This is a genomic window from Nocardioides sp. Z13_37 (genome assembly GCF_058355585.1).
Window position 1 is genome coordinate 111423 of sequence record NZ_JBZGDV010000007.1, and the last position, 111440, is coordinate 222862.

The 111440-nt window shown below is 72.7% G+C and carries 112 protein-coding genes and 1 tRNA gene (2 of these 113 cut by a window edge); 51 read left to right on the top strand and 62 right to left on the bottom strand.

Annotated features, from left to right (window positions below; genetic code table 11):
- A protein-coding gene (glgP, locus tag AC4H2S_RS16445; RefSeq protein ID WP_491498056.1) for an alpha-glucan family phosphorylase crosses the window boundary here: on the bottom strand, positions 1–1144 show its beginning. The gene continues 1439 nt to the left of window position 1, outside the view; 1144 of the gene's 2583 nt are visible here — the first part of the coding sequence; its start codon is at positions 1142–1144; its stop codon lies beyond the left edge, outside the window.
- 190 nt (positions 1145–1334) lie between these two features.
- On the opposite strand from glgP, the gene AC4H2S_RS16450 reads away from it, so the two are divergent.
- From AC4H2S_RS16450 to ppdK, 7 genes are all read left to right on the top strand, one after another.
- A complete protein-coding gene (locus tag AC4H2S_RS16450; protein ID WP_491498057.1) occupies positions 1335–3329 on the top strand; it encodes an alpha-1,4-glucan--maltose-1-phosphate maltosyltransferase in 1995 nt (664 codons plus the stop codon).
- A gap of 23 nt (positions 3330–3352) precedes the next feature.
- A complete protein-coding gene (gene treS / locus AC4H2S_RS16455) occupies positions 3353–5080 on the top strand; it encodes a maltose alpha-D-glucosyltransferase (protein WP_491498227.1) in 1728 nt (575 codons plus the stop codon).
- Positions 5077–6483, top strand: coding sequence for a maltokinase N-terminal cap-like domain-containing protein (locus tag AC4H2S_RS16460; protein WP_491498058.1), 1407 nt, complete (start codon positions 5077–5079; stop codon positions 6481–6483). The genes treS and AC4H2S_RS16460 overlap by 4 nt, the downstream gene beginning before the upstream one ends.
- A complete protein-coding gene (gene glgB / locus AC4H2S_RS16465; RefSeq protein ID WP_491498059.1) occupies positions 6480–8513 on the top strand; it encodes a 1,4-alpha-glucan branching protein GlgB in 2034 nt (677 codons plus the stop codon). Before AC4H2S_RS16460 ends, glgB begins: the two co-directional genes overlap by 4 nt.
- 235 nt (positions 8514–8748) lie before the next feature.
- A complete protein-coding gene (locus AC4H2S_RS16470; protein WP_491498060.1) occupies positions 8749–9690 on the top strand; it encodes a type IV toxin-antitoxin system AbiEi family antitoxin domain-containing protein in 942 nt (313 codons plus the stop codon).
- A gap of 167 nt (positions 9691–9857) precedes the next feature.
- Positions 9858–10883 (top strand): NUDIX hydrolase, encoded by a 1026-nt coding sequence (locus tag AC4H2S_RS16475; protein ID WP_491498061.1) that lies wholly within the window; start codon positions 9858–9860, stop codon positions 10881–10883.
- A 14-nt stretch (positions 10884–10897) separates the two neighbouring features.
- Positions 10898–13576 carry a pyruvate, phosphate dikinase gene (gene ppdK, locus AC4H2S_RS16480; RefSeq protein WP_491498062.1) on the top strand — a complete coding sequence of 893 codons (2679 nt, stop codon included), beginning with the start codon at positions 10898–10900 and terminating at the stop codon, positions 13574–13576.
- Here the strand turns inward: ppdK and AC4H2S_RS16485 are convergent.
- A complete protein-coding gene (locus AC4H2S_RS16485; RefSeq protein ID WP_491498063.1) occupies positions 13562–14497 on the bottom strand; it encodes a co-chaperone YbbN in 936 nt (311 codons plus the stop codon). The two genes, ppdK and AC4H2S_RS16485, sit on opposite strands and share 15 nt — an antisense overlap.
- A 58-nt stretch (positions 14498–14555) precedes the next feature.
- Between AC4H2S_RS16485 and AC4H2S_RS16490 the strand changes: the two genes are divergently transcribed.
- The 3 genes from AC4H2S_RS16490 to AC4H2S_RS16500 all read left to right on the top strand — a co-directional run bounded on the left by AC4H2S_RS16490 (position 14556) and on the right by AC4H2S_RS16500 (position 16621).
- Positions 14556–15131, top strand: a complete 576-nt coding sequence (locus tag AC4H2S_RS16490) for a GtrA family protein (protein WP_491498064.1) — start codon at positions 14556–14558, stop codon at positions 15129–15131.
- A gap of 116 nt (positions 15132–15247) precedes the next feature.
- Positions 15248–15982, top strand: coding sequence for an SDR family oxidoreductase (locus tag AC4H2S_RS16495; protein WP_491498065.1), 735 nt, complete (start codon positions 15248–15250; stop codon positions 15980–15982).
- Between the two features lie 234 nt (positions 15983–16216).
- Entirely contained in the window at positions 16217–16621 is a 405-nt protein-coding gene (locus AC4H2S_RS16500; RefSeq protein WP_491498066.1) for a hypothetical protein, read from the top strand.
- A gap of 18 nt (positions 16622–16639) precedes the next feature.
- Here the strand turns inward: AC4H2S_RS16500 and meaB are convergent, their stop codons facing one another.
- Complete coding sequence (gene meaB / locus AC4H2S_RS16505; RefSeq protein WP_491498067.1) at positions 16640–17596, bottom strand: methylmalonyl Co-A mutase-associated GTPase MeaB; 957 nt, start codon at positions 17594–17596, stop codon at positions 16640–16642.
- A 36-nt stretch (positions 17597–17632) separates the two neighbouring features.
- The gene (locus AC4H2S_RS16510) at positions 17633–18823 is read right to left on the bottom strand and encodes an acetyl-CoA C-acetyltransferase (protein ID WP_491498068.1); all 1191 of its coding nucleotides are present in this window, start codon (positions 18821–18823) and stop codon (positions 17633–17635) included.
- A gap of 150 nt (positions 18824–18973) precedes the next feature.
- Here AC4H2S_RS16510 and mce point away from each other — a divergent pair, with 150 nt between their 5' ends.
- From mce to AC4H2S_RS16530, 4 genes are all read left to right on the top strand, one after another.
- Positions 18974–19438, top strand: a complete 465-nt coding sequence (gene mce, locus AC4H2S_RS16515; RefSeq protein ID WP_491498069.1) for a methylmalonyl-CoA epimerase — start codon at positions 18974–18976, stop codon at positions 19436–19438.
- Between the two features lie 135 nt (positions 19439–19573).
- Entirely contained in the window at positions 19574–20914 is a 1341-nt protein-coding gene (gene ccrA, locus AC4H2S_RS16520; protein ID WP_491498070.1) for a crotonyl-CoA carboxylase/reductase, read from the top strand.
- 153 nt (positions 20915–21067) lie between these two features.
- Entirely contained in the window at positions 21068–22462 is a 1395-nt protein-coding gene (locus tag AC4H2S_RS16525) for a hypothetical protein (RefSeq protein WP_491498071.1), read from the top strand.
- 155 nt (positions 22463–22617) lie between these two features.
- The gene (locus tag AC4H2S_RS16530) at positions 22618–23838 is read left to right on the top strand and encodes an AI-2E family transporter (protein ID WP_491498072.1); all 1221 of its coding nucleotides are present in this window, start codon (positions 22618–22620) and stop codon (positions 23836–23838) included.
- Here the strand turns inward: AC4H2S_RS16530 and AC4H2S_RS16535 are convergent.
- Positions 23816–24811 (bottom strand): EamA family transporter, encoded by a 996-nt coding sequence (locus AC4H2S_RS16535; RefSeq protein ID WP_491498073.1) that lies wholly within the window; start codon positions 24809–24811, stop codon positions 23816–23818. The genes AC4H2S_RS16530 and AC4H2S_RS16535 overlap by 23 nt on opposite strands.
- A gap of 38 nt (positions 24812–24849) precedes the next feature.
- Here AC4H2S_RS16535 and AC4H2S_RS16540 point away from each other — a divergent pair, with 38 nt between their 5' ends.
- Positions 24850–25386, top strand: a complete 537-nt coding sequence (locus tag AC4H2S_RS16540) for a CGNR zinc finger domain-containing protein (protein ID WP_491498074.1) — start codon at positions 24850–24852, stop codon at positions 25384–25386.
- A 12-nt stretch (positions 25387–25398) separates the two neighbouring features.
- Here AC4H2S_RS16540 and AC4H2S_RS16545 read toward each other — a convergent pair whose 3' ends face one another.
- Positions 25399–26166: an alpha/beta fold hydrolase gene (locus AC4H2S_RS16545; RefSeq protein ID WP_491498075.1), complete on the bottom strand. Its 768-nt coding sequence runs from the start codon at positions 26164–26166 to the stop codon at positions 25399–25401.
- A gap of 75 nt (positions 26167–26241) precedes the next feature.
- Positions 26242–27003, bottom strand: coding sequence for a hypothetical protein (locus AC4H2S_RS16550; RefSeq protein WP_491498076.1), 762 nt, complete (start codon positions 27001–27003; stop codon positions 26242–26244).
- A 247-nt stretch (positions 27004–27250) separates the two neighbouring features.
- On the opposite strand from AC4H2S_RS16550, the gene AC4H2S_RS16555 reads away from it, so the two are divergent.
- Both AC4H2S_RS16555 and AC4H2S_RS16560 read left to right on the top strand, forming a co-directional pair.
- Complete coding sequence (locus AC4H2S_RS16555; protein ID WP_491498077.1) at positions 27251–29668, top strand: LuxR C-terminal-related transcriptional regulator; 2418 nt, start codon at positions 27251–27253, stop codon at positions 29666–29668.
- A gap of 29 nt (positions 29669–29697) precedes the next feature.
- Positions 29698–30159, top strand: a complete 462-nt coding sequence (locus tag AC4H2S_RS16560) for a VOC family protein (protein ID WP_491498078.1) — start codon at positions 29698–29700, stop codon at positions 30157–30159.
- A 13-nt stretch (positions 30160–30172) separates the two neighbouring features.
- Here AC4H2S_RS16560 and AC4H2S_RS16565 read toward each other — a convergent pair whose 3' ends face one another.
- A complete protein-coding gene (locus AC4H2S_RS16565; protein WP_491498079.1) occupies positions 30173–31966 on the bottom strand; it encodes a 3-hydroxyacyl-CoA dehydrogenase family protein in 1794 nt (597 codons plus the stop codon).
- Positions 31967–32088: 122 nt separating this feature from the next.
- Between AC4H2S_RS16565 and nucS the strand changes: the two genes are divergently transcribed.
- Positions 32089–32775 carry an endonuclease NucS gene (gene nucS / locus AC4H2S_RS16570; RefSeq protein WP_491498080.1) on the top strand — a complete coding sequence of 229 codons (687 nt, stop codon included), beginning with the start codon at positions 32089–32091 and terminating at the stop codon, positions 32773–32775.
- 52 nt (positions 32776–32827) lie between these two features.
- Entirely contained in the window at positions 32828–33280 is a 453-nt protein-coding gene (locus AC4H2S_RS16575; protein ID WP_491498081.1) for a DUF952 domain-containing protein, read from the top strand.
- A gap of 15 nt (positions 33281–33295) precedes the next feature.
- Here the strand turns inward: AC4H2S_RS16575 and AC4H2S_RS16580 are convergent, their stop codons facing one another.
- The 6 genes from AC4H2S_RS16580 to AC4H2S_RS16605 form a co-directional block, all read right to left on the bottom strand.
- On the bottom strand, positions 33296–33907 hold the full coding sequence (locus AC4H2S_RS16580; protein ID WP_491498082.1) for a histidine phosphatase family protein: 612 nt from the start codon (positions 33905–33907) through the stop codon (positions 33296–33298).
- Positions 33900–34817, bottom strand: coding sequence for an NAD(P)/FAD-dependent oxidoreductase (locus AC4H2S_RS16585; RefSeq protein ID WP_491498083.1), 918 nt, complete (start codon positions 34815–34817; stop codon positions 33900–33902). Before AC4H2S_RS16585 ends, AC4H2S_RS16580 begins: the two co-directional genes overlap by 8 nt.
- 18 nt (positions 34818–34835) lie before the next feature.
- Positions 34836–35360, bottom strand: coding sequence for a ferritin (locus AC4H2S_RS16590; RefSeq protein WP_491498084.1), 525 nt, complete (start codon positions 35358–35360; stop codon positions 34836–34838).
- A gap of 42 nt (positions 35361–35402) precedes the next feature.
- On the bottom strand, positions 35403–35633 hold the full coding sequence (locus tag AC4H2S_RS16595; protein WP_491498085.1) for a hypothetical protein: 231 nt from the start codon (positions 35631–35633) through the stop codon (positions 35403–35405).
- 22 nt (positions 35634–35655) lie between these two features.
- Complete coding sequence (locus tag AC4H2S_RS16600; RefSeq protein ID WP_491498086.1) at positions 35656–37692, bottom strand: protein meaA; 2037 nt, start codon at positions 37690–37692, stop codon at positions 35656–35658.
- A gap of 74 nt (positions 37693–37766) precedes the next feature.
- Positions 37767–38075 (bottom strand): STAS domain-containing protein, encoded by a 309-nt coding sequence (locus AC4H2S_RS16605; RefSeq protein ID WP_491498087.1) that lies wholly within the window; start codon positions 38073–38075, stop codon positions 37767–37769.
- Between the two features lie 130 nt (positions 38076–38205).
- On the opposite strand from AC4H2S_RS16605, the gene AC4H2S_RS16610 reads away from it, so the two are divergent.
- Positions 38206–38790 carry a cob(I)yrinic acid a,c-diamide adenosyltransferase gene (locus AC4H2S_RS16610; RefSeq protein WP_491498088.1) on the top strand — a complete coding sequence of 195 codons (585 nt, stop codon included), beginning with the start codon at positions 38206–38208 and terminating at the stop codon, positions 38788–38790.
- A gap of 15 nt (positions 38791–38805) precedes the next feature.
- On the opposite strand, the gene AC4H2S_RS16615 is transcribed toward AC4H2S_RS16610, so the two are convergent.
- The 23 genes from AC4H2S_RS16615 to argS form a co-directional block, all read right to left on the bottom strand.
- Positions 38806–39984: an MFS transporter gene (locus tag AC4H2S_RS16615; RefSeq protein WP_491498089.1), complete on the bottom strand. Its 1179-nt coding sequence runs from the start codon at positions 39982–39984 to the stop codon at positions 38806–38808.
- A 1-nt stretch (position 39985) separates the two neighbouring features.
- On the bottom strand, positions 39986–40432 hold the full coding sequence (locus AC4H2S_RS16620; RefSeq protein ID WP_491498090.1) for a DUF2550 domain-containing protein: 447 nt from the start codon (positions 40430–40432) through the stop codon (positions 39986–39988).
- A gap of 79 nt (positions 40433–40511) precedes the next feature.
- A complete protein-coding gene (locus tag AC4H2S_RS16625) occupies positions 40512–40913 on the bottom strand; it encodes a F0F1 ATP synthase subunit epsilon (protein ID WP_491498091.1) in 402 nt (133 codons plus the stop codon).
- A complete protein-coding gene (atpD, locus tag AC4H2S_RS16630) occupies positions 40913–42370 on the bottom strand; it encodes a F0F1 ATP synthase subunit beta (RefSeq protein WP_491498092.1) in 1458 nt (485 codons plus the stop codon). Before atpD ends, AC4H2S_RS16625 begins: the two co-directional genes overlap by 1 nt.
- 5 nt (positions 42371–42375) lie before the next feature.
- Positions 42376–43299, bottom strand: coding sequence for a F0F1 ATP synthase subunit gamma (locus AC4H2S_RS16635; RefSeq protein WP_491498093.1), 924 nt, complete (start codon positions 43297–43299; stop codon positions 42376–42378).
- A 4-nt stretch (positions 43300–43303) separates the two neighbouring features.
- The gene (atpA, locus tag AC4H2S_RS16640; RefSeq protein ID WP_491498094.1) at positions 43304–44944 is read right to left on the bottom strand and encodes a F0F1 ATP synthase subunit alpha; all 1641 of its coding nucleotides are present in this window, start codon (positions 44942–44944) and stop codon (positions 43304–43306) included.
- A gap of 76 nt (positions 44945–45020) precedes the next feature.
- A complete protein-coding gene (locus AC4H2S_RS16645) occupies positions 45021–45815 on the bottom strand; it encodes a F0F1 ATP synthase subunit delta (RefSeq protein WP_491498095.1) in 795 nt (264 codons plus the stop codon).
- Positions 45815–46375 carry a F0F1 ATP synthase subunit B gene (locus tag AC4H2S_RS16650; protein ID WP_491498096.1) on the bottom strand — a complete coding sequence of 187 codons (561 nt, stop codon included), beginning with the start codon at positions 46373–46375 and terminating at the stop codon, positions 45815–45817. Before AC4H2S_RS16650 ends, AC4H2S_RS16645 begins: the two co-directional genes overlap by 1 nt.
- A gap of 41 nt (positions 46376–46416) precedes the next feature.
- On the bottom strand, positions 46417–46626 hold the full coding sequence (gene atpE / locus AC4H2S_RS16655; protein ID WP_030482691.1) for an ATP synthase F0 subunit C: 210 nt from the start codon (positions 46624–46626) through the stop codon (positions 46417–46419).
- Positions 46627–46693: 67 nt separating this feature from the next.
- Positions 46694–47482: a F0F1 ATP synthase subunit A gene (gene atpB / locus AC4H2S_RS16660; protein WP_491498097.1), complete on the bottom strand. Its 789-nt coding sequence runs from the start codon at positions 47480–47482 to the stop codon at positions 46694–46696.
- Positions 47479–47763 carry an AtpZ/AtpI family protein gene (locus AC4H2S_RS16665; protein WP_491498098.1) on the bottom strand — a complete coding sequence of 95 codons (285 nt, stop codon included), beginning with the start codon at positions 47761–47763 and terminating at the stop codon, positions 47479–47481. The genes atpB and AC4H2S_RS16665 overlap by 4 nt, the downstream gene beginning before the upstream one ends.
- 29 nt (positions 47764–47792) lie before the next feature.
- Entirely contained in the window at positions 47793–48248 is a 456-nt protein-coding gene (locus AC4H2S_RS16670) for a hypothetical protein (RefSeq protein WP_491498099.1), read from the bottom strand.
- 92 nt (positions 48249–48340) lie between these two features.
- Positions 48341–49525: an MraY family glycosyltransferase gene (locus AC4H2S_RS16675; protein WP_491498100.1), complete on the bottom strand. Its 1185-nt coding sequence runs from the start codon at positions 49523–49525 to the stop codon at positions 48341–48343.
- 4 nt (positions 49526–49529) lie between these two features.
- Positions 49530–50195: an L-threonylcarbamoyladenylate synthase gene (locus AC4H2S_RS16680; RefSeq protein WP_491498101.1), complete on the bottom strand. Its 666-nt coding sequence runs from the start codon at positions 50193–50195 to the stop codon at positions 49530–49532.
- Positions 50192–51022: a peptide chain release factor N(5)-glutamine methyltransferase gene (prmC, locus tag AC4H2S_RS16685; protein WP_491498102.1), complete on the bottom strand. Its 831-nt coding sequence runs from the start codon at positions 51020–51022 to the stop codon at positions 50192–50194. Before prmC ends, AC4H2S_RS16680 begins: the two co-directional genes overlap by 4 nt.
- Positions 51019–52092, bottom strand: a complete 1074-nt coding sequence (gene prfA / locus AC4H2S_RS16690; protein WP_491498103.1) for a peptide chain release factor 1 — start codon at positions 52090–52092, stop codon at positions 51019–51021. The genes prmC and prfA overlap by 4 nt, the downstream gene beginning before the upstream one ends.
- A gap of 108 nt (positions 52093–52200) precedes the next feature.
- Complete coding sequence (gene rpmE / locus AC4H2S_RS16695) at positions 52201–52425, bottom strand: 50S ribosomal protein L31 (protein WP_491498104.1); 225 nt, start codon at positions 52423–52425, stop codon at positions 52201–52203.
- 144 nt (positions 52426–52569) lie between these two features.
- Entirely contained in the window at positions 52570–54648 is a 2079-nt protein-coding gene (rho, locus tag AC4H2S_RS16700; RefSeq protein WP_491498105.1) for a transcription termination factor Rho, read from the bottom strand.
- 133 nt (positions 54649–54781) lie between these two features.
- Positions 54782–55681, bottom strand: a complete 900-nt coding sequence (thrB, locus tag AC4H2S_RS16705; protein WP_491498106.1) for a homoserine kinase — start codon at positions 55679–55681, stop codon at positions 54782–54784.
- Positions 55681–56766 carry a threonine synthase gene (thrC, locus tag AC4H2S_RS16710; RefSeq protein WP_491498107.1) on the bottom strand — a complete coding sequence of 362 codons (1086 nt, stop codon included), beginning with the start codon at positions 56764–56766 and terminating at the stop codon, positions 55681–55683. The genes thrB and thrC overlap by 1 nt, the downstream gene beginning before the upstream one ends.
- A complete protein-coding gene (locus AC4H2S_RS16715; protein WP_491498108.1) occupies positions 56763–58079 on the bottom strand; it encodes a homoserine dehydrogenase in 1317 nt (438 codons plus the stop codon). The genes thrC and AC4H2S_RS16715 overlap by 4 nt, the downstream gene beginning before the upstream one ends.
- Positions 58079–59482 (bottom strand): diaminopimelate decarboxylase, encoded by a 1404-nt coding sequence (gene lysA, locus AC4H2S_RS16720; protein WP_491498109.1) that lies wholly within the window; start codon positions 59480–59482, stop codon positions 58079–58081. Before lysA ends, AC4H2S_RS16715 begins: the two co-directional genes overlap by 1 nt.
- Before the next feature lie 6 nt (positions 59483–59488).
- Entirely contained in the window at positions 59489–61144 is a 1656-nt protein-coding gene (argS, locus tag AC4H2S_RS16725) for an arginine--tRNA ligase (protein WP_491498110.1), read from the bottom strand.
- Positions 61145–61236: 92 nt separating this feature from the next.
- Here argS and AC4H2S_RS16730 point away from each other — a divergent pair, with 92 nt between their 5' ends.
- Positions 61237–61734, top strand: a complete 498-nt coding sequence (locus tag AC4H2S_RS16730; RefSeq protein WP_491498111.1) for a thioesterase family protein — start codon at positions 61237–61239, stop codon at positions 61732–61734.
- Positions 61735–61810: 76 nt separating this feature from the next.
- Positions 61811–61883 (top strand) — tRNA-Arg (locus AC4H2S_RS16735).
- 69 nt (positions 61884–61952) lie between these two features.
- Here AC4H2S_RS16735 and AC4H2S_RS16740 read toward each other — a convergent pair.
- Positions 61953–62849: an LCP family protein gene (locus AC4H2S_RS16740; RefSeq protein WP_491498112.1), complete on the bottom strand. Its 897-nt coding sequence runs from the start codon at positions 62847–62849 to the stop codon at positions 61953–61955.
- Positions 62850–62860: 11 nt separating this feature from the next.
- Positions 62861–63475, bottom strand: coding sequence for a hypothetical protein (locus AC4H2S_RS16745; RefSeq protein ID WP_491498113.1), 615 nt, complete (start codon positions 63473–63475; stop codon positions 62861–62863).
- A gap of 224 nt (positions 63476–63699) precedes the next feature.
- On the opposite strand from AC4H2S_RS16745, the gene AC4H2S_RS16750 reads away from it, so the two are divergent.
- From AC4H2S_RS16750 to AC4H2S_RS16760, 3 genes are read left to right on the top strand one after another with little or no spacing between them, the layout of a single operon-like run.
- Positions 63700–67593, top strand: a complete 3894-nt coding sequence (locus AC4H2S_RS16750; protein ID WP_491498114.1) for a multifunctional oxoglutarate decarboxylase/oxoglutarate dehydrogenase thiamine pyrophosphate-binding subunit/dihydrolipoyllysine-residue succinyltransferase subunit — start codon at positions 63700–63702, stop codon at positions 67591–67593.
- Positions 67594–67606: 13 nt separating this feature from the next.
- Entirely contained in the window at positions 67607–67783 is a 177-nt protein-coding gene (locus AC4H2S_RS16755; protein ID WP_168218509.1) for a DUF6104 family protein, read from the top strand.
- 5 nt (positions 67784–67788) lie between these two features.
- On the top strand, positions 67789–68322 hold the full coding sequence (locus tag AC4H2S_RS16760) for a nitroreductase family deazaflavin-dependent oxidoreductase (protein ID WP_491498115.1): 534 nt from the start codon (positions 67789–67791) through the stop codon (positions 68320–68322).
- Here AC4H2S_RS16760 and AC4H2S_RS16765 read toward each other — a convergent pair whose 3' ends face one another.
- Positions 68323–69024, bottom strand: coding sequence for an SDR family oxidoreductase (locus tag AC4H2S_RS16765; protein WP_491498116.1), 702 nt, complete (start codon positions 69022–69024; stop codon positions 68323–68325).
- Positions 69021–69989 carry a zinc-binding dehydrogenase gene (locus AC4H2S_RS16770; protein ID WP_491498117.1) on the bottom strand — a complete coding sequence of 323 codons (969 nt, stop codon included), beginning with the start codon at positions 69987–69989 and terminating at the stop codon, positions 69021–69023. Before AC4H2S_RS16770 ends, AC4H2S_RS16765 begins: the two co-directional genes overlap by 4 nt.
- 70 nt (positions 69990–70059) lie before the next feature.
- Between AC4H2S_RS16770 and AC4H2S_RS16775 the strand changes: the two genes are divergently transcribed.
- Complete coding sequence (locus tag AC4H2S_RS16775) at positions 70060–71313, top strand: GNAT family N-acetyltransferase (protein ID WP_491498118.1); 1254 nt, start codon at positions 70060–70062, stop codon at positions 71311–71313.
- A gap of 5 nt (positions 71314–71318) precedes the next feature.
- On the opposite strand, the gene AC4H2S_RS16780 is transcribed toward AC4H2S_RS16775, so the two are convergent.
- From AC4H2S_RS16780 to AC4H2S_RS16790, 3 genes are all read right to left on the bottom strand, one after another.
- Complete coding sequence (locus AC4H2S_RS16780; RefSeq protein WP_491498119.1) at positions 71319–72047, bottom strand: DinB family protein; 729 nt, start codon at positions 72045–72047, stop codon at positions 71319–71321.
- Positions 72048–72204: 157 nt separating this feature from the next.
- The gene (locus AC4H2S_RS16785) at positions 72205–73377 is read right to left on the bottom strand and encodes an NAD(P)-dependent malic enzyme (protein WP_491498120.1); all 1173 of its coding nucleotides are present in this window, start codon (positions 73375–73377) and stop codon (positions 72205–72207) included.
- A 20-nt stretch (positions 73378–73397) separates the two neighbouring features.
- Positions 73398–73778 (bottom strand): S24/S26 family peptidase, encoded by a 381-nt coding sequence (locus tag AC4H2S_RS16790; protein ID WP_491498121.1) that lies wholly within the window; start codon positions 73776–73778, stop codon positions 73398–73400.
- 51 nt (positions 73779–73829) lie between these two features.
- Here AC4H2S_RS16790 and sodN point away from each other — a divergent pair, with 51 nt between their 5' ends.
- The 6 genes from sodN (at position 73830) to AC4H2S_RS16820 (ending at position 79424) form a co-directional block, all read left to right on the top strand.
- A complete protein-coding gene (sodN, locus tag AC4H2S_RS16795) occupies positions 73830–74231 on the top strand; it encodes a superoxide dismutase, Ni (RefSeq protein WP_056601510.1) in 402 nt (133 codons plus the stop codon).
- A 165-nt stretch (positions 74232–74396) separates the two neighbouring features.
- A complete protein-coding gene (locus AC4H2S_RS16800) occupies positions 74397–75092 on the top strand; it encodes a GNAT family N-acetyltransferase (RefSeq protein ID WP_491498122.1) in 696 nt (231 codons plus the stop codon).
- Positions 75093–75147: 55 nt separating this feature from the next.
- Positions 75148–75564 carry an anti-sigma factor gene (locus AC4H2S_RS16805; RefSeq protein WP_491498123.1) on the top strand — a complete coding sequence of 139 codons (417 nt, stop codon included), beginning with the start codon at positions 75148–75150 and terminating at the stop codon, positions 75562–75564.
- A 1-nt stretch (position 75565) separates the two neighbouring features.
- A complete protein-coding gene (locus tag AC4H2S_RS16810) occupies positions 75566–76414 on the top strand; it encodes an RNA polymerase sigma factor SigF (RefSeq protein WP_491498124.1) in 849 nt (282 codons plus the stop codon).
- Between the two features lie 100 nt (positions 76415–76514).
- Entirely contained in the window at positions 76515–78113 is a 1599-nt protein-coding gene (locus AC4H2S_RS16815; RefSeq protein WP_491498125.1) for a DUF1800 domain-containing protein, read from the top strand.
- Between the two features lie 9 nt (positions 78114–78122).
- Entirely contained in the window at positions 78123–79424 is a 1302-nt protein-coding gene (locus tag AC4H2S_RS16820) for a DUF1501 domain-containing protein (protein ID WP_491498126.1), read from the top strand.
- 6 nt (positions 79425–79430) lie between these two features.
- Here AC4H2S_RS16820 and AC4H2S_RS16825 read toward each other — a convergent pair whose 3' ends face one another.
- Positions 79431–79850 (bottom strand): hypothetical protein, encoded by a 420-nt coding sequence (locus AC4H2S_RS16825; RefSeq protein ID WP_491498127.1) that lies wholly within the window; start codon positions 79848–79850, stop codon positions 79431–79433.
- A gap of 154 nt (positions 79851–80004) precedes the next feature.
- On the opposite strand from AC4H2S_RS16825, the gene AC4H2S_RS16830 reads away from it, so the two are divergent.
- Positions 80005–80256 (top strand): WhiB family transcriptional regulator, encoded by a 252-nt coding sequence (locus tag AC4H2S_RS16830; protein WP_056601527.1) that lies wholly within the window; start codon positions 80005–80007, stop codon positions 80254–80256.
- Positions 80257–80263: 7 nt separating this feature from the next.
- Here AC4H2S_RS16830 and AC4H2S_RS16835 read toward each other — a convergent pair whose 3' ends face one another.
- A complete protein-coding gene (locus AC4H2S_RS16835; protein ID WP_491498128.1) occupies positions 80264–81742 on the bottom strand; it encodes a sensor histidine kinase in 1479 nt (492 codons plus the stop codon).
- 47 nt (positions 81743–81789) lie between these two features.
- On the opposite strand from AC4H2S_RS16835, the gene AC4H2S_RS16840 reads away from it, so the two are divergent.
- The 3 genes from AC4H2S_RS16840 to AC4H2S_RS16850 are packed head-to-tail and all read left to right on the top strand — an operon-like array spanning position 81790 to position 84824.
- On the top strand, positions 81790–82644 hold the full coding sequence (locus AC4H2S_RS16840; protein WP_491498129.1) for a DUF2785 domain-containing protein: 855 nt from the start codon (positions 81790–81792) through the stop codon (positions 82642–82644).
- A 9-nt stretch (positions 82645–82653) separates the two neighbouring features.
- Complete coding sequence (locus AC4H2S_RS16845) at positions 82654–84324, top strand: acetolactate synthase (protein ID WP_491498130.1); 1671 nt, start codon at positions 82654–82656, stop codon at positions 84322–84324.
- An 11-nt stretch (positions 84325–84335) separates the two neighbouring features.
- Entirely contained in the window at positions 84336–84824 is a 489-nt protein-coding gene (locus AC4H2S_RS16850) for a GNAT family N-acetyltransferase (protein ID WP_491498131.1), read from the top strand.
- Between the two features lie 4 nt (positions 84825–84828).
- Here AC4H2S_RS16850 and AC4H2S_RS16855 read toward each other — a convergent pair whose 3' ends face one another.
- A complete protein-coding gene (locus tag AC4H2S_RS16855) occupies positions 84829–86250 on the bottom strand; it encodes a hypothetical protein (protein ID WP_491498132.1) in 1422 nt (473 codons plus the stop codon).
- Entirely contained in the window at positions 86247–86759 is a 513-nt protein-coding gene (locus AC4H2S_RS16860) for a SigE family RNA polymerase sigma factor (protein WP_491498133.1), read from the bottom strand. Before AC4H2S_RS16860 ends, AC4H2S_RS16855 begins: the two co-directional genes overlap by 4 nt.
- A 100-nt stretch (positions 86760–86859) precedes the next feature.
- On the opposite strand from AC4H2S_RS16860, the gene AC4H2S_RS16865 reads away from it, so the two are divergent.
- Positions 86860–87234: a thioesterase family protein gene (locus AC4H2S_RS16865; RefSeq protein ID WP_491498134.1), complete on the top strand. Its 375-nt coding sequence runs from the start codon at positions 86860–86862 to the stop codon at positions 87232–87234.
- Between the two features lie 9 nt (positions 87235–87243).
- Here AC4H2S_RS16865 and AC4H2S_RS16870 read toward each other — a convergent pair whose 3' ends face one another.
- Entirely contained in the window at positions 87244–88653 is a 1410-nt protein-coding gene (locus AC4H2S_RS16870; RefSeq protein WP_491498135.1) for an aminotransferase-like domain-containing protein, read from the bottom strand.
- Between the two features lie 37 nt (positions 88654–88690).
- Between AC4H2S_RS16870 and AC4H2S_RS16875 the strand changes: the two genes are divergently transcribed.
- Positions 88691–89584 (top strand): DMT family transporter, encoded by an 894-nt coding sequence (locus tag AC4H2S_RS16875; protein WP_491498136.1) that lies wholly within the window; start codon positions 88691–88693, stop codon positions 89582–89584.
- Positions 89585–89624: 40 nt separating this feature from the next.
- Here AC4H2S_RS16875 and AC4H2S_RS16880 read toward each other — a convergent pair whose 3' ends face one another.
- From AC4H2S_RS16880 to AC4H2S_RS16910, 7 genes are all read right to left on the bottom strand, one after another.
- Positions 89625–90185, bottom strand: a complete 561-nt coding sequence (locus tag AC4H2S_RS16880; protein ID WP_491498137.1) for a sugar O-acetyltransferase — start codon at positions 90183–90185, stop codon at positions 89625–89627.
- A 94-nt stretch (positions 90186–90279) separates the two neighbouring features.
- Positions 90280–90354, bottom strand: a complete 75-nt coding sequence (locus AC4H2S_RS16885) for a 50S ribosomal protein bL37 (RefSeq protein ID WP_369759046.1) — start codon at positions 90352–90354, stop codon at positions 90280–90282.
- An 86-nt stretch (positions 90355–90440) separates the two neighbouring features.
- On the bottom strand, positions 90441–90725 hold the full coding sequence (gene rsrA, locus AC4H2S_RS16890) for a mycothiol system anti-sigma-R factor (protein ID WP_491498138.1): 285 nt from the start codon (positions 90723–90725) through the stop codon (positions 90441–90443).
- Positions 90722–91381, bottom strand: a complete 660-nt coding sequence (locus AC4H2S_RS16895) for a sigma-70 family RNA polymerase sigma factor (RefSeq protein ID WP_491498139.1) — start codon at positions 91379–91381, stop codon at positions 90722–90724. Before AC4H2S_RS16895 ends, rsrA begins: the two co-directional genes overlap by 4 nt.
- A 62-nt stretch (positions 91382–91443) precedes the next feature.
- Positions 91444–92106, bottom strand: coding sequence for an alpha/beta hydrolase family protein (locus tag AC4H2S_RS16900; RefSeq protein ID WP_491498140.1), 663 nt, complete (start codon positions 92104–92106; stop codon positions 91444–91446).
- On the bottom strand, positions 92103–92843 hold the full coding sequence (locus AC4H2S_RS16905; protein ID WP_491498141.1) for an SOS response-associated peptidase: 741 nt from the start codon (positions 92841–92843) through the stop codon (positions 92103–92105). The genes AC4H2S_RS16900 and AC4H2S_RS16905 overlap by 4 nt, the downstream gene beginning before the upstream one ends.
- A 35-nt stretch (positions 92844–92878) precedes the next feature.
- The gene (locus AC4H2S_RS16910; RefSeq protein WP_491498142.1) at positions 92879–93577 is read right to left on the bottom strand and encodes a hypothetical protein; all 699 of its coding nucleotides are present in this window, start codon (positions 93575–93577) and stop codon (positions 92879–92881) included.
- A 247-nt stretch (positions 93578–93824) separates the two neighbouring features.
- Here AC4H2S_RS16910 and AC4H2S_RS16915 point away from each other — a divergent pair, with 247 nt between their 5' ends.
- The 4 genes from AC4H2S_RS16915 (at position 93825) to rsgA (ending at position 98568) form a co-directional block, all read left to right on the top strand.
- Entirely contained in the window at positions 93825–95633 is a 1809-nt protein-coding gene (locus AC4H2S_RS16915) for a sigma-70 family RNA polymerase sigma factor (protein WP_491498143.1), read from the top strand.
- 75 nt (positions 95634–95708) lie between these two features.
- Complete coding sequence (locus tag AC4H2S_RS16920; protein WP_491498144.1) at positions 95709–96239, top strand: DoxX family membrane protein; 531 nt, start codon at positions 95709–95711, stop codon at positions 96237–96239.
- 20 nt (positions 96240–96259) lie between these two features.
- Positions 96260–97567 (top strand): 3-phosphoshikimate 1-carboxyvinyltransferase, encoded by a 1308-nt coding sequence (gene aroA, locus AC4H2S_RS16925; protein WP_491498145.1) that lies wholly within the window; start codon positions 96260–96262, stop codon positions 97565–97567.
- Positions 97564–98568, top strand: a complete 1005-nt coding sequence (rsgA, locus tag AC4H2S_RS16930; RefSeq protein WP_491498146.1) for a ribosome small subunit-dependent GTPase A — start codon at positions 97564–97566, stop codon at positions 98566–98568. The genes aroA and rsgA overlap by 4 nt, the downstream gene beginning before the upstream one ends.
- Before the next feature lie 24 nt (positions 98569–98592).
- On the opposite strand, the gene AC4H2S_RS16935 is transcribed toward rsgA, so the two are convergent.
- A complete protein-coding gene (locus tag AC4H2S_RS16935; RefSeq protein ID WP_491498147.1) occupies positions 98593–99054 on the bottom strand; it encodes a DUF2231 domain-containing protein in 462 nt (153 codons plus the stop codon).
- Between the two features lie 42 nt (positions 99055–99096).
- On the opposite strand from AC4H2S_RS16935, the gene AC4H2S_RS16940 reads away from it, so the two are divergent.
- From AC4H2S_RS16940 to AC4H2S_RS16950, 3 genes are all read left to right on the top strand, one after another.
- Positions 99097–99984, top strand: coding sequence for an inositol monophosphatase family protein (locus AC4H2S_RS16940; protein ID WP_491498148.1), 888 nt, complete (start codon positions 99097–99099; stop codon positions 99982–99984).
- Between the two features lie 83 nt (positions 99985–100067).
- Positions 100068–100499, top strand: a complete 432-nt coding sequence (locus tag AC4H2S_RS16945) for a CBS domain-containing protein (RefSeq protein WP_491498149.1) — start codon at positions 100068–100070, stop codon at positions 100497–100499.
- A 59-nt stretch (positions 100500–100558) separates the two neighbouring features.
- Positions 100559–100900 carry an FKBP-type peptidyl-prolyl cis-trans isomerase gene (locus AC4H2S_RS16950; protein WP_186341817.1) on the top strand — a complete coding sequence of 114 codons (342 nt, stop codon included), beginning with the start codon at positions 100559–100561 and terminating at the stop codon, positions 100898–100900.
- A gap of 26 nt (positions 100901–100926) precedes the next feature.
- Here AC4H2S_RS16950 and AC4H2S_RS16955 read toward each other — a convergent pair whose 3' ends face one another.
- Together AC4H2S_RS16955 and AC4H2S_RS16960 are read right to left on the bottom strand one after the other, a co-directional pair.
- The gene (locus AC4H2S_RS16955) at positions 100927–101610 is read right to left on the bottom strand and encodes a response regulator (RefSeq protein ID WP_491498150.1); all 684 of its coding nucleotides are present in this window, start codon (positions 101608–101610) and stop codon (positions 100927–100929) included.
- Complete coding sequence (locus tag AC4H2S_RS16960; protein WP_491498151.1) at positions 101607–102767, bottom strand: sensor histidine kinase; 1161 nt, start codon at positions 102765–102767, stop codon at positions 101607–101609. Before AC4H2S_RS16960 ends, AC4H2S_RS16955 begins: the two co-directional genes overlap by 4 nt.
- A 139-nt stretch (positions 102768–102906) precedes the next feature.
- On the opposite strand from AC4H2S_RS16960, the gene AC4H2S_RS16965 reads away from it, so the two are divergent.
- Together AC4H2S_RS16965 and AC4H2S_RS16970 are read left to right on the top strand one after the other, a co-directional pair.
- Positions 102907–103803: an ABC transporter ATP-binding protein gene (locus AC4H2S_RS16965; protein ID WP_491498152.1), complete on the top strand. Its 897-nt coding sequence runs from the start codon at positions 102907–102909 to the stop codon at positions 103801–103803.
- Positions 103800–104600: a hypothetical protein gene (locus tag AC4H2S_RS16970; RefSeq protein WP_491498153.1), complete on the top strand. Its 801-nt coding sequence runs from the start codon at positions 103800–103802 to the stop codon at positions 104598–104600. The genes AC4H2S_RS16965 and AC4H2S_RS16970 overlap by 4 nt, the downstream gene beginning before the upstream one ends.
- Before the next feature lie 20 nt (positions 104601–104620).
- On the opposite strand, the gene AC4H2S_RS16975 is transcribed toward AC4H2S_RS16970, so the two are convergent.
- On the bottom strand, positions 104621–104899 hold the full coding sequence (locus tag AC4H2S_RS16975; RefSeq protein ID WP_491498154.1) for an RNA-binding S4 domain-containing protein: 279 nt from the start codon (positions 104897–104899) through the stop codon (positions 104621–104623).
- 49 nt (positions 104900–104948) lie between these two features.
- Here AC4H2S_RS16975 and AC4H2S_RS16980 point away from each other — a divergent pair, with 49 nt between their 5' ends.
- Positions 104949–106160 (top strand): phospholipase D-like domain-containing protein, encoded by a 1212-nt coding sequence (locus AC4H2S_RS16980; RefSeq protein ID WP_491498155.1) that lies wholly within the window; start codon positions 104949–104951, stop codon positions 106158–106160.
- A gap of 34 nt (positions 106161–106194) precedes the next feature.
- On the opposite strand, the gene AC4H2S_RS16985 is transcribed toward AC4H2S_RS16980, so the two are convergent.
- Positions 106195–107502, bottom strand: coding sequence for a DUF445 domain-containing protein (locus AC4H2S_RS16985; protein ID WP_491498156.1), 1308 nt, complete (start codon positions 107500–107502; stop codon positions 106195–106197).
- 53 nt (positions 107503–107555) lie between these two features.
- On the opposite strand from AC4H2S_RS16985, the gene AC4H2S_RS16990 reads away from it, so the two are divergent.
- Positions 107556–107951, top strand: coding sequence for an FAD synthase family protein (locus tag AC4H2S_RS16990; RefSeq protein ID WP_491498157.1), 396 nt, complete (start codon positions 107556–107558; stop codon positions 107949–107951).
- Positions 107952–108020: 69 nt separating this feature from the next.
- Entirely contained in the window at positions 108021–109607 is a 1587-nt protein-coding gene (locus AC4H2S_RS16995) for an MXAN_6640 family putative metalloprotease (RefSeq protein ID WP_491498158.1), read from the top strand.
- Positions 109608–109618: 11 nt separating this feature from the next.
- Here AC4H2S_RS16995 and AC4H2S_RS17000 read toward each other — a convergent pair whose 3' ends face one another.
- Positions 109619–110230, bottom strand: coding sequence for a TetR/AcrR family transcriptional regulator (locus tag AC4H2S_RS17000; RefSeq protein WP_491498159.1), 612 nt, complete (start codon positions 110228–110230; stop codon positions 109619–109621).
- A gap of 39 nt (positions 110231–110269) precedes the next feature.
- On the opposite strand from AC4H2S_RS17000, the gene AC4H2S_RS17005 reads away from it, so the two are divergent.
- On the top strand, positions 110270–111440 hold the 5' portion of the coding sequence (locus AC4H2S_RS17005) for an acyl-CoA dehydrogenase family protein (protein WP_491498160.1). The gene runs 83 nt beyond the window's last position; 1171 of the gene's 1254 nt are visible here — the first part of the coding sequence; it begins with the start codon at positions 110270–110272; its stop codon lies beyond the right edge, outside the window.

Below are 111440 nucleotides of genomic sequence, written 5' to 3' on the forward strand. Positions count from 1 at the left end.
CGAGGCGGAAGCCCATCACCGCCATGTTGAACACGTTGGCGTCGCCGCCCTCGTAGTCCTCGGCGCCCAGCGCCAGCACGCGCTCGACCGGCACGCCCGGCGTCGGGGAGTTGCCGCCGAAGTACTGCGAGACGAGCTCGCGCGGGAAGCGGTCGATGCCGGCGGGCACCGGGGTGTGGGTGGTGAACACCGTGCCGGCGCGGGACACCTCGAGCGCGGTGTCGAAGTCGAGGTGCGGGCCGTCGTCGGCCACGGTGAGCTCGCGGATGCGCTCGATGCCGAGGAAGCCGGCGTGCCCCTCGTTGGTGTGGAAGACCTCCGGCACCGGGGCGCCGGTGATGCGCGACCACACCCGGAGCGCACGGACGCCGCCGACGCCGAGCAGCAGCTCCTGGCGCAGCCGGTGCTCGGAGGTGCCGCCGTAGAGCCGGTCGGTGACGTCGCGGTAGTGGGCGCTGTTGTCCTCGATGTCGGTGTCGAGCAGCAGCAGCGGCACCCGCCCGACCTGGGCGACCAGGATCCGGGCGATGAGGTCGGGGCCGTCGGGCAGCGCGATCGACACCGTGGCGCGGGTGCCGTCGGCCTCCCGCAGCTGGGTGAGCGGGAGCTCGTCGGGGTCGAGGACCGGGTAGCTCTCCTGCTGCCAGCCGTCGCGGTCGAGCGACTGCTCGAAGTAGCCGTGGCGGTAGAACAGCCCGACGCCGATCAGCGGGATGCCGAGGTCGGACGAGGCCTTCAGGTGGTCGCCGGCGAGGATGCCGAGGCCGCCGGAGTACTGGGGCAGCACCGAGGTGATGCCGAACTCGGGCGAGAAGTACGCGATCGCGCGCGGGGCGTCGGCGCCTGCCTTGCGGGCGTACCACCGGTCCTCGGAGAGGTAGGTCTGCAGGTCGGAGTGGGCGGCGTCGAGGCGCGCACGGAAGTCGTCGTCGCCGGCCAGCTCGTCGAGCCGCTCACGACCGACGGCGCCGAGGAAGCGCACCGGGTCGCCGGACACCTCGCGCCACAGCGCGGGGTCGATCGAGGAGAACACGTCCTGGGTGGGCGGATGCCACGACCAGCGCAGGTTTCCGGCCAGGACGGACAGTGCCGCCAGCGGCTCGGGCAGGACAGGACGGATGGTGAATCGTCTGAACGCTCGCACCGGCATGACGCTAGGGCATTTCTTGGAACGATCAAAGAACGCCCCCGTCTCGGCGGACCGTGTCGCCACGACCCCGTCAGTCGCGTCCGTCACGGCACGAGCGGGCCGCGCCGCCGACGAGCCGTCCCAAGGGGTGGCCTCGGCTCCGGTCGGCTTGCGTGCCCGGGGTCGGGTTCGCAAGTGTGGGGCCATGGTTGGACGGATACCCGTGATGGATGTCTCGCCCGTGGTCGACCTGGGTCGGCAGTCGGCCAAGGCGACGGTCGGCGAGCCGATGCCCGTACGCGCGTCGGTGTTCCGCGAGGGGCACGACCAGCTGTCCGCCGAGGTGGTCGCCATCGACCCGTCGGGCCGTTCGCGCGCCCCGGTCCGGATGACCCCCGACGGCGCGGAGCCCAACCGCTACCTGGCTCACGTCACCCCCGACGTCGAGGGCGAGTGGACCTTCGAGATCCACTCCTGGTCCGACCCGATCGCCACCTGGCAGCACGACGCCGGCCTCAAGATCCCCGCCGGTGTCGACGTCGAGCTGATGTTCACCGAGGCCCGGCTGCTGCTCGAGCGCGTCTCCGCCGCCACCGGCCCCGACGCACTCGACGAGCGCGCGGCCGCCGTCGTGGCCGGCGCCCATGCGGCGGCGAGCGACGCCGAGCGGCCGGTCCCGGCCCGCCTCGCCGCCCTCCAGGACCCCGAGCTCGACGCCGTGCTGCTCGCCCACCCGCTGCGCGAGCTGCTCACCGTCACCGGTCCGTTCCGCTTCCGCGCCGACCGCACCCGCGCCCTGTACGGCAGCTGGTACGAGTTCTTCCCGCGCTCGGAGGGCGCGACCCGCGACGAGAAGACCGGCAAGATCACCAGCGGCACGCTCCGCACGGCCGCCGAGCGGCTCGACCGGGTCGCCGAGATGGGCTTCGACGTCATCTACCTCCCCCCGGTCCACCCGATCGGCGAGGTCAACCGCAAGGGCCCCAACAACAGCCTCGACCCCGGCCCCGACGACCCCGGCTCGCCCTGGGCGATCGGCAGCCGCCACGGCGGGCACGACGCGATCCACCCCGACCTCGGGACGTTCGAGGACTTCGACGCGTTCGTGGCCCGTGCGCGCGAGCTCGGCCTGGAGGTCGCCCTCGACCTGGCCCTGCAGGCGGCGCCCGACCACCCCTGGGTGACCACGCACCCGGAGTTCTTCACCACCCGCGCCGACGGCACGATCGCCTTCGCGGAGAACCCGCCGAAGAAGTACCAGGACATCTACCCGGTCAACTTCGACAACGACCCCGCCGGCATCTGCCGCGAGGTGCTGCGCATCGTCAAGCTGTGGATGGCGCACGGGGTGCGGATCTTCCGCGTCGACAACCCGCACACCAAGCCGCTCGCCTTCTGGGAGTGGCTGCTGGCCGAGGTCCGGCGCACCGACCCCGACGTGGTCTTCCTGTCCGAGGCGTTCACCCAGCCGGCGATGATGCACGGTCTCGGCGCGGTGGGCTTCCACCAGAGCTACACCTACTTCACCTGGCGCACGGCCCGGCGCGAGATCGAGGACTACCTGCTCGAGGTCTCGCACGCCTCCGACCACCTGATGCGGCCCAACTTCTTCGTCAATACCCCCGACATCCTCCACGCCTACCTGCAGTACGGCGGCCCGGCGGCGTTCAAGGTGCGCGCCGCCCTCGCCGCCACCGGCTCGCCGAGCTGGGGCGTCTACGCCGGCTACGAGCTCTTCGAGCACGTGGCCGTCAAGCCCGGCTCGGAGGAGTACCTCGACTCGGAGAAGTACCAGATCCGCATCCGCGACTGGGCCGCGCGCGACGCCGAGGGCACCACCCTCGCGCCCTACCTGACCCGGCTCAACGAGATCCGCCGGCAGCACCCCGCGCTCCAGCTCCTGCGCAACGTGACGATCCACTCCAGCGACGACGACCAGGTGCTGGTGTTCTCCAAGTCGCACACGCTCCCCGACGGCCAGCGCGACATCGTCATCACCGTGATCAACCTCGACCCGCACGGCACCCGCGAGACGATGGTCCACCTCGACATGCCCGAGCTGGGCATGGAGTGGCACGACTCCTTCATCGCCCACGACGAGATCACCGGCGCCGACTGGAGCTGGACCGCGCACAACTACGTACGCCTCGACCCCGGCTACGAACCCGCCCACGTCATCTCCGTCAGGAGGACCCCTTGACCGAGCACCCCACGTCCGCCGAGATGCCGACGGACGCCACGCGCGCCACCGCCGTGCTCAACGCGGAGCCCGAGTGGTTCCGCACGGCGGTGTTCTACGAGGTGCTGGTGCGGTCCTTCCACGACTCCAACGGGGACGGGACCGGAGACTTCAAGGGCCTGATCGAGAAGCTCGACTACCTCGAGTGGCTGGGCGTCGACTGCCTGTGGGTGCCGCCGTTCTTCACCTCGCCCCTGCGCGACGGCGGCTACGACGTGGCCGACTACAACAACATCCTCCCCGAGTGCGGCACGGTCGAGGACTTCCACGAGTTCATCGACGCCTGCCACCAGCGGGGCATCCGGGTGATCATCGACTTCGTCATGAACCACACCAGTGACGCCCACCCGTGGTTCCAAGCCAGCCGCAGCGACCCCGAGGGCCCCTACGGCGACTTCTACGTGTGGTCCGACACCGACGAGCTCTACCAGGACGCCCGCGTCATCTTCGTCGACACCGAGCCGTCCAACTGGACGTGGGACCCGGTGCGCCAGCAGTACTTCTGGCACCGCTTCTTCCACCACCAGCCCGACCTCAACTTCGACAACCCCAAGGTGCACGACGCGATGCTGGACGCGATGGCGTTCTGGCTCGACATGGGCCTCGACGGCTTCCGCCTCGACGCGGTCCCCTACCTCTACGAGCGCCCCGGCACCAACGGCGAGAACCTCCCCGAGACCCACGAGTTCCTCAAGAAGTGCCGCCGCTTCGTCGACGAGAACTACCCCGGCCGCGTGCTGTTGTGCGAGGCCAACCAGTGGCCGGCCGACGTCGTGGAGTACTTCGGCCCCGAGCGCACCGAGGACGGCCGCTGGGTCGGCACCGAGTGCCACATGGCGTTCCACTTCCCCGTCATGCCGCGCATCTTCATGGCGGTGCGGCGCGAGTCGCGCTTCCCGATCTCGGAGATCCTCGAGCAGACGCCCGCGATCCCCGAGGGCTGCCAGTGGGGCATCTTCCTGCGCAACCACGACGAGCTCACCCTCGAGATGGTCACCGACGAGGACCGCGACTACATGTGGTCGGAGTACGCCCACGACCCGCGGATGAAGGCCAACATCGGCATCCGCCGCCGGCTGGCGCCGCTGCTCGACAACGACGTCAACCGGATGGAGCTGTTCACCGCGCTGCTGCTCTCGCTGCCCGGCTCCCCCGTCCTCTACTACGGCGACGAGATCGGGATGGGCGACAACATCTGGCTCGGCGACCGCGACGGCGTCCGCACGCCGATGCAGTGGACGCCCGACCGCAACGCGGGCTTCTCCGCGGCGACGCCGGGCAAGCTGCACCTCCCGGCCATCCAGGACCCGGTCTACGGCTACCAGTCGGTCAACGTCGAGGCGCAGCTGGAGAACACCTCCTCGCTGCTGCACTGGACGCGGCGACTCGTGCACGCGAGGCGGCGGCACCCCGCGTTCGGCCTCGGCGACTTCGTCGACCTCGGCGGCTCCAACCCGAGCGTGCTGTCCTACATCCGCGAGCACGACGGACCCGACGGGCGCGACGTGATCCTCTGCGTCAACAACCTGTCGCGCTTCCCGCAGCCGGTCGAGCTCGACCTGCGGCACTGGGAGGGCATGGTCCCGGTCGAGCTGCTGGGTGGCGTGCCGTTCCCGGCGATCGGCGAGCTGCCCTACCTGCTGACGCTGGGCGGCTACGGCTTCCTCTGGCTCAGGCTGACGGATCCGAGCACCACGGGGGTGGAGACATGAGCAGGACCGAGATCAGGAGCTGGATCGACGCGGCGCGCTGGTTCGGCGGCAAGGGACGCGACTGGGAGCTGGCCGACGTACGCCGCGTCGGCCAGCTGCCCGACGCGCCCGAGGGCATGCGGGTGACCGTCGAGCTCGCCGAGGTGGCGTTCGCCGACGGCTCGAGCGAGCTCTACCAGCTGCCACTGGCGTTCTACGCCGAGCCGCAGGAGCGCATCGCACACGCCCTGATCGGCGAGTGGGACGACGAGGAGGCGGGGCACGCCTTCGTCTACGACGCGCTGCACGACCGGCAGGCGATGGCGCTGTGGCTGGCCGCGTTCGCCCGCCACGGCGTCGCCCCGGCACCGCCGTCCGACGTGCGCGGCGAGCTGATGTTCCACCGGCTCCCGGGCCACGACCTCGACCTCGACGCGCACTCCACGCTCTTCTCCGGGGAGCAGTCCAACTCCTCGGTCGCCTTCGGCGAGGACGCGCTGATGAAGGTCTTCCGCAAGGTGACCCCGGGCGTCAACCCCGACATCGCGATCCACCAGGTGCTGACCGAGGCCGGCTCGACCCACGTCGCCGCGCTCTACGGCTGGCTCGACCTCGTCGACGAGGACACCGACACCACCATCCAGCTCGCGATGCTCCAGCAGTTCCTCCGCACCGCCAGCGACGGGTGGGACCTCGCGCTGGCGAGCGTGCGCAACCTCTTCGCCGAGGCCGACCTGCACGCCGACGAGGTGGGCGGCGACTTCGCGGGCGAGGCAGCGCGGCTCGGCGTCGCCCTCGCCGAGGTGCACGCCGACCTGGCCGAGCACTTCCCGGTCGAGCGCCGCGACGCCGCGGCCCTCGACGAGCTCGCCGCGGCGATGGAGGGTCGCCTGGTCGCTGCCCTCGACGTGGTGCCCGACCTCGCGCCCCACGAGGCCATGCTGCGCGAGCGGTTCGCCCGCCTGCGCGAGCTCGACGCCATCGAGGTGCAGCAGGTCCACGGCGACCTGCACCTCGGACAGACCCTGCGCACGGTCAAGGGCTGGAAGATCGTCGACTTCGAGGGCGAGCCCGCCAAGCCGCTCGCCGATCGCCTCCGGCCCGACTCGGTGTGGCGCGACGTCGCCGGCATGCTCCGCTCGTTCGACTACGCGCCGCGCGTCGTCGCCCTGTCCGGTGCGGGTGCGGAGGCGCCCGGCGAGGCCGAGCAGCGCGCCTACCGCGCCTCGGAGTGGGCCGCGCGCAACCGCGCCGCGTTCCTCGACGCGTACACCGCCCATCGGGGCGAGGAGTCAGGCCCCGTCAACGGGGTACTGCTCGACGCCTACCTCGCCGACAAGGTCGTCTACGAGGCGGTCTACGAAGCACGCAACCGTCCGGGATGGATCTCCATCCCCCTGGCAGCGTTGGAGGAGACGTCATGACCCAGACCCCCCGCACCCCCCGCACCCCCCGCACCGCTGCCCCGAGGCAGGCGCCCGCGGCTGCTCCCGCCGCTCCGGCCGCTCCCGCCGCTCCGGCCGCTCCCGCGGCTCCCCCGGCCGCCTCCCCCGCCACGTCCCCCGCCGCGTCCCCGGCCGGCGACCCGCACGCCCCGGGCGAGCTCGACCTGCACCTGATCGGCGAGGGCCGCCACGAGCTGCTGTGGACGGTGCTCGGCGCGCAGTCGGGGCCCGACGGCACGTCGTTCCGCGTCTGGGCCCCCAACGCGATGGAGGTGCAGGTGGCCGGCGACTGGGCCGGCTGGGACGGCGCCGCGCACCCGATGACCCGCCTCGACGGCTCGGGCGTCTGGCACGCCCACGTCGAGGCGGCCGGCGTCGGCTCGCACTACAAGTACCGCATCCGCGGCGCCGACGGGCAGTGGGTCGACCGCGCCGATCCGCTCGCCCAATACGCCGAGAAGCCGCCCAGCTCGGCCTCGGTCGTGTGGAGGTCGCAGCACGAGTGGAACGACGACGCGTGGCTGGAGAAGCGGCGCACCGCCCAGCCCGTCGACGAGGCCATGTCGACCTACGAGGTCCACCTCGCGTCGTGGCGCAAGCACTACTCCGGCGAGCTCTACTCGTGGGACGAGATCGCCGACGCGCTGGTCCCGTACGTCTCCGACCTCGGCTTCACCCACGTCGAGTTCATGCCGGTGATGCAGCACCCGTTCGGCGGCTCCTGGGGATACCACGTCACCTCCTACTTCGCCCCCGACTCGCGCTTCGGCGACCCCGACGGCCTCAAGCGGCTGATCGACCGGCTGCACCAGGCCGGCGTCGGCGTGATCCTCGACTGGGTGCCCGGCCACTTCGCCACCGACGAGTGGGCGCTGGCCCGCTTCGACGGCACCCCCCTCTACGAGGACCCCAACCCGCAGCGCGGGTGGCACAAGGAGTGGGGCTCCCACATCTTCAACTTCGGCCGCAACGAGGTGCGCAACTTCCTCTACGCCAACGCGGTCTACTGGCTCGAGGAGTACCACGCCGACGGGCTGCGCGTGGACGGCGTCGCGTCCATGCTCTACCTCGACTACGCCCGCGAGCACGGCGAGTGGTCGCCCAACAAGCACGGCGGGCGGGAGAACCTCGAGGCGGTGCAGTTCCTCCAGGAGATGAACGCCACCGTCTACAAGCGGGTGCCCGGCATCGTCACCATCGCCGAGGAGTCCACCGCGTGGCCCGGGGTCACCGGACCCACCAGCGAGGGCGGCCTCGGCTTCGGCTTCAAGTGGAACATGGGCTGGATGCACGACTCGCTCAACTACGTCGCCAAGGACCCGCTCTACCGCAGCCACCACCACGGCCAGCTGACGTTCTCCCTGGTCTACGCCTACGCCGAGAACTACGTGCTGCCGATCAGCCACGACGAGGTCGTGCACGGCAAGGGCTCCCTGCTCCGCAAGATGCCGGGCGACCGCTGGCAGCAGCTGGCCAACCTGCGCGCCTACCTGGCCTACATGTGGGCCCACCCCGGCAAGCAGCTGCTCTTCATGGGCTGCGAGTTCGGCCAGGAGTCGGAGTGGGCGGAGAGCCGCGAGCTCGACTGGTGGCTCCTCGAGCACCCCGAGCACGCGGGCGTCCACGCACTCGTGCGCGACATGAACCACGCCTACACCGAGACCGCCGCGCTGTGGGGCCGCGACAACGACCCGTCCGGGTTCCAGTGGATCGACGCCAACGACGCGGGACGCAACACGTTCTCGTTCGTGCGCCGCTCCCCCGGCGAGCCCGACCTGGTGTGCGTGGCCAACTTCGCCGGCACGCCCCACGAGGGATACCGCCTCGGCATGCCGTCGGCCGGCTCGTGGACCGAGATCCTCAACACCGACGCCGACGCCTACCACGGCTCCGGCGTGGGCAACCTCGGCTCGGTGACGGCGGTCGACGGCGACCACCACGGCCAGCCGGCGTACGCCGACATCGTCGTCCCCCCGCTCGCCACCGTCTGGTTCCGCAAGGCCGACTGACTCCCGCCCCGCCGCCCGCCGCTGGTTCATCAAGGTATGTCGCCGAACCCGCACTTCCCATGGTCAGCTCGCCATGGGAAGTGCGGGTTCGTCTGCATCCCTTGATGAACCGGCAACGGCGACACGGGTGGCGCGCGGGCCACCAGCCGTCCCCAGACCCCCTTCCCGGGCGGTTGTCCCCAAGGAGGTGGACCGCCACTCCCGGCGTGGGCCTTGCGCGGTCGATGGTGCTGGCATGGATGACCCGCTTCGCGCCGTCTCCCGGGAGAGCGGCTTCTTCACGCGTGCCCATGCTCGCGAGGCCGGGTACGACGATCGCGCGGTGACACGCGAGCACCGGTCGGGCAGATGGGTGCGGATCCGGCGCGGCTACTACGTCTTCCCCGACGTGTGGCGCGCCGCCAGTGTCGAGGAACGACACCTCGTGCGCTGTCGTGCGGTCCTCGACTCGTTGGGCGACGTCGTCGCCCTGAGCCACGTCTCGGCATGCCTGGCGTGGGGGATCGACGTCTGGGGCGTGTCGCTGGAGCGCGTCCATGTGACCCGGCTCGACGGTGGCGCAGGGCGCGTGGAGGGCGATGTGGTCCACCACGAGGGCTTCGTGGCCGATGGCGAGGTGACCGAGGCTGGTGGCGTCCGCGTGCTGACGGCGCCGAGATGCGTCCTCGAGGCGGGATCCGCGGCGACCGCGGAGGCGGCGCTCGTGCTGCTCAACTCAGCGCTGCACCGAGGAGCGTGCACCATGACCGACATCGGCAACCAGTTCGACCTCATGGCCCGGTGGCCGCGCATGCGTCATCTCCACGTGCCGGTGCGCATGGCGACCGACCAGGCGGAGTCGGTCGGGGAGTCCCGCGGGCTGTGGCTCTTCTGGGTCGAGCACCTGCCCGCGCCGGTCCTGCAGCACGAGGTGTACTCCGGCGGGCGGCTCGTGGGGCGTACGGACTGGGCGTGGCCGCGCCACCGCGGCCTGGGCGAGTTCGACGGCAGAGTGAAGTACGGCCGGCTCCTCCGGCCGGACCAGGATCCCGGCGAGGTGGTCTTCCGCGAGAAGCGACGTGAGGACGAGCTCAGGGAGGTCACCGGCGCCTGGATGGTCCGGCTCGTCTGGGCCGACCTCGACCAGCCTGCTCCCACGGCCGCACGCCTGCGCCGGCTGATGTCTGCGGCCAGCTGACGTCGTACGCCGCGCTCGGGGGCCGCACGAGCGGTGACGGTTCATCAAGGTATGCAGCCGAACCAGCACTTCCCGTCCTCAGTTCGTCGCGGGAAGTGCGGGTTGCTCTGCATACCTTGATGAACCAGCAGCGGGACCGCCGCCCCCGCTCTGGCTAGGGTGGGGCGGTGCCTGCCGAACAGCCGACGCTGACTGACGGGACCGTCACCCTGCGACCGTGGCGCGACGACGACATCGAGCCCGCCGCGGCGGGGCACGACGACGACATCGGCTACTGGTTCGGCAACGCCGAGAGCCCGACGGTCGAGGCGCAGCGCGAGATCGTGCGCGGGTGGCGCGAGCGCACCGCGAGCGGCGACTTCGCCAGCTTCGTCATCGAGGAGGCCACGACCGGCGGACCGGCCGGGGTGGTCGAGGTGCGCCGGATCGCCGACCGGGGCGTCGAGCTCTCCTGGTGGCTGTACGCCGGACGGCGCGGTCGCGGGCTGGCGACGCGCGCGGTGCGCGTGGTCACCGACTGGGCGCTGACCGGCGCCGACCAGGGCGGCTGGGGCGCCACCCGCGTCCAGGCCCGGGTCGAGCCCGGCAACAAGGCGAGCATGCGCGTGGCCACCCGGGCCGGCCTGCGCCAGGAGGGCGTCCAGCGGGTCGAGCCCGGGTCGGGCGATCGTCCCGAGACCAGCGAGTACGTCGTGCTGGCGCGCCTGGCCGGCGATCCGCCGCTGTCCGACCCCGAGAGCTTCCGCTCGCTGCTCAACTCCTTCCTCCCCCGCAAGCGCGCCATCTCCCAGATGCTGCTGCGCGACCCCGAGGGCCGCGTGCTGCTGTGCCAGCTCACCTACAAGCGCGACTGGGACCTGCCCGGTGGCGTCGTCGAGGTCGGCGAGTCGCCGCGCCTGGCGGTGCAGCGCGAGGTCGAGGAGGAGCTCGGTCTCCAGGTCGAGCCCGGCGCCCTCGTGCTCACCGACTGGCTGCCGCCGTGGGGCGGCTGGGACGACGCGCTGTGCCTGGTCTACGACGGCGGCACCCACGACCCGGAGGTGCTGGCGGGCGTCGTGATGCAGGAGCGCGAGATCCGCGACGTGCGCTTCTGCACCCTCGAGGAGGTCGACGAGCTGGCCGCGGACTTCACCGCCAGGAGGGTGCGCGCCGCCGTGGAGGGGACACTGCCGTATACGGAGTCCGGCCGCTGAGGCAGGATGCGACCATGACCTGGGTCTACGACTTCGCGGATGGAAACAAGGACCAGAAGGACCTCCTGGGCGGCAAGGGAGCCAACCTGGCGGAGATGACGAGGCTGGGGCTGCCGGTCCCGCCGGGCTTCACCATCTCGACCGAGACCTGTCGCGCCTACCTGTCCGAGGGAGGCGAGCCCGAGGGCCTGGCCGAGGAGGTCACCGCCCACCTCGCTGCGCTCGAGGAGGCGATGGGCAAGCGGCTCGGCGATGCCGACGACCCGCTCCTGGTCTCGGTGCGCTCGGGCGCGAAGTTCTCGATGCCCGGCATGATGGAGACCGTCCTCAACGTCGGCCTCAACGACACCTCCGTCGGCGGTCTCGCCGCGCGCAGCGAGTCGGAGCGCTTCGCCCAGGACTCCTACCGCCGGCTGCTGCAGATGTTCGGCAGCACCGTGCTGCACGTCGACGCCGAGCTGTTCTCCGACGCGCTCGACGAGGCCAAGCGGGCCAAGGGCACCGACTCCGACCTCGACCTCGACGCCGAGGACCTGCGCGGGGTCGTCGAGTCGTTCAAGGCGATCATCGTCGAGCAGACCGGCAGCGAGTTCCCGCAGGACCCCCGCGAGCAGATGGACCTGGCGGTCCGGGCGGTCTTCGAGTCCTGGAACACCGATCGCGCCCGCCTCTACCGCCGCCAGGAGCGCATCCCCGAGGACCTCGGCACCGCGGTCAACGTGCAGGCGATGGTCTTCGGCAACTTCGGCATGGACTCGGGCTCGGGCGTCGCCTTCACCCGCGACCCCGCGAGCGGCGAGCAGGGCGTCTACGGCGACTACCTCCAGAACGCCCAGGGGGAGGACGTCGTCGCCGGCATCCGCAACACCGTCTCCCTCGCCGACATGGCCGAGATCGACCGCGGGTCCTACGACGACCTGATGGAGATCATGACGCGCCTGGAGCGGCACTACCGCGACATGTGCGACATCGAGTTCACCGTCGAGCGCGGCAAGCTGTGGATGCTCCAGACCCGCGTGGGCAAGCGCACCCCCGAGGCGGCGTTCCGCATCGCGGTGCACATGGTCGACGAGGGCCTGATCCAGCTCGACGAGGCGGTGCTCCGGGTGAGCGGCGACCAGCTCGCGCAGCTGATGTTCCCCCGCTTCGACGAGACGTCGGAGCGCACGCTGCTCGCCACCGGCATGAACGCCTCCCCCGGCGCGGCCGTGGGCAAGGCGGTCTTCGACTCCGACACCGCGGTCGCGTGGGCCGAGCGCGGCGAGGACGTGATCCTGGTCCGCAAGGAGACCAACCCCGATGACCTGCGCGGCATGGTCGCCGCACGCGGCATCCTCACCAGCCGCGGCGGCAAGACCTCGCACGCGGCGGTCGTGGCACGCGGCATGGGACGTACGTGCGTGTGCGGCGCCGAGTCCCTCGACGTCGACACCAAGGCCAAGGAGTTCCGCGTGCGCGACGGCGAGACCGTCCGCGAGGGCGACGTGATCTCGATCGACGGCACGACCGGCGAGGTCTTCGCCGGTGCGGTGCCCGTCGCCGACTCGGTCGTGGTGCGCCACTTCGAGGGCGAGAGTCTCGACGACGACCTCGCCCACGCGGTCGCCCGCATCATGGCGCACGCCGACGGCGCCCGGCGGCTGCGCGTGCGCACCAACGCCGACACCCCCGACGACGCCGCTCGCGCCCGCCGCTTCGGCGCGCAGGGCATCGGCCTGTGCCGCACCGAGCACATGTTCCTCGGCGAGCGCCGCGAGCTCGTGGAGCAGCTCATCGTGGCCCAGGGCGACGACGGGGTGGAGGCCGCGCTGGCCGAGCTCCTGCCGCTGCAGCGCCAGGACTTCACCGAGATCCTCGAGGCGATGGACGGGCTGCCGGTGACGATCCGGCTCCTCGACCCGCCCCTGCACGAGTTCCTCCCCGACCTGACCGACCTCAGCGTCGAGGTGGCGCTCGCCGAGGAGCGGGGGCAGGTCGACGAGCGCGCCGCGGCCCTGCTCACCCACGTGCGGCGACTCCACGAGCAGAACCCGATGCTGGGCCTGCGCGGCGTGCGCCTGGGCATCCAGATCCCCGGGCTGTTCCGCATGCAGGCCAGGGCGATCGCCGAGGCCGCGGCCGACCGGATGGCCGCCAACGGCAGCCCGCGCCCGGAGATCATGGTGCCGCTGGTCGCCAGCGTCCGCGAGCTCCAGATCGTGCGTGCCGAGATCGAGCAGCAGATCGCCGCGGTCGAGGAGGAGCGCGGGATCACGCTCGACATCGCGATCGGCACGATGATCGAGCTCCCCCGCGCGGCGTTCCTGGCCGACCGCATCGCGCAGGCGGCCGACTTCTTCTCCTTCGGCACCAACGACCTCACCCAGATGGCGTGGGGCTTCTCCCGCGACGACGTGGAGTCGTCGTTCTTCTCCCGCTACTTCGAGCACGGCATCTTCGACGTCTCGCCGTTCGAGTCGCTCGACCAGCGCGGCGTGGGCGGCATGGTGGAGATGGGCACGACGAAGGGTCGCGAGACCCGTCCCGACCTCAAGGTGGGCGTCTGCGGGGAGCACGGCGGCGACCCGCGTTCGGTGCACTTCTTCGACGACGTCGGCCTCAACTACGTCTCGTGCTCGCCCTTCCGCGTGCCGGTCGCCCGCCTCGAGGCCGGACGCTCGGTGCTGGCGAAGCGCGACTCAGAAGAGCGCTGAGGCCAGGTCGCGACGACCCGCCAGCACGCGCGGGTCGTCGTTGCCGACCGCCGCGAAGAGACCGAGCAGGTGGTCGCGGGCGCGCTCGCGGTCCTTGTCGCTCGTGCGGGCGACCAGGCCGACCAGCCGCGCGAACGCGTCCTCGACGTGCCCGCCGAGCATGTCGAGGTCGGCCACCATGGTCTGGGCGTCGACGTCGTCGGGGTTGTCGGCGGCCGCCGCCCGCGCGGCGGTGAGGTCGACCCCCTGCGTACGCTGCATGACCCTGGCGATCGCGAGCCCGCCCGCGGCCTCGACGTCGGCCGGGTTGGCGTCCACGAGCTTCTGGTACTCCGCGATGGCGGCGTCGATGTCGCCGGCGGCGAGCGCGTCCTGGGCGGGCGCGTAGCGCGGGTCGACGGCGTCCTCGTCGCCCTCGGCGGCGGCCGCGGCGCCGGTGCGCGGCTGGTGGCGGCCGGTGATGCCCTGGGCGGTGAGCTGCTGGCCGACCTGGGTCAGCGCGGTGCGCAGCTCGTCGATCGGCAGCGGGTCCTGGAGCAGCGGCATCGGGCGTCCGTCGACCACGGCGACGACCAGCGGGATCGACGGGATCTGCATCGCCTGCGCGATCTGCGGCGTCGCGTCGATGTCGACGAGGCCGAGCAGGTAACGGCCCTCGTGCTCCTCGACCACGGTCGCGAGGTCGTCGGCCAGCTGGCCGCTCTCGGGCATCCGGGACCGGGAGTAGAACGCCAGGAGCACCGGCGCGGTCATCGACTGCTCGAGCAGGCCCTGGAAGCTCTGCTCGTCGACGTCCACGGTGTAGGACCGGGCACCGGTCGGCGAGGCGGGGTGGGGGGCGGGTGCGCCCGCCTGGGGTGCGGGCCGGCCGAGACCGGACAGGTCGATGGCACCGGGGCGGCTGAACGGCTGCTGCGTCATGGGCCCAATCCTAGGGAGCACGACCATGATCGCGCGCCCGGGTCGGTAGCCTCACGACATGGGATCCCGGGCGGCCGCCCTGCTGACGCGGCACCGGCGCAACGTCGGCCTGCTCGCCCGCTTCGGCGTCGTGGGCGCCACGGGCGTGCTGGTCAACCTGCTCACCCTGGTCGTGCTGCGCCGGCTCGGCCCGCACTTCGACGACGCCGTCGTGGCGATCGGCTCGTCGGGCTTCAACCTGCGCTGGTACCACGTCTACTCCACGATCGCCTTCCTCGTGGCCAACCTGTCCAACTTCCAGCTCAACCGCACCTGGACCTTCAAGAGCAGCGGCGCGGCGTCCTGGTGGCGCGAGTACTGGCCGTTCTTCCTGGTGGGCCTCGGCGCACAGGTGGTCGGGCTCGCCCTGCTGACCCTCCTCATGCACCCCCACTCACCGATCGGCCTGCCGCGCGACCTCCTCGACGACTCCTCGGGCCTGCGCAACCGGCTCTACTGGGCCCAGCTGATCGTGATCGCCCTGGTCACCCCCCTGTCGTTCGTGGTCAACAAGCTCTGGACGTTCGCCGCGGTGCGCACCACCCGCCCCGACCTCACCGACCAGCACCGCCCCGACGACGCCCGGGCCCGGTGATCCCCGGCGGACGGCCGGGCACGCAGGACGGCCAGGTGGTCCCCGCCGACCCCTGTCACTGGGGGGCTACTGCGTGGTAGAACATCCGGGGGTCTCGACGGGAGGATGCGACGGGCATGACGACATCCGGGTCGTACGACTTCGCCGGCTACCAGGTGCTGGTCGTCGGTGGCACGCGCGGTGAGGGGCACGCCATCGCCTCGGCCTTCGCCTCCTCCGGCGCGTCCGTGACCGTGACCGGCACGATGATGCTGCGCTCGCTCTACGACAGCGACCTCTCGGCGTTCGACTACGAGTCGGTCAACCTCGCCCGCCAGGACTCCATCGACCACCTCGCCGGGTCGATCACCCACATCGACGTCCTGGTGCTGGCGGCGTCCTGCACCCTCCCCTACGGCCTGCCCGCCGACGAGCAGGCGTTCATCGCCCAGGCCGTCCGGTCGGGGCTGCTCGGTCCGACGTTCCTCACCACGCGGCTGCGGCTCAAGCTCGGGCAGAGCCCGGCCCTGGGCGGCGGGTGCGTCGTCCACACGGGAGCCGTGACGAGCTGGCTGCAGCTCTCCGGCACCCCGGAGGCGGCCCGTCGCGACCTCGTCGAGACGACGGCCCGCGCCGGCCACAACTGGGCCGGCCTCGGTGTGCGCGTCAACGCCGTGCTGCCGTCGGTGCCGTCGGTGCTGCCCCGCCAGTACGCTCCCGGTCCCGCGCCCGTCGGCGGCAGCCGGGCCGCCGGCGGCACGCTCGTGCGGGCCCGCGCGCCGCGGGTCGCCGACGCCGTCGTCGACGCGACGCTCTTCCTGGCCAGCAGCGCGGCCGCGCGCATCACCGGCCAGACCCTGCGGATCAGCTGACTCCGGACCGGCTCCGGCAAAGGATCCGGTATTCGGCCACGGGACCCACCGCGGATCAATACATTCCGTGCACACGGAAGCAACACGAGATCCACAACTCTCGTCGCCGCCGTCTCGGGTCGGTCGCGCCCTCGTTCGGAAGGACTCCCCTTGACTGCTGAGCTGATCGCCCCGTACACCCGCGGCAGAGGGATCGCGTGGACTGCCCGGTCCGCCCGACGTCGGCAGGGGCGGGTGCACGCTCAGCCACCGGGCGCCGACTCCCCGGTCCACCCCCTCTGGACCTCGCTCGTGGACGTGCTCGGCTCCATCGAGGGCCCGTCGTCGGCGCTCCTGGCCACCGACGCCGGCGAGCCGGTGGCGGCGCACGGCCTCAGCCGGCCCGACGCCGCGAGGATGGCGCACCGCAGCCGTGCCACCTTCGCCGCGCGCCCGGCTCCGGGCGACCCCGCGACGGTGGAGACGGTCGAGCACACCTCGGGTCCGCGCCACACCGTGATCGCGTCGGTGCCCGCACCGGGGCGCTCGGCGCACCTGCTCACCGTCACGGCCCAGGGCGTGAGCCGCCAGGTGCTCGGTGCCTGGACCCGTCGCCTGGCCGACGACATCCACCAGGCCCTGTCGGCCTCCGACGCCTGAGCCGCGGCCGGGTCCGGCTCAGTCGGCCAGCAGCTCGTCGGCCGCCGCGTAGGGATCCACCTCGCCCGCGACCACCCGCCGGGCGAGGACGTCGAGCTCGGCTCCGGCCTCGGTGCGGCCCCAGCGCTCCCGGAGCGCGGCGAGCGCGATCGCCTCGACCTCGTGCCGGGCACGGAGCGTACGACGGCGGGCGAGCTCGCCCGACTCCGCGAGCCATGCGGCGTGGCGGTCGACCTCGCCGAGCAGCGCGTCGATCCCCTCGCCGGTGCTCGCCACCGTCTGGACCACCGGCGGACGCCACGCGCCGTCGCGACGCTCGCCCATCGACAGCATGGTGCGCAGCTCGCGACGCGTGCGGTCGGCCCCCTCACGGTCGGCCTTGTTGACGGCGTACACGTCGCCGACCTCCAGGATCCCCGCCTTCGCGGCCTGGATCCCGTCACCCATCCCCGGCGCGAGCAGCACGAGCGTCGTGTCGGCCAGCCCGGCCACCTCGACCTCGCTCTGCCCGACGCCGACGGTCTCCACGACCACCACGTCGCACCCGGCGGCGTCGAGGACGCGGACGGCCTGCGGCGTCGACCAGGCCAGCCCGCCGAGGTGCCCGCGGGCGCCCATCGAGCGGATGTAGACGTCGGGGTCGAGGGCGTGGTCGCCCATCCGGACCCGGTCGCCGAGCAGCGCCCCGCCGGAGAACGGCGACGAGGGGTCGATGGCCAGGACGCCGACGCGCCTGCCCGAGCGCCTCATCCCGGTGACGAGCGCGTTGGTCGTGGTCGACTTCCCGACGCCCGGAGCGCCGGTGATGCCCAGCACGTGGGCGCGCCCGGCGTGCGGTCCGAGCGCCGACATCACCTCCCGCAGCAGCGGGGAGGCGTCCTCGACGAGGGTGATCAGCCGAGCGACCGCGGCAGGGTCGCCCCGGCGTGCCCGGTCGACGAGGTCGGGCACCGCCGCGGCGCCGCGCCTCGTCATGCCGCCGGACACGCCTTCTCCCCCGCGTCGCTCCGCTCAGGCAGAGGGGACCCGGACGATCAGGGCGTCGCCCTGGCCACCGCCGCCGCACAGCGCGGCCGCGCCGACGCCCCCGCCGCGGCGCTGGAGCTCCAGCGCGAGGGTGAGCACGACCCGGGTGCCGGACATGCCCACCGGGTGGCCGAGGGCGATCGCTCCGCCGTTGACGTTGACCTTGGCGTCGTCGATGCCGAGCTCGCGAGCCGACGAGATCCCGACGGCGGCGAAGGCCTCGTTGAACTCCACGAGGTCGAGGTCGGTCGGCGAGATGCCCTCCTTCTCGCAGGCCTTCGCGGTGGCGGCGGCCGGCTGCAGCTGGAGGGTCGAGTCGGGGCCGGCGACCTGGCCGTGCGCGCCGATCTCGGCGAGCCAGGTCAGGCCGAGCTCCTCGGCCTTCGCCTTGCTCATCACGACCACCGCGGCCGCGCCGTCGGAGATCTGCGAGGCCGAGCCCGCCGTGACGGTGCCCTCCTTGGAGAAGGCGGGCCGCAGCTTGCCCAGCGACTCGACGGTGGTGTCGCCGCGCACGCCCTCGTCCTCGGCGACCACGACCGGCTCGCCCCGGCGCTGCGGGACCTCGACCGGCACCACCTCGTCGGCGAAGACGCCGTTCTTCCAGGCGACGGCGGCCTTCTGGTGCGAGTACGCGGCGAAGGTGTCCTGCTCCTCGCGGGTGAGGTTGGCGCCGGCGGCGTTGCACTCCTCGGTGAGCAGGCCCATCGCCTGGGAGGTGAACTGGTCGAACAGCGCGTCGTAGGCCATCGAGTCGACGAGCGAGACGTCGCCGAACTTCACGCCCTCGCGCGACTTGGGCAGGAAGTGGGGCGCGTTGGTCATCGACTCCATGCCGCCCGCGACCACGATCTCGCACTCGCCCGCCCGGACGAGCTGGTCGGCCAGCGCGATGGCGTTGAGGCCCGAGAGGCACACCTTGTTGATGGTGATCGAGGGGACGTCCATCGGGACCCCGCCCTTCACCGCGGCCACGCGGGCCGGATTCTGCCCGGCGCCGGCCTGGATGACCTGGCCCATGATCACGTAGTCGACCTGGTCGCCGGTGACACCGGCCTTCTCGAGCGCGCCCTTGATGGCGACCCCGCCGAGGTCGGCGGCGGTGAGGTCCTTCAGCCCGCCGAGCAGGCGGCCGATCGGGGTGCGGGCCCCGGCGACGATGACGGATCCGGACATTGAGGTGCCTCCAGTCGAAAGGATCGAGGTGCTGCTCCTTCGGACCCTACCCACCTCGGCGACGGCGCCGGGAGGGTGTGGTCCCGCCGTCGCGTGAGGCACGCGTCACACCCCCTCGCCCGCAGGCGCCGGGTCGGCCACGATGTGCCCATGAGCCCCGACCTGCCCAGCCAGACCCTCGGTGACGTCCGGCACCTGTTCACCGCCATCGACCACGTGGGCATCGCCGTGCCCGACCTCGACGCGGCGATGGCCTTCTACCGCGACACCTACGGCATGGAGGTCCTCCACGAGGAGGTCAACGAGGAGCAGGGCGTGCGCGAGGCGATGGTCGGGGTCGGCGACTCCAGCTCGTGCATCCAGCTGCTCGCCCCGCTGACCCCCGAGTCCACGATCGCGAAGTTCCTCGACCGCAACGGCCAGGGGATCCAGCAGCTCGCCTTCCGCGTCGACGACGTGGAGCACGTGGCGGGCGTCCTGCGCGAGCGCGGGCTGCGCCTGCTCTACGACGCGCCGCGGCGCGGCACCTCCAACAGCCGGGTCAACTTCATCCACCCCAAGGACGCGGGGGGCGTGCTCGTCGAGCTCGTCGAGCCCGCGTCGTCCGCCCACTGAGGACCCAGCCCACCCACCTCACTGCGCGCCCCACCGGGCCCAGCAGCGACGTACGTCACACCACTGACCACCGATGGTTACTCGCCGGTATCGTGCCCGGCACTCGTCCCCCCGATGCCGCACCAGGAGACACCCGTGCACCACATCCTCGACGCCATCCAGTCCGGCAGCGCGACGGCGGAGGACTTCGCCAACCTCGAGCTCCCGGAGTCCTACCGCGCGGCCTTCGTCAAGAAGGACGAGGTCGACATGTTCGAGGGGGTGGCGTCGAAGGACAAGGACCCGCGCGCGTCGCTCCACGTCGAGGACGTGCCGCTGCCCGAGCTCGGGCCCGGTGAGGCCTTCGTGGCCGTGATGGCCAGCGCCATCAACTACAACACCGTGTGGACGTCGATCTTCGAGCCCGTCTCCACCTTCGGGTTCCTCGAGCGCTACGGCCGCAACAGCGAGCTGACCCGGCGCCACGACCTGCCCTACCACGTGGTGGGCTCCGACCTGTCCGGCGTCGTGCTCAAGACCGGGCCCGGCGTCACCAAGTGGAAGCCCGGCGACCGCGTGGTGGCCCACTGCCTCTCCGTCGAGCTCGAGGGCCCGGACGGCCACAACGACACGATGCTCGACACCGAGCAGCGGATCTGGGGCTTCGAGACCAACTTCGGCGGCCTGGCCGACGTGGCGATGGTCAAGGCCAACCAGCTCATGCCCAAGCCGGAGCACCTCACCTGGGAGGAGGCCGCCTCCCCCGGCCTGGTCAACTGCACCGCCTACCGCCAGCTCGTCAGCAAGAACGGCGGCGACATGAAGCAGGGCGACAACGTCCTGATCTGGGGCGCCTCCGGCGGTCTCGGCGGGTTCGCGACGCAGTACGCCCTCAACGGCGGCGCCACCCCGGTGTGCGTGGTCTCCAACGAGGAGAAGGCCGCCATCGCCCGCAGCATGGGCGCGGAGCTGATCATCAACCGCTCCGAGGAGGCCTACAAGTTCTGGAACGACGAGGGCACCCAGCAGGACCCGCGGGAGTGGAAGCGCTTCGGTGCCCGCATCCGCGAGCTCACCGGCGGCGAGGACATCGACATCGTCTTCGAGCACCCCGGCCGCGAGACCTTCGGCGCCTCCGTCTTCGTGACCCGCAAGGGCGGCACCATCACCACCTGCGCGTCCACCTCGGGCTACATGCACGAGTACGACAACCGCTACCTGTGGATGAACCTCAAGCGCATCATCTCCAGCCACTTCGCCAACTACCGCGAGTCGTGGGAGGCCAACCGCCTCATCGCCAAGGGCAAGATCCACCCCACCCTGTCGAGGACCTACACCCTCGACGAGGTCGGCCAGGCGGCCCTCGACGTCCACCAGAACGCCCACCAGGGCAAGGTCGGCGTGCTGTGCCTGGCCCCCGAGGAGGGCCTCGGCGTGCTCGACCACGAGATGCGCGCCCAGCACGAGACCGCGATCAACCGCTTCCGCGGCGTCTGAGCCGCCGCCGCGCCCGCGCGGCCTGCGAGCGTCGTCACACCCCGGTTCGCCGACCAGATCCCGGTCGCCCGCGAGCCGGGGTGTGAACTTGTGGACCCATCGGAGAGACTGGCCGAGACGCAGTCCGTACGACGTGAGAGTGGGTGCCGCAGCATGGCTTCCGACCAGGGCCTGTCCATCTTCGACGAGCCGGAGTCCGCCGACGACAAGGCCACCACTTCCGGCCCCGACGGCACCGAGGGTCGCACGACCCCGGACTCCGCCGCGGCCGAGGAGACCCAGGTCCTCCCGGTGACGCCGAAGGACCAGCCACGCCCCGCCCCGTCCACCGAGGCACCGCAGGCGGCCACCGCAGCCGTGCCGGCGACCCCGCGGGACACCCCGCCGGCGAGCCAGCCCGCCACCCCGAGGGCCACCCCGAGAGCCACGCAGCCGGCCACCCCGCCGGCCACCCAGCCCGTCCGCGCGGCGGCCCCCGTGCCGCCGGCCGAGACGACCCGGCGCGCGCCCGTGGTCCCGCCGGCCGCCCAGGTCCCCCCGGTGCCCGCGCCGGCGGCGGCTCCGCTGCCGGTGGTGCGGCGCGGCGGCTACGACAGGGCGGCCGTCGACCAGCGCCTGGGCCAGCTCCTGAGCGAGAAGACCGGCCTGGCCACCAGCCTGGCCAGCAGCGAGCAGCAGGTCATCGAGCTCGAGGCCGAGCTCGAGCGCTTGCGGGTCGAGGTCGCGGAGAACGCCAACCCGACCTACGCCGGGCTGGGCGGCCGGGCGACCTCGATGCTCAAGATGGCCGAGGACGAGGCGGCCGACGTACGCGCCGCCGCCCGTCGCGAGGCCGACGAGATCCGCACGCAGGCCGAGCGCGACGCCCACAGCATCCGGGCCGACGCGGCCCGCGAGGCCGACGACATGCGGATGGTGCAGCTCAAGGAGCTCGACGAGATGCGCTCGCGCCTCACCACCGATGCCGAGACCGAGCGCGCCCTCGCCAGGGCCGAGGCCGACGACCTCCTCGCGTCCGCCCGGCGCGAGGCCGACCAGATCCGCCTCGCCGCGCAGCAGGAGACCAACGAGATGCGGGTGACGGCGACCCGCGAGGCCGAGCAGGCCCGCGCCGCCGCCGACCGCGAGGTCCAGGAGGCGCGGCGCACCCTGGCGGTGGAGAAGGAGCGCCTCGCCCGCGAGGCCGCCGAGCACCACAGCAACGCCACCGCCGAGACCCAGCGCCTGGTCGCCGAGGCCGAGGCCCGCGCCAACGCCGCCGAGCAGCGGGCGCGCGAGGCGACGGCCCAGGCCACCGCCCACCGCCAGCAGGCCCAGTCCGAATCCGAGGGCCTGCTCTCCCGCGCCCGGCGCGAGGCCGAGCAGATCGTCGCCTCGGCCCGCACCCAGGCCGACTCGATCGGCGCGACCCGCATCGCCCAGGCGGAGCGGGAGCTGGCCAACATCCAGGCCGAGGTCGACCGCGCCGCCAAGCGTCGCGACGCGATCACCGCGCAGCTCGGTGCCCTGCGTGACGTGGTCGCGGGCTTCGCCGAGGACGAATCCTGAGCTGGGGCGACCGGCTGCGGGCGCTGGTCTCCGAGCCGTCGAGCTCGTCGGACGGCTCGGCACCCGGTCCCGCAGGCGCAGGGACGACGGGCACGCCCGGGCGTCCGGCAGGCGCAGGGACGTCCGGCACCCCCGGGGCCGCGACGTCCCTGGACGTGGCGGTCGAGAAGGCCTCCGACGACGCCGATCGTGCCGAGGCGGCCGCCGAGTCCGCCGCCGAGTCCGCCGAGGACTCGGCGCGCTCGGCCGTCGGGATCGCCGACCGGATCGACGACGCCACCGCCCTCGTCGTCGACGAGGAGGTCGACGTGCCCTACGTCCCGGCCGAGCCGGCGCGCTCGCCCGTCCTGCTGCGGCACTCCCCCTTCAACCTCGGGTTCTTCGGCGCGCTCGGCGCGCTCGTCGCGATCTTCCTCAGCCAGCAGCTGCTCAGCATCTCCTCGATCCTGGTGCTGCTGGTGATGTCGATGTTCCTGGCGATCGGCCTCAACCCCACGGTCGAGTTCTTCATGCGGCGCGGCGTGCGGCGCGGGCTCTCGGTGCTCCTCGTCCTCGTCGTCGTGCTCGGCGTGCTCGCCCTCTTCGTCGTCGCCGTCGCGCCGGTGATCAGCGAGCAGATCGCCGCGATCACCCGCAGCGCGCCCGGCTGGCTCGACGACCTGCAGTCCAACGCCCAGGTGCAGAAGCTCGACGACAAGTACGACGTGATCGCCAAGGTGCGCGACTACATCCAGAACCGGGACTTCGGCCAGCGCGTCTTCGGCGGCGCGCTCGGCGTCGGGCTGCGGGTGCTCTCGGTGGTCACCAACAGCCTCATCGTCCTCGTGCTCATGATCTACTTCCTGGCCTCGCTGCCGAGCATCAAGCACGCGGCCTACTCGCTGGCCCCGGCGTCGCGGCGCCGGCGCGTCAGCGAGCTGGGCGACAGCATCATCCGCTCGACGGGGGCATACGTCGCGGGTGCCTTCTTCGTCGCCCTGTGCGCGGGCATCAGCACGCTGGTGTTCGCCTCCCTCATCGGGCTGGGCGACTACGCCTTCGCGCTGGCCTTCGTCGTGGGCCTGTTCTCGCTCATCCCGATCGTCGGCGCCTTCGTGTCCGGCGTGATCATGACGGCGCTCGGCCTGACGATCTCGCCCACGGTCGCCCTGGTGGCGCTGGTCTACTACCTGGCCTACCAGCAGTTCGAGTCCTACGTGATCTACCCGCGCATCATGAAGAGGTCGGTCGACCTGCCGGGCTCGGTCACCGTGGTCGCGGCCCTGGTGGGCGGGTCGCTGATGGGCGTCGTGGGCGCGCTGCTGGCCGTCCCGGTCGCCGCGGCGCTGCTCCTGCTGCACCGCGAGGTCATCCTCAGGCGGCAGGACGCCCGCTGACGGGGTCGCTGCCGGGCTCCGAGAGCGGCTCCGCCACCAGTGGCGCCCGCTCCTCCCCCAGCTTGACCACGACCACGCCGGCCAGCACGAGCAGCCCGCCGGCGAGCTGCACCGGTCGCGGCAGCTCGTCGAGGATCAGCCACGCCCACACGACCGCCGAGAGGACCTCGCCGAGCGCGACGAACGACGCCAGCCGGCTCCCGAGCCGGCGCCCGGCCTCGATGCCGGTGACGTAGGCGAACGCGGCGGTCACCAGGCCCAGCGCCAGGACGGTGGCCCACCACGGCACCGAGAAGCCGGCGTAGGCCGCGTCGGCCGCCGACGTGCGGAACGGCAGGACGCCCACCGCGCCGGCCGCGCCGAGGACCGCGGTCGCCACGAACAGCCCGCCCGCGGCGAGGCTGATGCCCGGGAGCCCGTTGCCCTCGTCGGCGGAGATGACGAAGTAGCTCGCCGCACCGACCATGGCACCGAGCGCCCACAGCACCCCGGCCGTGCTCAGCTCGGCGCCCGAGACGACGTCCAGCACGAGCACCAGCCCGGCGGCGGCGAGCGCGGCGCCGAGCACGGTCAGCCCCGAGGGGCGGTGGCCGTGGCGCACCCAGAGCCAGACGACCACGGCGACCGGGGCGGTGTACTCCAGCAGCAGCGCCACGCTGACCTGCATGTAGGTGACGGCGTAGAAGTAGCACAGCTGGGCGCCGGCGACCGCCGTGATGCCGTAGACGGTGACGAGCCCGGCGTTGGCCCGGAGCACGTGGAGGCGCCCGCGCAGCGCCAGCACGCCCGGCACCAGCAGGACGAGCGCAGCGATCGCGGTGCGCAGCGTGACCGCCGCGCCGGCACTCCACCCGGTGTCGAGCAGGCCGCGGGCGAGGGCGCCGGAGAGACCGAAGGTGAGGGCCGACGCGACCGCCAGGGAGAGGCCCGCAGCGGTCCGGGACGATCGGGTGTCATGGGTCAAAGCCGTCACACCCATGACGGTAGGTGCGGTGGCTGTAATGTGTCAACGTGCTCTTCACCGATGACACGGACGCCGCGCTCCGGGCGGCCGTCGCGCTCGTCAACTCGACCGACGAGCCCGGCGAGCCCCTCGGCTCGATCGACGACCTGTCGGCCTTCCTCACCCGGTGGACCTACACGGGGCGCCACGACGCGACCACCGCCGAGCTGGAGGCCGTGCGTGGCCTGCGTCCCGCGCTGCGGACCCTGCTGCTCGCCGAGCGCGACCGGGCCGCGGCCATCGTCAACGACATGCTGGCCCGGGCCGGGGCGCTGCCCCAGCTGCAGCGGCACGGCGACTGGGACTGGCACCTGCACGCCGTCGACCCCGACCGCCCCCTCGACGAGCGGGTGGTCGTCGAGACGGCGATGGCGATGGTCGACGTGATCCGCGCCGACGAGATGTCGCGCCTGGCCACGTGCGCGGCCGACGACTGCGACGACGTGGTGCTCGACCTCTCGCGCAACCGGTCCCGCCGCTACTGCTCGACCACCTGCGGCAACCGCGAGGCCGTCGCCGCCTACCGGGCGCGCCGGCGCAGCTGAGCCGCGCCGACGTCAGTCGAGGAAGCGCCGCAGCACCTCGAGGAAGACCTCCGGCTGCTCGGAGTGCACCCAGTGCCCGGCGCCCTTGACCAGGACCCGGCGGTTGCGCGGGAACCGGCGGTCCATCTCGGCGGCGTACTCGTCGGAGATGTAGTCCGAGCGTGCCCCGCCGACCCACAGCACGGGGCCGTCGTACGTCGCGTCGCCGAGCTCCTCGCCGGGCCAGCCGACGAGCTGGTCCATGTGCTCGCCCAGCAGGTCGAGGTTGACCTGCCAGTGCCAGCCGTCGTCGGTGCGACGGAGGTTCTGCAGCAGGAAGCCGCGCACGGTCGGGTTGGGCACCGCCTCCGCCAGGGCGGCCTCCGCCTGCTCGCGACGCTCGAGGGAGCCCAGGTCGAGCCCACGCATCGTCTCGATGTAGCCGACGAACTCCCGCCCGCTCTCGTACTCCACCGGGGCGATGTCGACCACGACCAGCCGGTCGACGAGCTCGGGGCGCCGCAGGGCCACGCACATCGCGATCTTACCGCCCATCGAGTGCCCGACCAGGGCGACCGGCTCGTCACCCAGCTCGGCGGCGACGAGGTCGGAGAGCTCGAGGAAGTCGAAGCGCTCGGTCCACGGCGACCGCCCGTGGTTGGGCATGTCGAGCAGCACGACGCGGTGGTCGGCGCTGAGCGCCTTGGCGACCTGCGTCCAGTTCCTGCCCTGGCCGAACAGCCCGTGGCAGAACACGACGCGGGGTCCGGACTCACCGAGCTCGGTGCGGTGCAGGCTCACGCCGCCATCCTGACGCACCGGGCTGACGCGCCCGGCACCGACCCGTCGCCGGTCGGGGCGGGTGGCTGGCCCGGCTCAGAAGTCGAAGCCGTCGAAGAGGTCGCCGATGCCGTCGCCGATGCCGCCGAACAGGTCGCCGATGCCCTCCCCGATCGCCCCGATGCCCTCGCCCAGCCCGTCGAACCCGCCCCCGAAGAGCATGCCCATGAACATCCAGTCCATCGGCGAGAAGGTCCCGAAGTAGCCCTGGGCGTAGGGCTGGTAGGCGCGGCCGCCCTGCCAGTAGGGCACCCGGCGCGAGCCGACCATCACCTTGCGGATGTCGGGCTCGGCCCCGGCCCGCACGCGCTCGATGTCGAGCGCGCAGGCCGGCACGTCGCGCGTGGTGCCGCCGGGCGGGGTCCACGGCACGTCGGCCAGGGAGAGGCCGTGCCGGGGGTCGAAGAAGCACGGCGGGCGGCGCTGGGGAAGCGGCTCGCCCGCGACCCGCGCTCGCACGCAGGCCATCGCGTAGCGGCCGTCCTCGAGGATCTCGGTGACGTGCTTGACCTCGTCGGGCCGGGTGAGTGCGGCGGCCGCCGTCTTGGCCGACTCGTAGGAGTCGAGCGCGCGCTGGTAGTCGGCGTTGGCGCCGGCGTCGAGGGGCTCACCTGCCAGGTCGATGTCCAGGTCCTGCAGCTCCACCCCGAGGGCGGTGACGTCCTCCTCGGCGAGCTTCCGCACCGGTGCGACCTCGGCCTCGGCGCGGGCAAGCTCACGCTTCTTGCCGGTGCGGCCCGCGGCGACGGCGACCGCCGTGAGCCCGCCGAGGACGACCAGCACGAGCACGAGTTCCATGCCCCCAGCGTACGCAGCGGCGACAACGTGCCGGAGCCGGATCCGACCCCCGGAACCTGCGAGGGCAGGTCGCCCACCGACCCCCGACGGTGTGCGACCTGCCCTGACAAGCGGCCGGTGGGCGGCGGGGCCATCCCCTCGCGCGGCCCCGTCCCCTCGGCGTAGGACAACACTCCCGCGACGGCGCCCGACCCGGCATCCGTAGTCCTACGTAACTCGGGCCCTCCGGGGCGATAGATTCGTTCCTGTGCTGTCCCCCTGTCTCGGTCGCGACGACGTCCAGCGCGCACTGACGGAGGCGCTCGCGGAGTCGCGGTGGGTCACGGTCGTCGGCCCGCCCGGCAGCGGCAAGACCCTGCTGGTGCGCCACGCGGCCGCCGGGGTGCCCGCCTCCTGGGTCGACGCGCGCACCCTGCGCACGCTCGACGAGGTGCTCGTGGCGGCACTCGAGAGCCTGGAGTCGGAGACCGCCCCGGGCGACTCCCTCGTCGGCGCGCTGGGTCGCGCGGTCGACGGCCGCGACTGCCTGCTCGTGCTCGACGGGCTCGACCTCGACACCACCGGGGCGGGCCCGGTGCTGCAGGCGGTGCTGGAGGGCACCACCGACGCGCGCGTGGTGGTCACGGCGCTGACGACCGCCGGCCAGCCCGCCGAGACGGTCGTCCGGGTCGGCCCGTTGCCGGTGCCCTCCACGCGCGGACCCCTCGAGGGTCCTGCGGTCGAGCTGTTCCTGCGGCGCATCCGCTCGGCCGGGGGGCAGCGGGTCGACCTCGACGTGCAGGCGCCCGAGGTACGCCGCCTGCTGCGCGCGACCGGCGGCCTGCCGCTGCTGATCGAGCAGGTCGCGGTGCAGTCCGCGCTCGTGGGCCTCAGCAACGCGATGGCCACCGTGAGCCTCGACCAGGCCGTCGACTCCGCCCACGGCCTCCTCGACCCCGCCAGCGCCACCGCACTGCGCCGCATCGGCCTGCTCGACTTCCGCGTCGGGCTGGGCGTGCTCGCCCAGGTGCTCGACGTGCCGGTGCCCGAAGCCGCCGAGCTGGCGGGCAACCTGGTGCGCCGCAGCCTCCTCGAGGTCGACGGCCAGGGTCGCTTCGACATGCTGTCGCCGATCCGCGGCCGGGCCCGCGCCCTCGCCGGCCCCGACGACGAGGCGGCGGTCCGCACGGGCCTGCTCGCCTGGGCCCAGGCGCACGCGCCCGCCCACGACAACTACGGCGCGGCCGACGCCGAGTGGCTCGGCGACCTGCCCGCGATGCGCCAGGCGGTCCTCGCCGCGTGCGCCGACCCGGCGACCCGCGCCGAGGGCTACTCGGTGGCCAACCGCATCTTCTCCTCCCTCTACACCTCGATGCGCACCCGCGAGGCCGTCGAGATCCTCGAGGGCGCCCTGGCCAGCGGCGACGGCCCGCCCGCCATCGGCGCGCAGGTGGCCCGCCGCGCCGGCATCGCCGCCTCCGAGATGCGCGGCACCTACGAAGGACTGTGGCTGCTCGAGCGCGCCGACCAGCACGCCTCCTCCGCGCCCCGCCCCGAGGAGCAGCTCGCCAAGACCGCCTCCATCCGCGCCGAGATGCACCTCGACGCCGGCGACCTGGCGAGCGCGGAGTCCGAGGCCAGGCGCGCCATCGACCTCGACCCCGACGGGTCGATCAGCCGGCAGGCCACGCGCACGCTGGCCGACCTCTACGCCTCGCAGGGCCGCTTCGCCGAGGCCACCCAGGCCGTGGCCGACGCGCTGCCGGCTCGTACGACGCGCGACGAGCGCTGGATCGACCTCTCCGCGCGCACCATCCTGGCCCGCATCGCGCTCGAGCAGGGCCGCATCGCCGAGGCCGTCGCCGGCACCCGCGCGGTCGTCGTCGAGGCGCGCGAGCTGGCCGAGGACCGCGTCGGGCTGCTCGCCGAGACGTTGCTGCGCGGGCTCGACCCGACGTGGGTGCCGAGCGAGGTCGTGCGCGAGACCCTGCCGTGGGCGGTGCGGCTGCCCGTGATGGCCCAGGACGGGCGCGACCTGCTGACCCGGGGCGACGCGCGCCAGGCCGCCGGGCTCGCCGCCGACGTCGTCGTGCTGGCCGACTCGGCGCGGCTCGGACGCGACGGCGTCGACGCCCGGCTGCTGCTCGGGCGGGCGCTGGTCGAGCTCGACGACCTCGACCAGGCCACCACCACCTACCTCACCGCGCTGGAGCAGTGCGCCACGATGCGCCTGCCCCTCCGCGCCGCCGACGCGCTCGACGGCCTCGCGGGCGTGGCCCGCGCACGCGACCTCTCCGAAGCGCGCTTGCTCGCCGCCGCGGCCTTCGCCCTGCGCAGCCCGCGGATGGCGGTGCGCTGGGGCTACTCCGCCGACTACGACGTGGTGCCCGCGAGCCGGCCGCCCGCGGAGTGGCTCGACGGCGACGACCTGTCCGCGGACGCCGTCGCGCTGGTGACGGACGTCTTCGTCGGCTCGCCGTCCGCGCGCCCCTCGGTGCTCGACGCCCTGACCGCCGCCGAGCGGCAGGTCGCCGACCGGGTCGCGCACGGCCTGACGAGCCGGCAGATCGCCGAGGAGCTCTACGTCTCACCGCGGACCGTCGACGCGCACCTGACCCACATCTACCGCAAGCTCGACATCAACACGCGGGCCCGGCTCGCGGCCCTCGTCGTCGACAACCGCTGACTGTCGGTGGGCGGGTGCAGGATGACCGGATGAGCCGAACCATCCAAGTGACCTTCGACGCCCACGACCCCGAGACGCTCTCCCGCTTCTGGGCCGACGCGATGGGATACGTCAATCCACCGCCGCCCGGGCAGGAGCCGGCGCCGGGCCAGGACGTCTTCGAGGCCTGGCACGACTTCCTGCGCGGCGTCGGCGTGCCCGAGTCGGAGTGGAACTCCGCGTCCGCGGCGCAGGACCCCGACGGCGTGGGCCCGCGACTGTTCTTCCAGCGCGTGCCCGAGGGCAAGACGGCGAAGAACCGCGTCCACCTCGACCTGCGCGCCGCCCCCGGCCTCGAGGGCGAGGAGCGGATGGCCGCACTGGAGGCCGAGGCCGAGCGTCTCGTGGCCCTCGGCGCGATCCGGGTGGAGCGCCACGAGCCGTCTCCCCCGATGGACGCGGGTCACCTCGTGATGACCGACCCCGAGGGCAACGAGTTCTGCCTCGACTGACTCCCCGGACGGGTCAGCGACTGCTGTAGTCGCGGAAGCCGCGGCCGGTCTTGCGTCCGAGGTAGCCGGCGGTGACCAGGTGCTCGAGCAGCGGGGCCGGGGCGAAGCCGGGCTCGCGGAACTCCAGGTAGAGCTCGCGCTGGATGGCCAGCGACACGTCGTTGCCCACCACGTCGAGCAGCTCGAACGGCCCCATCGGCAGCGCACAGCCCTGCTTCATCGCGGTGTCGATGTCGTCGGCGGTGGCGTAGTGCGCCTCCAGCATCTTCACGGCGTCGTTGAGGTAGGGGAAGAGCAGTGCGTTGACGATGAAGCCGGAGCGGTCGCCGCAGCGCACCGGCACCTTGCCGACCTTCTCGGCGATCGCGAGCACCGTCTCGGTGACGGCCTCGTCGGTCGCGACGGTGGAGACCACCTCGACCAGCTTCATGACCGCCGCCGGGTTGAAGAAGTGCATGCCGATGACGTCCTGCGGACGCGAGGTCACCTTGGCGATGGAGATGATCGGGAGCGACGAGGTGGTCGTGGCCAGGATCGCGCCCGGCTTGCAGATCTCGTCGAGGTTCTCGAACAGGGTGGTCTTGACCGCGAGGTCCTCGGCGATGGCCTCGACCACGAGGTCGACGTCCTTGAGGTCGTCGAGCGAGGTGGTGCCGCGCACCCGGGCGAGGGCCTCGGCCTTCTGCTCCTCGGTGGCCCGGCCCCGCTGGATCTGCTTGTCGAAGCTCTTGGTGAGGCCCGCGACGACCCCGTCGACCTTGTCCTGCCCGCGGCCGGTGAAGATCACGTCGTAGCCCGCCTTGGCGAAGACCTCCACGATCCCCGAGGCCATCGTGCCCGTCCCGACGACGCCGACGAGCTCGACGTCGCGGCGCAGCTGGGGCTTGTCGTCGGAGCTCGGGGTCTGGGCGTCCGCGACGACCACCGGGCTGTCGGGCGCCTCGTAGGTGTAGAAGCCACGTCCCGACTTGCGGCCCAGCAGGCCGGCGGTGACGTACTGCTTGAGGATCGGCGCGGGCGCGTGCAGGCGGTCGCGGCCCTGCTTGTACATCGTGTCCAGGATCTCGTAGGCGGTGTCGAGGCCGATCAGGTCGAGCAGCGCCAGGGGGCCCATCGGGTAGCCGCAGCCGAAGCGCATCGCCGCGTCGATGTCCTCGCGCGAGGCGTACTTGCCCTCGTACATCGCGACGGCGTGGTTGAGGTAGCCGAAGAGCAGGGTGTTGGCGATGAAGCCGGCCTTGTCGCCGCACACGACCGGGTTCTTGCCGAGGCTGCGCAGCAGGTCCTGCACGCTCTCCAGGACCTCGGGCTCGGTCACCACGGTGCGGACGATCTCGACGAGGTTCTGCACCGGCGCGGGGTTGAAGAAGTGCACGCCCACGACCCGGCCCGGCCGGGAGCTGGCCGTCGAGATCTCGGTGACGCTCAGCGACGAGGTGTTGGTGGCCAGGACGGCGTCGGGGCGCACGACGTCGTCCAGCGCGCGGAAGATCGACTTCTTCAGCTCGATCGACTCCACGACGGCCTCGACGACGAGGTCGGCGTCGGCGAGGTCGGCCATCGAGGTGGTCAGGGTGACGCGGCCCAGCAGCTCGGCCTGCTCCTCGGGCGTCATCTTCTCCCGCTTCACCGCCCGGGCGGTGGAGTGCTCGAGGTGCTCGCGTCCGCGCTGGACGGCAGCCTCGGTGACCTCGACGCCGACGACGGAGTAGCCGTTGCGGGCGAACACCTCGGCGATGCCGGCACCCATGGTGCCGAGGCCGATGACGCCGACGGTGGTGAACTCGCGAACGGGCGTGTCAATCATGCACGCATGCTCCCACGGTGCCCGGCCCCCGTGGCTGTGGGAAGCGTCACGCGGGGCGCGCGCGGCCCGACGCCGGGGAGCGCCCCCACCCGCCCGACGCTCGCACGGTAGATTCCCCGGTCGTGAGGATCGTCGTCGCGCGCTGCCAGGTGGACTACGCCGGACGGCTCACCGCCCACCTGCCGCTGGCCACCCGGGTGCTGATGCTGAAGTCGGACGGCTCCGTGCTGATCCACTCCGACGGCGGCTCCTACAAGCCACTCAACTGGATGTCGCCGCCGTGCACCGTGCGCGAGGGCGTCGCCGAGGACGGTCGCGCCGAGTGGCTGGTGAGCGCCGCCAAGACCGACGACACCCTGCGCATCCTCATCGACGAGGTGCTGCACGACAGCTCGCACGACCTCGGCATCGACCCCGGCCTGCAGAAGGACGGCGTCGAGAAGCACCTCCAGGAGCTGCTGGCCGAGCACCCCGCCACGCTCGCCGAGGGCCTCACCCTGGTCCGCCGCGAGTTCATGACCGCCATCGGTCCCGTCGACCTGATGTGCCGCGACGCCGACGGCCTGTCGGTCGCGGTGGAGATCAAGCGCCGCGGCGAGATCGACGGCGTCGAGCAGCTCACCCGCTACCTCGAGCTCCTCAACCGCGACCCGATGCTCACCAGCCGGGGTCCGGTCCGCGGCATCTACGCCGCGCAGGAGATCAAGCCGCAGGCCCGGGTGCTGGCCACCGACCGCGGCATCGCCTGCGCCCTCGTCGACTACGACGCCCTGCGCGGGATGGACGACGCCGAGCACCGGCTCTTCTGACGCGGGCCCCGCTCGGAGGCTCACTGCGCAGCCGTGTCGCTACGCTCGCACGGTGACCGCCAGCCCGCCCGAGCGCATCTTCCACATCGCCACGGCGGCCGACTGGCGACGGGCGCTGGACACCGGGACCTACACGACCTCGACCCTCGGGCGCAGCCTCGAGGAGGAGGGCTTCATCCACGCCAGCCGGCGCGAGCAGGTGCAGGGCGTCTTCGACCGCTACTACCGCGACGCCGGCGAGCACCTCGTCCTGCTCACCATCGACCCGGCGCGGCTGACCTCGGCGGAGGTACGCGTCGAGCCCGTCGGCGACGATACCTATCCGCACGTCTACGGACCCGTCGACCGCCGGGCCGTGGTCGACGTCGTCCCGCTCGACCGGCGCGGGCGCAGCGAGAGCCTGATGTCGCTGTGGGTGAAGGGGATGGCGGCGCGGATGGGGATCGCGCTGCTCGTGATGGCCGCGATCGCAGCCCTGTTGTGGGCCCTCGGCGTGACGCGCTGAGCGACGGACCTGTCGTCAGCCGAGCGTGCGCCCCGCCCACGACCTGGCGACCCAGCCGTCGGCGTCGGCCTCCAGCGCGACCACCTCGCAGTTGCCCAGCGGCAGGTCCAGGGCGTGCTCGGGCGCGAGGTTGCGGGCCAGCACCGGCAGCGCCAGGCACGTCGCGCCCCCGTGGCTGACCACGAGCACGGCCTCGCCGCGGTGCGCGTCGGCGACCTCGTCGAGGACGGCGCCGTAGCGGGCCAGCACCTCCAGCCCCGTCTCGGCGCCGGGGACCCGGGCCGACAGGTCGCCGCCGAGCCAGGCGGCGAACGTCTCGGCGAACGGGTCGGGGTCACCGGTCGTCCCCGCCGCGTGCCCCACGCCGAGCTCCCGCAGCCCCTCGCGCACGACCACGTCGACGCCGAGCGCGGCGGCGGCGACCTCGGCCGTCTGCACGGCCCGCGCCATCGGGCTCGACCACACCGCGGCGATCCGCTCGCCCGCCAGCCCGGCGGCGAGGTCGCGCGACTGCTCGCGCCCGCGCCGGGTCAGCCAGCCGCCGGCGTCGCTGACCAGCTCGCTCTCGTAGGCCGCCTCGCCGTGCCGGGCCACGAACACCCGCGCGGCACACTGCAGGTCAGTCACCGGCGAGCCCCACCACGTCGTCGGCGCAGCCCCAGGACAGCGTCACGCCGGCGCCGCCGTGGCCGTAGCAGTGGATGACGTCGCCCACCCGCTCCAGCCGGACCCGGGGGCGTGCCGGTCGCAGGCCGACCTTGTGGCGCAGCACCCGGGCGCCCTCGAGGGCCGGGACGAGCGCGGCGGCACGGTGCAGGACCTGCTCGGCGACGGCGGGATCGGGCGTCCGGCTCCACTCCCCCTCGACGTCCGTGCCCCCCACGACGACCTCGCTCCCCCGCGGCACCACGTAGGTCGGCCCCGCCTCGTCGAGCGTCCACCGCTCGAGCCCCACCTGCTCGACCACGACCACCTGGTCGCGCACCGGGCGGACGTCGGCGTCGTCCCCGAAGTGCCGCGCGCCGAGGCCGGTGGCATTGACCACGAGGCTGCCGTCGTCGGGCAGGGCCGAGAGGTTCATCCGGGTCAGCGTGCCGCCGAGGGAGTCCACGCGGGCGGCCAGCCACGGCAGGAGGACGGGCATGTCGACGACGGGGCCCACGAAGGTCCACCCGTCGGCGTATCCCGGGGGAAGCGCGGTCTCCCGGTCGAGCGCGGGCACCGCGCCGCGCCACCACGGGTCGGGCTGGGCGGCGCGCAGCACCTCGGTGCCGGTGAGCATCCGCACGCCCGTCCGGTCATCGGCGGCCAGGGCGGCGAAGGCGTCGTAGGACGCCGCCGCCCACCCCGTCGCGCCGTCCTGCGGCAGCGCGAGGGAGGGACACCAGAGGGCCGGGGCGATCGCCGAGGTGGTCTCGAGCGGCAGGTCGCGCGCGAGCACGTCGACGCGGTGCCCGGCCTCGAGCAGGCGGACCGCGCAGGTCAGCCCGACCACGCCCGCCCCCACCACGAGAACGCGTCGCGGGGAGGTGGGCATGGCCGCAGTCTGCCAGCGTCAGGCGCCGGCCTGCCGCGGAGCGGTCGCGTCGACGCCCTCGGCGCCCTGCTCGCGCGCGACGTACTCCTCGATGTCCTCGATGTCGTCGCGGTTGCGGGTGGCCACGGCGAGCAGGTCGGTCATCGTGGCGACCTCCTCGACCTGCTCCTTGATGAACCACTGCATGAACTGCTCGGAGGCGAAGTCGCCCTCCTCGCGGGCGATGCGCAGCAGGCCGTTGATCTGCTCGGTCACCGTCCGCTCCTGGTCGAGCGCGAGCTGCACGGGCGCCACGACGTCGGCGAAGTCCGAGCGCGGGGCCGGGACCGCGGGGACGACGATGTCGGCGTCGGTGTCGAGGAGGTACTGCACCATCATCATCGCGTGCGCCCGCTCCTCGAGCGCCTGCTCGTAGAAGAAGGCCGCCATCCGGGGCATGGTCAGCGCGTCGTAGTGGATCGCGCAGGCGAGGTACTGGTTGTGGGCGGCCAGCTCGTTGCCGATCTGGGCGTTGAGCTGGTCGATGAAGCGGGGTGCCGGCACGGGGGCTCCTGGGTCGGGGACGAACGGGGTGGGCCGAGGCCGTCAGGCGGCCTTGGCGAGCTTCTTCTTGGTGACCTTCTTGCCGTCGAGTCGCACCAGCTTGCGCTTGTGGACCGTGTAGCCGGCGGGCAGCGTGCCCTCCTTCAGCATCCGGAGCGGGCAGCGCTCGCAGCGCTTCTTCGACACGCAGCACTCGGTCTTGGGGAGCTTGCGAGGGGTCGACCGGGCGGCGGCCTCGGCCGCGGTCCGCGCCTTCTTCGCCTTCTTGCCCACGACGCGGACCCTAGCATGATGGTTAGGCTTGCCTTACCTCTGTCTCGAGCCCGTGGGCGCGGCGGATCACGTCGACGAAGCCGTCCATGATCTCGGTGAGCCCGAAGTCCTTGGGCGTGTAGACCGCAGCGACCCCGCGCTCGATCAGCGCCCGCGCGTCGGAGGCCGGGATGATGCCGCCGACGATCACGGGCAGGTCGCCCAGCCCGGCGGCGGCGAGGCCGTCGAGCACGTCGGGCACCAGCTCCATGTGCGAGCCGGACAGGATCGAGAGCCCGACGAGGTGGACGTCCTCGGCCACCGCGGCGGCGACGATCTGCTCGGGCGTGAGCCGGATGCCCTGGTAGATCACCTCGAACCCGGCGTCGCGGGCGCGTACGGCGACCTGCTCGGCGCCGTTGGAGTGCCCGTCGAGCCCCGGCTTGCCGACGAGCACCCGCAGCCGGCCGCCGAGCTCCTCGCCGGTGCGGCGCACCCGCTCGCGCACCGCGGTGAGCTCCTCACCCGCGTCGGCCACGCCCACGGCGCCGCTGACACCGGTGGGGGCGCGGAACTCGCCGAAGACCTCGCGCAGCGTGCCGGCCCACTCCCCCGTCGTCGCTCCCGCGCGGGCCGCGACCAGCGTGGGGTGCATCAGGTTGGCGTCGGTCTTCGCCGCCTCGGCCAGCGCGGCGAGCGCCTCGGCCACGGCGGTCTCGTCGCGCTCGGCGCGCCACGCCTCGAGGCTGGCCAGCGCCGAGCGCTCGGCCTCGGGGTCGGCGGCCTGGATGGCGGCGTCGAGGTCGGCGGTCAGCGGGGACGGCTCGGTCGTCTCGAACCTGTTGACGCCGACGACGACCTCCTCGCCGGACTCGATCCGGGCGCGGCGCGCGGCGTGGGCGGAGACGAGGTTCTGCTTCATGTAGCCCGACTCGACGGCGGCGATGGCGCCGCCCATCGCCTGGACCCGGTCGATCTCGGCCCGGGCGCCCTCGACGAGCTCGGCCACCTTCGCCTCGATCACGTGGCTGCCGTCGAAGATGTCGTCGTACTCCAGCAGGTCGGACTCGTAGGCGAGCACCTGCTGGAAGCGCAGCGACCACTGCTGGTCCCACGGTCGCGGGAGGCCGAGGGCCTCGTTCCACGCGGGCAGCTGCACGGCGCGGGCGCGGGCGTCCTTGGACAGCGTGACGCCGAGCATCTCGAGCACGATGCGCTGGACGTTGTTCTCGGGCTGCGCCTCGGTGAGGCCGAGCGAGTTGACCTGGACGCCGTAGCGGAAGCGGCGCATCTTGGAGTCCTGCACGCCGTAGCGCTCGCGGGTGATCTCGTCCCACAGCTGCACGAACGCGCGCATCTTGCAGGTCTCCTCGATGAAGCGGACACCGGCGTTGACGAAGAAGGAGATCCGGCCGACGACCTTCTCGAAGTCGTCCTCGGAGACCTGCCCCGAGCCCTTCACCTGGTCGAGCACGGCGATCGCGGTGCACATCGCGTAGGCCAGCTCCTGCACGGGCGTCGCGCCGGCCTCCTGCAGGTGGTAGCTGCAGATGTTGATCGGGTTCCACTTCGGGATCTCGTGGACGGTGTAGGCGATCACGTCGCCGATCAGCCGCAGCGACTGCTCGGGGCCGAAGACGTAGGTGCCCCGGGAGAGGTACTCCTTGATGATGTCGTTCTGCGTCGTGCCGGCGAGCAGGTGGGCGACCTCGTCGGGCGCGAGGTCGGGGTTCTGCTCCTCGGCGACCACCTGGTACATCGCGAGCAGCCACATGGCCGTCGCGTTGATCGTCATGGAGGTGTTCATCTCCGTCAGCGGGATGTCGCGGAAGAGCTTGCGCATCTCGCCGAGGTGCGGGACGGGCACGCCGACCTTGCCGACCTCGCCGCGGCTCAGCGGGCTGTCGGGGTCGTAGCCGGTCTGCGTCGGCAGGTCGAAGGCGACGCTCAGGCCGGTCTGGCCCTTGGCCAGGTTGGTGCGGTAGAGCGCGTTGGAGGCCTCGGCGGTGGAGTGGCCGGCGTAGGTGCGCATCACCCAGGGGCGGTCCTTCTGGTGGACCGGAGCCGCAGATTCCGTCATGGCGACACAGTAGGACGGCGGTTACCCGCCAGTCATCGCCGCGGACTGTGACTGATGCCTCACCCGGGAGGGCGTCAGGCGCTCGCGGCCGCCCGCTCGACCTCGATGGCGTGGGCGAGGCGGGTCAGGTGGGCCATCCGCCGCACGGCGGGGCCGGGGTTGCGGACGGTGAGGTGGTGTCCCGACAGCCAGGCGTGACGGGTGGCGACCACCAGCACGCGGAGGGCGGTGGCGTCGATGGTGGACACGTCGGTCATGTCGATGACCACGTCGTCGTCGAGGCCGTCGATGTGCTCGTAGATGGCGTTGCGCACCTCTCCGGTGCTGCGCACGTCGAACGCTCCGTGGAGGACGAGCGTGTGACCGTCCGAGACGATGTCCATCCGGTGCTCCTCACCGGCGTCCCCCGACGCCTGCTGTGACTGGTGTCACCCCTACTGACGTAGTTGTACCCCGCGGGGTTGCACCCGCGCCTCATCTTTTCCGGCGAGTCCGGCCCGTTAGGCTCCGTCCATGGTCAACCTGACGCGCATCTACACCCGCACCGGTGACGCCGGCCGCACCCGGCTCGGCGACATGAGCGAGACCTCGAAGACCGACCCGCGGCTCGAGGCGTACGCCTGCGTCGACGAGGGCAACGCCCACATCGGCGTGGCCCTGGCCCACGGCGCGACGGACGGCGGACTGGACGACGACGTCGTCGAGGTGCTCACGCGGGTGCAGAACGACCTCTTCGACGTCGGCGCCGACTTCTGCACGCCGGTGGTGCCCGACCCGGAGTACCCCCCGCTGCGGGTGGAGCAGGACTACGTCGACCGCCTCGAGGCGTGGTGCGACCACTACAACGAGCACCTGCCCGCCCTGCGGTCGTTCATCCTCAACGGCGGCACCGTCGCCGCGGCAAACCTGCACGTGGCGCGGACGGTGGTGCGCCGTGCCGAGCGGGCCGCGTGGGCGGCCTGGGCCGAGCACGAGGAGACGATGAACATCCTCGCCATCACCTACCTGAACCGGCTCTCCGACCTGCTCTTCATCCTCGCCCGCCACGCCAACCGCGCCAACGGCGACGTGCTGTGGGTGCCCGGCGGCGAGCGCTGACCCCGTGCGCTGGGCCTAGGGCCCCTCGGCCGCGGCCGGCCGCTCCCCCGTCCGCTGCTCGCGGGCCGCGGGCACGACGAGCGCGGCCGGCACCAGCAGCAGCGCGACCATCAGCAGCGCGTCGAGCGTCCCGACCCGGTCGCCGACGAACCCGAGGAGCGGCGGTCCGGCGAGGAACGCCGCGTAGCCGATCGTCGAGACCACGCTCACCCGCGCGGCCGCCCGGGCCGGGTCGTCGGCGGCAGCGCTCATCCCGACGGGGAAGCCCAACGAGGCACCGAGCCCCCACAGCACGATGCCGGTGACCACCAGGGCCGGGTGGTCGGCCAGCACGATGAGCAGCACCCCTGCAGCGGCGACGAGCATGGTGCCCCAGAGCACCGCCACCCGGCCGAACCGGTCGATGAGCCCGGTGCCGGCGAGGCGGCCCGCGGTCATCGCCAGCACGAAGACTGCGAAGCCCGCGACGCCGACGGCGTGGGAGACGTCGTGGCCGTCGACGAGCGCGACGGCGAGCCAGTCGTTGGCCGTGCCCTCGGTCATCGCCAGCGCAAGCACCATCACACCGATGAGGAGGGTGCGCGGCTCCAGCCACGCGCGCGCTGCCGACCCGGCGGTCTCCTGGTGCCGCTCGGCCACGGGCAGGAACGACGGCGACGAGCGCCACACCAGCGCGACGGCCGCCACGACGACCCCGACGAGGTGCACCGCGGCGGGGACGCCGAGCTCGATCAGCAGCGCGCCCCCGAGCGCGCCGACGACGGTGCCCGCGCTGAAGCCGGCGTGGAACCGGGGCATGATCGTGCGCCGCAGCCCGCGCTCCACCTCGGCGCCCTCGACGTTCATCGCCACGTCCCACACGCCGATGCCGAGGCCGTAGACGACCAGGCCGGCGACGGTGACCGCGAGCAGGTGGCCCAGGCCGAGCGCCGCGGCCGCCATGCCGAGCCCCGCCGCGGCGGCCCCGAGCCGTACGACGCGCACGGTGCCCAGCGCGTTGATGGCGGCGCCCGTCGTGGGCAGGGCGAGCACGGAGCCGAGCGCGATCGCGAGGAGCACGAGCCCGAGCTGGCCGTTGGTGAGGTCGAAGCCCGAGCGGACCTCCGGGATGCGGGAGACCCAGCTGGCGAAGACGAGGCCGTTGAGGAAGAACGTCAGCCCGACCGCGTTGCGGGCGAGCCTCAGCGCGGGCACGTTACTGGCGCCGGTTCCAGTCGGTGCCGGGCGGGCCCGACTCCAGCCACGACTGGAAGCCGGTGAGCGACGCCTCGCTCATCGCGATCTCCAGCGGCTCCCCGTCGTAGCGGCAGCTCGCCACCACGTGGCCGGCGTAGAGCGACATCTCCTCGGCGCCCGCCGGCGAGCGGCGACCGGCGTACTCGAGGTGGTCGCGCGCCCAGACGCACTTGGGGCGCGGCGACAGCGAGAAGATCCGGAACCACTCCAGCGTCTGGCCGGAGTAGCGGCCGATGCCCAGCAGCCAGCCGCGGCCCGGGTGGTCGGAGTGCGCCCGGTAGCTGAGCTCGAAGGTGCCACCGTGACGGGCGAGGAGGCGCCGCCGGACGATCAGGGTGATGCCGTAGAGCAGGACGAGGAGAAGGCAGAGCCCGACGATGTCGAGCGCCCATTCCCAGACCGGCATCCACACCCTCCGAAACGCAGTGAGCGCACGAACCAACCGGTTCGTGCGCTCACCCTAGCGAGTCAGTTCCCACGCCTCGTCAGGAGGCCCGCTCCACGGCGCGGATCCGCGCCTCGGCGCGCCGCACGGCCTCCTTGGCCGCGTCGTCGTTCTCGCCGGAGGACTGGGCCCGCTCGAGCTCCTGGCGTGCCTTCTCCAGGTCGATCTCGTGCGACATCTCGGCCCGCTCCGACAGGATCGAGACCCGGTTGTCGGCCACCGACAGGAAGCCGGCGTCGACCGCGGCGATCCAGGTCTCCCCGTCCACCGTCTGCACGTCCACCACGCCCTCGATGATCGAGGACAGCAGCGGCGCGTGGTTGGGCAGGATGCCGACGTCGCCCTCGGTGGTGCGGGCGATGACCATCGTGGCCTGGCCCGACCAGACGAGCCGGTCGGCAGCGACCAGCTCGACCTGGAGGGACTTGTCGGTGGCGGCCATCAGAGCGTCTTCTGGATCTCGGCCCACTTCTTCTCGACGTCGTCCAGACCGCCGCACATGAAGAAGGCCTGCTCGGCCACGTGGTCGTACTCGCCGTCGGCGATCTTGTTGAACGCCTCGATGGTGTCGACCACCGGGACGGTCGAGCCCTCGATGCCGGTGAACTGCTTGGCCACGTAGGTGTTCTGCGACAGGAACCGCTGGATGCGACGGGCCCGGGAGACGATGACCTTGTCCTCCTCGGAGAGCTCGTCGACACCGAGGATCGCGATGATGTCCTGGAGCTCCTTGTTGCGCTGCAGGATCTGCTTGATCCGCACGGCGCAGCGGTAGTGCTCCTCGCCGATGTACTGCGGGTCGAGGATCCGCGAGGTCGACGTCAGCGGGTCGACGGCCGGGTAGATGCCGAGCGAGGCGATCTCTCGCGAGAGCTCGGTGGTGGCGTCGAGGTGCGCGAACGTCGTGGCGGGCGCCGGGTCGGTGTAGTCGTCGGCCGGCACGTAGATCGCCTGCATCGAGGTGATCGAGTGACCACGCGTCGAGGTGATGCGCTCCTGCAGCTGGCCCATCTCGTCGGCGAGGTTGGGCTGGTAGCCCACCGCGGACGGCATGCGGCCGAGCAGCGTGGAGACCTCGGAGCCGGCCTGGGTGAAGCGGAAGATGTTGTCGATGAAGAGCAGCACGTCCTGCTTCTGCACGTCGCGGAAGTACTCCGCCATCGTCAGCGCCGACAGGGCGACCCGCAGGCGCGTGCCCGGCGGCTCGTCCATCTGGCCGAAGACGAGGGCGGTCTGGCCGATGACGCCGGCCTCCTCCATCTCGACGATGAGGTCGTTGCCCTCACGGGTGCGCTCGCCGACACCGGCGAACACCGACACACCACCGTGGTCCTTGGCGACGCGGGCGATCATCTCCTGGATGAGCACGGTCTTGCCGACGCCGGCACCACCGAACAGGCCGATCTTGCCGCCCTGGACGTAGGGGGTGAGCAGGTCGATGACCTTGATGCCGGTCTCGAACATCTGGGTCTTGGACTCCAGCTGGTCGAACGCCGGCGCCTTGCGGTGGATGCCCCACCGCTCCTTGACGTCGAGCGTCTCGCCCTCGGCCAGGTTGAGGCAGTCACCCGTGGTGTTGAACACCTTGCCGAGCGTGGCGTCGCCGACCGGCACGGTGATGGACTCACCGGTGTCGGTCACCTGCGCACCGCGGACGAGGCCGTCGGTGGGCTTCATCGAGATGGCACGGACCATGCCGTCACCGATGTGCTGGGCGACCTCGAGGGTGATCGTGGTGGTCTCGCCGCTCAGGGTCAGGTCGACCTTCAGGGCGTTGTAGATCGCCGGCATGGCGTCGGTCGGGAACTCGATGTCCACGACCGGGCCGATGACGCGCGTGATGCGACCGACCGAGCCGGCGTTGCCGCTCGTGGTGGTCTCTTCAACAGTGGCAGTCATTTCTCTCACTCACTCCCGGCGTTGGCGTCGGCAAGGGCGTTGACGCCACCGACGATCTCGCTGATTTCCTGGGTAATGCCGGCCTGGCGGGCCTGGTTGGCGATTCGCGTGTACTTCTTGATGAGCTCGTCGGCGTTGTCCGTCGCGGACTTCATCGCCTTCTGACGGGCGGCGAGCTCGGAGGCAGCCGCCTGCAGCAGGGCGAAGAAGATCCGGCTCTGGACGTAGCGCGGCAGCAGGGAGTCGAGCACGTCGGACGGAGACGGCTCGAACTCGTAGAGGGGCAGCAGGTCGCCCTCGGCGGGCGGCTCCGTGCCCTCGACGACCTCGAGCGGGAGGAGTCGTACGGCCGTGGGCTCCTGGCTGAGCATCGAGCGGAACCGCGTGAAGACCACGTGGACCTCGTCGACCGGCCGGGCGTCGGTGTCGTCGTCCTCGTCAGCGAGGAACGCCGCGATCAGCGTGGCGCCGATCTCGGCCGCGACGTCGTAGGTGGGCTGGTCGGAGAAGCCCGTCCAGGCCTGCACGACGGCGCGCTGACGGAACTTGAAGTAGGCCTCACCCTTGCGACCGCTGGTGTAGAGGTCGACGTCCTTGCCCTCGCCCTTGAGCTTCTCGACGAGACGCTCGGCCTCCTTGAGCACGCTCGAGGAGTAGGCGCCGGCCAGGCCGCGGTCGGAGGTGACCACCAGGACGGCGGCCCGCTTGGGGTCCTCCGGCTCGGTGGTCAGCGCGTGGTCGACGTTGGAGAACGTCGCCACGGCCGACACGGCGCGGGTCAGCTCGCGGGCGTAGGGCGCAGCCGCCTGCGCCCGCTGCTGGGCCTTGATGATCCGCGAGGCAGCGATGAGCTCCATCGCACGCGTGATCTTCTTCATCGACTCCGTCGACTTGATCCGCGCGCGGTACTCGCGTACGGAGAGGGCCATTGCGTCAGCTCCGCTTCTGCTTGACGATCTGCTCCTGCTCGACGTCCTCGTCCTCGAGGGCGACGTGCTCTTCCTTGCCGGCCTTGATGCTCTGGCCGTCGGAAGTCTCGAACTGGTCGAGGAAGGAGTCGTAGGCGCTCGCCAGCTCGGCGTCGGCGTCGTCGTCGAACTTCGAGGTCTCACGGATGCCGGCGAGGATGCCCTCGTGGCTGCGCCGCAGGTAGTCGAGGAACTCGTGCTCGAAGCGCAGCACGTCGTCGGTCGGGACGCGGTCGAGGCGGCCGGTGGTGCCGAGCCACAGCGAGGCGGTCATCTCCTCGACCGGGTACGGCGAGTACTGCGGCTGCTTGAGCAGCGCCATCAGCCGCTGGCCGCGGTCGAGCTGCTGGCGCGAGGCCGCGTCGAGGTCGGAGGCGAACATGGCGAACGCCTCCATCGCGCGGAACTGCGCCAGGTCGACCTTGAGCGAGCCGGTGACGGCCTTCATCGCCTTGGTCATCGCCGAGCCACCCACGCGCGAGACCGAGACGCCCACGTCGATGGCGGGGCGCTGGTTGGCCGCGAAGAGGTCGGACTGCAGGAAGATCTGGCCGTCGGTGATCGAGATGACGTTGGTCGGGATGAACGCCGAGACGTCGTTGGCCTTGGTCTCGATGATCGGCAGGCCGGTCATCGAGCCCTTGCCCATCTCGTCGGACAGCTTCGCGCAGCGCTCGAGCAGCCGGCTGTGCAGGTAGAACACGTCGCCCGGGTACGCCTCGCGGCCCGGCGGGCGGCGCAGCAGCAGCGACACGGCGCGGTAGGCCTCGGCCTGCTTGGTGAGGTCGTCGAAGACGATGAGGACGTGCTTGCCCTCGTACATCCAGTGCTGGCCGATGGCCGAGCCGGTGTAGGGGGCGAGGTACTTGAAGCCGGCCGAGTCGGACGCCGGGGACGCCACGATGGTGGTGTACTCCAGGGCGCCGGCCTCCTCGAGCGCGCCACGCACGGAGGCGATGGTCGAGCCCTTCTGGCCGATGGCGACGTAGATGCAGCGGACCTGCTTGTCCGGGTCGCCGGACTCCCAGTTGGCCTTCTGGTTGATGATCGTGTCGATCGCGATCGTGGTCTTGCCGGTCGCGCGGTCGCCGATGATCAGCTGGCGCTGGCCGCGGCCGATCGGGGTCAGGGCGTCGATCGCCTTGATGCCGGTCGCGAGCGGCTCGTGGACCGACTTGCGCTCCATCACGGACGCGGCCTGGAGCTCCAGCGGACGACGACCGGAGGTCTCGACGTCGCCGAGGCCGTCGATCGGGGTGCCGAGCGGGTCGACCACGCGGCCGAGGTAGCCGTCGCCGACCGGGACGGAGAGGATCTCGCCCGTGCGGCGGACCGCCTGGCCCTCCTCGATCTTGTCGAAGTCACCGAGGACCACGACGCCGATCTCGCGGGTGTCGAGGTTGAGGGCGATGCCCAGCGTGCCGTCCTCGAACTCGAGCAGCTCGTTGGCCATGACCGAGGGCAGGCCGCTGACGCGGGCGATGCCGTCGCCGGCCTCCGCGACGGTGCCGACCTCTTCCGTGGTCGCCGTGTCGGGCTTGTAGTCGGACACGAAGCGCTGGAGCGCGTCCCGGATCTCGTCCGGACGGATGGAAAGCTCCGTCATCTCATCTCACCTGTTCCTGGTCTGGTCTGCTCGAAGGTTCTGGGTGGTGCTGGTGGCGTGCCTGGCGCCGGGGTGCTCAGCCGGCGAGGCGGCGGCGGGCTTCGTCGAGACGGCTGGACACCGTCCCGTCGATGACGTCGTCACCGGTCTCGACGCGGATGCCGCCGATGACCTCGGGGTCGACGACGACGTTGAGGTGGATCTGCCGCCCGTAGTTGCGCGAGAGGGCGTCGGCCAGCCGCTGGCGGTCGGCGTCGGAGAGGGGCCGCGCGACGCGGACGGTCGCGACCCCCTGGTCGCGGACCTCGGCGGCCACCTTCTGGTAGTCGGCCAGGGCCACCCCGACCGTGCGGTAGCTGCCGGACAGCGACTGCTGCACCAGCGCCACCGTCGCCGGGAGCACCTTGTCCCCCAGCAGGTCGGCCAGCAGGCGCGACTTGTCGTCGCGGCTGCGGGCCGGGTCGGACAGCGCGTCGCGCAGCCCGGGGTTGTCCTTCACGACCTGTCCGAAGGCGAACAGCTCGTCCTCGAGCCGACCGGCGTCGCCGCCGGCCGACTTGACCACCGAGACCACGCCGAGACGCTCGAGGGCGTCGGCGAGGTCGCGGCCGGAGGTCCAGCGCTGCGCGACCGCGATGGTGACCACGGCCAGCGCAAGGTCGGACACCTTGCCGGAGAGCACCTCGCGGAGCAGCCCGGCCTTGGCGTCGCTCTCGATCGACGCGTCGGTCATGACCCGCCGCAGGGCGGGCTCGGCGCGGAGCAGGTCCGCCACGCCGAACAGCTCCCGACCGACGGTCCCCGCGTCACCGGCGCCCGTGAGGGCACCGGCGGTGGCGGAGTACGCGTCGGCAGACGCACCTCGGAACATCAGTTGACACTCCCTGCAGTGGTGCCGCCCCGCGCCTCGAGCTCGGAGAGGAACCGGTCGACCACGCGGCTCTGGCGAGCCTCGTCGTCCAGGCTCTCGCCGACGATGCGGCCGGCCAGGCCGGTCGCCAGGGCGCCGACCTCGGCCCGCAGCGAGGTGACCGCCTGCTGGCGCTCGGCCTCGATCTGCGTCTTGCCGTGCTCCACGATCCGGGTGGACTCGGCCTGGGCCTGCTCCCGCATCTCGGCGATGATCGCGGCACCCTGCTCGCGCGCCTCCTCACGGATGCGCGCCGCCTCGTGCCGGGCGTCGGCGAGCTGCTTCTCGAGCTCGGCGAGCTTGGCGTCGGCCTCGGCCTGCTTGGACTCGGCCGCGCTCAGCCCACCCTCGATGGCCGCCGTGCGCTCCGCGAACGTCTTCTCGAACATCGGGACGACGAACTTCGTCACGAGGACATAGAGGATCGCGAAGACGATGAGGGCGAGGATGACCTCTGACCAGACCGGCATCACCGGACTGTGGGTCTCGCCCTCCGCCGCCGCCAGGACGATGTGGTCCATGAGTCGAACTCCTACGGTCTAGAGCTGGGGTGCGACGGTCGTCAGAGAGGCAGGACGAACGCGAGCGCGACGGTGATGATGAAGAGCGCCTCGGCGAGAACGAAGCCGAGAATCGCGATCGACTGCAGACGGCTCTGGGCCTCGGGCTGACGCGCGACACCGGAGATGAACGCGGCGAAGATGAGGCCGATGCCTACGCCGGGACCGATGGCGGACAGGCCGAGACCGACCAGGTTGATGGAGCCTTCCACGGCTTTTCCTTTCGTCGGCGACGCGTCTCTCGCGCCGCTGTTTGGCGAAACTTGTGGGTGGTGCGGATCAGTGCTCGTCGGCGAGGGCCTCGCCGATGTACATCGAGCTCAGGAGGGTGAACACGTAGGCCTGGAGGAACATGACCAGCATCTCCAGGAAGCTGACGCCGATGCCGAGCCCGAAGGACAGCACGCCGACGGCGCCGTAGAGGATGTTGCCGCTGGCCAGCAGGGCCGCACCGCCGGTCGCGAACAGGATCAGCAGCAGGTGGCCGGCGAACATGTTGCCGAACAGACGCAGCGTGAGCGTGACCGGGCGGATGATGATGTTGGAGAAGAACTCCAGGGGCACGAGCAGCAGCAGGATCGGACCCTTGACGCCGCCGGGCATGGTGGCGTGCTTGAGGTAGCCGAGCGGGCCGTGCTTCCAGACGCCGGCGCCGACGTAGATCACCCAGCTCAGGAGGGCGAGCGGGACGATGAAGCCGATGCGCGAGAAGCTGGGGAACTGCAGGAAGGGGATCACGCCGTAGTAGTTGTTCACCAGGATGAAGGTGAACAGCGTGAAGAGGTAGGGCACGAACTTCATGTAGTGCTCGCTGCCGATGTTGTCGCGAGCCATGTTGTTGCGCACGAAGCCGTAGATCATCTCGCCGGCGAACTGCAGGCGGCCCGGCACGAGCGAGGCGTTGCGCGCGGCGAGGTAGAAGAACCCGAAGACCAGCACGGCCGACAGCACGAGCAGCACCATCGGCTTCGTGACGTCACCGAAGATCGGCGGCAGCTCGAAGCTCCCGGGGCCGGGGGCGTGGAATCCCGAACCGCCCTCTGCCGCGACAGGCTGGCTGATGATCACTCCGACTCCTCGTTGCTCGTGTTGCTCGTCGTGTTACGCGTGTTGCTCGTGGTGCCGCCGTCGTGCTCCTGCTCGGCCGCCGTCTGGCGGTTGAGCTGCACGACCATCATGTAGGTGCCCAGCGCGCCTCCGAGCAGGACCCCCGCCGCCACGAGGAAGCGGGTGTCCAGCCACTGGTCCAGCAGCCAACCGACCGCCCCGTAGAAGAGCACCCCCGCCACCAGGTAGCTGGGGGCACTGATGCGCGACGGCTGGGAGGAAGAGGCACCGGACTCGGCCATGGCGCTGCGGACTTTAGCAGTCGAGGCACTCACGACTCACCCCCGGGGAGGTCGAAGTAGGGCGTGCGCTGCCGTGCGGTGAGCACGAGGTGCGCGGCGGTCCACAGCACGGTGGCGAGCACCATCGACGCGGCCAGCCAGCCGCGGGCCTGGTCACCGGGGAACAACCCGCCCCGGGTGATGGCCAGGAACACCAGCAGCACGATCGCCAACTGGGTCGCGTAGGTCACCAGGGCGACCAGCAGGGACGCGGTCGGCATCGCGCTGGCGACGAGGTGCAGCGACAGGGTGCCGAACGACACGACCAGCACCACCAGGCCCGCCCCCACGGCGGCGGCAGCGGCGGCCTCGGCCCCGTGCACGAGGGCGGCGACGGCCACCAGCAGGGCGCCGGCGAGCACCGTCGTGAGCGCTGCACCGACGACGACCCGGACACCCGGCACGAGGCTGCTGCGGCGGGTGCTCGCGCTGCTCTCGGTCGTCATGTCGGCGGCCTGTCTGTCTGGTGCGGGCGATGCGTGTTCGCGGGGGGTGAACTGCTCGTGAAAACTATCACAAAGTCACCGAAGGGCTGAATTCACGGACCCACCGCGGGCTCGTCGGCCCGCCCCTCGACCGTCGCGTTGTGGGGCAGCCCGGTGTCGCCGAGGCCGGTCTTGCGCGGGCGGTGCAGCTTGGGCAGCACGAAGGTCAGGGCGACCGCCAGCGCCAGCATGGTGCCCACGCCCCACCACACCCACGCGGAGTCGAACAGGCTCACCACGACCGCGCCGGTGGCGATGGTGAACGCCCACGTCCACATGATCAGCACCGCGCGGCGCTGCGAGTGGCCGATCTCGAGGAGCCGGTGGTGCAGGTGCTGCTTGTCGGCGCTCATCGGCGAGCGGCCCGCGCGCGTGCGTCGTACGACGGCCAGCACCAGGTCGACGATCGGGACCATCAGCAGCGAGATCGGCAGCAGCACCGGCAGCACGGTCACGAACAGGCTGTTGCCGGTCGTGACGGGCATGCCGACGAACTGGCCGGTGAGGGTCAGCGCGCTCGCCGAGAGCACGAGACCGATCAGCATCGAGCCGGAGTCGCCCATGAACAGCCGCGCCGGGTGGAAGTTGTGGGGCAGGAAGCCCGCGCACGCCCCGGCCAGCGCGGCGCTCAGCAGCGCCCCAGTGGTCGCGAGCGTGAGGTTGGCCTGCGCCGAGGCGAAGTAGCAGTAGAAGAAGAACGCGGCCGCGCCGATGCCCACCACGCCGGCGGCCAGCCCGTCGAGGCCGTCGACGAAGTTGACGGCGTTCATCGTGCCGATCACCACGACCAGGGTGAGCACCGCCCCCTGGACGTCGTCGAGGGAGAACTGTGTGCCGTCGGCGCCCGGGAAGTAGTAGAAGCGCACCCCCATCGCGACCAGCAGCCCGGCGGCGAGCACCTGCCCGCCCAGCTTGGTCAGGGCGTCGAGCTCGAAGATGTCGTCGATGACGCCGACGGCGCACACCAGCGCCCCGGCGATCAGCACCACCCCGGCGTCCTTGAAGACGAAGCCCTCGCTGCGCTGGCCCAGGAAGGGCAGCTCGCGGGCCACGAGGTAGGCGGCGGAGAGGCCGCCGAGCATGGCCAGGCCGCCGAGGTAGGGAATCGGCTCGGCGTGCACGTCGCGGTCGCGGACCGCGGCCACCGCGCCGGTACGCAGGGCGATCTCGCGGGCGATGACGGTCAGCAGGTAGGTCACCGAGAGGGCGACCAGAAAGACGAGGAGGTACTCCCGCATCCGCCTAACCCTGGTCCTCGAGCACGACGCCGTGCTCCTCGATCGCCGCGTTGAGCTGCGCCAGGGAGAGCGCGCCGAGGCGCAGCACCCGCCCCTCCGGCACCGTGACGTCGACGATGGTGGACGCCGCGCCGCCCGGCGACGCGCCCGCGTCGACGATGACGGCCACCGCGTCGCCGAGCATCTCCTCGGCCTGGTCGGCGTCGGTGGCCGCGGGCCGCCCGGTGAGGTTGGCCGAGCTGACGGCCAGCGGGCCGGTGCGCTCGAGCACGGCGAGCGCGACCTCGTCGTCGGGCATCCGCACCGCGACGGTGCCGCGGGTCTCGCCGAGGTCCCACATGAGCGAGCCCTGCTGGTGGCACACGAGGGTGAGCGGGCCGGGCCAGAACTCCTCGACCAGGGTGCGCGCCCACGGCGGGACCCGCTCCGCGAGCGCGTCGAGAGTGGTGGCGGCCGAGACGAGCACCGGCGGCGGCATGTCGCGACCGCGGCCCTTCGCCTCGAGGAGCCGCCGCACGGCGTCGTGGGAGAACGCGTCGGCGGCGATGCCGTAGACGGTGTCGGTGGGGATGACCACCAGCTCGCCACGGCGAACGGCGCCGGCGGCGGCGCTCACCGCCGCCTCCCGCTCCTCCTCGGTCGAGGTCGCAAGCCTGTCCACGGCGCTCATCGTGCCAGCCGCGCGGTGAGGAAGCGCGCCCGACCCGCGAGGTCACGGTGGTCGCGGACCTCGAGCCACCGGCCGGTGGCGGCGAAGACGCCCGGCCCCGACTCGCCCTGGACGTCGGCGTGCTCGGCCCCCACCACTCCCCCGGGCCGCAGCAGCACCGCCGCGCGCCGCTCGAGCAGCCGCATCGCGTCGAGGCCGTCCTGGCCGGAGAACAGCGCGAGGTGCGGGTCGTGGTCGCGGGCCTCCACGGCCACCGACTCCCACGCCTCCAGCGGGATGTAGGGCGGGTTGCAGACCACGACGTCGACGGTGCCGGCGAGGTCGTCGAAGGCGTCGAAGGCGTCACCGAGGCGCAGGTCGACGTCGGCCAGGTTCTCCTGCGCGTAGCGGAACGCGTCGCGGCTGAGCTCGACCGCGTGCACGTCGGCGTGCGGCACCTCGTCCTTGACCGCCGCGGCGATCGCCCCCGAGCCGGTGCACAGGTCGACCACCACCGGGACGTGGGGGACGGCGAGCGCCTGCTCGATGGCCCAGCCCGCGAGGAGCTCGGTCTCGGGCCGCGGCACGAAGACCCCGGGGCCCACGGCGAGCTCGACGTGGCGGAAGGCGGCGGTGCCGGTCAGGTGCTGCAGCGGCTCGCGGGCGGCCCGGCGCGCCACCAGCGCGTCGTAGGCCGCCTCCTGCTCGGGGGACAGGGCGTCGACGAGCGGCAGGCGGCCCAGCGGGACGTCCAGGACGTGGGCCAGCAGCAGGTCGGCGTCGCGCTCGGGCGAGGCCACCCCCGCCTCGCGCAGGCGCTCGGCCGCGGCGCGGCGCAGCTGCCTCACGACTCGAGCGCCGCGAGCCTGGCGGCCATGTCGGTCTCGACGCACGAGTCGAGCACCGGCTGGAGGTCGCCGTCGAGCACCTGGTCGAGGTTGTAGGCCTTGTAACCGGTGCGGTGGTCGCTGATCCGGTTCTCGGCGAAATTGTAGGTGCGGATCCGCTCGGAGCGGTCGACGGTGCGCACCTGCGAGCGGCGGGCCTGGCTGGCCTCCGCGTCGGCGGCGTCCTGCGCGGCCGCGAGCAGCCGCGCGCGCAGGATGCGCATGGCCTGCTCCTTGTTCTGCAGCTGGCTCTTCTCGTTCTGGCAGCTCACCACGATACCGGTGGGCAGGTGGGTGATCCGCACGGCCGAGTCGGTGGTGTTGACGCTCTGCCCACCGGGGCCGCTGGAGCGGAAGACGTCGATGCGCAGGTCGTTGTCGTCGATGGTGACGTCGACCTGCTCGGCCTCGGGCATGACGAGGACGCCCGCGGCCGAGGTGTGGACGCGGCCCTGCGACTCGGTGACCGGCACGCGCTGCACGCGGTGCACGCCGCCCTCGAACTTGAGCAGGGCGTACGGCGCCCGGCCGGGCTCGACGGTGCCGCGGGCCTTGACGGCGGCGGTGACGGACTTGTAGCCGCCGAGGTCGGACTCGGTCGCGTCGAGGATCTCCACGCTCCAGCCGCGGGTCTCGGCGTAGCGGGAGTACATCCGCAGCAGGTCGCCGGCGAAGAGCGCGGACTCCTCGCCGCCCTCCCCCGACTTGATCTCGAGCAGGGCGTCCTTGCCGTCGGCAGCGTCGCGGGGCACCAGCAGCCTCCGCAGGCGCTCCCCCGCAGCCTCGCGGCGGACCGCGAGGTCGTCCGCCTCGTCGGCGAAGGCGGGGTCGTCGGCGGCGAGCTCGCGCGCCGCCTCGATGTCGTCGCCGAGCTGCAGCCACTCCTGCCACGTCGAGACGACCGCCGTCAGCTCGGCGTAGCGCTGGTTGAGCTGCTTGGCCAGGCGCTGGTCGGCATGGGTCTCGGGGAGCGAGAGGCGCCGCTCGAGGTCGGCGTGCTCCTCGCGCATGCCCTCGACGGCCTCGAACATCGGGTGGCTCCTCGGGTCGGACGTGGGGCGGTGGGGACGGTGGGGACGACGGCAGACGACAAGGCGCCGGCCACCCGCTCGAAGCGGGCGACCGGCGCCTGACGTGGGCTACTTCTTCTCGGCCGGGGCCTTCTTGGCGTAGCGGGCCTCGAAGCGGGCGACGCGGCCGCCGGTGTCGAGGATCTTCTGCTTGCCGGTGTAGAACGGGTGGCACTGCGAGCAGACGTCGGCGCGGATCGTGCCGGAGGTCGCGGTGCTGCGGGTCGTGAACGACGCACCGCAGGTGCAGGTCACCTGGGTCTCGACGTACTCGGGGTGGGTGTCCTTCTTCATGGATGTCCTCTCGAAGTGTTCCGGGTCGCCCGCGTGGATCGCGTAGTGACGTGAACCGGAACCGGCGTACAAGTGTGCCACCGGTCTGAACAACGGCGCCAATCCCCAGATTCCCCGACCGGGGACGCGCGCCGCCTGAGCCCGTCAGCGGCCGCTGACGACCTTGGTCACGGCCTGCTGGGAGTCGGCCGCGGCGAGCCTCTTGCGGATCTCGCCGACCACCGCGCCTTCGGCCGGGGCGAGCAGCCTCTCCTCGTGCCGGGTGCCCGAGGCGGTCACGTCGACGGCCGGGACGATGCCCTTGGCGGCCCGCTCGGCGCTGAGCGCGAGCTCCCAGTTCTCGGTGCCGGCGATCTCCTCGAGGAAGAACTCGTCGGTCGCCGACCGGGTGCCCACGGCCACCGTCGCGAGGACGGTCAGCGAGCCGCCGTCCTCGATCGTGCGGGCGGCGCCGAAGAACTCCTTGGTCGGGTGCACCGCGGACGCGTCGACGATGCCGGCCAGCACGCGGCCGTTGGCGGGCGCGGCCAGGTTGTAGGCCCGGCCGAGGCGGGTCAGCGAGTCGAGCAGCACGACCACGTCGTGGCCGAGCTCGACGAGTCGCTTGGCCCGCTCGATCGCCAGCTCGGCGACCAGCGTGTGGTCGGCGGGCTGCCGGTCGAACGTCGACGCCACGACCTCGCCCTTGACCGCGCGCTGGAAGTCGGTGACCTCCTCGGGGCGCGCGTCGACCAGCACGACCATCACGTGGCACTCGGGGTTGTTGGTCGTCACCGACTGCGCGATCGACTGGAGCAGCGACGTGGCGCCCGTGCGGGGCGGGGTCAGGATCAGCCCACGCTGGCCCTTGCCCACCGGCGCGGCGATGTCGATGACCTTGCCCGTGAGGTTGTCGTCACCGGTGGCCAGGCGCAGCCGCTGGTAGGGGTGCACCGGCACGGCGTCGGAGAACTGCGGCCGCTCCTTGGCCCCGTCGGCCTCGGTGCCGTTGACGCTGTCGATGCGGACCATCGGGTTGAACTTCTCGCGACGCTCCCCCTCGCGGGGCTGGCGCACCTGGCCCACGACGGCGTCACCACGGCGCAGGTGGTACTTGCGCACCATCGACAGCGACAGGTAGACGTCCTCGGGCCCGGGCAGGTAGCCCGAGGTGCGCACGAACGCGCAGTTGTCGAGGACGTCGAGGATGCCGGCCGCGGGCACCAGCACGTCGTCCTCGAGGATCGTGGTGTCGGGCTCGTTGCGGGCGCCGCCCTGGCGGGTGGCCGTGCGGTCGCGGCCGCGGCGGCGCCGGTTGCGGCGGCTGCCGCCCTCGCCGTCCTCGTCGTCGTCGGCGTGCTGGCCCTGCTGGTGGTGCTGGCCCTGCTCCTGCTGGTCCTGGCGATCGTGCCGGTCCTGCCTGTCCTGGCGGTCCTGGCGGTCCTGCCGGTCCTGGCGGTCCTGGCGGTCCTGCCTGTCCTGGCGGTCCTGCTTGCCCTGGCCCTGCTGGTCCTGGTGCTTCTGCTTGCCCTGCTTCTGACCCTGCTGGTCCTGCTGCTGCTTCTGCTTGCCCTGCTTCTGACCCTGCTGCTTGTCCTGCTTGTCCTGCTGCTGGTCCTGCTTCGGGTCCTGCTTCGGGTCCTGCGCGTCGGCCTTCCGCTGCTCCTGCTGGCCGCCCGCACGCTGCTCGGACGGCTGCCCCTGCGGCTGGTCCGCCCGGTCGTGCTGCTGGTCCGGCGCCTGCTCGGCCTGCTGGTCCGGCGCCTGCTCGGGACGCTGGCGGTCGGCCTGCTGCTCGGCCTGGCGCTGCTTGCGGGTGCGGGTGCGCACGGTCGTCTGCACGGCCGTCCGGGCGGCCGGCTCCTCGCCGCCGGACTGCGCCGCCGGGCGCTCCTCGGTGCGCGACTCCTGCGGGGACTGCTCGACCGCGCGGGCCTCGGGACCCGGCTCCGCGGCCGGTGCCGGCTCGGCGGCGGCCCGCTCGGGCCGGGCCTCGGTGCGGGGCTTCTCGGCGGTCTTCTCGGCGGGCGCGCCTCCCGACTGGTGGGCCCGGATGGCCTCGACGAGCTGCGCCTTCTTCATCGCACCGGCGCCGGCGATGCCGAGGCCGGCCGCCATCGACTTGAGGTCGGCGAGCAGCATCGAGCTGAGGCCGCCGGATCGCTTGGCGGGCTTGGTCGCCGCGGTGGTGCCGGCCGTCTCGGGGGCGGCGTTGTCCGCAGGGGCGGCGGGGGTCTCGGTCACGTGGATCCTTCGCACGTTGCGTCGCCCGCGAGGCCGTGGAGGCGGGTCGCGAGGCGGATGGTGGGCGCCCGTCCACACGGACCTCGAGGAGGCACGGGGTCCGGGACGAGCAGGTACGCCGAACGGCGCGCGGTCAGGTTAGCAGGAGCGCGCCGCGGGGCTCGATCGACAGGTCGTGGCAGGCCCAGCCGTCGGGACAGGCGGCGGTGAGCGCGGAGGTGTCGGCCGTGCCGAAGGCCAGGACCGTCGGCCCCGCGCCCGACACCACGGCCGGCACGCCGTCGGCGCGCAGGCGGCGCACGAGCGCGAGCGTGTCGGGCATCGCCGGCTCGCGCCGGTCCTGGTGGAGCCAGTCGCGGGTCGCGGCGAGCAGGTGCTCGGGCTGGCCGGCCAGCGCCGCCACCAGCAGCGCCGCGCGGCCCGCGTTGGCGGCGGCGTCCGCGTGGGGCACGGTCGCGGGCAGCAGCCCCCGGGCGAGGGACGTCTCGACCCCGGTGGGCGGGACGAAGACGACGGCGGTGACCCGCGGGTCGACGCCCACGCGCACGGCGTACCAGTGCCCGTCCTCGCGGCCCGAGACGACGAAGCCGCCGTAGAACGCGGGCGCGACGTTGTCGGGGTGGCCCTCGAGGTCGGCGGCGAGGTCGAAGAGCGCGTCGTCGGAGGCGAGCAGCTGCCCGCCGGGCACGAGCGCGCGGGCGAGCGCCACGCCGGCCACGATGGCCGCCGAGGAGGAGCCCAGGCCACGGGCGTGCGGGATCACGTTGCGACACGACAGCCGCAGGCCGGGCGGCTGCTGGCCCATCAGGTCGAAGGCCGCCCGCATGGCGCGGACGACCAGGTGCGACTCGTCGCGGGGCACCCCGTCGGCGTCTGCTCCGTCGACCTCGACGACCAGGCCCTCGGGCAGCACCTCGGCCTCGAGCTCGTCGCGCAGCGACAACGCCATGCCGAGGGAGTCGAAGCCGGGGCCGAGGTTGGCCGAGGTCGCCGGGACCGAGACCCGCACCGGGCCGGCGACGAACTGGCCCATCAGGCCAGGCCGGCTGCTGCTGCGGCGGCGTCCACCTCGGCGTCGATCACCGTGTCGACGATGTCGCCGCAGGACTCCAGCGCGGTCGCGGTGTCCTTGAGGCCGTGCCCGGTGACCGTGATCGCCACGGTGACGCCCGTGAACACCTGTCCGGACTCCAGCGCCGCGAGCAGCCCGGCGACGCCCGCCGCCGAGGCGGGCTCGACGAAGACGCCGTCGTTGCGGGCCAGCTCGAGCTGCGCGGAGAGGATCTGCGCGTCCGAGAGCGCGGCGAAGCCACCCTCGGACTCCTTGGCCGCCTGCTCGGCGAGGTGCCACGAGGCGGGGTTGCCGACGCGGATCGCGGTCGCCTTGGTCTCGGGGTCGGGGAACGGCTCGCCGGTCACCAGCGGAGCGGCTCCCTCGGCCTGGAAGCCGAGCATCCGCGGCCGCCGGGTCGCGCGGCCGAGCTCGGCGTACTGCTGGTAGCCCAGCCAGTAGGCGGAGATGTTGCCGGCGTTGCCGACCGGCAACAGGTGCAGGTCGGGGGCGTCGCCGAGGAAGTCGACGATCTCGAACGACGCGGTCTTCTGGCCCTGGAGGCGCACCGGGTTGACGGAGTTGACCAGCTCGACGGGGTAGCCCTTCGACAGCCCGATCGCCATCGCCAGGCAGTCGTCGAAGTTGCCGCGCACCATGATCACCTGCGCACCGTGCACGACCGCCTGGGCGAGCTTGCCGGCCGCGATCTTGCCCTCGGGGATGAGCACCAGGGGCTTGAGTCCCGCCTTGGCGGCGTAGGCGGCCATCGACGCCGAGGTGTTGCCGGTCGAGGCGCACACGACGGCCTCGGCACCGAGGTGGCGGGCGTGGGAGATCGCGGCGGTCATGCCCCGGTCCTTGAAGGAGCCGGTCGGGTTGTCGCCCTCCACCTTGAGCCACACCTGGGCGCCGGTCAGCCCCGAGAGCCACTCGGAGTGCACGAGCGGCGTGCCGCCCTCGCGCAGGGTCACCGCGGGCATGTCCTCGGGGAGGTCGAGCAGGTCGCGGTACTCCTCGATCACCCCGCGCCACTGAGGGGTGGTCGTGCTCGCCTGCGTGCTCATTCGTCTCCTCCCTCGACGCGCATCACCGAGGTGACCTCGCGCACGATGTCCATGCTGCGGAGCTGGTCGACGGTCGCCCGGAGGGCGGCGTCGGGTGCGGTGTGCGAGACGACGACGAGCTGCGCGTCCGCGCCGCGGCCCTCCTGGCGCACCGTCTGGATGGAGACGTCGTGGTCGGCGAAGGCGTTGGCCACCGCTGCCAGCACGCCTGCACGGTCGTCGACGTCGATCGCCACGTGGTAGCGGGTGAGGGTCTCCCCCATCGGCTGGACCGTGCGGTCGGCGTAGGCCGACTCGCCCGCGCCGCGGGTCTCGGCGAGCCGGTTGCGGGCGACCGTGACGAGGTCGCCCAGCACCGCGCTCGCGGTCGGCGCGCCGCCGGCGCCCGGCCCGTAGAACATCAGCTGCCCCGCGGCCTCCGACTCGACGAACACCGCGTTGAAGGCCTCGCGCACGCTGGCCAGCGGGTGGGAGCGCGGGATCATCGCCGGGTGGACGCGGGCGGCCACCTGCTCCTGCCCGTCCGGTCCGCGGCGCAGCTCGCAGATCGCCAGCAGCTTGACGACCGCGCCCATGTCGCGGGCGCTCGCGACGTCGGCCGCGGTCACCTCGGAGATGCCCTCGCGGTGCACGTCGGCCGCCGTGACCCGCGAGTGGAAGGCCAGGCTGGCCAGGATCGCGGCCTTGGCCGCGGCGTCGAAGCCCTCGACGTCGGCGGTCGGGTCGGCCTCGGCGTAGCCGAGCTCCTGGGCCTCCTCGAGCGCCTCGGAGAAGCCCGCGCCGGAGGTGTCCATCTTGTCGAGGATGAAGTTGGTCGTGCCGTTGACGATGCCCAGCACCCGGGTCACCCGGTCGCCGGCGAGCGACTCGCGCAGCGGCCGCAGGATCGGGATGGCGCCGGCGACGGACGCCTCGTAGTAGAGGTCGCGCTCGGCCTTGGCCGCCGCCTCGAACAGCGTCGGCCCGTCCTCGGCGAGCAGGGCCTTGTTGGCCGTCACCACGCTGGCGCCGTTGTCGAGCGCGGCGAGGATCAGCGACCGGGCGGGCTCGATGCCGCCGATCACCTCCACGACGAGGTCGACGTCGTCGCGGGACACCAGGCCGTGGGCGTCGGTGGTCAGCAGGCCCTCGGGAACGTCGACCTCGCGGGGCGCGTCGAGGCGTCGTACGGCCACGCCGACGAGCTCGACCGGCGCGCCCACGCGCGCGGCCAGGTCGTCGTGCTGCTCGGCCAGCAGCCGCACCACCTGCGACCCCACCGCACCACAGCCCAGGACGGCGACGCCCAGGCGCCGCTTGTCACCCTCACTCATCAGAGAACACCCACATCGGTCGCCAACAGGTCGGCCACAGTCTCTCGTCGCAACACGGTGAAAGTCTTCCCGTCCCGAACTCCGATCACCGGAGGACGCAGCGCGTGGTTGTAGTTGGACGCCATGGATCTGCAGTAGGCGCCGGTGCCGGGCACCGCGACGAGGTCGCCGGGGCGCACGTCGGCGGGCAGGAACTCGTCCTTCACGACGATGTCGCCGGCCTCGCAGTGCTTGCCCACGACCCGCGACAGCGCCGGCGGCGCAGCGGAGGACCGGGAGGCGACGGTGGCGGAGTAGTCGGCGTCGTAGAGGGCGGTGCGGATGTTGTCGCTCATCCCGCCGTCGACCGAGACGTAGGTGCGCCGCGCGCCGCCGTCGAGGGCGACCTCCTTGACGGTGCCGACCTCGTAGACGGTGCACATCGACGGGCCCACGATCGCCCGGCCGGGCTCGATCGACAGGCGCGGGACGGCCACCGCGAGGGCGCGGCACTCGTGCTCGACGATCGCGGTGATCTCGGCGGCGAGCCGGGCGGGGTCGGATGGGTCGTCCTGGGTCGTGTAGGCGATGCCGAAGCCGCCACCGAGGTCCATCTCGGGCATCTCGACACCGAGCTCGGCGCCGACGCGGGCGTGAAGTGCGAGCACCCGGCGGGCCGCGACCTCGAAGCCCGAGGTGTCGAAGATCTGGCTGCCGATGTGGGAGTGCAGCCCCAGCAGGCGCAGCCCCGGGGCCTCGTGCACGCGTCGTACGGCCTCGAGGGCGTCGCCGCTCGCGATGGAGAAGCCGAACTTCTGGTCCTCGTGGGCGGTGGCGATGTACTCGTGGGTGTGGGCCTCGACGCCCGCGGTCACCCGCACCATCACTCCGGTCGTGCGGCCGAGCTCGGCGGTGACGGACGCGAGCCGCTCGACCTCGTGGAAGGAGTCGACGATGACGCGGCCGACGCCGAGCTCGACGGCACGCTCGAGCTCGCCGAGCGTCTTGTTGTTGCCGTGGAAGCCGACCCGCTCCATCGGGAAGCCGGCCCGCTCGGCGACCGTCAGCTCCCCACCCGAGCAGACGTCGAGCGAGAGGCCGTCGTCGGCGAGCCACCGGGCGACGGTGGTGCAGAGGAAGGCCTTGCCGGCGTAGTAGACGTCGTAGCCGGCGAAGGCGTCGCGGAAGGCCGCGGCGCGGCTGCGGAAGTCGGCCTCGTCGAGCACGTAGGCCGGGGAGCCGTGCTCGCGGACGAGCTCGGGCAGCGGCACTCCCCCGACGCTCAGGACGCCGTCGGCCTTGGCCGCGGTGCGCGACCAGAGCAGCGGCACGAGCGCGTCGGGGTCGCTCGGCTCGCGCAGCCACTGCGGCCCGCGCAACGCACCGTCAGCGTGGGCCCAGCCGGACGGGTGCGCGGTGGGCACGCCCGCTCACATCCTCTCGGGAGCCGAGACGCCGAGCAGGTCGAGGCCGTTGGCCAGCACCACCCGGGTGGCGTCGACGAGCATCAGGCGCGCCCGGTGCAGGTCGCTGACCTCCTCGTCGCCGCGCGGGAGCACCCGGCAGCTGTCGTAGAAGCGGTGGTAGGTGCCGGCCAGCTCCTCGAGGTAGCGCGCGACGCGGTGCGGCTCGCGCAGCTCGGCGGCCGCCTTGACCACGCGCGGGAACTCCGCCAGCGCGCGCAGCAGCTCGCCCTCCTTCTCGTGGGTGAGCAGGTCGGGGTGGGACTCGGCCGTGACCCCGAGGTCGGCGGCGTTGCGCATCAGGCTCGAGACCCGGGCGTGGGCGTACTGGACGGTGTACACCGGGTTGTCGTTGGTCGCGCGCGACCAGAGGTCGAGGTCGATGTCGATGGGGCTGTCGCTGTGGTAGCGGGCCAGGGCGTAGCGGCTGGCGTCGACCCCGATGGCGTCGACGAGGTCGTCGATGGTGACGACCGTGCCGGCGCGCTTGGACATCCGCATCGGCTCGCCGTCCTTGAGCAGGTTGACCATCTGCCCGATGAGGATCTCCAGGTTCTTGCCCGGCTCGTCGCCGAAGGCGCTGCACATCGCGTTCATCCGGCCGACGTAGCCGTGGTGGTCGGCGCCGAGCATGATGAAGCAGCGGTCGAAGCCGCGCTCACGCTTGTCGAGGTAGTAGCCGAGGTCGCCGGAGATGTAGGCCGGGGTGCCGTTGGACCGGATGATCACGCGGTCCTTGTCGTCGCCGTACTTCTCGGTGCGCAGCCACAGCGCGCCGTCGGCCTCGTAGGTGTTGCCCATCTCGGTCAGCCGCTCGATCGCGCGCTCGACCGCGCCGGAGTCGTGCAGCGACTTCTCGTGGAAGTAGACGTCGAAGTCGACGCCGAAGTCGTGCAGCGACTTCTTGATCTCCTCGAACATCATCTCGACGCCCACCTCGCGGAAGACCTCCTGTGCCTGGGCGTCGTCGAGGTCGGTGACGTCGGGGCGCTTGGCGACGACGGCGGCGGCGATGTCGTGGATGTACTGCCCGCCGTAGCCGTCCTCCGGGGCCGGCTTGCCCCGGGCGCTGGCGAGGAGCGAGGAGCTGAAGCGGTCGATCTGGGCACCGTGGTCGTTGAAGTAGTACTCCCGCGTCACGTCGGCGCCGGTCTTCTCGAAGATCCGGCCCAGCGCGTCGCCGACCGCCGCCCAGCGCACGCCACCGAGGTGCAGCGGCCCGGTCGGGTTGGCGGAGACGAACTCGAGGTTGATCTTCTCGCCGGCGAAGGCGTCGGACGAGCCGTAGTCGGCCCCGGCCGCGACGATGTCGGCGGCCACCTGGCCCTGCGCGCCGGCCTCGACGGTGATGTTGAGGAAGCCCGGACCGGCGATCTCGACCTCGGCGATGCCGTCGGCCGCCCGGAGGCGCTCGGCGACGAGGTCGGCGAAGGCGCGTGGGTTGGTGCCCGCCTTCTTGGCGAGCTGGAGCGCCACGTTGGTGGCGTAGTCGCCGTGCCCCTTCTGCCGGGGTCGCTCCACCGTGACCTGGGCCGGCACGCCGTCGGGGAGCGTGACCGCGCCGTCGGCCACGAGGGCCTCCAGCGCATCGACGATGGTCGAGGAGAGCTGATCGGGGTTCACCTGACAAGCCTATCGGCGCCGCCTCCGGCGGGCCGAGCGGGTTTCACGCCCTGGCCCGCGGACCGCCCGCGGCGCTGCCCTAGGCTTCCGGCGTGACGACGCACCCGACCTACGACCAGCTGATCGACCTTCCCGCCTACGTCGAGCAGCCCGTGCCGATGCCCTTCGAGGACATCAACGGCCACCTCAACGTCCGCCACTACATCGGCATCGCCAGTGAGGGCCTCGACGAGTCACTCGTCGAGGTGGGCATCCCGCAGATGTGGCCGCTCACCGAGGGGCACGCGTGCTTCACCGCCGAGCACCACGTCACCTACCTCCACGAGCTGCGCACCGGCGACACCATGTCCGCGCGGGTGATCCTGCTCGGCCGCTCCGAGCGCGCGGCGCACGTGCTGATCTACCTGCTCGACGAGACCCACCAGCAGGTGGCGTGCGTCGTGGAGGAGATCTTCCTGCACATCGACCTCGAGACCCGGCGCACCGCGCCCTGGCCCGACGACGTCGCGGCCAAGCTCGACGCCCGGATCGCCGAGCACGAGGCGCTGCCCATCTCCGTCTCGACCTCCGGGTCGATGGCCCTGCGCTGAGGCGGTTTCACCACCGCGCGCGAGGACCGGTAGTCTTCACCGCGCACCGGCCACGGGACGTCCCGGGACGGTGCGGGCCTCCGTAGCTCAGGGGATAGAGCACTGGTTTCCGGTACCAGGTGCCGCAGGTTCGAATCCTGCCGGAGGCGCCCGCCACGAACGGACCCACAGCACGTGGGTCCGTTCGTCATTTCGGCCTCAGGCCCCCCGAGGCCCGCTCAGCAGCCGCGCAGGGTGGCGTCGGGCCGGGCCGCGCGCCCGAGGCGCCGCGCCTGGCCCACGTCGGGGAAGACCACGCTCGCGGCGCCCACGAAGCCGACGCGGCCGCGCACGACGCACGTGGTGATCCGGCGCGGGTCGACCTGGGCGACCGCCTGGGCGATCTCGAACAGCTCGGCCGGAGAGGCGTTGGTGTCGGTGTGGGCCATCACGGTCATCACGCCGCGCTCGATGAAGCCGGGCACGGCGGCCTGGGAACGGATCCGGGCGTGGATGCCGCGCAGCGTCCGCTGCTGGTTGGCCGAGCGGTCGAAGTCGCCCCCGGCCAGGCCCTTGCGGATCCGGGAGAACGCCATCGCGTCGTAGCCGCCGAGGCGGATGCGGCCCTGCCGGAAGCCCTCCTTCTTCAGGTAGGGGTCGGCGAAGCGGCGCGGGTTGGTGACCGTGATGCCGCCGATGTCGTCGACCATGTCCTCGAAGAACGGGAAGCGCGACACGACCACGTAGTCGGGCTCGATGCCGACGAGGTTGCGCACCGCCCCGGCCATGCCGCGGGGGCCCGCGAAGTAGAGCGCGGAGTTGATCTTCTCCCGGCCGTGGCCGGGGATGGCGACCCAGGAGTCACGCGGGACGCCGATCGCGGTCGCCGCGCCGGTGCGGGTGTTCATGCCGACCAGCTGGATGGCGTCGCCGCGGGCCCGGGTCATCGCCTGGCCCGGGCGGGCGTCGGAGCCGACCGCGAGGATCCACACCACGTCCTCGCCACCGGTGGCGACGCCCTGGGCGTGCCTGATCTTGACCAGGCTGACGTCGCTCGGCTGCACCGCCGACGGGGGCACGACCAGTGCGGTCACGGCCAGCACGGCCGCCAGCACGGTCGCCTTGACGAGCCTCATGGACCGCTTCATCACCGGGCTCCCTTCGCGACGTCGTAGCCGAAGATCCGCCACGCCCCGCGCTTGCGGGTCAGGAACAGGCGCCCGCGCACCGTGGTGGTGCCGGTCTTGGGGCCCGTGGTGTCGAACGCGAGCACGAAGTGCGCGGTCACCGCGCGCGCCTGCCCGCCGGTGGCGAGGATGTCGAGGGTGATCCGGCGCTTGCGGGGGGTCACCGACTCGATGCGCGGCCCGCCGGTCTGGTTGGTCAGCAGCGCCTTGTCGGCGCGGGCGCGCTGCTCGGCGGCGGCGGTGAAGCCGGGGAACGCCGCGGGGAACCTGCTGCGGGGGTAGCTGCCGCCGAGGTACGACGCCTCCCACCAGCGGTCGACCACGGCCCCGACCTGGCGGCGCACGGCCTTGCGCCGGGCCACCGGCAGCCGGCCGTGCACCCGGTGGATCCCCGTCCTGGTGGGCACCGGGTGGGAGGCGAGCGTCGCCTGGGCGTCGTTGCGGCTGAGCCGGTCGGGCGAGGACGCGGGCTCGGCGGGCGACTGGCAGGCGGAGGTGAGGGGAACGAGCAGGACGAGCACGAGTCCCACGAGGCGACGGGCCCGGTGGGCACGGCCCGGTGAGGGGCGGGGCATGACGACTCCAGCGGTGCGTACGACGAAGGATGAGCAAGGGATGACCGAGGAACGAGGCGGTCCCGGCAGACAAGGATGAACGGGCGGCGGAGGGACGGTGGACGCGGGGGTGGACGAGTGGCCGGGGCCTGTGGGCCACACCATGCCTCAAAGGACGAGCCCGCCCCTGCATTTGCCTGCGTGTGGGACTAGCCTTGTCGGCGACTTGGTCAAACCCTCGCGCGATGAGATCTGGAAGAGGCGAAACAAGCGTGGCGCAGTCCCCGAACGGGCAGTCCGGCAACCAGTCCTCGGTTGCACCATCATCTGACCTGGGAGCCAACGAGTGGCTCGTGGAGGAGATGAAGGAGCAGTACGACAAGGATCCCTCGAGTGTGGGTCCGGAGTGGGCCCGCTACTTCGGCAACGGTAGCCAGGCGGCGCCGGCCACGGCGTCGAGCAGCGGCTCCGGCTCCAGGACCGCCTCGGCACCGACCACCTCGACCGCGCCCGCCCCGGCTCCCCCGCGCGCCGCCGAGCAGGCCCAGCAGCAGGCCCCGAAGCCGGCGGTCAAGCCCGCCACCTCGACGGGGAGCAAGCCCGCCGCGAAGGCCGACAGCACGGCCGACAGCAAGGCCGACACGAAGCCGGACACCAAGGCCGCCGCCAAGCCCACCTCCACGCCCGCCCCCAAGCCCGCCGCCTCGACCCCGCGCCCCAAGGCCGCGGCGGACGCGCCCGCCAAGGACGACACGTCGAGCGACGAGCCGACCTACACCGTGCTGCGGGGCGCCCCGGCGCGCACCGCCGCCAACATGGACGCCTCGCTCTCGGTCCCGACGGCGACGTCGGTGCGCTCGGTGCCGGTCAAGCTGCTCTGGGACAACCGCACCGTCATCAACAACCACCTCGCCCGCGCCCGCGGCGGCAAGGTGTCCTTCACCCACCTCATCGGCTACGCGCTGGTCAGGGCGCTGCGCTCGATGCCGGAGATGAACGTCGGCTTCGAGGTCAGGGACGGCAAGCCCAACCTGATCACCCCCGCGCACATCAACCTCGGTCTCGCGATCGACATGAAGAAGCCCGACGGCACCCGGCAGCTGCTGGTGCCGAGCATCAAGGGCGCCGAGGCGATGGACTTCGCCGCGTTCTGGACCGCCTACGAGGACGTGGTCCGCAAGGCCCGCGACAACAAGCTCACCGTCGCCGACTTCCAGGGCACCACGATCTCGCTGACCAACCCCGGCGGCATCGGCACGGTGCACTCGGTGCCCCGCCTGATGGCGGGCCAGGGCGCGATCATCGGCGTCGGCGCGATGGAGTACCCCCCGGAGTGGCAGGGCGCCTCCGAGGAGGCGATCAACCGCAACGCCATCAGCAAGTCGATGACACTGACCTCGACCTACGACCACCGCGTCATCCAGGGCGCCCAGTCGGGCGAGTTCCTCAAGCGGGTGCACAGCCTGCTGCTCGGCGAGGACGGCTTCTACGACGAGATCTTCCGCTCGCTGCGCATCCCCTACGAGCCGATCCGCTGGGCTCGCGACGTGGTCGCCACGCACGACGACGACATCGTCAAGCAGGCGCGCATCCTCGAGCTCATCCACGCCTACCGGGTCCGCGGCCACCTGATGGCCGACACCGACCCGCTCGAGTACCGCCAGCGCACCCACCCCGACCTCGAGATCGAGTCGCACGGCCTGACCCTGTGGGACCTCGACCGCGAGTTCGCCACCGGCTCGTTCGGCGGCGAGGGCCGCCGGTTCATGAAGCTGCGCAACATCCTCGGGATCCTGCGCGACTCCTACTGCCGCACCACCGGCATCGAGTACATGCACATCATGGACCCCGAGCAGCGCAAGTGGATCCAGGAGCGGGTGGAGCAGCCGCACGTGAAGCCGCCCCGCGAGGAGCAGCTGCGGATCCTGCTCAAGCTCAACCAGGCCGAGGCGTTCGAGACCTTCCTGCAGACCAAGTTCGTCGGTCAGAAGCGCTTCAGCCTCGAGGGTGGCGAGACGACCGTCCCGCTGATCGACGAGATCTGCGAGGCGGCCGCCGAGACCGGGCTCGACGAGGTCTGCATCGGCATGGCCCACCGCGGCCGGCTCAACGTCCTGGCCAACATCGTGGGCAAGAAGTACAGCCAGATCTTCCGCGAGTTCGAGGGCAACATCGACCCGCGCACGGTGCAGGGCTCCGGTGACGTGAAGTACCACCTCGGCGCCGAGGGCGAGTTCGTCGCCGGCTCCGGCGACAAGATCAAGGTCTCCGTGGCGGCCAACCCCTCGCACCTCGAGGCCGTCAACCCGGTCCTCGAGGGCATCGCCCGCGCCAAGCAGGACATCCTCGACCAGGGCGAGAAGTTCCCGGTCCTCCCGCTCCTGGTGCACGGCGACGCCGCCTTCGCCGGGCAGGGCGTGGTCGCCGAGACGCTCAACCTCTCGCAGCTGCGCGGCTACCGCACCGGCGGCACGGTGCACCTGGTGATCAACAACCAGGTCGGCTTCACGACCGCGCCGGGCTCGTCGCGCTCGTCCCTCTACGCCACCGACGTGGCGCGGATGGTCCAGGCGCCGATCTTCCACGTCAACGGCGACGACCCCGAGGCGTGCATCCGCGTCGCGCGGCTCGCCTTCGACTACCGCCAGACCTTCAACAAGGACGTCGTCATCGACCTCGTGTGCTACCGCCGCCGCGGCCACAACGAGGGCGACGACCCGTCCTACACCCAGCCGCTGATGTACGACCTGATCGAGCAGAAGCGCTCGGTGCGCAAGCTCTACACCGAGTCGCTCATCGGTCGTGGCGACATCACGATCGAGGAGGCCGAGCAGGTCCTCAAGGACTACCAGCAGCAGCTCGAGCGGGTCTTCACCGAGGTGCGCCAGGCCAGCTCTGAGGCGCCCACCGAGTGGACGACCGTCCCCGACTACCCGGACAAGCCGGCCGGCGACTTCTCGACCGCCGTCACGCCGGAGGTGCTCAAGCGCATCGCGGACAGCTACGTCACGCCGCCGGAGGGCTTCACGGTCCACCCCAAGGTGATGCCGCAGCTGCAGCGTCGCTCCGCCGCGATCACCGACGGCCCGATCGACTGGGGCACCGGCGAGATCCTCGCCTTCGGCTCGCTGCTGATGGACGGTCGCCCGGTCCGCCTGGCCGGGCAGGACTCGCGCCGCGGCACGTTCGTGCAGCGGTTCGCGACGATCATCGACCGCACCAACGCCGACGAGTGGACGCCGCTGACCAACCTCACCGAGGACCAGGCGAAGTTCCACGCCTACGACTCGCTGCTCTCCGAGTACGCCGCCCTCGGCTTCGAGTACGGCTACTCCGTGGCGCGTCCCGAGGCGCTGGTGCTGTGGGAGGCGCAGTTCGGCGACTTCGTCAACGGCGCGCAGACCGTCATCGACGAGTTCATCTCCGCCGGCGAGACCAAGTGGCGCCAGCAGTCCGGCGTCGTGCTGCTGCTCCCCCACGGCTACGAGGGCCAGGGTCCCGACCACTCGTCGGCGCGCATCGAGCGCTTCCTGACGATGTGCGCCGAGGACGCGATGGTCGTCGCGCAGCCCTCGACGCCCGCGTCCTACTTCCACCTGCTCCGCCGCCACTCCCTCGGCGAGGAGCACCGCCCGCTGATCGTCTTCACGCCCAAGTCGATGCTCAAGCGCAAGGAGGCTGCCTCGCAGCCCGCCGACTTCGTCGGCGACACCACCTTCCGCCCGTTCATCGGCGACGACGCGGCCGACCGCGACAAGGTGGAGACGCTCATCATGTGCTCGGGCCGGGTGACGTGGGACCTGATGGTCGACCGCGCCAAGCGCGAGAACGGCGAGAAGTTCGCCATCGGCCGCGTGGAGCGCCTCTACCCCAACCCGGTCGAGGAGATCAGGGCCGAGCTGGCGAAGTACCCCAACCTCAAGGCGGTCCGCTGGGTGCAGGACGAGCCGCGCAACATGGGCCCGTGGCCGCACTACCAGCTCAACGTCTGGCCGCTGCTCGACGTGGAGGTCGAGCCGGTCACCCGCCCGTCGTCGGCGTCCCCGTCGGTGGGCACGGTCAAGCGCCACGTCGAGGAGCAGAAGACGCTGCTCGACGCCGCCTTCGAGTCGCCGCGCAGCGTCGGCAACGACTACTGAGGCGGAGCAGGCGGTGTACTTCACCGATCGGGGGATCGAGGAGCTCGAGCGGCGCCGGGGTGACGAGGAGGTCACCCTGGCGTGGCTCGCCGAGCAGCTGCAGGCCTTCGTCGACGCCCACCCCGACTTCGAGGTGCCGATCGAGCGGCTCGCCACGTGGCTGGCGCGCCTCGACGACCCCGAGGACTGAGACCGGTGCCCCCACCTGACGCGGCCCTGGCCGCGGAGCTCGGCTATGCCCACGGCACGGCCAACCCGCTCCACCGGCTCGTCCGCTGGGGCGCCGGCACCGCCGCGGGCGGGTGGCTGTTCTCCCGCACCCTGCGTCACCTCGACGACCTGGTCGCCCGGGTCTCCGGCGGCCGGCACAGCGCCCCGGGCCTGCTCGCCGGCCTGGCGGTGCTCGACGTGACGACCACCGGCCGGCGCTCCGGCCAGCCGCGCACCAGTCACCTCATCGCGACGCCGTACGCCGGCGGGCTGGCGCTGATCGGCAGCAACTTCGGCCAGCAGGCCACGCCGGCGTGGGCGCTCAACCTCGAGGCCGACCCGCGGGCCACGGTGTCCTACCGCGGCACGTCGCGCGACGTCGTCGCCCGGCCGGCGACCCCGGCGGAGGCCGGCGAGGTCTTCACCCTCGCGGAGCGGTTCTACCCCGGCTACCTGCGCTACCGCGCCCGTGTCGGCCAGACCCGGCGGATCCGGGTGTTCGTGCTCGAGCCGGCCTGATCAGGAGCCCGGTCGCGGGGCGACGGGGCGCAGGGTCACGTCGGGGATCGTGGCGTCGGCGGGCAGGTCGACGACGTGGAGGATGGTGTCGACGACGCTGTCGGGGCTGAGCCAGCGCGAGGCGTCGTAGTCGCGGCCCTCCTGCCCGTGCACCTTCTCCTGCATCGGCGTCGCGGTGCGGCTGGGGTAGACCGTGCTGACTCGCACGCCGTGCTCGGCCTCCTCGGCCCGCAGTGCGTCGGCGAGGGCTCGCAGGCCCGACTTGGAGGCGGCGTACGCCGACCACCCGGCGTGGGCGGTCAGGCCGGCGGAGGAGTTGACGAAGACGAACGTGCCGCGCCCGGCGCGCACGTGCGGCAGCATCTCGCGGGTCAGCACCGCCGGCGCCGTGAGGTTGACCGTGAGCTGCTCCTCCCACTCGGCCAGCCGCAGCCGTTCGACCGGAGCGAGGTCGACCACCCCTGCCACGTGGACGACCGAGTCGACGGGCCCGTCGACCTGGCGGCCGAGGCCGTTGAGGGTGCCCGGGTCGGCCAGGTCGGCGACGAGCAGCTGGGCGCTGGGGAACGTGCGGGCGAGCTCGGTGGCACGTGCCTCGCTGCGGGCGAGGAGCACCAGTTCGTCGCCACGCCCGGCGAGCCGGTGCGCGAGCGCGAGCCCGATCCCCGAGCCCGCTCCGGTGAGGACGTGCCTGCGGCTCATCGGGTGAAGACGACCTTGCCGAAGACGTCACCCTCCGCCATCGCGGCGAAGCCCTCACGGGCCTGCTCCATCGGCAGGGTGCGGTCGATGACCGGCCGGGCGCCGGTGGCGTGCAGGAACTTCACCAGCAGGTCGAGCTCGCCGCGGGTGCCCATCGTCGAGCCGATCACCGAGAGCTGGGTGAAGAAGATGCGGGTCAGGCCGGCGTCGTCGACGTCGGGGCCCGACGTGGTGCCGCTGATGACGATGCGCCCGCCCGGGCGCAGCGAACGGACCGAGTGGCTCCAGGTGGCCCGGCCGACGGTCTCCATGACCGCGTCGACCTTCACGGGCAGGCGGGTGCCGGACTCGAAGACCTCGTGGGCGCCGAGCTCGAGCGCCCGTGCGCGCTTGGCCTCGTCACGGCTGGTCGCGAGGACCCGGAGGCCCCCGGCCCGCCCCAGCGTGATGAGCGCGGTGGCGACGCCGCCCCCGGCGCCCTGCACCAGCACCGTCTCGCCCGGCTTGCAGGCGCCCTGCACGAAGAGCATGCGGTAGGCGGTGAGCCACGCGGTCGGCAGGCAGGCCGCCTCCTCGAACGACAGCGACTCGGGCTTGGGCACCAGGTTGCGCCGCGGCACGACCACCTGGTCGGCGAAGGTGCCCTGGTGGCGCTCGGAGAGCAGCGACCGACCCGGGTCGTCGGCCTCGTCGCCGGTCCAGCGCGGGTCGCCGATCACCCCGTGCACGACGACCTCGTTGCCCTCGTCGTCGACACCGGCGGCGTCGCAGCCCAGGATCATCGGCAGCGCCTCCTCGCGCAGGCCGACGCCGCGCAGCGACCACAGGTCGTGGTGGTTGAGGCTGGCTGCCCTGACGGTCACGGTGGCCCACCCGTCGGGGGCCTCCGGGGCGGGCCGCTCCCCCACCACCAGGCCGCTCAGCGGGTCGTCGGGGGAGAAGGACTCGGCGTAGACGGCGAACATGCACCGACCCTAGCGAGTGGGCCCGGTTAACCGGTTGCGGGTCCGCGCCGGCGGAGGATTGGCTGGGCGGGTGCGCATCGAGGTCCGCCCGTCCGAGGACGCGGCGAGGTATCTGGCCACCGACCAGCTCGTCTGGTTCGGCGAGGTCACCGACGACGACGCCGAGCACCTGCGCCTCGGCCTGCCCGAGGACCAGCGGTTCGTCGTCGACCTGCCCGACGGTCCCGACGACCTGCACAGCGGGATCTACGGCGTGCGGCCGATGTCGATGTCGCTGCCCGGGGGCTGCGTCGTCCCGGTCGCAGGTCTCACCTGGGTCGGCGTCCACCCCGACGTGCGCCGCCGCGGTGTCCTCTCGGCCATGGTCCGCGACCACCTCGAGCGCACCCGCGCGGCCGGCACCGCGATCTCGGTGCTGCACGCCAGCGAGGCGGCGATCTACGGCCGCTTCGGCTACGGCAGCGCCGTGCTGACCCACCGGGTCGACCTGGGCCGCGGCACGACGTTCACCGCGCCGCACCTCGAGGCCGCCGTCGCCGACGTCACGACGCACCTGCACGACATGGCCGCGCCCGGCATGGCCGAGCGGATGCGCGCGTGCCAGCTGGCGCTGGCTCCCGACTTCCCCGGCACCGTCGTCGGCTCCCCCGACTACGTGTCGCTCCTGGCCCGCGAGGGACCCGCGGCGCTGCGGGACAAGGAGCCCCGGCGCATTCTCCTCGCCCGGCGCGGAGGCGCGGACGTCGGGTTCGTCGGCCTGCGCCGCCAGCACAAGTGGGACAACGCCCGGCCGTCGGGGACGGTCGTGGTCGGCACCTTCTTCGGCGACCCGGCCGCCAGGCTCGCCCTCGCCCGCCGCGTCGTCGACCTCGACCTGATGGGGACGACCAGGCTGGAGAACGTCGGCCTCGACGACCCCGTGCTGGGCTGGATCGGCGGCCCCCGCAGCACGGGTGACCTCGCGACCTGGGACAGCACCTGGGTGCGCCTGGTCGACCTGGAGTCCGCGTGGGCGCTGCGGTCCTACGAGGCCGACTGCGACGTGGTCGTCGAGGTGGCCGACCGCCACGTGCCGGACAACGCCGGGCGCTGGCGCCTGACGGCCTCCGCGGGCCGCGGCTCCGCCGCCCGGGTCACCTCCCCCGCGGGCGCCCCCGCCGACGTCACGCTCGACGTCGGCGTGCTGGGAGCGGGCTATCTCGGGCACGGGATCGGCGGCCTGCTCCGGGCCGGCCTGGTCGACGAGCACCGCGCGGGCGCCTACGCCGAGCTGGCCCGGGCGATGCGCACGCTGGTCGCGCCGGAGCCCTCGATCGGCTTCTGAGGGGCTCAACGCAGCGCGTCGAGGTCGCGCCGGACGTAGCGCAGGTGGGCCCACTCCTCCTCCAGCACCACGCGTACGCAGTCGCCGACGCTGGGGTGCCAGTCGGAGCCCCACGGGTCGTCGCGCTCCTCGGCGAGCAGCTCCGGGGTGACCGTGTCCAGGAAGTCGGTGACCATCTGCTGCCGCTCGGCCCGCACCGCGAGGACCTCGTCGTAGTCGGGCGGCTCCGTGCGGAAGGCCGAGGTGTCGACGCCCATCTCCTCGGCTCCGGTGAAGAGCTGCCCGATCTCGTGGAACGGCTGCTCCACCCGCAGGATCGCGCCGCGAAGCCAGGTGTCGGTCGCCAGGACGAGGTGCCGCAGCGTCTGGGCCAGGGACCACTCGTCCTCGACGTGGGCGTCCACCAGCCCGGGCGGCGTGCTCGCCACCGTGTCGGCCCACGCGGCCTGCACCGCGACCCAGCCCTCGCGGAGCCCCTCGGGCGTCTGGGCCCTCTGCAGCTCGCGGCCGGGGAACCGGCGGTCGAGCTCGGCGTCCACGAGCGGCACCACGTCGACCCCGTTGACGAGCAGGCTTCCCAGGAACAGGTCGTGGCTGTCGATGTCGAGCCCGTCGACGTCGACGCTGCGCATGGTCACGCCGCTCACGTCCGAGAAGCGCATCGTGGCGCCCTTGAAGCTCGTCCGGGTGAAGGTCGCGCCCTCGAAGTCCTGGGGGTCCGCAGGGGTCGTCATCGCCCCATCATGGCCCGGGCGCGCGCCCACCGGAACCGCCTGGAGGCCGGCCGCCGGGACGAGTGCCGGAGTCCGCGACCTGACCGACAGAACGCCTCGAGTCGGCGCGACCTGACCGAGAGAACGCCTCGAGTCGGCGCGTCCTGACCAGCGCCGGTCAGCGCCGGGCGACCCCGTCGCGCCTCGCCGCGTCGGCGACCGCCTGCCGCACGGCGCCGGGCACCCGCGGGTCGAACGGGGACGGGATGACCAGCTCCTCGCTCAGGTCGTCGCCGACGAGCTCGGCCAGTGCGGTGGCGGCGGCGACCTTCATGCCCTCGGTGATCGCGGTGGCGTGGACGTCGAAGGCGCCGCGGAAGATGCCGGGGAAGGCGAGCACGTTGTTGATCTGGTTGGGGTAGTCGGAGCGACCGGTGGCCACGACGCGGGCGTACTTGTGGGCCAGGTCGGGGTGGACCTCGGGCGTCGGGTTGGCGAGGCCGAAGATGATCGCGTCGTCGGCCATCGACGCCACGATCTCCTCGGGCACCTGCCCGCCGGAGACGCCGATGTAGACGTCGGCGCCGGCCATCACGTCGGCGAGCGTGCCGCGGCGGTCGTAGTGGTCGGCGGTGTCGCGGGCGAGGGCCGCCTTGACCTCCGTGAGGTCGGAGCGCGACGAGTGGAGCACGCCCTTGCGATCGAGGACGGCGATGTCGGTGATGCCGGCCTCGAGCAGGATGCGCGCCACCGCGACGCCGGCGGCGCCGGCTCCCTGCACCACCACCCGGGCGGTCGCGGCGTCGCGGCCGGTGAGCCGCAGCGCGTTGGTCAGCGCGGCCAGGGCGACCACGGCGGTGCCGTGCTGGTCGTCGTGGAAGACGGGGATGTCGAGGCGCTCCTTGAGCCGCGCCTCGATCTCGAAGCAGCGGGGCGCCGAGATGTCCTCGAGGTTGATGCCACCGAAGCTCGGGGCGAGCCGCACGACGGTCTCGATGATCTCCTCGACGTCGGTGGTGTCGAGGCAGATCGGCACCGCGTCGACGCCGCCGAACTGCTTGAACAGCACGGCCTTGCCCTCCATCACCGGCATCGCGGCGGCCGGTCCGATGTCACCGAGGCCGAGGACGGCGGTGCCGTCGGTGACGACGGCGACCGTGTTGGGCACCCACGTGTAGTGCTGGGTCATCGACGGGTCGGCGGCGATCGCCTCGCACACCCGGGCGACGCCGGGGGTGTAGGCGAGCGACAGCTCGTCGGGACCGGTCAGGGCGACCGTCGAGACGATCTCCATCTTGCCGCCGACGTGCAGGTCGAACACGGGGTCGCCGGCGTGCGGGTGCGAAGCCATGCCGGCGATACTCGCACAGCTCAGTGGCCCCGAAGCCCGCGTCCCACACGTGGGGAAGGCCACACCCGCAGCCGCACGACGCCCAGCACGTCGCCCGCCGGAACGGTGCCGCGGTGCCGCGAGTCGACGCCCTCGGCCGGGTTGTCGCTCAGCAGCCACCAGCCGGCCCCGCCCGATCGCGTACGCCGCTCCTCCACCGCCCGCTTGACCGCCACCGTGCCGTCGGGGAAGCGGGCGACGACGAGGTCCCCCGGGCGGGGCCGAACGCCGTGGCGCACGAGCAGCAGGTCTCCCTCACGCAACGTCGGGAGCATCGACCGCCCGCGCACGACGGCGGTCCCGAAGGGCGGTCCGGAGCGTCCACCCCACGGGGCGAGACCCCGCTGCCGACGCCGCTCCACGCGGAGTAGTGTCGCAGCCAGATGCACATTGTCCCGATCGAGAGGAACCCGATGCTTCGCCACCTGCTCGCCCCCACTGTCGAGGTCTCTGCGCACTGCGACCTTCCGTGCGGCGTCTACGACCCCGCCCAGGCCCGCATCGAGGCCGAGTCGATCAAGGCGATCATCGCCAAGGTCGCCGACAACGACGACCCCGACTTCCGCACCCGCGCCATCCTGATCAAGGAGCAGCGCTCGGAGCTCGTCAAGCACCACCTGTGGGTGCTGTGGACCGACTACTTCAAGCCCCCGCACTTCGAGAAGTACCCCCAGCTGCACACGCTGGTCAACGAGGCCACCAAGCTCGCCGGCGCCTCGGGCACCAAGGGTGAGCTCGACGCCGCCAAGGCCGACGAGCTGCTCGCCAAGATCGACGAGATCGCCGAGATCTTCTGGGAGACGAAGAAGGCCTGAACGAAGTGAAGGCCTTCGAGTCAGAAAGCGCGAGCGAGCCTGCGAGCTCGCGGCCGCAGAAGAAGGCCTGACCCGCACCGTCCGACGCCGCCCCGGCCCACTGTGGACCGGGGCGGCGTCCGGCATCTCGGGCTGGCTAGGCTCGAGACGAGGGACGGAGGCCCGATGATCGAGCAGGTCACGCTGCGCGACGGCACCGACGCGTTCGTCGTACCGCTCGAGCGCACCGACCGGGACACGCTCGCGGCCGAGTTCGACTCGCTGTCGCCGGAGTCGCAGCGCCGCCGGTTCCTGGCGCCGGTGCGCCACCTGTCCGACGCGATGCTGGCGCACCTGGTCGACGACGTCGACGGCACCAACCACATCGCCCTCGTGCTGTGCGCCGAGACCAGTCCCGACGTCTACGACCCCATCGCGCTGGCCCGGCTCGTGCGCTACACCGACGCCTCCGAGGCCGCCGACCTGGCGGTCACCGTCAAGGACGCGTGGCAGGGCCGCGGGGTGGCCTCGGTGCTCCTCTCGGTGCTGATGCGGCGGCGGCCCGCGGGTGTGCACCGCATCGTGACCGAGGTGCTGCGCGACAACCCGGCGTCGCTGGCGATGCTGCGCCGGCTCGGCAAGCTGAGCCTGCGCGACGGGGGCAGCGGGGTCTACAGCGTGGTCGTCGAGCTCGAGTCCGCACCGACCGAGCCGGCGTCCGAGACCGCGACCGGGGCAGCGACGGACGCGGGGGCACCCGCCGGCCGGCCGGCCCCCGGAGCGGGCCCGCCCGAGGAGGCCAGGACCCCCGCGCTGGTGGGCGACTCGCAGCAGCGCCACGCGTTGCGCACCCGCGACCAGGTGTGTCCGTGGTTCGACTGAACGACACGGCTAAGGTGTGCGCAGCATCGGCCTCGAGGACGGGATATTGACGCAGATGGCAGACAACACGGGGGGTTCGCGCGCAGACGTGGAGCTGAGGCTGCCCGCGCAGAGTGCGTTCGCGACGATCGTGCGCACGACCGCCGCGGGGCTCGCGGCACGGCTCGACTTCACCATCGACGACATCGAGGACCTCCGCATCGCCATCGGCGAGGCGACCGCACTGGTCATCCCCGAGGCCGATCCCGGCACCGACCTCGTGGCCTCGTTCTGGTTCGGCCGGGGCTCGATGACCGTCGAGCTGCAGGCCGACGCGGTGGACGACCCGCCGCTCGACACCGAGAGCTTCGCCTGGCAGGTGCTCGACACGATGGCGCAGGACGCGTCGGCGGGACCGGAGGGGGGACGCTTCCGCGTCCGCTTCACAGTCTCGTCGGCGGTCGTTGCGGGAATGACAGGTGCCGAGCTCTGACATGAGCACAGACACGGGGGACACGGGGGGCGGGACGGGGCTCGAGGCCGCCGTCGACCACGGGCTCGACGACGACGTCGTGCCTCGTGGTCTCGAGCAGGTGCGCGCGCGCAGCGCCGAGCTCTTCACACTGATGCGCGACGACGAGGCGAGCAGCGCCGAGCGGGCGACGGCACGCGACGACCTGGTGCACCTGCACCTCTCGCTGGTCGAGCACTGCGCGCGCCGGTTCCGCAACCGCGGCGAGCCGTTCGAGGACCTCGTGCAGGTCGGCACGATCGGCCTGATCAAGGCGGTCGACCGCTTCGAGACCGACCGCGGGGTCGAGTTCTCCACCTACGCCACCCCGACGGTGATCGGCGAGATCAAGCGCCACTTCCGCGACAAGGGCTGGGCGATCCGGGTGCCGCGCCGGCTGCAGGAGCTGCGGATGCAGATCGGCGGGGCGACCGGTGAGCTGACCCAGAGGCTGGGCCGCTCCCCCACGCCGCGCGAGCTCGCCGAGGTCATCGGGTGCACGGTCGAGGAGATCATGGAGGGCATCGAGTCGTCCCACGCCTACGCCACGCTCTCGCTCGACGCCTCCGACGACAACGACGAGGGCCCGCCCGCGATGCTCGCCTCGCTGGGGGTCGAGGACGCCAACATCGAGCACGTCGAGATCCGCGAGTCGATCAAGCCGCTGCTCGAGGGCCTCGGTGAGCGGGAGAAGCGGATCCTGCTGCTGCGCTTCTTCAAGAACATGACCCAGTCGCAGATCGCCGAGGAGATCGGCGTCTCCCAGATGCACGTCTCCCGGCTGCTGACCCGCACCCTCGCCCAGCTGCGCACCTCCCTCGAGGCCGACTAGCAACCGCCCGGCCGGGCGCCGCACCCACCCCCGGCGCGGAGCCGGAGCGGCGGAGCCGACAATTGGCCCGCCCACCGCCCAGCCCGAGAGCGACCCGTCCGTGCCCGCCACCTCCCAGCCCACCGCGCTCGGTACGTCCTCCTCCCCCGCAGCCTCCCCCGCGGCCTCCCCCGCAGCCTCCCCCGCGGCCTCCCCCGCAGCCTCCCCCGCGGCCTCCCCCGCGGCCTCTGGCTCCGGGCGGCGCTGGCAGCCGGCGACCCACCGCCAGGGCGCACCCGTCCTGACCGGCCGCGACCGCCTGATCGCCTCGCGCTTCTCCTACGGGCTCACCCCCGAGCTCGCGCGCCAGGTGCGGCGCGCGGGGGGCGGGCGCGCCTGGTTCCGCGAGCAGCTGCGGCCCGGGCGGATCGCCGACCCCGCCGTGGCCCGGATGGCGGGCTGGTGGCCGAGCCTGTCGCTCGACCCCGTGACGATGACCCGGCGCTCCAACGACGGCACGGAGCACACGGGCGTGGTGATGAACCACTACCAGCGCGAGCTGCTGTGCCGCCGCATCGTCACCCGCCGCCAGGTGCTCGAGGTGCTCACCGAGTTCTGGGAGGGCCACTTCCACGTGCCCGTGACCGGCGACGGCGTCTTCGGGTTCCGTCGCGACTACGGGGAGACCATCCGCGCGCACGCCCTCGGCCGCTTCGCCGACCTGCTGCACGCCACCACCACCCACCCCGCGATGGGGATGTTCCTCGACAACGCCGAGTCCACGCGCCTCGCGCCCAACGAGAACCTGGGCCGTGAGCTCCTCGAGATCCACACGGTGGGGCGTGGCGCGTACGACGAGGACGACGTCAAGGACTCCGCCCGCATCCTCACCGGGTGGCGGGTCGTCTCCTGGACCACCTGGGCCACTGACTACCGGGCCGCCGACCACTGGACCGGCCGGGTCAGCGTGATGGGCTTCCACGACGCCAACGCCGACCCCGACGGGCGCGCGCTGACGCGCCGCTACACCGACTACCTCGCCTCCCACCCCGCGACGGTGGAGCGGATCTGTCGCAAGCTGGCCACGAAGTTCGTCGCCGACTCCCCGCCGGCGTCCCTGGTGCGGTCCATGGTCCGCGCCTGGCACCGCACCGACGGCAGCATCGCCCAGGTGCTGACCACGATGGTCGACTCCCGCGAGTTCACCCGGGCCAGCCGGCCCAAGGTGCGCACTCCCGGCGAGGACGTCGTGGCGACCTACCGGGCGCTCGGGGCCGTGCCGCGCCGCCCGACCCGGGAGAGCGACGCCGCCCAGGAGGTCGTGTGGCAGTGCTACCACCTCGGCGACGGTCCCCACGCGTGGCCGCGCCCCGACGGCCCGCCGGTCACCAACGACGCCTGGTCCACCCCCAACCGGGTGCTGGCGTCCTTCCACGTGCACTACCGGATGGCCGGCGGCTGGTGGCCGGCGACCGGGACCGGGCTGCGGCCACCGCGCGCGTGGCTGCCCGCCGAGCGGCTCACGATGGCCGAGCTGGTCGACCACCTGTGCCGCACGATGCTCGGCAGGCCGTCGTCTCCCCGCCTGCTCGAGACCGCCTGCCGGGCCGTCGACATAGCCCCCGGCGCCCGGATCACCCGCCGTCACCGGGTCGTGCGCACGCACATGCCGGTCCTGCTCACCGCCCTGCTGGACACCCCCGACCACCTGACCCGCTGAGGACACGCGTTGCCGACCCCCTCCCGACCTCCCTGCAACGACCCGGCGTGCGCCGAGATGGCGGCGACCGCGGTGTCGCGGCGCTCCGTGATGACCGCGGCCGTCGCCGGTGGGGCGCTGGCGGCCGTCTTCGGCGACACCCACGTACGCGCCCACGTCGCCTCGCCGACCGCTGCGCTCGCCGGGGCGCCCGCGACGGCGGCCACCGCTGCAGCGGCCCCCGCGCTGGTGGTGCTGTCGCTGCGCGGCGGCGCTGACGGTCTCAGCCTGGTGGTCCCGCACGGTGACCCGGTCTACCGCCAGGCCCGCCCGCGCCTCGCCGTCCCCGCCGAGCGGCTGCTCGTCGCCGACTCGATGTTCGGCCTGCACCCCGCGCTGGGCCCGCTCGCCGACTGGTGGCGCAGCGGCCGGCTGGCCGCGGTGCACGCCGCCGGCCTGCCCGCTCGCAACCGCTCGCACTTCGCCGCGATGGAGGAGGTCGAGGACGCCGACCCGACCTCGTCGCTGCGGGTGGGCTGGCTCAACCGGCTGATGGGCCTGGACGCCGTCACCTCGCCGCTGCAGGCCATCCACATGGGCGGCCCGGTGCCGCCCTCGTCCCTGGCCGGCCCCGAGCAGTCCTTCGCCGTCCCCGACCCGGGAGCGGTGCGGCTCGCCGCGGACGGCGTGGTGAACCGCCGGGCACGACGCCGGTCGCTGCAGGTGGCCTGGGGCGGCGGCGGACCGCGTCCGCTGTCCGCCGCCGTGCGGGCCGCACCCCGGCTGGTCGACTCGTTCGCGCCGGCGGCCGCGGCCGGCCCGCGCGCCGAGTTCCCCACGACGTTCCTCGGCGACGCCCTGTCGTTCGCCTCGCGCACGCTGCGCTCGGGGGTGGGCGCCCAGGTCGTGACCGTCGACCACGGGGGCTGGGACATGCACGCCGACCTCGGCACGGTCGAGTCCGGAGGCATGCGCACGCTCGCCACCGAGCTCGGCGAGGCGCTCGCCGCCCTTCTCACCGACCTCGGCCCCGACCTCGAGCGGACCACGGTGGTCGTGCTGAGCGAGTTCGGCCGCCGGACCGAGGAGAACAGCAGCCTCGGCCTCGACCACGGCTACGGCAACGCGATGCTGCTGGCCGGCGCGGGCGTCGTCGGCGGGCAGGTGCACGGGCGGTGGCCAGGGCTCACCCTCGGCGCCGACGCGGACCTTCTGGTCACGACCGACTACCGCAGCGTCCTGGCCGAGGTCGTGCGCACCCGGTTCGGGGTCGCCACCGACACGGTGTTCCCGGGCTTCTCCCCCACCCCGGTCGGCGTGATGCGCGGCTGAGTGCCGCTAGTCGTCGAGGCGGTCGTTCTCCTCGAGCACCTTCGTCGTCGCGGGGTGGAGCAGGCCGCCGATGACCAGCAGCGCGGCGAGCGCGAGCCCTCCCGGCAGCACGACCGACCAGACGTCGCGGAGGTTCCAGGCCATGCCCAGCTGGATCAGCTGCGCCATCACGACCGGTCCGCGGGCCGACCGACGGACGTTGCGCAGCGCCCACGCGCACCAGGCGAGTGCGGCCGCGCCGGCCACGAAGAACGCCGCGGTGGTGATGCCCATGGCGAGCCGGACGGCGCGCAGGTGGAACAGCTCGACGACGCCGAGGCTGAGGAGCAGGAGGGCCTCGAGCCCCACGAGCGCCGCCGCGAGCAGCAGCGGGGGCGGGGCTTCGAGGGCGCGACGAGCGGGACCAGGCGGGGGCGTAACGGGCACCGGACAACAGTAGTTGTGACGGACGCGACCAGCGGTGGGGGTTGTGTGAACGTTCAAAGGTTGGGAGTCTGGACGTTGCGCACATCGGCGCCCGGGCCAGCTGAACGTCCGTAAACAGCAACCGACGTGATGTGAAAGAGGGAATCCCCCACCCATGGATTGGCGCAGCCGCTCAGCATGCCTCGACGAGGACCCCGAGCTGTTCTTCCCCATCGGCAACACCGGTCCTGCGATCCTCCAGATCGAGGAGGCCAAGCAGGTGTGCCGTCGATGTGAGGTACGCGAGCAGTGTCTCGCGTGGGCCCTCGAGGCCGGACAGGACCACGGAGTGTGGGGTGGCCTCAGCGAGGACGAGCGCCGCGCACTCAAGCGGCGCAACGCCAGGGCCCGCATCCGCACCGCCTGACCACGCCTCAGTCGACCGGCAGGTCCGCCTGCACCCGCGCGCCCCGGCTCCCGGGGCCGATCTCGAGCACGCCGCCGAGCTCGGACTCCACGAGCGTGCGCACGATCGACAGCCCCAGCTGGGTGGACGCGTCGGGGTCGAAGTCGTCGGGCAGCCCCCGGCCGTCGTCCTCGACCACCACGTGCAGCCGGCCGGTGATGCGGCGCGCGGTGACCACCACGCGCCCCGCCTGATCGAGCGTCTCCGGGTCCTGGCCCGCGTAGCCGTGCTCGACGGCGTTCTGCAGCAGCTCGGTGAGCACCATCGCGAGCGGCGTGGCCGCCTCCGACGGCAGCTTGCCGAAGGAGCCCTCGCGCACCACGCGCACCGGCACCTCCACCCCGCTGACGTCGACGACCATCGAGCCGAGCCGGTCGGCGATCTCGTCGAAGTCGACGGTCTCCTCCACGGCGTGGCTCAGCGTCTCGTGCACGATGGCGATGGAGCCCACCCGGCGCACCGCCTCCTCCAGCGCCGCCTTGGCGTCGTCGGCGCGGGTGCGGCGGGCCTGGAGGCGCAGCAGCGCCGCGACGGTCTGCAGGTTGTTCTTCACCCGGTGGTGGATCTCGCGGATGGTGACGTCCTTGGTGACCAGCTCGCGGTCGCGGCGACGCAGCTCGCTGACGTCGCGCACCAGCAGGAGGGCGGCACTGCGCTCGCCGTCCGGGCTCAGCGGGATGCTGCGCACGATGAGGGTGACCTCGTCGGTGCCGACCTCGGTGGCCCGGCCGTCCCGGCCGCCCAGCACCGCGCTGAGCGTCTCCTCGTCGGGCCGCTTGCGCGCCGGCACCAGCTCGCGGGTCAGGTCGGTGAGGACGAGCCCGGCGAGGTCGCCCTGCAGGCCGAGGCGGCGGTAGGCCGAGAGCCCGTTGGGGCTGGCGTAGACGACGCGACCCGCCTGGTCGAGCCTGACGAAGCCGTCGCCCACCCGCGGTGAGTCGGCGTGGTCGCTGCGCTGGCCGCTCAGCGGGAAGCGGCCTGCGGCGATCATCTGGGTGAGGTCGGACGCGGTCTGGAGATAGCTGAGCTCGAGCCGGCTGGGGGTGCGGACGCCGATGAGGTTGGTGTTGCGCGCGATGGTGGCGATCACCCGTCCCGCGCGGCGCACCGGGATGACCTCCACCCGCACCGGCACGTCGTCGCGCCACTCCGGGTCGCCCTCGCGCACGACCCGACCGGTGTCGAAGGCCTCGTCGAGCATCCGCCGCCGGCCGATGGGGACGAAGGTGCCCAGCACGTCGTCCACGAGGGCGGTCGGTCCGGTCGTCGGGCGCATCTGACCGCCCGCCCAGTAGCCCTTCGCCTCCCGGTCCGGCAGCCACAGCACGAGGTCGGCGAAGGACAGGTCGGCCAGGATCTGCCAGTCGGCCATGAGCAGCTGGAGCCAGGCGATGTCGTCCTCGACGAGGTCGGTGTGGGCTCGCACGAGCTCGTGGAGGGAGGGCACCCGCCCAGACTAGGGCGGTGCGGGAGGCGACTGGCAGGATGGCCCCCATGTCGCTCGGGTACTGGAACCAGGTGCAGGCCGCCGGGTTCGAGGTGCCCTCGGACCGTCCGCTCGACGACCTCACGGCCGAGCTGACCACCATGCTCGGCTCCACCCGCGCCGACGTCCGCGACGGCACCGCCTACCCCGCCCTGGCGACCTGGATCGACAACGGCGTCTACGACGACCTGCTGGCCGGGCTCGGCGACGGCATGGTCGCGGGGCTCGCGGTCGGGCTGGGCGAGTCCGGCACCGACACCGTCTTCCGCCGCAGCTTCAGCGCGCTCATCGTGGCCGAGTGCCTCGAGCGCGACACCGCGCACCGCCTGGTGCCCGCCGCCAAGATCCTCGACTGGGGCGACCGGATCGCGGTGTGGTTCCTCGCCGAGCGCGACACCCGGGGCTTCGTGCCGGGCAAGGGCTGGGCCCACGCGGTGGCCCACGGCGCCGACGCGATCGCCGCCCTCGGCGAGTCACCCCACCTCGGCGGGCCCGAGCACGAGGTGCTGCTCGACGTCCTCGCCGAGCGCGTGCTGCGGCAGCCGGCGGACGAGCCGCTGGCGTCCGGCGAGCTCGACCGGATGGCCCACGCGGCGATGCGCGTCCTGCGCCGCAACACGCTCGGCACCGACGAGCTCGAGCCGTGGGTGCACCGCATCGCCGCCGCGGGCAACCCGTTCGGCAAGGGCGGTGACACCGACCCGTTCCTCCCCGCGGCGATGCCCCAGGCGTTCCTGCGCGCCCTGTTCGTCCACCTCTCCCTGTCGCCCGACCCGCCCGAGGTACGTCCCGACCTGCTCCTCACCGTGATCGAGGCGCTGCGCCTGACCAACGTGCACTACCTGCAGGCGCGCACCCACTAGCCTGCTCGCATGACCGAGATCACCGGCCACAGCGGCGAGCTCGCCGTCCATGTCGCCCGCGCCCACGGCGTCGAGACGATGTTCACCCTCTCCGGCGCCCACGTGTTCCCGATGTACGACGGCGTGGTGCGGATCAACAAGGACGGCCAGGACCCGCCGATGCGCCTGCTCGACGTGCGCCACGAGCAGACCGCGGCGTTCGCCGCCGAGGCCACCGGCAAGCTCACCCGCGTGCCGGGCCTGGCCGTCCTCACCGCCGGCCCCGGCGTCACCAACGGCATCAGCGCGATCGCGCAGGCCCAGTTCGCCGGATCGCCGATGGTCGTGGTCGGCGGTCGCGCCCCGCAGAACCGCTGGGGCACCGGCTCGCTCCAAGAGCTCGACCAGCCGCCGATCATCGAGCCCGTCGCGAAGGCGGCCACGACGCTGATGACGGCCGGCGAGGTGGCGGCCGGCATCGACGAGGCCTTCACGCTCGCGCGCTCCAGCCACCGCGGTCCCGTCTTCGTCGACGTCCCGATGGACGAGTTCTTCAGCTCCGCCTCCGGCACCATCGGCTCGGGTGAGGGCACCCGCATCGAGCCCGACGGCGACGCGATCGACACCGTCGCGCGCCTGCTCGCCGGCGCCGAGCGGCCCGTGCTGGTGCTCGGCACCGACGTGTGGGCCGACCACGCCGAGGCGGCCGCACTCCGCTTCGTCGACGACCTCGGCATCCCCACGCTGACCAACGGCATGGGGCGCGGGCTGATCCCCGGCGGGCACCGCAGCCTCGTCACCAAGGCCCGCGGCGCGGCGCTCGCCGGAGCCGACCTCGTGGTCGTGGTGGGCACGCCCCTGGACTTCCGCCTCGGCTACGGCGCCTTCGGCGGGCCCGACAAGAGCCCGACGGGCGCCTTCGCCCGGGTCGTCCACATCGCCGACTCCCCCGGCCAGGTCTCCCACCACGCCGACCTCGCGGCGTCCGTCGCGGGCGACCTCACCACGGTCCTCGACGGCCTGCAGGCCGCGATCGAGCGCGGCGACAAGCCCGACTGGCGGGCCTGGTCCGACCAGCTCGCCGACCAGGTGCGGGCCGCCGCCGAGCGCGACGCCCAGCTCCTCACTGCCGAGGCCGACCCGATCCACCCCGCGCGGATCTACGGCGAGCTCGTTCCCCGTCTGGAGGACGACTCGGTGGTCATCGGCGACGGTGGCGACTTCGTGTCGTTCGCCGGCAAGTACGTCGAGCCGAAGCGTCCCGGCGGCTGGCTCGACCCCGGCCCCTACGGCTGCCTCGGCGCCGGCCTCGGCGCGGCCATCGCGGCCCGCATCGCCCGCCCCGACGCCCAGGTGACGCTGCTGCTCGGCGACGGCGCGGCCGGCTTCTCGCTGATGGACGTCGACACCCTGGTCCGCCACGACCTGCCGGTCGTCATGGTGATGGGCAACAACTCCGCCTGGGGCCTGGAGAAGGGCCCCATGCAGATGCTCTACGGCTACGACGTGGCCGCCGACCTGGCCCAGCGCACGCCCTACGACCAGGTGGTCACCGCGCTCGGCGGTGCCGGCGAGACCGTGACCGACCCCCGGCAGATCGGGCCCGCGCTCGACCGGGCCTACGCCTCCGGCGTGCCCTACCTCGTCAACGTCATCACCGACGTCGACGCGGCCTACCCCCGCAACACCTTCGGCATCTGAGGCCGGCGACGGTGACCGGGCTGGAGCTGCGCCGGATCCGTCAACCGGAGTGGTCGGCCGCCGGCGACGTGTGCGTGGCGGCCTACGGGCCGTTCCTCGCCCGCGCCGGCGACGACTACCGCCGCCGGCTGCACGACGTGGCGACCCGCGACGCGGAGGCCGAGGTGTGGGTGGCGCTCGACGGCGAACGTGTGCTCGGCAACGTCACCTACTGCCCGCTCGGGTCGCGGTGGCGCGAGATCGCGCGCGACGACGAGGGCGAGTTCCGGATGCTCGCGGTCGACCCCGCCACGCAGGGCCGTGGGGCGGGCACCGCACTCGCCCGCCTGTGCGAGGACCGCGCCCGCGAGGACGGCGCCACCAGCATGGTGCTGTCGTCGTTGGCGGTCATGTCGGCGGCGCACCGCGTCTACGAGCGCCTGGGCTACTCCCGCGAGCCGGGCCGGGACTGGTCGCCCCGGCCGGGCGTGGACCTGCTCGCCTTCACCAAGTCGCTCTGAGCCTTCAGCAGGCGCGAGCCGTCGTCGGGTCGTCGACGTCGCCGAAGCAGGCGGTCCCCCACGGCACCGCGGCCATCTCGGTGCCGGAGACCATCTGCCACCGCCACACCTCCCACGTGCCGTCCTCGCCCTCGACGGCCGAGACCAGCGCGCCGTCGGTGGTCAGCCAGGTGCGGGTGCCGTCGGCGGTGAGCGCGATCTCCCCGGTCGGGACGAGGGCGCGCAGCCGGTCGCCGTCCTGCACGACGACCTGCACCCAGGACGGGTCCGAGGCCGAGATCACCACGAAGGAGGCGCCGTCGGGCATGACCGACGCCGGCTGCACCGTCGCGACGCGCGGATCGGCCACGTCGAGCCGGTGGCGGACAGTGCGGCCGTCCTCCCCCTCGACGACGAGCACCGGGGGGTCGCCCGCGTCGATGCGGGCGGTGAAGCGGTAGCCGATGTCGAAGCGGGCGGTCTCCCCCGGCCCGAAGGCGTCCTCCGACGCAGGGGCCAGGTCGGGCAGCGCTTCCTCCGTGTCGTCGCCGCACGGCCGACCCGGCGACGGCGGCCCGAGCCCCATCCGCAGGCACCCGGCCTCCGTCGCCCGGAGCACCCCGTCGTCGTCGAGGCCCCACCGCCACGCGTCGACCACGATGGTCTCGGGCCGCAGCAGGGTCATGCCGCCCTCGGCGTACGCGTCGACCGACCGGCTCGACCACAGCTCGCCGTCCTCGATCCAGTAGTCGTGGAGGTGGACCATCTCGTAGTGCTCGGTCGCGCTGCCCGCCACCGGGACGTTGGCGTGCACCAGCAGGTCGGGGCGGTCGGGGACCGCTTGCACCAGCAGGCCGTCCCGCAGGTCGAACACGGCCGGGGCGTGGTGACCCCCGACGGCGCTGGGGTCGAGCTCGTGCAGCAGCACGAGCTCCTGGTCGCCGTCCCCGTCCGCGTCGACGGGCTCGAGGGCAGTGGTGCCGATGGTGGAGCCGAGCTCGGCGATGCCGTACGCCTCCTGGCTGGTGCTGCTGACGATCGTCTGGATCCGGATCCGACCGTCGTAGTCCTTCGTGCGCTCGGCGAGGAACTGGACCTTCTCCTTCACCCCGTCGCCGTCCAGGTCCAGCCGGGCCGGGCTCGACAGGTCGCCGGCCTTCCAGTCGCGCCCCACGTCGGCGGGCAGCTCCACCCGTGGCGCATCGGGCTGCGGCGCCACGTCGTCGGACCGGGTGTCGCGGCCGAGGCCCTGGACGACGACGCCCAGCACGAGCAGCACCGCGGCGGCCGTGGCCAGCAGCACCCACGGCGAGCGCCAGCGCGGGCGCAGCGGCATCACCGGGGCGAGTGGCGCCAGGTCCTCGGGGCGGACCAGCTCGGCGCGAGCGGCCAGGGCGGCGCGCAGCCGGTCCTCGACGGCGGGACCGGCGCCGGGTGTGGTGCTCATCGCTGCTCCTCCCCCAGGTCGTGGGTGGACGTCATGGCCTTCTCGAGCGCGACCAGCGCACGGCTGGCGGTCGACTTCACGGTGCCCGGGCTGATGTCGAGCGTCCGGGCGATCTCGGCCTCCGACAGGTTGGACCAGTAGCGCAGCACCAGGACCTCCCGCTGCCGCGGCGCGAGCCTGTGCAGCGCGTCGATGACCTCGCGGTGCTCCTCCGCAAGCACCGCGCTGTCCTCCGGCGTGGGCGGGGAGGGATCGTGGGGTGGTGAGTACGCGCGCGCCGTACGCCGCCGGCGCAGCGCCGAGCGCGCCGTGTTGACCACCGAGACCCGCAGGTAGGCCAGCGCCTTCGACGGGTCCCTGACCGCGTCGGGGCGACGGGCGAGCGCGGCGAACGCGTCCTGCACGACGTCCTCCGCGGACGCGAGGTCGTCGACCAGCAGCACCGCGAGCCGGACCAGGCCGAGGCGGTGGGCGGCGTAGAGCTCGGTGATGTCGACGGACGGCTCCATCCCGGTCCCCACCCCTGCGGTCCTCGCGCTCATGTCTGGTAGACGTGTGTGCGCCCCTCAGGTTGCCGCACCGACCTCACGTTCCCCGGAAGGCCCGCCCATGCCCGACCTCGCGCCCGCCACGCTGACCTACGCCGTCACCGACGACGACACCGCCGCCGCGGTGGGCAGCGGGTCGCTCCCCGTCCTCGGCACCCCGCGGCTGCTCGCCTGGCTGGAGGCCGCCACCTGCGCCTGCCTCGACCCGGTGCTCGAGGAGGGGTCCACCAGCGTGGGCACCCGGGTGCAGGTGGAGCACCTGGCGGCCAGCCCCGTGGGCGCCGAGGTGGAGGTCAGCGCCTCCAGCGCCTACGAGGACGGCCGGCTGCACCGCTTCACCGTCAGCGCCCGCGACACCACGTCCGGCAAGGTGCTCGCGGCCGGCGAGATCACCCGCGTCGTGGTGGACGCCGAGCGGTTCCTCTCGCGCCTCTGACGGCTGTCGTCACGACAGCTGCGACAGTGCGGCGGCGAGGATGCGTGCTGCCTGCGGGAAGCGCTCGGGGTCCTCGGCCGAGAAGTTCAGGCGGACGAAAGGGCCCGTGGGCTCGGCGGGGAACCACTCGTCCCCGGGCGCGATGGCCAACCCGTTGACCTCGCACTCGCGCACGAGCTGACCAGGGTCGACTCCGTCGGGCAGTCGTGCCCAGAGGTTCAGGCCGCCGACGGGCACCTGCTCGACGAGCAGGTCCGGCGTCTCGGCTGCCAGGGCCGCGAGCAGCAGGTCGCGCCTACGTCGGAGGTGCTGCCGCATCGTGCGCAGGTGGCGGGGCCACGCGGGCTGCGTGACCACGTCGAGTGCTGCTGCCTGGAGGACGCCGCTGACGTACATGGTCTCCGCAGCACGGTCCGCGAGGATGCGGTCCCTGGCGGGCCCGCGCGCGATGAGGGCGGCGACACGCAGTGCCGGTGACACCGACTTGGTGAGCGAGCGAAGGTAGATGACGTGGCCGTCGTCGTCGTGGCCGACCAGCGGCTGTGCCTCGGCGTCGAGTCCGAGGTCGTGCGCCCAGTCGTCCTCGACCAGGAACGCGCCGTGCCGGCGGACGACGTCGAGCACCGCCTGTCCGGTCTCGGGGGCCCACTGCGAGCCCGTCGGGTTGGCGAAGGTCGGCTGGGCGTAGAACGCGCGGGCCCCGGTCGCGGCGAACGCTCGCTCCACCTCGCCGGGATCCGGACCGGCCGGCCCGGTCGGGACAGGCACCACCGTGACACCGCTCTGCCGCGCGGCCAGGATGGCGCCCCAGTAGGTCGGAGACTCGATGAGGAGCGGCTGGCCGGGACCGACCAGCGCGCGGAAGATCGAGCTCAGGCCGCACTGGCTCCCGGCGATGACCAGCGCATCGCGTGCCGTCGGCGGACTCACCCCCGACGAGACGCTCGCTGCCACCTGGCTGGCGAACCACGCCTGGAGCTCGGGCAGCCCGGCGGCCGGGGACCTCGTGAGGGCGGCGCCGGTCCGGGCCGCTCGCGTCAACGCCGAGCGGACCAGTCGTCCGGGGAGGAGCTCGGGAGACGGGTAGCCCGAGTGCAGAGCGATGACGTCGCCCGCGGACAGACGCTGGGTCGACGACAGTCCTGCGTGGCTCGACGGCGGTGCGCCGAGCGCCGCCGTCTGCCAGCCGTGGTCCACGGATCGCACCGGTCGCACAGCGCGTACGAACGTCCCGACCCCGGGTCGGCTCTCCACCAGGCCGCGTGCCTCCAGCTGCCGCATGGCCTTCTGGACGGTCACCGGGCTCGCCCCGAACTCACGGGTCAGCGCCCGGTTGGACGGCAGCCTGGCACCCGGCGCGGCCTCCGACACCCAGGATCGGAGCGCCGCGACGATCCGACTTGCGCTATCGTTCTCCATGAGAGCGAACAGTAGCGCTACCGCTCCGGACCCGCGTGTGTTATCCGATCGCTCCGGCCTGGCGTGGGGCTTCCTCGGGGTCCTGGCCTTCTCCTTCACGGTGCCGTTCACCCGGATCGCGGCGGACGACGGCTTCCCCGCGCTGTTCATCGGCTCCGGCCGTGCCGTCGCCGCATCGGTGCTGGCGGCGCTGGCGCTGTCGATGACACGTCAGGCGCGCCCGAGCGGGCCGCAGTGGGCGCGCCTGACGATCGTGGCCGGCGGCGTCGTCGTCGGGTTTCCCCTCCTGACCTCCTACGCGCTCACCTCCGCCCCGGCCAGCCATGGGGCGGTCGTCATCGGCCTGCTCCCGGCGGCCACCGCGGCCATGGCCGTCCTGCGCGCCAAGGAGAAGGTGTCGGCGGGGTTCTGGGCGCTCGCCGGGCTGGGCGCGCTCGTTGTCGTCACCTTCGCTGCCCTCCAGCACGGGGGGCCCGGATCGCTGCGCTGGACTGACCTGATGCTCTTCGGGGCCGTGGTCGCCGCCGCGGTCGGCTACGCCGAGGGCGGTCTGCTCGCACGGGAGCTGGGAGCGTGGCAGACCGTGTCCTGGGCCCTGGTCCTGTCCGCGCCCCTGATGCTCGGGCTCACCTGCATCTCGATGGCCCAGGAGGTGCCGACCGGCACCGGCGGGCAGTGGCTGGCCTTCGGCTACCTGAGCGTGGTCTCGATGTACCTCGGGTTCTTCGCCTGGTACCGGGGACTCGGCATCGGTCCCATGGCACAGGTCAGCCAGGTCCAGCTCGTCCAGCCGGTCCTGAGCATCGTGTGGTCCGCGCTCGTCCTCCGTGAGCGCCTCGGGTGGGCGACCGTCGTCGGCGGCGGCGTCGTCGTCCTCTGCGCGTGGCTGGCCGTACGCGCCCGGTTGAACCGCGACCCCCTCGTCCGGTGACTGCCTGACCGGAGACCGGACGCCGCGGCGCAGGGCATCGTCAGAGCTCGCGGACCACCCGGGCCGGGGAGCCGACCGCGAGCACGCCGGCGGGCAGGTCGCGGGTCACGACCGACCCGGCCCCGACAACCGTGTCGGGCCCGATCGTCACGCCCGGGCACACGATCACGCCGCCACCGAGCCAGACGTTGTCGCCGATCGTGATGGGCTCCGCGGCCTCCCACTTGTCGCGCCGCGGTCCGGGCTCGAGCGGATGGGTGGCGGTGAGCAACTGGACGTTGGGACCGATCTGCACGTCGTCGCCGATCGTGATCGTCGCGACGTCGAGGAGGACCACGCCCCAGTTGACGAAGGTCCGCGCGCCGATCGTCGTCTGGTAACCGAAGTCGCACTGCAGGGGCGGGCGCAGCTGGCTCTCCGCGCCGAAGCCCGCGAACAGCTCCTCGAGCAGCTCGCGACGCCCCACCGTGTCGTTCGGGCTCAACGTGTTGATCCGGTGGGCCAGCAGCTGGGCGCGCCGGGACTCCTCGGCCAGGACGGGGTCGTCGGCGATGTAGGGCTCGCCCGCGAGCATCCGATCGCGCATCGTCTTCTCGGTCATCCGGCCACCGTACAAGTCGCCCGGCCCCGCGCCCGGACATGCAGAAGTCCCCGCCGGAGCGGGGACTTCTACGAGTTGACGGCGCGGGTGCGCGTCAGGCGTTGGGGCGCTTGCCGTGGTTCGCGCCCTTCTTCTTGCGAGCGCGGCGCTTGCGTCCGGTCTTGCCCATGGTGGTCCTCCTGGAGTCGGTGCTCGGAGCAGTGTCTCAAATCCGCCCGGAGGCGGCGAATCGGGTTGGCCCCGGAGCCGGTCGGCTCAGGCGCCGCCGTCGGTGATCTGCACGTGGACCTGGCGCAGCTGCAGGCGTACGCGGTCGCGCAGGGACTCCGGCGCCGACTCCGAGCACGACCGCGCGACGACCTGCTTGACCGCACGCTGGAGGTCGTAGCGCTCCAGGCAGGGACCGCACTCGCGCAGGTGCATCTCGACGACGGCGCAGTCGGCCTGGTCGAGCTCGTTGTCGAGGAGGTAGACGATCCGCTCGATGTAGTCGACGCAGTCGTCGTCCTCGGGGAGGCCGTGGTGCTCGTGGCTGCTCACGACTCGCTCCCCTCTCCTCGTCCGGGCACGGTGGACGCCGGCAGCAGGTCGTTGGCCCGCACGTAGTCGGCGAGCATGTCGCGCAGCTGGCGGCGACCGCGGTGCAGGCGAGACATCACGGTGCCGATGGGCGTGTCCATGATCTCGGCGATCTCCTTGTAGGGGAATCCCTCGACGTCGGCGAGGTAGACCGCGAGGCGGAACTCCTCGGGGAGGCGCTGCAGCGCGTCCTTGACCTCCGAGTCGGGCAGGTGCTCGAGTGCCTCCATCTCGGCGGAGCGCAGCCCCGTCGAGGAGTGCGACTCCGCACGGGCGAGCTGCCAGTCCTCCACGTCCTCCGACATCGACTGCTGCGGCTGCCGCTGCTTCTTGCGGTAGGTGTTGATGTAGGTGTTGGTGAGGATGCGGTAGAGCCAGGCCTTGAGGTTGGTGCCGGGCTTGAACTGGTGGAAGGCGCTGTAGGCCTTGGCGAAGGTCTCCTGCACCAGGTCCTCGGCGTCGGCGGGGTTGCGGGTCATCCGCATCGCCGCACCGTAGAGCTGGTCGAGGTAGGGCAGCGCGTCGCGCTCGAAGCGGGCGGTGCGCTCGTCGGAGCTCTCGTCCTCGACGGCGATCTCGACAGGAGGGGACGTGTCGTCCCGGAGCGATTCAGTCATCGCCTCCCAGAGTACCGCCGTGGGTGGCTCGAGGGTCGTTGCAGTCACACCGACCCAACACCTCACCCCGCCCGGGGATTCCCGACGACGTCACGCACCAGCCACTCCAGCGTCGACTCGACCACGATGCCCATCGCCTCGTCCTGGCCGATGTCGCCCCGTGCGGGGACCTTGAGCCCGTGGTCGGCGCCCGGGACGACCACCATCTCGACCCGCTCGAGGTCGTCGGGGAACTCCTCGGGCCGGCCCATCGCGTCGCGCTCGCCCTGCACGACGAGGGTCGGCAGGCCGACGGCCCGCAGCTCGGAGAGGCGGGTCGGCTCGGTGCGACCGGGCGCGTGCAGCGGGAACGACAGCGCCAGGCAGCCCCGGGCCCCGAGCGAGCGGGCCGTGCGGGCCGCCGACCGGGCGCCGGCGGAGCGTCCGCCCACCACGAGGGGCGTACGCACGCGCATCACGTCGGCGGCACACGTCAGCGCGGCGTCGAGCGTCGGCGGAGGGGTGGCGATCTTGCGCCCGGCCACCCGCCACGGCTGCTCGAACAGCACGACGGACACGCCCTGGGCGGGCAGCGCGTCGGCCAGCGCCCACAGGTCGCGGGCGTCCACGCCCCCGCCGGCGCCGTGGCTGAGCAGGAGGGTGGCGATCGGGCGGCTGGCGCGCCGGGTGTGCAGGCGGCCCTCCCCGTGCGGGGTGGCGACGATGCGGACGGACGCCTTCCTCACTCGTCCTCCAGGGGCAGCGGCTCGATCAGCTCGGGACCGTTGTTGCGCACGTTGCTGACCAGCCGCGGCACGGCGTACGCCTCGAGGCGACCCGGGGCGGCCGGCACCAGGAGGGAGGTGTCGCCCGGCGTCGTCGGGTCGAGCCACTCGTGCCAGCGCTCGCGCTCCACCATCAGCGGCATCCGGTCGTGGATGTGGCCGAGGGAGTCCTCGGCCTCCGTGGTCAGCACCGTGCAGGTCCAGCGGAAGCGGTCGGGGTCGTCCTCGGCCTTCGAGGGGTCGCGCCAGATCTCGTAGAGCCCTGCCATCGCGAGCACCCCGCCGTCCTTGGGACGGATGAAGAACGGCTGCTTGACCGGCTTGCCCTTCGCGTCGGTGCGCGAGGTGGGGTACCACTCGAAGTAGCCGTCGGCGGGCAGCAGCGCGCGGCGGGAGGCGAAGGCCTTGCGGTAGGCGGGCTTGTCCGCCACCGTCTCCATCCGCGCGTTGATCATCCGGTTGCCGATCGAGGGGTCCTTGGCCCACGACGGCACCAGGCCCCACGTGAGGACCCGGAGCTGGCGCTGGGGCGGCTCGTCGGACTCGCGCGACGGCGGCCGCTCGACGACGGCGTAGACCTCCTTGGTGGGCGCGACGTTGTAGTCGGCCGGCAGGGGGGCGGCGATGCGGCTCTCGACGACCTCGAACTCCTCGACGAGGTCGTCGGCGCTCCGGGACGACGCATAGCGGCCACACACGTGGCCCACCCTAGGGGAGCCGAGCCGAGCCGCGCTCAGGCGCGGGCCAGCTCGTCGAGCAGCACGCCCGCGGCCCCGTCGCTGCCGGGGAGCCCTTCGATCCACACGCGCACGTGGGCCCCGGGCTCGGTCGCCTCGAGCAGGGTGCGCAGCACCCGCACGCGCCGGCCGAGCCGGTCGTCGCGCCGGGTCAGGATGCCCACCCGCTGCAGGCCGAGCCGGGCGACCGTCTCGTCGCGCGCGAACGCCGTGCGTGCCAGCTCGCCGCCCCGGGCCAGGCGCATCGCCCGGGTGAAGTGGTCCCCCGGCTCGTCCGACGGCTCACCGAGGGGGATCTCGACGACCACGAGCGCGTGCTCGGGAGTGCCACCGGCACCGCCGGCGCCGGCGAGCCGGTAGAGCTCCGCGAGGCGGCTGCGCAGGTGGGCCTGGCTGGAGAGCCCCGTCAGCGGGTCCTCGCAGGAGAGCTGGTTGAGGTAGCCCAGGGTCGTCTCGCTCCACGCCGTGAGCAGCGCGCCGACGACCTCGTACGGCGGGTCGGCGCGGGCCACCAGCCGGAACGTGTGGCGCAGCCCGGCGAGCGCCTCCTCGACGGAAGCGCCGTCGCGCGCCAGCTCCTCGCCCGCGACGGCGCAGACGCCGACGACGTCCGATCCTGAGGTGAGCGCCTCCCCAACGGCCTCGAACCGGTGCGGCAACCCCGACCGCTCGACGGTGGGCCACGGCCTGCTCACCCCAGGATCGGCTGCCGTGGGACGTCGCCTGCGTACGGCGAAGATCCTCACGGCACACCCCCCTCCCGGGTCGTCTGTCCTGCTGTGGTGGGACGGCCCTCCCCGCGACCCATGACGCGGACCGGACCGGGAATCGCGATTTCTTCACTTTTCTCCGCCGCCCGCACGCCCGGCGCTACAGTCGGACAGCTCCGGCAGCGCGCCGGGCGGTGTTCGGGAAGCGTCCGATCCACATGAGCGTCCAAGCATGAGCACGGCCACCAGCGTCGAGACGCCGAGCGACGCCGAGCTGATCTCGGCGGTCCGCGGCGGGGACGTCGACGCCTACGGCACCCTGTTCGAGCGGCACGTCGACGCCGCCCGGCGCCTGGCGCGCCAGCTCGTCCCGGCCGGGGACGCCGAGGACCTGGTCTCCGAGGCCTTCGTCAAGGTCCTCGGGGCGCTGCAGCGCGGCGGCGGCCCCGACCTCGCCTTCCGCGCCTACCTGCTGACCTGCGTGCGCCGCCTCCAGGTCGACCGATTCCGCTCCGGCGCCCGGCTGCACACCACCGACGACATGGACGCCTTCGACCCCGGTGTCCCGTTCCGCGACACGGCCGTCGAGGGCTTCGAGAGCGCGGCCGCCGCCCGCGCCTTCGCCAGCCTCCCCGAGCGCTGGCAGCTGGTGCTCTGGCACACCGAGGTGGAGGGCGACAAGCCGGCCGACATCGCCGAGATGCTCGGGATGAGCGCCAACTCGGTCTCCGCCCTCGCCTACCGCGCCCGTGAGGGCCTGCGCCAGGCGTTCCTGACCCAGCACGCGGCCGAGCTCGACGAGGACGCCTGCCGGTGGACCCACGCCCAGCTCGGCGCCTACGTCCGCAGGGCGAGCTCGCGCCGGGACGCCGCCAAGGTGGAGCACCACCTCGACGAGTGCCGCTCCTGCATGGCGATCCACCTCGAGCTCACCGAGGTGAACTCCAACCTCGGTGCCATCCTCGCGCCGCTGCTGCTCGGCGGCGTCGCGTCGGCCTACCTGGGTTCGACGGTGTCCGCGGCGTCCGCGCCCTTCGGGATCGGCTCGGTGGTGGGACGGATCCGTGACCTGGCCGTGGCCAACAGCGGCGTGGTCGCCGTCGCAGGTGTGGCTGCCAGCGTCGCCGTCGTCGGTGTGGTCACCGTCGCGCTCGATACCGGCTCCCGCACGACGGCCGAGCCGCCACCGCGCGTGGCGGGCCTGGGGGCAGCGACGGCCAGCACCGGTCCGGACCCGACCGGGCCCGGGGGGTCCTCGCGGCGCAGGCAGTCGGGCCCGGGTGCGCTCGAGGCGGTGGACGCGCCCGTCCTGCCGCCCGACGCGGTGCCGACGACTCCGATCGGGCCTGCCCCCACCGCCGACCCCACGTCCGAGCCCACCACCGAGCCGACGGATCCCACCACCGATCCCACCACCGATCCCACCACCGACCCGACCACCGATCCGACCACCGATCCGACCACCGAGCCGACGGTGGAGCCGACGACCGAACCCACGGTGGAGCCGACCACCGAACCGACGGCGGAACCGACGGCTGAGCCCACCACCGAGCCCACCGCCGAGCCCACGGGGGAACCGACCACCGAGCCCACCGCCGAGCCCCCGGTGGAACCGACCACCGAACCGCCGACCGACCCCGATCCCGACCCGGATCCGGACCCCGATCCCGATCCGGACCCGGATCCCGACCCGGATCCCGACCCGGATCCCGATCCCGAGCCCGTCGCGGTGGACGCGTCCGTCGGCGGCAGCGTGAGCGGTCGCGCACCGCTGTACCGCGTGACCGTGCGGGTCGCCGGCCTGCCTGCCGCACGCCCCTCCACCCTCCGGGTGGACCTGGACCGCGTCATCGTGGCCTGGAACGTCGACGACCAGTGCGATGCGGCGGGCACCCGGCTGGTCTGCCAGGTGTCGGCGGCCGACCCGACCGTGTCGATGAACGTCGTCGCGCTGTCCCGCGCGTCGGTCACGGCGGCGCTCGACGTCGCGGCGGACGACCCCGACCCCGCCAACAACGTCTGGCGCGCGCTGCTCGACTGATCCGGGCGTCGGCCGTCCTCGGCGCACCCCTGCGGGCGCGGCGGGGCCGTGAGCACATCGTGTAGACAGGGACGCATGACGATCACCCGGTTGCTCGCACGTCCCATGCTCGCCTCGGTCTTCGTCGCGGGCGGCATCAACGCCCTACGCCACACGGAGCGGCACGCGCAGAGGGCCAAGAAGGTGGTCGACCAGGTCGTGCCCGTCGTGGAGAAGGTCGCGCCCGGAGCGCCGATCCCCACCGACCCCGCCACGCTGGTCCGGATCAACGCCGGCGCCCAGATCGTCGCCGCCGCCGCCCTCGCCACCGGGCGGGCGCCGCGACTGAGCGCCACCGTGCTGGCCGCATCGCTCGTGCCGACCACGCTCGCGGGCCACGCCTTCTGGAACGAGACCGACCCGCAGGCCAAGAACGCCCAGCGCCTCCAGTTCTTCAAGAACAGCTCCGTCCTCGGCGGCCTCCTGCTGGCCGCGGTCGACACCGAGGGCAGGCCGGGGCTGGCCTGGCGCGCCCGCCGTGCCGCGTCCGACGTGCGCCGCGAGGCCCGACACGTCGCCAAGGGCGCCCGCCGCGAGGCCAAGCTGGCCAGGGCCCAGCTGACCTGAGGTCTCGATAGGGTGCGCGGGTGAGTGAGCTCTGGCCGGCCCCGCGCCCCCACGATCCCGTCGACCGGGTCGTGTCGCTGCCGGGCAGCAAGTCGCTGACCAACCGCGCCCTCGTCCTCGCGGCGCTCGCCGACGGCCCCAGCGTCGTACGACGTCCGCTGCGCTCGCGCGACACGCTGCTCATGGCGACCGCGCTCACCGCCCTCGGCACGGAGATCCGCGACACCGGCGGCCGCGGCACGGGCGACTGGGCCGTCTCCCCCGCCCCCTGGGACCGCGACGCCGACGTCGACTGCGGCCTGGCCGGCACGGTGATGCGCTTCGTGCCGCCGATCGCCGGCCTGGCGCGCGGCACCGTGCGCTTCGACGGCGACCCGCACATGCGGCTGCGTCCCGTCGGCCCGGTGCTCGCCGCGCTGGGTGCGCTCGGGGTGCGGGTCGACGACGGTGGACGGGGTGCGCTGCCGTTCGCGGTGGAGGGCACGGGATCGGTGCCCGGCGGCACGGTCACCATCGACGCCAGCGCGTCGTCCCAGTTCGTCTCGGCCCTGCTGCTCGCCGGCGCCCGCTACGAGCACGGCGTCGACGTGCGCCACGTCGGCAAGCCGGTGCCCTCGCTGCCCCACATCGAGATGACCGTGCAGATGCTGCGCCGCCACGGTGTCGAGGTCGACGACGCCGACGCCAACCGCTGGGCGGTCTCCCCCGGCCCGGTCCGGGCGGTCGACCACGACATCGAGCCCGACCTCTCCAACGCCGCGCCGTTCCTCGCCCTCGCCGCCGCGACCGGTGGCCGGGTCACGGTCACCGACTGGCCGGCCGCGACCACGCAGCCGGGCGACGAGCTGCGCGAGATCCTCACGCTGATGGGCTGCGAGGTCTCCCTCGCGGACGGCGACCTCACCGTGGTGGGGCCGCCGCGGCTGTCCGGCGTCGACCTCGACCTGCACGACGTCGGCGAGCTGACGCCCGCCGTGGCCGCCCTCTGCGCGCTGGCCGACTCGCCCTCCCACCTGCGCGGCGTCGCGCACATCCGCGGCCACGAGACCGACCGGATCACCGCGCTCGCCACGGAGCTCGCGCGGCTGGGGGCCGACGTCACCGAGCGCGACGACGGGCTGACCATCCGACCGGCGCCCCTGCACGGCGGCACGTTCCGCACCTACGCCGACCACCGCATGGCCCACGCCGGCGCCATCCTGGGCCTCGCCGTGGACGAGGTGATGGTGGAGGACATCGCCACCACCTCCAAGACCTTCCCCGACTTCGCCGGCGCCTGGAGCCGGGCGGTGGGCGCTGCCCCGAGCGGCGTCGGTGCGAGCTCGTGACGGGTCGCTACTCCGAGCACGACCAGGAGCACTACGAGCGACCACGTCGCCGCACCCGCCCGCGCACCAAGGACCGGCCCACCTACGACGACGCCGTCGAGGCCAGGGTGGTCACCGTCGACCGCGGCCGCTTCACGCTGCTCGTCGACGGCCACCGCGCGATGGCGATGAAGTCGCGGCCCCTCGGACGCAAGGGCGTCGTGGTGGGCGACCGGGTGCGCGTCGTCGGCGACACGAGCGGCGCCGACGGGTCGCTGGCCCGCATCGTCGAGGTGGTCGAGCGCACGACCACGCTGCGCCGCACGGCCGACGACGACGACCCCGTCGAGCGGGTGATCGTCTCCAACGCCGACCAGCTGGTCGTCGTCACCGCCCTCGCCGACCCCGAGCCGCGCCCGCGGCTGATCGACCGCGCGCTGGTCGCGGCCTACGACGCCGGGATGGCGCCGCTGCTGTGCCTGACCAAGGCCGACCTGGCCGACCCCGAGACGCTGCTCTCCACCTACCGCTCGCTGGGAGTGCCGTGGGTGGTGACCCAGCTCAAGGGCGAGGGCGCCGGCGACCTCACCGAGCTGCGCGAGCGGCTGCGGGGGCGCACGAGCGTGCTGGTGGGCCACAGCGGCGTCGGCAAGTCCACCCTCGTCAACGCGCTCATCCCCGACGCGCACCGCGAGGTCGGCATCGTCAACGCCGTCACCGGCCGCGGGCGCCACACCTCCACCAGCGCCTACCTCCTCGAGCTGCCCGACGGCGACGGCTGGATCATCGACACCCCCGGCATCCGGTCCTTCGGGCTCGCCCACGTGCGGCCGGAGAACCTCATCGAGGCGTTCCCCGACCTCGACGAGATGACCGAGACGTGCCCGCGCGGCTGCACCCACGGCAGCGACGAGCCGGAGTGCGGCCTCGACGAGGCGGTCGCGGCGGGCGAGGCCGACCCCGACCGCGTGGAGTCGTTCCGGCGCCTGCTCGCGGCCCGCGAGGCCTCGAGCGACTGGTGAGCGCCCGACGCCGGACCGGGGCGCCTAGCCCCAGACCGCCGTCGCACCGGAGTCGCCGGCGAGGTAGACCGTGACGAGGACGGCCGCGGAGGCGGCCACGAGCAGCACCGCCACCGGGACGCCGAAGCGGGTCTCGCGCGCACCCCGCCCGGAGGCGAGCGCCGAGACGCCGCCCAGCGCCCACGCGGCGAGTCCGGCGACGACGACGTAGCCGAGGGTCACGTTGCGCAGCAGCTCGCCCGCCTCCTCGTGGTCGGCCACGATGGGCGCGAGCTCGGGACGCGACGCCAGCAGGTCCTCCCCCGCCTGCGCCGCGAGGACCGCCGCGCCGGCCACGACCACGGCGAGCACCACGAGCGGCCACCGCAGCAGCCAGCGCCAGCGCGGCACGAGGGCGTACGCCAGCCCCGTCAGGGCGCCCAGCGGTGCGAGGACGACGACGGCGTGGACGACGAGCGGGTGCAGCGGCACCCCGTTGAGCTCCATGGGATGCAGGCTAGGGCGGCAGGCTGGGAATAGCCTGTGAACATGCCCCGCACCGGCTCCACCGATCACACCGACGACCTGCGCCTGGCCCACGTCCTGGCCGACGACGCGGACTCGCTGACCCAGGCCCGCTTCAAGGCGCTCGACCTCCACGTCATGAGCAAGCCCGACCTGACCCCGGTCACCGACGCCGACCGGGCCGTCGAGGAGGGAATCCGGCGCACGCTCTCGCGGGTCCGCTCGCGCGACGCCGTGGTCGGCGAGGAGCAGGGCACGACCGGGCACGGGCACCGGCGGTGGATCGTGGACCCGATCGACGGGACGAAGAACTTCGTGCGCGGGGTGCCGGTCTGGGCGACCCTGATCGCGCTCGCCATCGACGACGAGGTGGTGCTCGGCGTGGTCTCCGCGCCCCAGCTGCAGCGCCGGTGGTGGGCCTCGGCGGGCAACGGGGCGTGGACGGGCCGCTCCCTGCTCAAGGCCACGCGGTGCGAGGTCTCCGACGTGCGCCGCCTCGAGGACGCGTCGCTCAGCTACTCCTCGCTGTCGGGCTGGGACGAGCGCGACCGCCTCGACGACTTCGTCTCGCTGTCCCGGCGCTGCTGGCGCACCCGCGCCTACGGCGACTTCTGGTCCTACATGCTGCTCGCCGAGGGGGCCGTCGACCTCGCGGCCGAGCCGGAGCTCGAGCTCTACGACATGGCCGCCCTCGACGTCATCGTGCGCGAGGCGGGGGGCCGGTTCACCTCGCTGGACGGCACCGACGGGCCGTGGGGCGGCAACGCGCTGGCCTCCAACGGCCACCTCCACGACGCCGCCCTGTCCTTCCTGGGAGCCGCCGACGACGAGACCGACCCCGACGTGCCCCGCCGCGGGCTCGGCTCGGTCAGCACCCTGCGCGCCCGGCAGGCGCCGCCGGTGCTCGACTGACGCGACACGCGCAGCCCTGTCCCTCGGTGCCCGGCTTGGCTACGGTGACGTCCACCAGTTCTGCCGGACGAGAGGTCGAGACCATGAAGATCAAGGACGTCATGCAGGGCAAGAGCAGCCAGGCGGTCGTGACGATCAGCCCCGACGCCTCCGTGCGCGAGCTGGTGGCGCTGCTGGCCGAGCACAACGTCGGCGCGCTGGTGGTGAGCGAGGACGGCGAGCACGTGGCGGGCATCGTCAGCGAGCGCGACGTGGTGCGCCGCCTGCACGACGACTCCGGCGTGATGGCGAGCACCGTCAGCTCGATCATGACCGCCGACGTGCGCACCTGCACGGCCGACGACGGGGTCACCGAGCTGATGCAGACCATGACCGAGCACCGCGTCCGGCACGTCCCGGTGGTCGCCTCCGGACGGCTGACCGGCATCATCAGCATCGGTGACGTCGTCAAGAGCCGGATCGGTGAGCTCGAGTTCGAGCGCGACCAGCTCGACAGCTACGTGCACCAGACCTGACCCACACGCCTGATTCGAATGGAGAGATCGTGAGCGAGAAGCCTGACGTCGACCCCCACATGGGCGACGCGCCCGCCGACCTGGAGGTCACCGACCTCGTCGAGGGAGAAGGTGCCGAGGCCACGGCTGGCTCGACCGTCTCCGTGCACTACGTCGGCGTCGCCCACTCCACGGGCGAGGAGTTCGACGCGTCCTACAACCGCGGCACGCCGCTGGAGTTCCGCCTCGGCATCGGCCAGGTCATCTCCGGCTGGGACACCGGCGTGCAGGGCATGAAGGTCGGCGGTCGCCGCCGCCTGGTCATCCCGCCGCACCTCGGCTACGGCGACCGCGGTGCCCCCGGTGCCATCAAGCCGGGCGAGACGCTGATCTTCGTGGTCGACCTGCTCGACGTGCGCTGAGCCCCTGACCGGCCCCGACCGGCCACCTAGGCCTGGGCGTCGTGGACCAGGATCGCGACCTGCACCCGGTTCTCGACGCCCAGCTTGGTGAACAGCCGCCCGACGTGCGTCTTCACCGTCGGGACGCCCATGAAGAGCTCGGCGGCGATGTCGGCGTTGCTCATCCCCCGTGCCACCGCCCGGGCCACGTCGCGCTCGCGGTCGGTGAGCGCGGCGAGCGCCGAGCGCGCCGACCGGGTCCGCTCGTGGGCGTCGGCGTCCTGACCGTCGCGCGTCACGGCCGCGATGAGCTGGGCCGTCACGCTCGGCGACAGCATCGGCTGCCCCGCGGCCACCGTGCGGATCGCCTCGACGAGCCGCGCCGGCGGCGTGTCCTTGAGCAGGAAGCCCGCGGCCCCGATGCGCAGCGCCCGCAGGACCATGTCGTCGGTGTCGAACGTGGTCAGCACGATGACCTTCAGGCCGGGGTGGGACGCCAGCAGCTCCGCGGTCGCGCTGAGCCCGTCGCGCACCGGCATCCGGATGTCCATCAGCACCACGTCGGCACCCGCGTCGGCCACCACCCGCAGCGCCTCCTCGCCGTCGCCGGCCTCCGCGACCACGACCAGCCCGGAGTCGCCGCCCAGCATCATCCGCAGCGCCGCGCGCACCATCGGGTCGTCGTCGACGATCACCAGCCGCACGGCCGACTCGGTGGCTGCTCCCGTCACGAGTCCCACGGTATCCACGCCCGCACCGCGTAGCCGCCACCGGCATCGGTGCCGTGGCTGATCCGCCCGCCCGCCAGCGTCGCCCGCTCCGCGAGGCCGATCAGTCCCAGGCCCGAGGCCGGGAGGTCCGGGCCGCGCCGACCGATGGGCGCGGCGTTGCGCACGGCGATCACGAGGCCGTCGGCCGGCGAGCCGGCCACCTCGACGCTCACCGCGGTGCCCGGTGCGTGCTTGCGGGCGTTGGTGAGGGCCTCCTGCACGATCCGGTAGGCGGTGCGGCCGGTGCCGGCCGGCACCTCGCCCTCGACGCGGTCGACCAGCTGGACGCGCATCCCTCCGGCCTGCTCCTCCGCCACCAGCGCGGCGACGTCGCCGAGCCCGGGCTGCGGGCGCTCGGGGACGGCGTCGACGGGCTGCGAGGGATCCCGGAGCACCCCGAGCACCGCCCGCAGGTCCGACAGCGCGCGATGGGCGTTCTCCTCGATCGACTTGGCCGCGCCGGCCTGCTCCTCCGCGCTCAGGTCGGCGCGATAGCCCAGCGCGCCGGCATGCATCGCCACCAGCGAGATGCGGTGGGCCAGCACGTCGTGCATCTCGCGGGCGATCCGCGTGCGCTCGGCCGCCTGCGCCTGGGCCACCCGTGCGCGCTGCTCGCGCTCGGCGGTGAGGGCACGCTCACGGTAGGAGTCGACGAGGTCGCGCTGCGAGCCCATCGCGTAGCCGGTGGCGACGAGGATGCCCACGACGAGGAAGCCGAAGGCCGCGGACGCCCACAGGGGCAGGACGTCCTCGGCGATGCCGATCCGCTCCTGCACGACGCCGGCGACGACGGTGAGCGGGGCGACCACGGCCAGGATCCGCCAGTGCCGGTGGGAGGCGAGCGAGCCGACGATCCACGACCCGGGACCGGCGCTGGAGGCGGAGACGAACGAGAAGGCGCACAGCAGTCCGGCCACCAGCGCCGGGCGGCGGTGCCGCCAGCGGATGAGCACGAACGACAGCAGCCCGAGCGCCGGGTCGCCGAGCACGAACCACAGCAGGGCGGGCTCGGACACCCGCCCGGCCGATCCGATGAGGGGCACCGCCCACGCGATCAGGCTGATGACGACGGCGAGCGCGTAGCGCCAGGTCGCCGCGAGCCGGCCCGTCCCCACCATGGCCCCGACCCTAGGGGGCCCGGCACGGCCGTCGCGTCCGACCCAGGTCTCGGCACGGCACGCACACCGATACCGCGGTCGGACCCCGGCGACCCCTCCGCCCGACGCGGCAGCGCCGTCGGTCCGAGAGACTGACGCCATGATCAGAGTCGAGAACCTCACCAAGCGCTACGGCGGGTTCACCGCCGTGGACGACATCTCGTTCGAGGTCCGCCCCGGCAGCGTCGTCGGCTTCCTCGGACCCAACGGCGCCGGCAAGTCCACCGCCATGCGGATGATGACGGGCCTCACGCCGGCCACGTCGGGACGGGCCACCATCCTCGGCCACCCCTACCGCGACCTCCACAACCCCGGACGCCAGGTCGGCGTCATGCTCGACGCCTCCGCCCAGCACCCCGGACGGACCGGGCGCGAGGTACTGCGGGTCGCCGCCATCTCGCTCGGCGTCTCCAAGGCGCGCGTCGAGGAGTCCCTCGCCCTCGTCGGGCTGACCCAGGAGGAGGCGGACCGGCGGGTCCGCAACTACTCGCTCGGGATGCGCCAGCGCCTCGGCATCGCCGCGGCCCTGCTGGGCGATCCCCACGTGCTCATCCTCGACGAGCCGGCCAACGGGCTCGACCCGCAGGGCATCCACTGGATGCGCGGCCTGCTGCGCCGCTTCGCCGACGGCGGCGGAACGGTGCTGCTCTCGAGCCACCTGCTCCACGAGGTGCAGGTCGTCGCCGACGACCTGGTGATGATCGGCCGCGGGCGGATCGTGGCGATGGGCTCCAAGGACGAGCTCCTCAGCCGCGGCGGCACCTCGGTCTCCTCCACCGACGACGTCCGGCTGGCCCGGCTCCTGCAGGACGCCGGCGTCGCGGTGACCCGGACCGGGTCGGGCCTCGTCGTCGACGCCGAGTCGCGCGTGGTCGGCGAGATCGCCGCCCGCGAGTCCGTGGTGCTCCTCGAGCTGCGCAGCGGCGGCTCCGAGGGCCTGGAGGAGATGTTCCTCGGCCTCACGGCCGCCACCTCACGTGAAGGAGACGCAGCATGAGCACCGACACCGCCACCCCCGCCGTCGGCGGCGGGTCCACCGGCCGCCCCGGAGACCCGGCGGCGCTGCCCGGACGCCCCGGCGTGCCGTTCTCCCGCACCCTGCACGCCGAGGTGCGCAAGATGGTCGACACCCGCGCCGGGCGGTGGATGGTCATCGTGATGGCCGCCCTGACCGTGCTGATCCTCGCCGCGTTCGTGGTGTGGGGATCCGCCGACGACGCGAGCTTCGCCACCCTGGTGCAGATCTCGATCCTGCCGCTGTCGCTGCTGCTGCCGGTCATCGGCATCATGGCCGCGACCGCCGAGTGGACCCAGCGCACCGGGCTGGTCACCTTCGCCCTCGAGCCGCACCGCGGGCGCGTCGTGCTCGCCAAGGCGCTCGGCGCCCTGGTGCTCGGGCTCGTCGTCATGGTCGTCGCCTTCGCCGCGGCCGCCCTCGCCACCCTGGCGGGCAGCGGCACCTGGGACCTCGGCGCCGGCGCCGCCGGCGGGCTCGTCCTGGGGCTGCTGATCTTCGTGCTCCAGGGCGTGGCGTTCGGACTGCTGTTCCTCAACACGCCGGTCGCCATCGTGACCGTGCTCGTGCTGCCCACCGCGTGGACCATCGTCACCCAGATCGTCGGCGCGCTCTCCGACGTCGGCGAGTGGCTCGACCTCGACTCGGTCACCCGACCGCTCCTCGAGGGCGAGATGTCAGCCCTGGACTGGGCCCAGCTGGGCACCGGCGTGGGCGCGTGGGTGATGCTCCCGCTGGCCATCGGCACCTGGCGGGTGCTGACCCGCGAGGTGAAGTAGCCACCACCCCGCAGGGGACGTCACCAGGGGACGTCGATCTCGGCCTCTCCGGTGGCGACGCGGGCCGCCTGCCCGCCCAGCGCGACCACGTCGCCGGGGGCGAGCTGGCGGCCCCGGCGCGTCTCTACCTCCCCGTTGACCCGCACCGCGCCGTCCGCGAGCACCGGCTTGGCGTCGGCACCGCTCTCGACGAGGTTGGCCAGCTTGAGGAACTGGCCGAGCCGGATCGACTCGTCGCGGATCGGCACGTCGACCGGCTCGGGCTGTGCGGACGGGGACGACGGCGACTCGGGGGACATGAGGCCAGTGAACCAGCACGGGCGCGTTCCGTGCCAAGGTGTGCGGGTGGTGCGACGCGCAGGACTGCTGGCCGGGGTCGTGCTGTGCCTGCTCGCGCCCCTGCTGGCGGTCACCGCACCGGCCAGCACCGCACCGGCCAGCACCGCACCGGCCGCCGCTCCGCCCGGGCGGAGCGGGTGCCAGGCCCAGACCGGCATCGAGGTGTGCTTCACCTCCCCGCCGACCGTGCCGCGCGACCCGACCGTGCTCGACCGGCCCAGCCGGCTCTTCGACACCGCCGGCCCGGGCGACACGATCCGCATCGCGATGTTCCGGTGGGACATCAAGCCGCCGACCGACGCGATCCTGGCCGCGCAGCGGCGCGGCGCCACCGTGCTGCTGGTCGGCGACGACGACCTGCGGCTCAACAAGCAGGGCCGCCGGCTGATCGAGACGCTCGAGCAGCAGGACCCCACGATCCGCAACGTGACCATCTGCAAGGGCGCCTGCCTCCCGTGGCGCGCGCCGGGCCCGTACCCCGACAGCCAGGACGTGCAGCACCTGAAGTTCTTCCTGACCGACATCGGCGGGGTGCAGTCCTTCATCACGTCCTCGGCCAACCTCGAGGACCGCCAGTACCGCCAGTACAACTCGTTCATCAAGATCGACGATCCCGGGCTGTACGCCTTCGGCCTCGACTACTTCGCCCGGCTGCAGGCCCAGCGCCTGACCGTGGACGGCCAGCGCTGGGACGACCGTCGCAAGGTGTGGTCCAACGGGACCGTCACGGCGGCCGTCTACCCCAACCGCAACGACCTGCTCCTCTCGACCCTCAAGGGCCTCCGGTGCTCCCGGGGCGCCCGCGACGTCTCGGCGATGGTCGCGGTGATCCAGCGCGCCGACGTGCGCGCCCAGCTGGCGCGGCTCTCCGACCGCGGCTGCCGGGTGCGGGTCGTGACCTCGCGGGACACGGTGGAGAACTGGGTGCAGCGTGCGCTGCCCAGCGGTGACATCCCCGACCGCCGGGTCCGGACCGTCCTCACCCACGACAAGATGCTCGTGGCGCACGCGCGCTTCCGCGGCAGGGCCACGCACCTGGTGGTGACCGGCACCTCCAACACCACCTGCGGCGGCCTGCTCTACAACGACGAGGTCATGCTGCGCGTGGTGGGCAACCGCTGGCTGCACGACCAGTACCTCGCGCACTTCGACGACGCGTACGCCCGCGCGCACCAGAGCCGCTCGCGCGTCATGCCGGTCATGAAGCCCTGCCGCCGCTGACCCCCGCCCCCGAGAGGTGGGAGCCGGTCGCCGGTCAGTGCACCGCGAGGCTCACAGCGTGGATCAGCACGCCCACGAGGCCGCCGACGATGGTGCCGTTGATGCGGATGAACTGCAGGTCGCGCCCCACGTGCAGCTCGATGCGCCGCGCGGCCTCCTTGCCGTCCCACCGCTCGATCGTCGAGGTGATCACCGTCGTCACCTCGGCGCCGTAGCGCTCGACCCCGAACACCGTGAGGTCCGCCGCGACGCGGTCGAGCCGCTCGCGCAGCGCCGCGTCGTCGCGCAGCCGCTCGGCGAAGGCGCTGAGCTCCTCCAGCACGCGCTGGCGGACCGCCCCCTCGGGATCGCGGATGGAGCCGAGCAGTGCCGAGCGCATCGCCTTCCACAACGAGATCGCCGTCGTGACGACCTGGGGGTGCTCGAGCAGGCGCTCCTTGAGCGCCTCCGTGCGGCGCACCGTCTCCTCGTCGTTGAGCAGGTCGTGGGCGAGCTGGCCCAGCATCGAGTCGAGCGCCTCGCGGGCCCGGTGCTGCGGGTCGTCGCGGATGTCCTCCAGCCAGGCCATCGCCTGCACGTGCATCCGCGAGGTGACGGCGTCGTTGAGCCGGGGCGGCGCCCACCAGGGCGCCCGCTCCTCCAGCACCCGGACGAACGTCTCGGGGTTGTCGCGCAGCCAGGTGTGCATCTCGTCGACGGCGAGGTCGACCAGCCCGTGGTGCAGGTCGTCGCGCAGCACCTCCATCAGGGTCGTGCCCAGCAGCGGGGAGATCGGCTCGTCGCGGAACCGCGGGACGAGCGCCTGGGTGACCAGGTCGGCGACATGGTCGTCGCGCACCTTGCCGAGGGCGATCACCGCCACCTCGGCGACCTCGTCGACCACGCGGCGCGCGTGGGCGGGCTCCCCCAGCCAGGCGCCCACCCGCGCGGAGATCGTCGCGGCGGCCACCCGCTCGCGGATGATGTCCTCCTGGAGGAAGTTCTCCCCCACGAACTCCTGCAGCCCCCTGCCCAGCTCGTCCTTGCGCTTGGGCACGAGGGCGGTGTGCGGGATGGGCAGGCCGAGCGGGTGCTTGAACAGCGCGGTCACGGCGAACCAGTCGGCGATCGCGCCCACCATCGAGGCCTCGGCGCCGGCGTTGACGAACCCCCAGAAGCCGTCGCGCCCGAGCGTGGCGACGTAGACGCAGGCGGCGAGCAGCAGCAGCCCGACCGCGACCGTGCGCATCCGGCGCAGCCCTCGCCGCCGGGCCTCGTCGGCGCCGGGGTCGGGGGTGATCAGCGAGACCGGCGGCGGGCTCGAGGGCGAGCCGGCCGGTGAGGTGGCGGAGGTGGCGACCATGCGGGCCATCCTCCCCCACGGCCAGTGACGCCCCGCGTGCCAGAATGCCGCGCATGCCTCGCACCGTGATCACCTTCGGCACGTTCGACGTGTTCCATGTCGGACACCTGCGCGTGCTCGAGCGCGCCGCCGAGCTCGGTGAGCGTCTGGTCGTCGGGGTCTCCGCCGACGCCCTCAACGAGCGCAAGAAGGGCCGTGCGCCGATCTTCAGCCAGCGCGAGCGCCTCGCGATCGTCGGCGCGCTCAAGGTCGTCGACGAGGTCTTCGTCGAGGAGAGCCTCGAGCAGAAGCGCGACTACCTCCTCGAGCACGGCGCCGACGTGCTGGTGATGGGCGACGACTGGGCCGGGAAGTTCGACGACCTGGCCGACGTCTGCGAGGTCGTCTACCTGCCCCGCACCCCCGCCATCTCCACCACGGCGATCATCGAGCACATCGCCGACCTCTGAGCCGTCGACACCGCCGAGGGGTCGCGCGCGGGTTAGGGTCGGGTGGACATGACCGACACGAGGGGAACCATGCGCAGATTCGTCACCACCGCAGTGGCCATCGCACTGGTGGGCGGGGCGCTCGGCGCCCCGGCCGTCGCGGCCACCAACGACCGTCCGGGCAGCACGCCCGGGTCATCGGGGGTCCTCGACCCCTCCGACCTGCTCGAGCTGACTCCGGAGCCGGCCCTGCCCGTGCTGGAGGAGCAGCTCGAGCCGACCGCGTCCGAGACCCTCGCGACGGCGCGCCGCGTGCTCGCCGGCGATGCCCGGCCGAGCGACCCCTCCGCGACCCTGGTGCTGCGCGACCTCTGGATGAAGCGCTCGCAGCTCGAGGGCGCCCAGCGGCGCCAGGCCGACGCGCTCCTCGCGCGCCCGACCGACGGCGTCAGCGACCCCCAGGGGTTCGGCTACACCGTCGCCGAGGCGCCGCCGCTGTGCAACACCCGCATCTGCGTGCACTACGTGCCCACCGGCGCCGACGCCCCGCCGTCGCCCGACTGGCCGGCGACCAACCTGGCGGTCATGGACTCGGTGTGGTCGACCATCGTCGACCAGATGGGCTTCCGCGCTCCCGTGCGTGACGGCAGCAAGGGCGGCAGCCCGCAGTTCGACGTCTACCTCAAGGACCTCGGCGGCTCGCTCTACGGATTCTGCGCCGGGGAGCAGCGCGCCAAGAAGCGCACCGCCTCGGGCTACTGCGTGCTCGACAACGACTTCGCCGCCGCGCAGTTCCCCAACGGGACGCCGCTGGACAACCTGGTCGTCACGGCCGGGCACGAGTTCTTCCACGCCGTCCAGTACGCCTACGACTACGCCGAGGACCCGTGGATGATGGAGTCCACGGCGACCTGGATGGAGGAGCGGATCGCGACCACGGTCAACGACAACCGCCAGTACCTCCCGGTCAGCCAGATCTACGCCCCCAACATCCCGCTCGACGCCTTCAGCCGCACCAACGGCTTCCAGTACGGCAACTGGGTGTTCTGGGAGTACCTCACCTCGCGCTACGGCAACGGGCTGATGCTCAAGGTCTGGAAGCAGTCCGGCAGCCTCAAGAAGGACGGCGGGAAGAACAGCATCCTGGCCCTCCAGAAGGTGCTCAAGCGCAAGGGCGGCTTCGCCAAGAACTACGCCCTGTTCGCGGCCGGCAACCTGACGCCCGCGGCCAACTTCCCCGAGGGCGCCGAGTACCCCGGCCCCAAGGTCCGCGGCGCCAAGTTGCTGACCAAGCGCAAGCGCACCAAGAAGTTCGGCACCAAGATCAACCACCTGGCCTCGGCGTCCTACGTCTACGGGCCGGGCACGGGCCTCGACGGCAAGAAGTGGAAGCTCGGGCTGCGCATCACCGGCCCGGACAAGCGCACCTCCCCGGCGGCGGTGGTGGTCGTCCACCGCCTCGACGGCAAGCGCAAGGTCAAGCTGGTCAAGCTCAACCGGCGCGGTGACGGGACCACCAAGGTGCCCTTCGACAACCGCAAGGTCGCCGCGGTGTCGGTGACGCTGGTCAACGCCTCGACCCGCTACCGCTGCAACCGCAACACGCTGCTGGCCTGCGCCGGCAAGCCGCTCGACGACCGGCTGCGCTTCGCGGTGAAGGCGCGCGCCACGAAGTGACGCGCCACTGATCAGGAGCTGATCCGCAGCAGGGCGGGGAGCGCGGCGACGCACTCTCCGACCAGCTGCGACAACGGGACCGGGCGTTCACCGGTCGGCACTGCCGACCAGGTGAGCGCCCGGTCCTCGGTGTAGGCCCACCACGCGCGGACGACGTCGCGTCGCGACTCCGCAACCCCGAGGGCCGCCACCACCCGGTCGGTGCTGACGTCGCGCACCGAGTCCATCACCTCGCTCACCCGCGGGTCGGCGACGCCGTGGCCGTGCACGAGCGCGAGGTAGAACCTGCGCCGCCGCTCGATCTGCTCGATCATCAGGCGCGTGGTCATCTCCACCTGCGCCGGGCCCGGGAGCGTCTCGTCGGGAGCCGTGTTGCGCAGGATCCGGCGACCGGCCGCCGCGATGCAGGCGAGGTAGAAGTCGGTCTTGGTCGGGAAGTAGTGGAAGAGCAGCCCGCGCGAGATCCCGGCCTCGGCGGCGATGTCGTCCATGGAGAGGTCCTGGATCGGCGTCTCGACGATCATCGCGAGGCCGATGCCGACGAGCTGGCGGCGCCGCTCGTCGGCGCTCAACCGACGGCGTACGACGGGTGCGTCGGCGGGCGGCACCGGGGCGTCGGACATCTGTTGAGCATTGCTCAACAGTGTGCGAAGGTCAACGACATGGACTTCTCCCTCTCCCCGCGCGCGGGCGACCTGCGCGAGCGCGTGCGCGCGTTCGTCACCGACGAGATCGAGCCGATCGAGGCCGAGGCGCACCGCCGGATCACCCGGCTGCGCGAGTCCGGCGGCGACAGCTGGACCCCGGACCCCGTCATCGCCGACCTGCAGGCCAAGGCCCGCGCCCAGGGCCTGTGGAACCTGTTCCTGCCCGCGTCGCACGCCGGGCGCTACGCCGCCGACTTCGGCACCGACGGCGGCGAGGGGCTCACCAACGTCGACTACGCGCCGGTGGCCGAGGCGATGGGCCGCTCGTTCCTCGCCCCGCTGGTCTTCAACTCCAACGCCCCCGACACCGGCAACATGGAGGTGCTGCTCAAGTACGGCACCGAGGAGCAGCGCGAGCAGTGGCTCGAGCCGTTGCTGCGCGCGGAGATCCGCAGCGCGTTCTGCATGACCGAGCCGGCCGTGGCGTCGTCCGACGCGACCAACATGGCGGCCACCGCGGTGCTCGACGGCGACGAGGTCGTCATCAACGGGCGCAAGTGGTGGTCCACCGGCGTCGGCAACCCCGACTGCAAGGTCTTCGTCTTCATGGGGCTCTCCAACCCCGACGCCGACCGGCACTCCCGCCACACCATGGTCCTGGTGCCGCGCGACGCCGAGGGCGTGCGGGTCGAGAGGATGCTCACCACGATGGGCTACTACGACGAGCCGCTGGGCCACGGCGAGGTCTCCTTCGACGACGTGCGGGTCCCGGCGTCCAACGTCCTGCTCGGCCCGGGCCGTGCCTTCGAGATCGCCCAGGGCCGGCTCGGCCCCGGCCGGGTCCACCACTGCATGCGCGCGATCGGCCTCGCGGAGCGGGCCCTCGAGCTCGCGTGTGCCCGTGCCCTCTCGCGCACCGCCTTCGGCAAGCCGATCGCCAGCCTCGGCGGCAACCGCGAGCGCATCGCGGACGCGCGGATCGCCATCAACCGCTCGCGGTTGCTGGTGCTGCACGCCGCCTGGCTGCTCGACCAGGGCATGAGCCGCGAGGCCTACTCCGCGGTCAGCGAGATCAAGGTCGAGGTGCCGGCGATGGCTCTCGACGTGATCGACATGGCGATCCAGCTGCACGGTGGGGCCGGCATGTCCGACGACTTCCCGCTCGCGGCCGCCTGGGTCGGGGCTC

Bases quoted from the DNA above. Each gene is read 5' to 3' on its own strand.
- AC4H2S_RS16550 (WP_491498076.1), bottom strand. From the start codon at position 27,003: ATGGAACTCGTGCTCGTGCTGGTCGTCCTCGGCGGGCTCACGGCGGTC.
- prfA (WP_491498103.1), bottom strand. From the start codon at position 52,092: ATGTTCGAGGCCGTCGAGGGCATGCGCGAGGAGCACGCCGACCTCGAG.
- sodN (WP_056601510.1), top strand. From the start codon at position 73,830: ATGCTTCGCCACCTGCTCGCCCCCACTGTCGAGGTCTCTGCGCACTGC.
- AC4H2S_RS16765 (WP_491498116.1), bottom strand. From the start codon at position 69,024: ATGAGCCGCAGGCACGTCCTCACCGGAGCGGGCTCGGGGATCGGGCTC.
- AC4H2S_RS16945 (WP_491498149.1), top strand. From the start codon at position 100,068: ATGAAGATCAAGGACGTCATGCAGGGCAAGAGCAGCCAGGCGGTCGTG.
- treS (WP_491498227.1), top strand. From the start codon at position 3,353: ATGCCGACGGACGCCACGCGCGCCACCGCCGTGCTCAACGCGGAGCCC.
- mce (WP_491498069.1), top strand. From the start codon at position 18,974: ATGAGCCCCGACCTGCCCAGCCAGACCCTCGGTGACGTCCGGCACCTG.
- atpA (WP_491498094.1), bottom strand. From the start codon at position 44,944: ATGACGGAGCTTTCCATCCGTCCGGACGAGATCCGGGACGCGCTCCAG.
- AC4H2S_RS16665 (WP_491498098.1), bottom strand. From the start codon at position 47,763: ATGGCCGAGTCCGGTGCCTCTTCCTCCCAGCCGTCGCGCATCAGTGCC.
- AC4H2S_RS16560 (WP_491498078.1), top strand. From the start codon at position 29,698: ATGAGCCGAACCATCCAAGTGACCTTCGACGCCCACGACCCCGAGACG.
- AC4H2S_RS16840 (WP_491498129.1), top strand. From the start codon at position 81,790: ATGTCGCTCGGGTACTGGAACCAGGTGCAGGCCGCCGGGTTCGAGGTG.
- AC4H2S_RS16920 (WP_491498144.1), top strand. From the start codon at position 95,709: ATGACGATCACCCGGTTGCTCGCACGTCCCATGCTCGCCTCGGTCTTC.
- AC4H2S_RS16870 (WP_491498135.1), bottom strand. From the start codon at position 88,653: ATGGAGAACGATAGCGCAAGTCGGATCGTCGCGGCGCTCCGATCCTGG.
- AC4H2S_RS17000 (WP_491498159.1), bottom strand. From the start codon at position 110,230: ATGTCCGACGCCCCGGTGCCGCCCGCCGACGCACCCGTCGTACGCCGT.
- AC4H2S_RS16525 (WP_491498071.1), top strand. From the start codon at position 21,068: ATGGCTTCCGACCAGGGCCTGTCCATCTTCGACGAGCCGGAGTCCGCC.
- AC4H2S_RS16485 (WP_491498063.1), bottom strand. From the start codon at position 14,497: ATGACGCAGCAGCCGTTCAGCCGCCCCGGTGCCATCGACCTGTCCGGT.
- AC4H2S_RS16970 (WP_491498153.1), top strand. From the start codon at position 103,800: ATGAGCACCGACACCGCCACCCCCGCCGTCGGCGGCGGGTCCACCGGC.
- AC4H2S_RS16960 (WP_491498151.1), bottom strand. From the start codon at position 102,767: ATGGTGGGGACGGGCCGGCTCGCGGCGACCTGGCGCTACGCGCTCGCC.
- AC4H2S_RS16470 (WP_491498060.1), top strand. From the start codon at position 8,749: ATGGATGACCCGCTTCGCGCCGTCTCCCGGGAGAGCGGCTTCTTCACG.
- AC4H2S_RS16715 (WP_491498108.1), bottom strand. From the start codon at position 58,079: ATGAGTGAGGGTGACAAGCGGCGCCTGGGCGTCGCCGTCCTGGGCTGT.
- AC4H2S_RS16620 (WP_491498090.1), bottom strand. From the start codon at position 40,432: ATGCCGGTCTGGGAATGGGCGCTCGACATCGTCGGGCTCTGCCTTCTC.
- thrC (WP_491498107.1), bottom strand. From the start codon at position 56,766: ATGAGCACGCAGGCGAGCACGACCACCCCTCAGTGGCGCGGGGTGATC.
- AC4H2S_RS16740 (WP_491498112.1), bottom strand. From the start codon at position 62,849: ATGAGGCTCGTCAAGGCGACCGTGCTGGCGGCCGTGCTGGCCGTGACC.
- AC4H2S_RS16635 (WP_491498093.1), bottom strand. From the start codon at position 43,299: ATGGCCCTCTCCGTACGCGAGTACCGCGCGCGGATCAAGTCGACGGAG.
- AC4H2S_RS16785 (WP_491498120.1), bottom strand. From the start codon at position 73,377: ATGGCTTCGCACCCGCACGCCGGCGACCCCGTGTTCGACCTGCACGTC.
- AC4H2S_RS16565 (WP_491498079.1), bottom strand. From the start codon at position 31,966: ATGATTGACACGCCCGTTCGCGAGTTCACCACCGTCGGCGTCATCGGC.
- AC4H2S_RS16880 (WP_491498137.1), bottom strand. From the start codon at position 90,185: ATGACCGAGAAGACGATGCGCGATCGGATGCTCGCGGGCGAGCCCTAC.
- AC4H2S_RS16670 (WP_491498099.1), bottom strand. From the start codon at position 48,248: ATGACGACCGAGAGCAGCGCGAGCACCCGCCGCAGCAGCCTCGTGCCG.
- AC4H2S_RS16950 (WP_186341817.1), top strand. From the start codon at position 100,559: ATGGGCGACGCGCCCGCCGACCTGGAGGTCACCGACCTCGTCGAGGGA.
- AC4H2S_RS16965 (WP_491498152.1), top strand. From the start codon at position 102,907: ATGATCAGAGTCGAGAACCTCACCAAGCGCTACGGCGGGTTCACCGCC.
- AC4H2S_RS16650 (WP_491498096.1), bottom strand. From the start codon at position 46,375: ATGGACCACATCGTCCTGGCGGCGGCGGAGGGCGAGACCCACAGTCCG.
- AC4H2S_RS16780 (WP_491498119.1), bottom strand. From the start codon at position 72,047: ATGACGACCCCTGCGGACCCCCAGGACTTCGAGGGCGCGACCTTCACC.
- AC4H2S_RS16855 (WP_491498132.1), bottom strand. From the start codon at position 86,250: ATGAGCACCACACCCGGCGCCGGTCCCGCCGTCGAGGACCGGCTGCGC.
- AC4H2S_RS16645 (WP_491498095.1), bottom strand. From the start codon at position 45,815: ATGTTCCGAGGTGCGTCTGCCGACGCGTACTCCGCCACCGCCGGTGCC.
- AC4H2S_RS16990 (WP_491498157.1), top strand. From the start codon at position 107,556: ATGCCTCGCACCGTGATCACCTTCGGCACGTTCGACGTGTTCCATGTC.
- ppdK (WP_491498062.1), top strand. From the start codon at position 10,898: ATGACCTGGGTCTACGACTTCGCGGATGGAAACAAGGACCAGAAGGAC.
- AC4H2S_RS16460 (WP_491498058.1), top strand. From the start codon at position 5,077: ATGAGCAGGACCGAGATCAGGAGCTGGATCGACGCGGCGCGCTGGTTC.
- AC4H2S_RS16495 (WP_491498065.1), top strand. From the start codon at position 15,248: ATGACGACATCCGGGTCGTACGACTTCGCCGGCTACCAGGTGCTGGTC.
- AC4H2S_RS16605 (WP_491498087.1), bottom strand. From the start codon at position 38,075: ATGGACATCGTCTCGGACGGTCACACGCTCGTCCTCCACGGAGCGTTC.
- AC4H2S_RS16450 (WP_491498057.1), top strand. From the start codon at position 1,335: ATGGTTGGACGGATACCCGTGATGGATGTCTCGCCCGTGGTCGACCTG.
- AC4H2S_RS16490 (WP_491498064.1), top strand. From the start codon at position 14,556: ATGGGATCCCGGGCGGCCGCCCTGCTGACGCGGCACCGGCGCAACGTC.
- rpmE (WP_491498104.1), bottom strand. From the start codon at position 52,425: ATGAAGAAGGACACCCACCCCGAGTACGTCGAGACCCAGGTGACCTGC.
- AC4H2S_RS16770 (WP_491498117.1), bottom strand. From the start codon at position 69,989: ATGTTCGCCGTCTACGCCGAGTCCTTCTCCCCCGACGACCCGCTGAGC.
- AC4H2S_RS16845 (WP_491498130.1), top strand. From the start codon at position 82,654: ATGACCGAGATCACCGGCCACAGCGGCGAGCTCGCCGTCCATGTCGCC.
- AC4H2S_RS16915 (WP_491498143.1), top strand. From the start codon at position 93,825: ATGAGCACGGCCACCAGCGTCGAGACGCCGAGCGACGCCGAGCTGATC.
- meaB (WP_491498067.1), bottom strand. From the start codon at position 17,596: ATGACGAGGCGCGGCGCCGCGGCGGTGCCCGACCTCGTCGACCGGGCA.
- glgB (WP_491498059.1), top strand. From the start codon at position 6,480: ATGACCCAGACCCCCCGCACCCCCCGCACCCCCCGCACCGCTGCCCCG.
- AC4H2S_RS16510 (WP_491498068.1), bottom strand. From the start codon at position 18,823: ATGTCCGGATCCGTCATCGTCGCCGGGGCCCGCACCCCGATCGGCCGC.
- AC4H2S_RS16675 (WP_491498100.1), bottom strand. From the start codon at position 49,525: ATGCGGGAGTACCTCCTCGTCTTTCTGGTCGCCCTCTCGGTGACCTAC.
- AC4H2S_RS16830 (WP_056601527.1), top strand. From the start codon at position 80,005: ATGGATTGGCGCAGCCGCTCAGCATGCCTCGACGAGGACCCCGAGCTG.
- thrB (WP_491498106.1), bottom strand. From the start codon at position 55,681: ATGGGCCAGTTCGTCGCCGGCCCGGTGCGGGTCTCGGTCCCGGCGACC.
- AC4H2S_RS16625 (WP_491498091.1), bottom strand. From the start codon at position 40,913: ATGGCCGCCACCGACAAGTCCCTCCAGGTCGAGCTGGTCGCTGCCGAC.
- atpD (WP_491498092.1), bottom strand. From the start codon at position 42,370: ATGACTGCCACTGTTGAAGAGACCACCACGAGCGGCAACGCCGGCTCG.
- AC4H2S_RS16895 (WP_491498139.1), bottom strand. From the start codon at position 91,381: ATGACTGAATCGCTCCGGGACGACACGTCCCCTCCTGTCGAGATCGCC.
- AC4H2S_RS16680 (WP_491498101.1), bottom strand. From the start codon at position 50,195: ATGAGCGCCGTGGACAGGCTTGCGACCTCGACCGAGGAGGAGCGGGAG.
- AC4H2S_RS16860 (WP_491498133.1), bottom strand. From the start codon at position 86,759: ATGGAGCCGTCCGTCGACATCACCGAGCTCTACGCCGCCCACCGCCTC.
- AC4H2S_RS16750 (WP_491498114.1), top strand. From the start codon at position 63,700: ATGAGATCTGGAAGAGGCGAAACAAGCGTGGCGCAGTCCCCGAACGGG.
- AC4H2S_RS16585 (WP_491498083.1), bottom strand. From the start codon at position 34,817: ATGCCCACCTCCCCGCGACGCGTTCTCGTGGTGGGGGCGGGCGTGGTC.
- AC4H2S_RS16985 (WP_491498156.1), bottom strand. From the start codon at position 107,502: ATGGTCGCCACCTCCGCCACCTCACCGGCCGGCTCGCCCTCGAGCCCG.
- AC4H2S_RS16805 (WP_491498123.1), top strand. From the start codon at position 75,148: ATGGCAGACAACACGGGGGGTTCGCGCGCAGACGTGGAGCTGAGGCTG.
- AC4H2S_RS16995 (WP_491498158.1), top strand. From the start codon at position 108,021: ATGCGCAGATTCGTCACCACCGCAGTGGCCATCGCACTGGTGGGCGGG.
- AC4H2S_RS16610 (WP_491498088.1), top strand. From the start codon at position 38,206: ATGGTCAACCTGACGCGCATCTACACCCGCACCGGTGACGCCGGCCGC.
- AC4H2S_RS16810 (WP_491498124.1), top strand. From the start codon at position 75,566: ATGAGCACAGACACGGGGGACACGGGGGGCGGGACGGGGCTCGAGGCC.
- AC4H2S_RS16975 (WP_491498154.1), bottom strand. From the start codon at position 104,899: ATGTCCCCCGAGTCGCCGTCGTCCCCGTCCGCACAGCCCGAGCCGGTC.
- AC4H2S_RS16940 (WP_491498148.1), top strand. From the start codon at position 99,097: ATGCCCCGCACCGGCTCCACCGATCACACCGACGACCTGCGCCTGGCC.
- AC4H2S_RS16865 (WP_491498134.1), top strand. From the start codon at position 86,860: ATGCCCGACCTCGCGCCCGCCACGCTGACCTACGCCGTCACCGACGAC.
- AC4H2S_RS16745 (WP_491498113.1), bottom strand. From the start codon at position 63,475: ATGCCCCGCCCCTCACCGGGCCGTGCCCACCGGGCCCGTCGCCTCGTG.
- AC4H2S_RS16935 (WP_491498147.1), bottom strand. From the start codon at position 99,054: ATGGAGCTCAACGGGGTGCCGCTGCACCCGCTCGTCGTCCACGCCGTC.
- AC4H2S_RS16800 (WP_491498122.1), top strand. From the start codon at position 74,397: ATGATCGAGCAGGTCACGCTGCGCGACGGCACCGACGCGTTCGTCGTA.
- AC4H2S_RS16600 (WP_491498086.1), bottom strand. From the start codon at position 37,692: ATGACGGAATCTGCGGCTCCGGTCCACCAGAAGGACCGCCCCTGGGTG.